At 55.9% G+C, this 115,343-nt stretch carries 96 protein-coding genes and 3 pseudogenes (2 of these 99 running past the window's edge); 38 read left to right on the top strand and 61 right to left on the bottom strand.

Going from position 1 to position 115,343, the window contains the following annotated elements; translation table 11 throughout:
* Both kdpA and kdpF read right to left on the bottom strand, forming a co-directional pair.
* Positions 1 to 382, bottom strand: partial view of a potassium-transporting ATPase subunit KdpA gene (kdpA, locus tag SD961_RS04635; RefSeq protein ID WP_318789216.1) — the 5' end (the start) only. The gene continues 1,304 nt to the left of window position 1, outside the view; the window shows 382 of its 1,686 coding nt (coding positions 1–382); the start codon lies at positions 380 to 382; its stop codon lies beyond the left edge, outside the window.
* The gene (gene kdpF / locus SD961_RS04630) at positions 382 to 471 is read right to left on the bottom strand and encodes a K(+)-transporting ATPase subunit F (RefSeq protein WP_318789215.1); all 90 of its coding nucleotides are present in this window, start codon (positions 469 to 471) and stop codon (positions 382 to 384) included. The genes kdpA and kdpF overlap by 1 nt, the downstream gene beginning before the upstream one ends.
* Positions 472 to 775: 304 nt before the next feature.
* Between kdpF and SD961_RS04625 the strand changes: the two genes are divergently transcribed.
* Complete coding sequence (locus tag SD961_RS04625) at positions 776 to 1,396, top strand: response regulator transcription factor (RefSeq protein WP_318789214.1); 621 nt, start codon at positions 776 to 778, stop codon at positions 1,394 to 1,396.
* A gap of 43 nt (positions 1,397 to 1,439) precedes the next feature.
* Here SD961_RS04625 and SD961_RS04620 read toward each other — a convergent pair whose 3' ends face one another.
* From SD961_RS04620 to SD961_RS04600, 5 genes are all read right to left on the bottom strand, one after another.
* Complete coding sequence (locus tag SD961_RS04620; RefSeq protein WP_318789213.1) at positions 1,440 to 7,010, bottom strand: AAA family ATPase; 5,571 nt, start codon at positions 7,008 to 7,010, stop codon at positions 1,440 to 1,442.
* Positions 7,007 to 7,393, bottom strand: coding sequence for a response regulator transcription factor (locus SD961_RS04615; protein ID WP_318789212.1), 387 nt, complete (start codon positions 7,391 to 7,393; stop codon positions 7,007 to 7,009). The genes SD961_RS04620 and SD961_RS04615 overlap by 4 nt, the downstream gene beginning before the upstream one ends.
* A gap of 38 nt (positions 7,394 to 7,431) precedes the next feature.
* A complete protein-coding gene (locus SD961_RS04610; RefSeq protein WP_318789211.1) occupies positions 7,432 to 7,683 on the bottom strand; it encodes a XapX domain-containing protein in 252 nt (83 codons plus the stop codon).
* Position 7,684: 1 nt separating this feature from the next.
* Entirely contained in the window at positions 7,685 to 7,918 is a 234-nt protein-coding gene (locus SD961_RS04605; protein ID WP_318789210.1) for a DUF1427 family protein, read from the bottom strand.
* A 62-nt stretch (positions 7,919 to 7,980) separates the two neighbouring features.
* The gene (locus SD961_RS04600) at positions 7,981 to 8,667 is read right to left on the bottom strand and encodes a hydrolase (protein WP_306209652.1); all 687 of its coding nucleotides are present in this window, start codon (positions 8,665 to 8,667) and stop codon (positions 7,981 to 7,983) included.
* A gap of 326 nt (positions 8,668 to 8,993) precedes the next feature.
* Here SD961_RS04600 and SD961_RS04595 point away from each other — a divergent pair, with 326 nt between their 5' ends.
* From SD961_RS04595 to SD961_RS04580, 4 genes are read left to right on the top strand one after another with little or no spacing between them, the layout of a single operon-like run.
* Positions 8,994 to 10,871, top strand: coding sequence for an amidohydrolase (locus SD961_RS04595; protein WP_318789209.1), 1,878 nt, complete (start codon positions 8,994 to 8,996; stop codon positions 10,869 to 10,871).
* 4 nt (positions 10,872 to 10,875) lie between these two features.
* A complete protein-coding gene (locus SD961_RS04590; RefSeq protein ID WP_318789399.1) occupies positions 10,876 to 11,298 on the top strand; it encodes a DoxX family protein in 423 nt (140 codons plus the stop codon).
* On the top strand, positions 11,285 to 12,907 hold the full coding sequence (locus tag SD961_RS04585) for an MFS transporter (protein WP_318789208.1): 1,623 nt from the start codon (positions 11,285 to 11,287) through the stop codon (positions 12,905 to 12,907). Before SD961_RS04590 ends, SD961_RS04585 begins: the two co-directional genes overlap by 14 nt.
* Before the next feature lie 41 nt (positions 12,908 to 12,948).
* Complete coding sequence (locus tag SD961_RS04580; RefSeq protein ID WP_318789207.1) at positions 12,949 to 13,773, top strand: alpha/beta hydrolase; 825 nt, start codon at positions 12,949 to 12,951, stop codon at positions 13,771 to 13,773.
* Positions 13,774 to 13,988: 215 nt separating this feature from the next.
* Here the strand turns inward: SD961_RS04580 and SD961_RS04575 are convergent, their stop codons facing one another.
* On the bottom strand, positions 13,989 to 14,714 hold the full coding sequence (locus tag SD961_RS04575) for a pirin family protein (protein ID WP_318789206.1): 726 nt from the start codon (positions 14,712 to 14,714) through the stop codon (positions 13,989 to 13,991).
* A gap of 132 nt (positions 14,715 to 14,846) precedes the next feature.
* On the opposite strand from SD961_RS04575, the gene SD961_RS04570 reads away from it, so the two are divergent.
* Positions 14,847 to 15,725 carry a LysR family transcriptional regulator gene (locus SD961_RS04570; protein ID WP_318789205.1) on the top strand — a complete coding sequence of 293 codons (879 nt, stop codon included), beginning with the start codon at positions 14,847 to 14,849 and terminating at the stop codon, positions 15,723 to 15,725.
* A 90-nt stretch (positions 15,726 to 15,815) separates the two neighbouring features.
* Here SD961_RS04570 and SD961_RS04565 read toward each other — a convergent pair whose 3' ends face one another.
* Positions 15,816 to 17,174, bottom strand: coding sequence for an MFS transporter (locus SD961_RS04565; protein WP_318789204.1), 1,359 nt, complete (start codon positions 17,172 to 17,174; stop codon positions 15,816 to 15,818).
* A gap of 177 nt (positions 17,175 to 17,351) precedes the next feature.
* Positions 17,352 to 18,257 (bottom strand): GntR family transcriptional regulator, encoded by a 906-nt coding sequence (locus SD961_RS04560; protein WP_318789203.1) that lies wholly within the window; start codon positions 18,255 to 18,257, stop codon positions 17,352 to 17,354.
* A gap of 135 nt (positions 18,258 to 18,392) precedes the next feature.
* On the opposite strand from SD961_RS04560, the gene SD961_RS04555 reads away from it, so the two are divergent.
* A complete protein-coding gene (locus SD961_RS04555; RefSeq protein WP_318789202.1) occupies positions 18,393 to 19,415 on the top strand; it encodes a zinc-binding alcohol dehydrogenase family protein in 1,023 nt (340 codons plus the stop codon).
* Positions 19,416 to 19,519: 104 nt separating this feature from the next.
* Here SD961_RS04555 and SD961_RS04550 read toward each other — a convergent pair whose 3' ends face one another.
* Positions 19,520 to 19,915: a polyketide cyclase gene (locus SD961_RS04550; RefSeq protein WP_318789201.1), complete on the bottom strand. Its 396-nt coding sequence runs from the start codon at positions 19,913 to 19,915 to the stop codon at positions 19,520 to 19,522.
* A gap of 183 nt (positions 19,916 to 20,098) precedes the next feature.
* Here SD961_RS04550 and SD961_RS04545 point away from each other — a divergent pair, with 183 nt between their 5' ends.
* Both SD961_RS04545 and SD961_RS04540 read left to right on the top strand, forming a co-directional pair.
* Positions 20,099 to 20,407 (top strand): type II toxin-antitoxin system RelE/ParE family toxin, encoded by a 309-nt coding sequence (locus tag SD961_RS04545; protein WP_318789200.1) that lies wholly within the window; start codon positions 20,099 to 20,101, stop codon positions 20,405 to 20,407.
* Between the two features lies 1 nt (position 20,408).
* Positions 20,409 to 20,687, top strand: a complete 279-nt coding sequence (locus SD961_RS04540) for a helix-turn-helix transcriptional regulator (RefSeq protein WP_318789199.1) — start codon at positions 20,409 to 20,411, stop codon at positions 20,685 to 20,687.
* A 29-nt stretch (positions 20,688 to 20,716) separates the two neighbouring features.
* Here SD961_RS04540 and SD961_RS04535 read toward each other — a convergent pair whose 3' ends face one another.
* Positions 20,717 to 21,640 carry a LysR family transcriptional regulator gene (locus SD961_RS04535; protein WP_318789198.1) on the bottom strand — a complete coding sequence of 308 codons (924 nt, stop codon included), beginning with the start codon at positions 21,638 to 21,640 and terminating at the stop codon, positions 20,717 to 20,719.
* Between the two features lie 2 nt (positions 21,641 to 21,642).
* On the bottom strand, positions 21,643 to 22,734 hold the full coding sequence (locus SD961_RS04530) for a dipeptidase (RefSeq protein WP_318789197.1): 1,092 nt from the start codon (positions 22,732 to 22,734) through the stop codon (positions 21,643 to 21,645).
* A 192-nt stretch (positions 22,735 to 22,926) separates the two neighbouring features.
* Between SD961_RS04530 and SD961_RS04525 the strand changes: the two genes are divergently transcribed.
* The 8 genes and pseudogenes from SD961_RS04525 (at position 22,927) to SD961_RS04490 (ending at position 30,477) form a co-directional block, all read left to right on the top strand.
* Positions 22,927 to 24,522 (top strand): ABC transporter substrate-binding protein, encoded by a 1,596-nt coding sequence (locus SD961_RS04525; RefSeq protein WP_318789196.1) that lies wholly within the window; start codon positions 22,927 to 22,929, stop codon positions 24,520 to 24,522.
* Positions 24,522 to 25,532 carry an ABC transporter permease gene (locus SD961_RS04520; RefSeq protein WP_318789195.1) on the top strand — a complete coding sequence of 337 codons (1,011 nt, stop codon included), beginning with the start codon at positions 24,522 to 24,524 and terminating at the stop codon, positions 25,530 to 25,532. Before SD961_RS04525 ends, SD961_RS04520 begins: the two co-directional genes overlap by 1 nt.
* Positions 25,529 to 26,428 (top strand): ABC transporter permease, encoded by a 900-nt coding sequence (locus SD961_RS04515; RefSeq protein WP_318789194.1) that lies wholly within the window; start codon positions 25,529 to 25,531, stop codon positions 26,426 to 26,428. The genes SD961_RS04520 and SD961_RS04515 overlap by 4 nt, the downstream gene beginning before the upstream one ends.
* Positions 26,429 to 27,259 carry an ABC transporter ATP-binding protein gene (locus SD961_RS04510; protein WP_318789193.1) on the top strand — a complete coding sequence of 277 codons (831 nt, stop codon included), beginning with the start codon at positions 26,429 to 26,431 and terminating at the stop codon, positions 27,257 to 27,259. It abuts the gene before it with no gap.
* An 88-nt stretch (positions 27,260 to 27,347) separates the two neighbouring features.
* Positions 27,348 to 28,088, top strand: a complete 741-nt coding sequence (locus tag SD961_RS04505) for an ABC transporter ATP-binding protein (RefSeq protein WP_318789192.1) — start codon at positions 27,348 to 27,350, stop codon at positions 28,086 to 28,088.
* Positions 28,085 to 29,602, top strand: a complete 1,518-nt coding sequence (locus SD961_RS04500; RefSeq protein WP_318789191.1) for a serine hydrolase domain-containing protein — start codon at positions 28,085 to 28,087, stop codon at positions 29,600 to 29,602. Before SD961_RS04505 ends, SD961_RS04500 begins: the two co-directional genes overlap by 4 nt.
* 239 nt (positions 29,603 to 29,841) lie before the next feature.
* A pseudogene (locus SD961_RS04495) lies at positions 29,842 to 30,175 on the top strand (type II toxin-antitoxin system RelE/ParE family toxin).
* Positions 30,172 to 30,477 (top strand): helix-turn-helix transcriptional regulator, encoded by a 306-nt coding sequence (locus SD961_RS04490; protein WP_318789190.1) that lies wholly within the window; start codon positions 30,172 to 30,174, stop codon positions 30,475 to 30,477. Before SD961_RS04495 ends, SD961_RS04490 begins: the two are co-directional and overlap by 4 nt.
* A gap of 41 nt (positions 30,478 to 30,518) precedes the next feature.
* Here SD961_RS04490 and SD961_RS04485 read toward each other — a convergent pair whose 3' ends face one another.
* The 9 genes from SD961_RS04485 to SD961_RS04445 form a co-directional block, all read right to left on the bottom strand.
* Positions 30,519 to 31,340 (bottom strand): M55 family metallopeptidase, encoded by an 822-nt coding sequence (locus SD961_RS04485; RefSeq protein WP_318789189.1) that lies wholly within the window; start codon positions 31,338 to 31,340, stop codon positions 30,519 to 30,521.
* A 114-nt stretch (positions 31,341 to 31,454) separates the two neighbouring features.
* Complete coding sequence (locus SD961_RS04480; RefSeq protein ID WP_318789188.1) at positions 31,455 to 32,516, bottom strand: P1 family peptidase; 1,062 nt, start codon at positions 32,514 to 32,516, stop codon at positions 31,455 to 31,457.
* Positions 32,517 to 32,520: 4 nt separating this feature from the next.
* A complete protein-coding gene (locus SD961_RS04475; protein ID WP_318789187.1) occupies positions 32,521 to 33,420 on the bottom strand; it encodes an ABC transporter permease subunit in 900 nt (299 codons plus the stop codon).
* Positions 33,417 to 34,349: an ABC transporter permease gene (locus tag SD961_RS04470; protein ID WP_318789186.1), complete on the bottom strand. Its 933-nt coding sequence runs from the start codon at positions 34,347 to 34,349 to the stop codon at positions 33,417 to 33,419. The genes SD961_RS04475 and SD961_RS04470 overlap by 4 nt, the downstream gene beginning before the upstream one ends.
* Positions 34,350 to 34,413: 64 nt before the next feature.
* Positions 34,414 to 35,955: a glutathione ABC transporter substrate-binding protein gene (locus tag SD961_RS04465; protein ID WP_318789185.1), complete on the bottom strand. Its 1,542-nt coding sequence runs from the start codon at positions 35,953 to 35,955 to the stop codon at positions 34,414 to 34,416.
* A 33-nt stretch (positions 35,956 to 35,988) separates the two neighbouring features.
* Positions 35,989 to 37,860, bottom strand: a complete 1,872-nt coding sequence (locus SD961_RS04460) for an ABC transporter ATP-binding protein (protein ID WP_318789184.1) — start codon at positions 37,858 to 37,860, stop codon at positions 35,989 to 35,991.
* Positions 37,861 to 37,881: 21 nt separating this feature from the next.
* On the bottom strand, positions 37,882 to 38,847 hold the full coding sequence (dgcA, locus tag SD961_RS04455) for an N-acetyl-D-Glu racemase DgcA (RefSeq protein ID WP_318789183.1): 966 nt from the start codon (positions 38,845 to 38,847) through the stop codon (positions 37,882 to 37,884).
* 2 nt (positions 38,848 to 38,849) lie between these two features.
* Positions 38,850 to 39,857, bottom strand: coding sequence for an N-acetyltransferase DgcN (dgcN, locus tag SD961_RS04450; protein WP_318789182.1), 1,008 nt, complete (start codon positions 39,855 to 39,857; stop codon positions 38,850 to 38,852).
* Between the two features lie 391 nt (positions 39,858 to 40,248).
* Complete coding sequence (locus SD961_RS04445) at positions 40,249 to 40,875, bottom strand: pyridoxamine 5'-phosphate oxidase family protein (protein WP_318789181.1); 627 nt, start codon at positions 40,873 to 40,875, stop codon at positions 40,249 to 40,251.
* A 193-nt stretch (positions 40,876 to 41,068) separates the two neighbouring features.
* Here SD961_RS04445 and SD961_RS04440 point away from each other — a divergent pair, with 193 nt between their 5' ends.
* Positions 41,069 to 41,293 carry a hypothetical protein gene (locus tag SD961_RS04440; RefSeq protein WP_318789180.1) on the top strand — a complete coding sequence of 75 codons (225 nt, stop codon included), beginning with the start codon at positions 41,069 to 41,071 and terminating at the stop codon, positions 41,291 to 41,293.
* A complete protein-coding gene (locus SD961_RS04435) occupies positions 41,290 to 41,541 on the top strand; it encodes a hypothetical protein (protein WP_318789179.1) in 252 nt (83 codons plus the stop codon). Before SD961_RS04440 ends, SD961_RS04435 begins: the two co-directional genes overlap by 4 nt.
* Here the strand turns inward: SD961_RS04435 and SD961_RS04430 are convergent, their stop codons facing one another.
* Complete coding sequence (locus SD961_RS04430; RefSeq protein ID WP_318789178.1) at positions 41,542 to 42,552, bottom strand: alpha/beta hydrolase; 1,011 nt, start codon at positions 42,550 to 42,552, stop codon at positions 41,542 to 41,544. It lies immediately after the preceding gene.
* A gap of 601 nt (positions 42,553 to 43,153) precedes the next feature.
* Here SD961_RS04430 and SD961_RS04425 point away from each other — a divergent pair.
* The 6 genes from SD961_RS04425 (at position 43,154) to SD961_RS04400 (ending at position 50,606) form a co-directional block, all read left to right on the top strand.
* A complete protein-coding gene (locus SD961_RS04425) occupies positions 43,154 to 44,740 on the top strand; it encodes an MFS transporter (protein ID WP_318789177.1) in 1,587 nt (528 codons plus the stop codon).
* A 16-nt stretch (positions 44,741 to 44,756) separates the two neighbouring features.
* Positions 44,757 to 45,896, top strand: a complete 1,140-nt coding sequence (locus SD961_RS04420; protein ID WP_318789176.1) for a glycoside hydrolase family 105 protein — start codon at positions 44,757 to 44,759, stop codon at positions 45,894 to 45,896.
* A 15-nt stretch (positions 45,897 to 45,911) separates the two neighbouring features.
* Positions 45,912 to 46,673: a 2-dehydro-3-deoxy-D-gluconate 5-dehydrogenase KduD gene (kduD, locus tag SD961_RS04415; RefSeq protein WP_318789175.1), complete on the top strand. Its 762-nt coding sequence runs from the start codon at positions 45,912 to 45,914 to the stop codon at positions 46,671 to 46,673.
* A gap of 44 nt (positions 46,674 to 46,717) precedes the next feature.
* A complete protein-coding gene (locus SD961_RS04410; protein WP_318789174.1) occupies positions 46,718 to 47,356 on the top strand; it encodes an RpiB/LacA/LacB family sugar-phosphate isomerase in 639 nt (212 codons plus the stop codon).
* Positions 47,357 to 47,731: 375 nt separating this feature from the next.
* Complete coding sequence (locus SD961_RS04405) at positions 47,732 to 50,152, top strand: type III effector HrpK domain-containing protein (RefSeq protein WP_318789173.1); 2,421 nt, start codon at positions 47,732 to 47,734, stop codon at positions 50,150 to 50,152.
* A 109-nt stretch (positions 50,153 to 50,261) separates the two neighbouring features.
* Positions 50,262 to 50,606 carry a hypothetical protein gene (locus SD961_RS04400; RefSeq protein WP_318789172.1) on the top strand — a complete coding sequence of 115 codons (345 nt, stop codon included), beginning with the start codon at positions 50,262 to 50,264 and terminating at the stop codon, positions 50,604 to 50,606.
* A gap of 172 nt (positions 50,607 to 50,778) precedes the next feature.
* On the opposite strand, the gene SD961_RS04395 is transcribed toward SD961_RS04400, so the two are convergent.
* The 3 genes from SD961_RS04395 to SD961_RS04385 form a co-directional block, all read right to left on the bottom strand.
* Positions 50,779 to 51,078: a chaperone modulator CbpM gene (locus SD961_RS04395; protein ID WP_318789171.1), complete on the bottom strand. Its 300-nt coding sequence runs from the start codon at positions 51,076 to 51,078 to the stop codon at positions 50,779 to 50,781.
* Positions 51,075 to 52,022 (bottom strand): curved DNA-binding protein, encoded by a 948-nt coding sequence (cbpA, locus tag SD961_RS04390; RefSeq protein ID WP_318789170.1) that lies wholly within the window; start codon positions 52,020 to 52,022, stop codon positions 51,075 to 51,077. The genes SD961_RS04395 and cbpA overlap by 4 nt, the downstream gene beginning before the upstream one ends.
* A 135-nt stretch (positions 52,023 to 52,157) precedes the next feature.
* Complete coding sequence (locus tag SD961_RS04385) at positions 52,158 to 52,898, bottom strand: SDR family oxidoreductase (protein ID WP_318789169.1); 741 nt, start codon at positions 52,896 to 52,898, stop codon at positions 52,158 to 52,160.
* Between the two features lie 127 nt (positions 52,899 to 53,025).
* Between SD961_RS04385 and SD961_RS04380 the strand changes: the two genes are divergently transcribed.
* Complete coding sequence (locus SD961_RS04380; protein ID WP_318789398.1) at positions 53,026 to 53,901, top strand: LysR family transcriptional regulator; 876 nt, start codon at positions 53,026 to 53,028, stop codon at positions 53,899 to 53,901.
* 108 nt (positions 53,902 to 54,009) lie between these two features.
* On the opposite strand, the gene azuC is transcribed toward SD961_RS04380, so the two are convergent.
* Together azuC and mntP are read right to left on the bottom strand one after the other, a co-directional pair.
* Positions 54,010 to 54,087: a stress response protein AzuC gene (gene azuC, locus SD961_RS21685; protein ID WP_412916654.1), complete on the bottom strand. Its 78-nt coding sequence runs from the start codon at positions 54,085 to 54,087 to the stop codon at positions 54,010 to 54,012.
* Between the two features lie 184 nt (positions 54,088 to 54,271).
* Entirely contained in the window at positions 54,272 to 54,841 is a 570-nt protein-coding gene (mntP, locus tag SD961_RS04375) for a manganese efflux pump MntP (RefSeq protein ID WP_318789168.1), read from the bottom strand.
* Between the two features lie 429 nt (positions 54,842 to 55,270).
* Between mntP and SD961_RS04370 the strand changes: the two genes are divergently transcribed.
* On the top strand, positions 55,271 to 55,513 hold the full coding sequence (locus SD961_RS04370; protein ID WP_318789396.1) for a DUF1158 family protein: 243 nt from the start codon (positions 55,271 to 55,273) through the stop codon (positions 55,511 to 55,513).
* Between the two features lie 144 nt (positions 55,514 to 55,657).
* Here the strand turns inward: SD961_RS04370 and mgtA are convergent, their stop codons facing one another.
* Positions 55,658 to 58,342 (bottom strand): magnesium-translocating P-type ATPase, encoded by a 2,685-nt coding sequence (gene mgtA / locus SD961_RS04365; protein WP_318789167.1) that lies wholly within the window; start codon positions 58,340 to 58,342, stop codon positions 55,658 to 55,660.
* A 925-nt stretch (positions 58,343 to 59,267) separates the two neighbouring features.
* Here mgtA and SD961_RS04360 point away from each other — a divergent pair.
* Together SD961_RS04360 and SD961_RS04355 are read left to right on the top strand one after the other, a co-directional pair.
* Positions 59,268 to 60,716, top strand: a complete 1,449-nt coding sequence (locus SD961_RS04360) for an alpha/beta hydrolase (protein WP_318789166.1) — start codon at positions 59,268 to 59,270, stop codon at positions 60,714 to 60,716.
* A 336-nt stretch (positions 60,717 to 61,052) separates the two neighbouring features.
* Complete coding sequence (locus SD961_RS04355; RefSeq protein ID WP_318789165.1) at positions 61,053 to 62,381, top strand: MFS transporter; 1,329 nt, start codon at positions 61,053 to 61,055, stop codon at positions 62,379 to 62,381.
* Positions 62,382 to 62,518: 137 nt separating this feature from the next.
* On the opposite strand, the gene SD961_RS04350 is transcribed toward SD961_RS04355, so the two are convergent.
* Complete coding sequence (locus SD961_RS04350) at positions 62,519 to 64,582, bottom strand: AsmA family protein (protein WP_318789164.1); 2,064 nt, start codon at positions 64,580 to 64,582, stop codon at positions 62,519 to 62,521.
* A 61-nt stretch (positions 64,583 to 64,643) separates the two neighbouring features.
* Positions 64,644 to 65,417: a cyclic-guanylate-specific phosphodiesterase gene (gene pdeH, locus SD961_RS04345; protein WP_318789163.1), complete on the bottom strand. Its 774-nt coding sequence runs from the start codon at positions 65,415 to 65,417 to the stop codon at positions 64,644 to 64,646.
* A 275-nt stretch (positions 65,418 to 65,692) separates the two neighbouring features.
* Between pdeH and SD961_RS04340 the strand changes: the two genes are divergently transcribed.
* Complete coding sequence (locus SD961_RS04340) at positions 65,693 to 66,625, top strand: sugar kinase (protein WP_318789162.1); 933 nt, start codon at positions 65,693 to 65,695, stop codon at positions 66,623 to 66,625.
* 562 nt (positions 66,626 to 67,187) lie between these two features.
* Positions 67,188 to 68,072 (top strand): alpha/beta hydrolase, encoded by an 885-nt coding sequence (locus tag SD961_RS04335; protein ID WP_318789161.1) that lies wholly within the window; start codon positions 67,188 to 67,190, stop codon positions 68,070 to 68,072.
* A 122-nt stretch (positions 68,073 to 68,194) separates the two neighbouring features.
* On the opposite strand, the gene SD961_RS04330 is transcribed toward SD961_RS04335, so the two are convergent.
* The 10 genes and pseudogenes from SD961_RS04330 to bcsR all read right to left on the bottom strand — a co-directional run bounded on the left by SD961_RS04330 (position 68,195) and on the right by bcsR (position 84,460).
* On the bottom strand, positions 68,195 to 69,688 hold the full coding sequence (locus SD961_RS04330; protein WP_318789160.1) for a pitrilysin family protein: 1,494 nt from the start codon (positions 69,686 to 69,688) through the stop codon (positions 68,195 to 68,197).
* A gap of 249 nt (positions 69,689 to 69,937) precedes the next feature.
* Complete coding sequence (locus SD961_RS04325; protein ID WP_318789159.1) at positions 69,938 to 71,224, bottom strand: dicarboxylate/amino acid:cation symporter; 1,287 nt, start codon at positions 71,222 to 71,224, stop codon at positions 69,938 to 69,940.
* A gap of 210 nt (positions 71,225 to 71,434) precedes the next feature.
* Positions 71,435 to 73,438 carry a biofilm formation regulator HmsP gene (gene hmsP, locus SD961_RS04320; RefSeq protein WP_318789158.1) on the bottom strand — a complete coding sequence of 668 codons (2,004 nt, stop codon included), beginning with the start codon at positions 73,436 to 73,438 and terminating at the stop codon, positions 71,435 to 71,437.
* Between the two features lie 575 nt (positions 73,439 to 74,013).
* Positions 74,014 to 74,283 (bottom strand): annotated as a pseudogene (locus tag SD961_RS04315) (Rpn family recombination-promoting nuclease/putative transposase); the annotation flags it as partial.
* Positions 74,284 to 74,313: 30 nt separating this feature from the next.
* Positions 74,314 to 75,242, bottom strand: a pseudogene (locus SD961_RS04310) (Rpn family recombination-promoting nuclease/putative transposase).
* A 96-nt stretch (positions 75,243 to 75,338) separates the two neighbouring features.
* A complete protein-coding gene (locus SD961_RS04305) occupies positions 75,339 to 78,644 on the bottom strand; it encodes a cellulose biosynthesis protein BcsC (protein WP_318789157.1) in 3,306 nt (1,101 codons plus the stop codon).
* On the bottom strand, positions 78,641 to 80,935 hold the full coding sequence (gene bcsB, locus SD961_RS04300; protein WP_318789156.1) for a cellulose biosynthesis cyclic di-GMP-binding regulatory protein BcsB: 2,295 nt from the start codon (positions 80,933 to 80,935) through the stop codon (positions 78,641 to 78,643). Before bcsB (SD961_RS04300) ends, SD961_RS04305 begins: the two co-directional genes overlap by 4 nt.
* Positions 80,932 to 83,538, bottom strand: a complete 2,607-nt coding sequence (gene bcsA / locus SD961_RS04295) for a UDP-forming cellulose synthase catalytic subunit (RefSeq protein ID WP_318789155.1) — start codon at positions 83,536 to 83,538, stop codon at positions 80,932 to 80,934. The genes bcsB (SD961_RS04300) and bcsA (SD961_RS04295) overlap by 4 nt, the downstream gene beginning before the upstream one ends.
* The gene (gene bcsQ / locus SD961_RS04290; RefSeq protein WP_318789154.1) at positions 83,535 to 84,266 is read right to left on the bottom strand and encodes a cellulose biosynthesis protein BcsQ; all 732 of its coding nucleotides are present in this window, start codon (positions 84,264 to 84,266) and stop codon (positions 83,535 to 83,537) included. The genes bcsA (SD961_RS04295) and bcsQ (SD961_RS04290) overlap by 4 nt, the downstream gene beginning before the upstream one ends.
* Positions 84,266 to 84,460: a cellulose biosynthesis protein BcsR gene (gene bcsR, locus SD961_RS04285; protein WP_318789395.1), complete on the bottom strand. Its 195-nt coding sequence runs from the start codon at positions 84,458 to 84,460 to the stop codon at positions 84,266 to 84,268. Before bcsR ends, bcsQ (SD961_RS04290) begins: the two co-directional genes overlap by 1 nt.
* Before the next feature lie 185 nt (positions 84,461 to 84,645).
* Here bcsR and bcsE point away from each other — a divergent pair, with 185 nt between their 5' ends.
* From bcsE to SD961_RS04260, 5 genes are all read left to right on the top strand, one after another.
* Entirely contained in the window at positions 84,646 to 86,190 is a 1,545-nt protein-coding gene (bcsE, locus tag SD961_RS04280; protein ID WP_318789153.1) for a cellulose biosynthesis protein BcsE, read from the top strand.
* The gene (gene bcsF, locus SD961_RS04275; protein WP_306209524.1) at positions 86,187 to 86,372 is read left to right on the top strand and encodes a cellulose biosynthesis protein BcsF; all 186 of its coding nucleotides are present in this window, start codon (positions 86,187 to 86,189) and stop codon (positions 86,370 to 86,372) included. Before bcsE ends, bcsF begins: the two co-directional genes overlap by 4 nt.
* Positions 86,369 to 88,000: a cellulose biosynthesis protein BcsG gene (bcsG, locus tag SD961_RS04270; RefSeq protein WP_318789152.1), complete on the top strand. Its 1,632-nt coding sequence runs from the start codon at positions 86,369 to 86,371 to the stop codon at positions 87,998 to 88,000. The genes bcsF and bcsG overlap by 4 nt, the downstream gene beginning before the upstream one ends.
* A gap of 570 nt (positions 88,001 to 88,570) precedes the next feature.
* Positions 88,571 to 88,795 carry a DUF6290 family protein gene (locus SD961_RS04265; RefSeq protein WP_318789151.1) on the top strand — a complete coding sequence of 75 codons (225 nt, stop codon included), beginning with the start codon at positions 88,571 to 88,573 and terminating at the stop codon, positions 88,793 to 88,795.
* Positions 88,779 to 89,045 (top strand): type II toxin-antitoxin system RelE family toxin, encoded by a 267-nt coding sequence (locus SD961_RS04260; RefSeq protein ID WP_024966337.1) that lies wholly within the window; start codon positions 88,779 to 88,781, stop codon positions 89,043 to 89,045. The genes SD961_RS04265 and SD961_RS04260 overlap by 17 nt, the downstream gene beginning before the upstream one ends.
* Before the next feature lie 133 nt (positions 89,046 to 89,178).
* On the opposite strand, the gene SD961_RS04255 is transcribed toward SD961_RS04260, so the two are convergent.
* The 19 genes from SD961_RS04255 to SD961_RS04165 all read right to left on the bottom strand — a co-directional run bounded on the left by SD961_RS04255 (position 89,179) and on the right by SD961_RS04165 (position 113,561).
* On the bottom strand, positions 89,179 to 89,394 hold the full coding sequence (locus SD961_RS04255; protein WP_306212780.1) for a YdgH/BhsA/McbA-like domain containing protein: 216 nt from the start codon (positions 89,392 to 89,394) through the stop codon (positions 89,179 to 89,181).
* Between the two features lie 181 nt (positions 89,395 to 89,575).
* A complete protein-coding gene (locus tag SD961_RS04250) occupies positions 89,576 to 90,574 on the bottom strand; it encodes a glycosyl hydrolase family 8 (RefSeq protein WP_318789150.1) in 999 nt (332 codons plus the stop codon).
* A gap of 11 nt (positions 90,575 to 90,585) precedes the next feature.
* Entirely contained in the window at positions 90,586 to 91,053 is a 468-nt protein-coding gene (gene bcsD / locus SD961_RS04245) for a cellulose biosynthesis protein BcsD (protein WP_318789149.1), read from the bottom strand.
* Between the two features lie 2 nt (positions 91,054 to 91,055).
* Positions 91,056 to 94,862, bottom strand: coding sequence for a cellulose biosynthesis protein BcsC (locus SD961_RS04240; protein ID WP_318789393.1), 3,807 nt, complete (start codon positions 94,860 to 94,862; stop codon positions 91,056 to 91,058).
* Between the two features lie 8 nt (positions 94,863 to 94,870).
* Positions 94,871 to 97,627: a cellulose biosynthesis cyclic di-GMP-binding regulatory protein BcsB gene (gene bcsB, locus SD961_RS04235; protein WP_318789148.1), complete on the bottom strand. Its 2,757-nt coding sequence runs from the start codon at positions 97,625 to 97,627 to the stop codon at positions 94,871 to 94,873.
* The gene (bcsA, locus tag SD961_RS04230; protein ID WP_318789147.1) at positions 97,624 to 99,726 is read right to left on the bottom strand and encodes a UDP-forming cellulose synthase catalytic subunit; all 2,103 of its coding nucleotides are present in this window, start codon (positions 99,724 to 99,726) and stop codon (positions 97,624 to 97,626) included. The genes bcsB (SD961_RS04235) and bcsA (SD961_RS04230) overlap by 4 nt, the downstream gene beginning before the upstream one ends.
* Positions 99,727 to 99,815: 89 nt before the next feature.
* On the bottom strand, positions 99,816 to 100,613 hold the full coding sequence (gene bcsQ / locus SD961_RS04225; protein WP_318789146.1) for a cellulose biosynthesis protein BcsQ: 798 nt from the start codon (positions 100,611 to 100,613) through the stop codon (positions 99,816 to 99,818).
* A complete protein-coding gene (gene bcsO / locus SD961_RS04220) occupies positions 100,604 to 101,443 on the bottom strand; it encodes a cellulose biosynthesis protein BcsO (RefSeq protein WP_318789145.1) in 840 nt (279 codons plus the stop codon). The genes bcsQ (SD961_RS04225) and bcsO overlap by 10 nt, the downstream gene beginning before the upstream one ends.
* Before the next feature lie 507 nt (positions 101,444 to 101,950).
* A complete protein-coding gene (dppF, locus tag SD961_RS04215) occupies positions 101,951 to 102,955 on the bottom strand; it encodes a dipeptide ABC transporter ATP-binding subunit DppF (protein WP_318789144.1) in 1,005 nt (334 codons plus the stop codon).
* Positions 102,945 to 103,931 (bottom strand): dipeptide ABC transporter ATP-binding protein, encoded by a 987-nt coding sequence (gene dppD / locus SD961_RS04210; RefSeq protein WP_318789143.1) that lies wholly within the window; start codon positions 103,929 to 103,931, stop codon positions 102,945 to 102,947. Before dppD ends, dppF begins: the two co-directional genes overlap by 11 nt.
* Positions 103,932 to 103,942: 11 nt before the next feature.
* Positions 103,943 to 104,845 (bottom strand): dipeptide ABC transporter permease DppC, encoded by a 903-nt coding sequence (gene dppC, locus SD961_RS04205; protein ID WP_306209505.1) that lies wholly within the window; start codon positions 104,843 to 104,845, stop codon positions 103,943 to 103,945.
* Positions 104,846 to 104,855: 10 nt separating this feature from the next.
* Positions 104,856 to 105,875: a dipeptide ABC transporter permease DppB gene (dppB, locus tag SD961_RS04200; RefSeq protein ID WP_306209504.1), complete on the bottom strand. Its 1,020-nt coding sequence runs from the start codon at positions 105,873 to 105,875 to the stop codon at positions 104,856 to 104,858.
* Positions 105,876 to 106,075: 200 nt separating this feature from the next.
* Positions 106,076 to 107,680 (bottom strand): dipeptide ABC transporter periplasmic-binding protein DppA, encoded by a 1,605-nt coding sequence (gene dppA / locus SD961_RS04195; RefSeq protein WP_318789142.1) that lies wholly within the window; start codon positions 107,678 to 107,680, stop codon positions 106,076 to 106,078.
* A 670-nt stretch (positions 107,681 to 108,350) separates the two neighbouring features.
* Positions 108,351 to 110,054, bottom strand: a complete 1,704-nt coding sequence (eptB, locus tag SD961_RS04190; protein WP_318789141.1) for a kdo(2)-lipid A phosphoethanolamine 7''-transferase — start codon at positions 110,052 to 110,054, stop codon at positions 108,351 to 108,353.
* A gap of 227 nt (positions 110,055 to 110,281) precedes the next feature.
* Positions 110,282 to 111,037: a molybdopterin-dependent oxidoreductase gene (locus tag SD961_RS04185; protein WP_318789140.1), complete on the bottom strand. Its 756-nt coding sequence runs from the start codon at positions 111,035 to 111,037 to the stop codon at positions 110,282 to 110,284.
* On the bottom strand, positions 111,030 to 111,650 hold the full coding sequence (locus tag SD961_RS04180) for a cytochrome b/b6 domain-containing protein (RefSeq protein WP_318789139.1): 621 nt from the start codon (positions 111,648 to 111,650) through the stop codon (positions 111,030 to 111,032). The genes SD961_RS04185 and SD961_RS04180 overlap by 8 nt, the downstream gene beginning before the upstream one ends.
* 14 nt (positions 111,651 to 111,664) lie before the next feature.
* Entirely contained in the window at positions 111,665 to 112,276 is a 612-nt protein-coding gene (locus SD961_RS04175) for a hypothetical protein (RefSeq protein WP_318789138.1), read from the bottom strand.
* Positions 112,277 to 112,586: 310 nt separating this feature from the next.
* The gene (locus SD961_RS04170; RefSeq protein WP_318789137.1) at positions 112,587 to 113,015 is read right to left on the bottom strand and encodes an organic hydroperoxide resistance protein; all 429 of its coding nucleotides are present in this window, start codon (positions 113,013 to 113,015) and stop codon (positions 112,587 to 112,589) included.
* 87 nt (positions 113,016 to 113,102) lie between these two features.
* Positions 113,103 to 113,561: a MarR family transcriptional regulator gene (locus tag SD961_RS04165; RefSeq protein ID WP_318789136.1), complete on the bottom strand. Its 459-nt coding sequence runs from the start codon at positions 113,559 to 113,561 to the stop codon at positions 113,103 to 113,105.
* A gap of 64 nt (positions 113,562 to 113,625) precedes the next feature.
* Here SD961_RS04165 and SD961_RS04160 point away from each other — a divergent pair, with 64 nt between their 5' ends.
* Together SD961_RS04160 and SD961_RS04155 are read left to right on the top strand one after the other, a co-directional pair.
* Positions 113,626 to 114,216, top strand: coding sequence for an HD domain-containing protein (locus SD961_RS04160; RefSeq protein ID WP_318789135.1), 591 nt, complete (start codon positions 113,626 to 113,628; stop codon positions 114,214 to 114,216).
* Positions 114,217 to 114,361: 145 nt separating this feature from the next.
* Positions 114,362 to 114,982, top strand: coding sequence for a hypothetical protein (locus tag SD961_RS04155; protein ID WP_318789134.1), 621 nt, complete (start codon positions 114,362 to 114,364; stop codon positions 114,980 to 114,982).
* Positions 114,983 to 115,053: 71 nt separating this feature from the next.
* On the opposite strand, the gene SD961_RS04150 is transcribed toward SD961_RS04155, so the two are convergent.
* A protein-coding gene (locus tag SD961_RS04150; protein ID WP_318789133.1) for an RcnB family protein crosses the window boundary here: on the bottom strand, positions 115,054 to 115,343 show its 3' portion. The gene runs 226 nt beyond the window's last position; the window shows 290 of its 516 coding nt (coding positions 227–516); its start codon lies off the right edge, out of view — the gene reads right to left on this strand; its stop codon occupies positions 115,054 to 115,056.

Here is a 115,343-nt window from a genome sequence, read left to right as displayed (position 1 = left end):
TGAGATAGCTGAGCGTGCTCTCACCGGCATAAGCCTGCCAGTTGGTGTTGGTGACAAAGCTGATGGCGGTATTCAGCGCCAGATCCCACTTCAGGCCAGGGAGCTGCTGCGGATTGAAAGGCAGGCTGCCCTGAGCCATCAGCAGGCTCATCAGCAGCACAAAACCGACGAAGTTGAACAGCAGGATCGCCAGCAGATAGCGCTGCCACGCCATTGGCTGAGTCTGCACGCCGCTGGCTTGCCAGAGAAGGCGCTCAAAGCGGGCGAATCCGGGTAAAGGCTGGTCTTCAATCAGGCGGACCAGCCCGGCACCCAGCGGACGAGCCAGGAGCATTAACAGTGCCAGATAGGTGGCGATCAGAAGAAATGCGCTGGCGGCCATCAGAAGCCCTCCGCATTTATCAGGGCATAAACCAGGTAGATCAGCAACAGGAACACCAGCACAATGCTGGTTAGCAGGGCGATACTCACAACACACCTCCGGGGCGCTTTCAGATGGCGTTATTGTTGCGGGTCCGCTGCAAAGTTGATGTAAAAATGCGGGGATGAGCTGTAAAAATTGTATAAAAATCGCAGGAATGAAACATTAACACTCAATGAGTTAGCGATTTGTTTTTGATTGTTGGGATAGTTGCTGCTAATGATAATTATTATGATAATATCTGTTATCCCTGTTAGATCCTGCTCCTGTTAACCCGCTCTGTACCGTGTGATGTAACCGCTTACACTACTGCAAACGCAGCGCGCTGACGGCAGGCTGGAGACGAGACCCATTATGACTCACATTGTGTATGTAGTGGATGATGACGAATCCGTAATCGCCGCACTCAGCAACCTGCTGAGTTCAGAAAGTTATGTCGTTGTACCCTTCTCATCTCCCCAATGTTTTCTTGCTCATCCTGCTTACCAGCAGCCCTGCTGCCTGATACTCGACATTAATATGCCGGGCGCAGATGGTTTTGACGTGACGCAGGCGCTGGCCACGCGCGGGTATGCCATTCCCACTATATTTTTAACCGGATTCGGCTCGATTCCGGTCACGGTTAAGGCAATGAAGGCGGGAGCTTACGAGTTTCTGACCAAGCCCGCAGATCCTGAAAGATTGCTGCAGGCAGTTTCTGAAGCTATCCAGCTCTCTGAAAAAAATCTTGAGGTCTCCTCCGATAAACTGGAGATGACCACCCGGCATCAGACGCTGACGCCCAGAGAGAGTGAGGTGATGCTGCTGGCGATCGGCGGGCTGCTCAATAAACAAATTGCTGCAGAGATGGGCATCAGTGAGATTACCGCCAAAGTGCATAAGCGCAGGGTGATGGAGAAGATGAAAGTTCGCTCGTTATCCGACCTGGTAAGAATTGCCGACAGGCTGAACCTCCTGATTTCCCGGTCGCGCTGATCGGATCGAGACAGTCAGCGTCAGACGACGCTGATACCAGAATTCACTCCGCCAGCGGCTCGGCAGGAAGCGTGAACCAGAAAACGCTACCCATGCCGGGCCTGTTTTTCGCTTTCAGCTCACCGGCATGTTTTTTGATGATCTCACTACAGATGGTCAGCCCCATTCCCATGCCCTCTTTCTTGGTGGTATAGAAGGAGTCAAACAACCGATGCTGCACCTCTTCATTAAGGCCTGTACCGGTGTCACGCACTTCAAACAGCAGCGTTTCCGGCGTGGGATTGCAAGAGGCAAAAGTCAGAATACGGGAGCGCTCTGCGTTCTCGCTCATGGCATCAATGGCGTTCACCACAAGATTAAGCAGCACCTGCTGGATCTGAACCCGGTCGCAGAATATTTCTGGATGAGTGGCGGTGAGGTTAAGCTCCAGCGAAATCCCCCTTCTCTCCAGCTCCATGCGGGAAAGCGACAGAATATCGCGGGCAATCAAATGCAGGTTAGCGCGGGTAAATACAGGATCGTGCTTGCGGGTCAACGCCTGTAGTCCGCAGATGATTTCTCCGGCGCGTTTTCCTTCGCTGAGTATTTCATCCAGGCTGCTGCACGCTTTATCCAGATGCACGGGATCTTTTTTCAGCCAGCGCAGGCTCGCCCCGGCATTGGCCACTATCGACATCAGCGGCTGATTAATTTCATGGGCAATTGAGGCCGTGAGCTGCCCCACGGTAGTGGCCCGTGACACACGAGCAAGATCCGCCTGGGCCAGGCGCGCCGCATCTTCAGAACGGCGCTGCTCGGTGATATCGGCGATGGTGCCAAAATACTCTTCAGCCTCCGGCCAGCTTTCCACGGGGTCACCTATTCCCTTGATATAGCGGCACTCTCCGTCCGGCCTGAGGACCCTGAACTCAGCCTGCATGCTGACGCCTTTACGCACGCTCTCCTCCACCAGCGCATGGATAAAGGGATGATCGTCAGGATGCACCCGCGTCAGGAACTCAGCCATGGAAAACGCCGTCAGATCCTCGGGCAGCCCCAGAATATGTCGGTACTCATCAGAGACCAGCATCAGGTCCTTTTCCAGATGCCAGTGCCAGGTGCCGGTATGACTGATTTTTTCGCCCAGCATCAGCGAAGTCTGGCTGGCCCGCAGCTGCTTCTCTACGTGCCTGCGCTGCTTGTTCTCCTCCAGCAGTTCAGCGTAAAGCCTGACGGTTTCCAGCGACACCGCCGCTTGCGCGCCCAGCATGGATACAATTCTGGAATGCTCTGCGGTGAAGACGTCAGGCATCAAACGATTTTCCAGATAGAGCACGCCTACCATCTGCGCCTGCCTGAACATCGGTACGCACATCACCGCCGCGCCGGAAGCAACCAGGTAGGGGTCCTGACTGAAGGGGCTGAAAATTTCAGGCTTAACGGTACGAATTTCCTGCCCCGTGCGGATAACGGCGGTAAGCACCGAGAGCGGCAGGTCTGTGGCAACAGGCGTCTCTTTCACCATTCTTACCCGGATACCCTCTGCCGTGGTTTCTGCTCTCGCTTCAATTTCCGGCACCGTCCCATCAAGTAACCGTATCAGCAGACAATGCTGCGCCCCGGCTCTTTCCAGCAGCATCATCATCAGGATATTAATCAGCCGGTCCAGATTAATCTCCTCCGTCAACGCACGCACGGCAGTTACCACGCTTTGCAAATCACCGATGGCGGCACTCTGGTCAAAAGAGACAGTAGTGAACGGCGAATGAGCGGCAGGGGCGACCAGCGCCGGGTGGCGCAGTTCGAGCTGGCGAACTTTCGCTTTTGCTCCCCACCGCTCCCAGCCGGCGATCGCCCCTTTCATATAGGCGTCTGCGGCAACAGAGAGACCGCATGAAGAGGCGAAGCTGGCAGCCAGCTCGTGCGCCAGCGCGTTGATATGGGTAAATTGCCCTTCGCGTGACAGCGCTATCGCCACTTCGTACTGCTCAGCGGCACGCGCCACATTTCCCTCCAGACGCTGAATTTCAGCCTGAACCAGCGCCGCTTTGTCGGCAAAGGTTTTGGCATTCTCCACCGACCAGGTGAGGATTTTGTCATAATGGCGGCTGACTTTTTGCCGCGTGGCGGCGCTCCAGCTCTCCGGCGTCAGGGTCAACGTGCAGGCCAGCGCGCTGTAGAAGTGAAAATCCAGCTTGTGGATATGGCCTGGAATATTTTCCGTCAGCGGAGCGGCTTGCTCAAAACAGTGGCTGGCACAGCGATATTCCCCGGCAAAAAAACAGGCCATCCCTTTATAAACCCAGCACCAGAACTGCATCAGGATGATGGGAGCTGCGGCGGTTTCCGGAGCGTAATGCTGCAAAGCAGGCGCGTTAAACCCCTTTCCTGAAAATGGCAGTTCGGTGGGATTACGCAGGAAACAGACATAGTCCCGCTGCATCTGCAAAATCACCTCCACGTCGTGATACTGAGCTTTGCGAACAAAAGCCAGTCCCCGATCGATCGAGGTCTGCACCCCTTCAAGATGATCGCCACGCGTCAGATAATTCATCACCAGATGCCGCAAAGCCAGGCAGGCAGAGGTGCGGTCGCCATTGGCTACGGCGGCATCAAACGTGGCTTTGGCACACTCAATGGCGTAGGTCACCGGCATAGTCCAGATGCCAACCTGATCCAGCGGCAGCAGCGTCCGGGCTTTGAAACTGGTGAAATCGTGCTGATAAACCAGCTCCCTTGCCAGTAGCGCGCTGGCAAAACCGCGGCTGTATTCATCATAGTGATCGCCACACAGCACACCGTACCAGGAGAGCGCAAAGGTGGAAGCGCCGGTGATGCCCTGATCCATGGTCAGGTGCAGCATTTTGCAGATAATCATAAAGTGCAGGCGAGGACTGACAAAGGTGGCAAACATGCTGGCGCTGGCCATCAGGTTCATCACCGCTTCGGTTTCCCTGCTGGCCATCAACGGTAATGACCTGAAGCGGGTATAGGGATTTTTACCCACCTGTTCTTTCAGTTTGATTCTGGCAGCATCACACTCTTCTTTATCCGGGAAGCGGTTCAGATGAATGCCAAACACCGCCAGCCAGGCGATTGCCGTTTCCAGCGCCAGCTGATTATCGGACTGGCGCATATGAATTTCCGCCAGCAGACAGGCGGCTACCGCCTTATCCGTGAGTTTACCCGGCGCATGCAGCACTCTTTCACACAGCCCGAGCGCTACGGACAAGTTCCCCAGCAAAAATTCACACTCGGCCTCCTCAAGCAGAAAGGTAAAGTGCTCTTCAGGTGCCATCTGCTCGCCGAGAAGATGTGCCGTTTGTAAAAAACGCAGCGCAGAGACGTAATCGCCGGTATTTTTTGCCTGCCGCGTAGCCAGCAGGATCAGCGCGCGATATCTGGCTGCTTCCGGGCGGATCAGGGCGTTATTTTGCACGCAGGCGATATGGTAGATCGCCCTGAAAAGCGAGTCGGTACTTGTCTCTCCGGCGGCCAGAGCCACCAGCCGGTTAGCTGCACGAAAATGCAGGGCATCTTTCTCCTCGCTCTGGAGCAGGTTCAGGACAGCTTCCTGCACGCGGTCATGCGTAAAGGCGAAAGTGTGCGCCGTCAGCGTGATGAGCTGCGCGGCCACGGCAGGCGAGAGATCGGTTTTCAGCTTCTCCACCGACAGGTTCAGCACGGTTGCAGATAACAAGAGTTCACCAGACCCGCCCAGGCAGGCTACGTGACCCAGCAGCTTCCGGGTTTTAACCGGAATGGTTTCCAGCTGTTGCAGCACTCTGCTGGCCACATTTTCCGTGTACTGACAGGCTTTTATCGCCTCCAGATCGTAGTGCCACTTCCCTGATGAGTGAGGCTGGCCGATCAGGCGGTCCTCCACGGCCTGTCGCACAAATTCACAGGTAAACAGGGGATTGCCGCCGGTCTTTTCACGGATTACCTGAGCCAGGTCGTTTGCCAGCACGGGACGGACATGGAAGAGACCGGCCAGCCAGCCAGCGATCTTTTTTACCGAAAGCGGGTCTGGAGAGATATCCACACTTCTGGAGACCGATGTCCGCAAGCGGGTGAGATGCGCGGCAATTAACGGGCAAGGTAGCGAGGTCAGATCCCGGTGCGCCACCACCATCATCAGCGGAATAGCTTCATCCAGGCTCAGGAGATGCTGAAGCAGCGGCAGGCTGGCCTGATCGGCCCAGTGCAGATCGTCAATAAGGATAACCAGAGGCCTGCCCGGATTGGCCAGCGCCTTAATCATACTGCTGGCCATATTGTTGAACCGATCCCGCGCGTCCAGCGAGTTGGCGTCAGTCGGCAGGCGAGCCTTCCTGTTCAGCAGGATACCAAGCTCCGGGATGAAATGTACCGCCAGCCCGGCGTAATCACCTAAAAGACGGGTAAAGTGGGTACGCCAGCGCGCCACATCCGTAGCCGCCAGCCCGAGCAAATTGAGCACCAGCGAGCGGAAAGCCGCGATAAGAATGCCGTAGGGTAAGACGGGAGAGTGGCGATCGGCCTTCACCATCGTCAGGAGGACATTCTTCTGCTGCAGCTTTTTTAATGCAGAGGCGATCAGCGCTGACTTTCCACTGCCCGGCGCACCGCTGATGATAACCAGACTGTGCGTTCCACTGCTGCTGACCTTATCAAAAGCCTGCAGGATCTCGGCTGCCTGGGGATGATCGGTATAGAGCTTCTCTGAGCCAAAGCCGTTTTGCCGGGTATCCTGCAGGCCCAGGGTAAATGTCCCGATCTCGCCCTGCGGAGTCAGCGTGGAAAGGCAGCGGCGAAGATCGGCCAGCACCCCTTCTGCCGTCTGGTAACGTTTATCGGGAGATTTCGCCAGCAGCCGTAAAATCAGCGCAGAGAGAGCAACCGGTACTTCAGCACGCAGCAAATGCGGAGAAGGCGCTTGTGAAGCGATGTGATGGTGAACCCACTCTGCATGGCTCCCTTCCGGTGTGCCGAACGGCAGCTTGCCGGTCAGCAGCTCATATAACACGATACCCAGGCTGTAGAGATCGCTCTGGCTGGTGACCTGATGCGCCGTGCGCGAGGTGTGCTCTGGCGACATATAGGCCAGCGTTCCGCCTGTTGTGGGCAGGCGGGTCGGTAGCAGCGCCCCGGTTTGCAGCCAGGCCAGGCCAAATCCGCCCAGCCGAAACGTTCCCTCTTCGTGGAGGAAAAAATTCGAGGGTTTGATATCACCATGCACAATACCCTGCTGATGCATCTGGCTCAGCGCTGAACAGATCATCACCGCGCTGTTAAGGAAGTCATAAAGAGATTGCGGCCCCAGGCTCAGGAAGTCGGCCAGCGTCCGGTAAGAGAAAGTGGGATAAACCAGGGCGTATTTTCCCTGATAAAGGGTTTGAGCAACCGGCTTAATCGCCCATTTTGCACTGAGGTTCTCGCGCAGCAGGAACTCATTTTTCAGTAATTGCGTGGCCTGAAACACCCTCTCTTCACTGGTCGCCGTCGCCAGCATCCAGCTTTCGCCGCCTGAGGGATTCTGGCAAAACAGCCATTCTGCATGGCCTGCCTGCACCAGCGGAGTCACGATGAACTCTGCCGGTAAGGTGAACTCATCACTTTCAGATCCCCGCAGAGCCAGAGGAGTTGTGCTCATGGTGGCGTATCTCTTGAGCTGAATTCGTTATGAATATGTCCGAACAAGGTATCGATATCAATGGGCTTGCGCAAAAAAGCCAGCGCGCCCAGGCTGATGGCGTACCAGAGCATGCTTTCATCACCCTGGCCGGAAATCAGAATCACCTGCGGGTTCTCCTTCCGGCGGGTAAGCTCAATAAAAAGCTCGAAACCACTCATGCCTTTCAGGTTGATATCAATGATAAAAAATGCCGCCTCCGCCAGCAGACGATCCTCAGCCAGTAACGCCTCGGCAGAGTCGAAAACCAGGGTTGCATAGCCTTCAGACTGGAGCAGATTACTCAGTCCACTGCGGACCGAACGTTCATCATCAACGATCACAATGCACTGGGGCGGCTTCATGCTGTTATCCTTTACCCCGGCTTATGCGGGCTTCCTTATCAAGGCTTGTCGCCGGAGGGCGGTGGCGTACCGCTGATTTTTGGCACGCACTCATGGCGGAACCAGGCGAGCGTCACCGGCTCACGTTTAATCACTCTTTTCAGTAAAGGGATGAGTTGTTCCCCAACCAGCATACCAAACAGCCCCAGCAGAGCAATCACGGGCGGTGCCGGCGAGTTCACTTCAATCAAAGAATAAATGACGCCGGCCAGGATGCCGGTCAGTAATGCAATGGCGTAGGATTTCAGCATGTCAGACCGCCTTTTTACCTGGAGCCGTCGTGAGGGCCTTCTCGCTACTCAGAGAGAGGGCATGCTGTGCGGCAACCTCTTTGTGTGAAAATTGCAGGCTTAGCTGACCGCCAATAATCATGCCCAGCAGTCCGACAAGGGCTACGGCAGGGGGTGCCGGAGAGCGAACATTAAGCAGCGCATAGACCAGCCCGATCAGCACGCCAGCCCCCAAAGATATAAGTAAAGGACTCATGGTGACTCTCCTGTCATCAGTCAGGGCTGGCCGGCACATTGATGCCAGCCAGCCTGGCGAAATTAGCGGGCCGGAACCGGAGCCAGCGTACGGTGTTCGCTCTTCTGACGTGATGGCGCTTTATGCACCATGGTATAGGCATAATCCACGCCGATGCCGTAAGCACCAGAATGCTCTTTGGCAATATCCATCACTGCGTTGTAGGTATCTTTGTGCGCCCAGTCACGCTGCCACTCCAGCATAACCTGCTGCCAGGTTACCGGGATCACGCCCGCCTGGATCATACGCTGCATAGCGTAATCATGCGCTTCTTTGGTGGTGCCGCCTGACGCATCAGCCACCATATAGATTTCGTAACCGCCTTCCAGCATGGCGCACAGAGAGAAGCTGTTGTTGCAGACTTCAGTCCAAAGGCCCGAAACCACCACTTTTTTCTTGCCGTTTGCCGCCAGGGCATCACGCACCTTCTGGTCATCCCAGGAGTTCATTGAGGTGCGTTCCAGGATGTCCAGGTTCGGGAAGACATCCAGCAGTTCAGGGTAGGTATGGCCTGAGAAGCTCTCTGTTTCCACAGTAGTAATGATGGTAGGAATGTTGAAAACTTTCGCCGCTTTAGCCAGCGCAACGGTGTTGTTTTTCAGAACCTGGCGATCGATTGACTGAACGCCAAACGCCATCTGAGGCTGCTGGTCGATGAAAATCATCTGGCTGTTATGAGGCGTCAGTACTTCAAGTTTGGAGTTAGTCATGAATATGCCCATTAAGGTTTAGGTGACTGAGTGTCCGGGGCGTTGCTGTTCCGGATTGGAGTGACAGTGTTCAGGTCAGGAGAGGCATGTTGCGGATCCCTGATGGCCGGGGCCTGTCGTCACTGTCTGAGCAAATTGTAAGAGGGTTTTTCAGCGCTAACTATTATCTCTGTGTATAACTATACGTTGGTATACCTATCCGTTTGTATAACTAGACGCTGCTCCCTTCCTCTCACCATACTTCCGCCTGTAGCAGGCCTGACGTTTCACGTGACGGCGCGTTCCGTGGCCTCAGCCTTTTCGTTCATCAACATTCAGGAGGTTTTATGGTCACGCCCGGTAAAGCGGATCTTATTTTCACGAACGGTAAATTTCATACGGTTGACCGCGAAAACCCCGTAGCGGAAGCCGCGGCCATCCACGACGGTAAATTTCTCGCCGTCGGCAGCCTTGCTGAAGTGATGCAGTATCACGATGAAGGCACCAAATTAATCAATCTCAACGGACATACTGCCGTTCCTGGCCTTAACGACTCCCACCTCCATCTGATCCGCGGCGGCCTGAATTACAATCTTGAACTGCGCTGGGAAGGCGTCCCTTCGCTGGCTGATGCGTTAAGAATGTTGAAAGAGCAGGCGCTGCGCACCCCCAACCCACAGTGGGTAAGAGTGGTTGGCGGCTGGACCGAATTCCAGTTTGCCGAGCGCCGTTTGCCTACGCTGGACGAGATCAATGAAGCCGCACCAGAAACGCCGGTCTTTATCCTGCATTTATATGACCGCGCCCTGCTTAACCGCGCCGCGCTCAGAGTGGTGGGCTACACCAAAGATACGCCGAACCCACCGGGCGGCGAGATCCAGCGTGACAGTAACGGTAACCCTACCGGCATGCTGATTGCCCGTCCGAATGCGATGATCCTCTACTCCACGCTGGCGAAAGGCCCGAAACTGCCTCTGGAATTGCAGGTTAACTCCACCCGCCAGTTTATGCGCGAACTGAACCGTCTGGGGCTGACCAGCGCCATTGACGCCGGTGGCGGCTTCCAGAACTACCCCGAAGATTATGAAGTCATTGCTGAGCTGCATGAGAAGAAGCAGATGACCTTACGCATCGCCTATAACCTCTTCACCCAGCGTCCCGGCCATGAGCTGGAAGATTTCGAAAAATGGACGGATATGCTCTCGCCGGGCCAGGGAACCGATTACTTCCGCCATAACGGCGCCGGAGAGATGCTGGTCTTCTCGGCTGCTGACTTTGAAGATTTTCTGGAACCCCGTCCCGACCTGGCTCCCGGTATGGAGGATGAGCTGGAGCGCGTAGTGCGCCATCTGGTTGAGCACCGCTGGCCTTTCCGCCTGCATGCCACCTACGATGAGTCCATCAGCCGCATGCTGGATGTCTTTGAAAAAGTGAACCGTGAGATCCCGTTCAACGGCCTGCACTGGTTCTTTGACCATGCGGAAACGGTCACGCAGCGCAACATTGACCGCATCAAAGAGCTTGGCGGCGGCATTGCTGTTCAGCACCGTATGGCCTTCCAGGGCGAGTACTTTGCCGAGCGCTACGGTATTGAAGCCACGCGTCATACGCCACCCGTGGCGAAAATGCTGGAAAGCGGCGTGCCGGTAGGCCTGGGAACTGACGCCACGCGAGTCGCGAGCTATAACCCCTGGACCGCACTTTACTGGCTGGTTTCTGGCCGAACCGTGGGCGGCATGCAGATGTATGACGTTAACGCACGGCTCGATCGCGAAACGGCGCTGATGCTCTGGACCCAGGGAAGCGCCTGGTTCTCCAGCGAACAGGGCAAAAAAGGGCAGATCAAAGCGGGCCAGCTCGCGGATATGGTGGTGCTGAGCAAAGATTACTTCAGCGTGCCGGAAGAAGAGATCAAAGGAATTGAGTCCGTCCTGACTTTAGTGGATGGCAAGGTGGTCTATGCCGCCGGCTCCTTTAGCGCCGAAGCCCCGCCGTCGCTGCCAGTGCTGCCCGACTGGTCGCCGGTAGTCAAGGTGCCAGGACACTATCGTAGCGCACCGCCGCAGGCAAACGCTCGCGTAGGGATGATGCAGCAGGCTCACCATTGCAGCGGTCCGTGTGGGGTGCACAGCCATTCGCACGATATCGCCCGTGGCGCTAACGTTCCGGTTGCCGAAGATAACGCCTTCTGGGGCGCGCTCGGCTGCAGCTGCTTTGCGTTCTGATATGATGAAAAACACCCTCACTCAGCCGCCCCGCATCGATGCGGGGCTGTTCTTCCTGCGCCTGGCCGGTAGCCTGCTGTTGCTCTATGTACACGGCCTGCCAAAGGTGTTTCATTTCAGCGAAGAACTGACGCATATCGAAGATCCCTTCGGTCTCGGTCCGTGGATGAGCCTTGTCCCGGCCATTTTTGCCGAAGTTATCTGCCCGCTCTTTATTATCGCTGGCTTCGGCACGCGCCTGGCCTGTCTGCCGATCATCGGCGTGCTGCTGGTGGCGATGCTGTTTGTGCATCCTGACTGGAGCATTGCCGAAGGCCAGTTCGGCTGGCTGCTGCTGATCCTGTTTGGCACGCTGGCGATAACTGGCCCAGGCAAATGGCGCATCGGGGCGAATCGCACCAGGGAGGTTCGCTTTGGCGCAGGTTAACGATCTTCATGATGTGGCGGTAGAAGCGGCTATTCCGGACGTTGCGGCCTCGCCCTGGCAACCGCTGCGACAGCGTGTTTTTCGCACGCTGTGGATAGCGACGGTGGTGTCGAACATCGGTTCATGGATGAACGATGTTGGCGTGAACTGGAGCATGCTCACCTTAAGCGCCGATCCGCTTTCGGTGGCGATGGTTCAGGCCGCCAGCAGCCTGCCGATGTTTCTTTTTGCTCTGCCCTCCGGGGTGATGGCCGATATTGTAGACCGCCGTAAGTACCTGCTTTTTTCACAAATCTGGGTATTTATCGCCGCTGCCGCCCTGGCCCTCCTCTCCTTTACCGGGCAGGTTACGCCGCTGGTTCTGCTGATTGCCGCTTTCCTGCTCAGCACGGGTGCGGCAATGAGCTCTCCGCCGTTTCAGGCGATAGTGCCGGATCTGGTCAGCAAGGCGGAGCTGGGACCCGCTATCGCGCTGAATTCGCTGGGTATTAATATCAGTCGGGCCATCGGGCCGGCGCTGGGCGGGCTGATCATGATTTTTGCCGGTCCCTGGCTGGTGTTCCTGCTGAATGCCGTTTCAGTGCTGGGCGTTGCCTGGGTGCTTTATCGCTGGAAAGCAGAACCGGCAGTACAGCGCCTGCCGCCAGAGCACTTTTTCTCTGCCGTCCGGGCTGGGCTGCGTTATGTCCATGCGGCACCGGTGTTGCGTAATGTTCTGGTTCGTACCGTCGCCTTCTTTGTGTTTGGCAGCGCAGGCTGGGCGCTTTTACCGCTGGTTGCCCGGCGTGAGCTGGGCCTGGGGCCGGGCGGCTACGGCATTATGTTGGCCTGTATTGGTGTGGGAGCGATCTGCGGGGCCATTATGCTGCCCCGGCTGCGCAAGCGCTTTAATCCCGACAGGCTGATGGTGCTGGCGAGCCTGCTTTTTGCCATCACGCTGCTGGCACTCGCTTTTGTCCGTCACTTCTGGCTGCTGAACGCCTTTGAGTTCTTTACCGGCTTTTCATGGATCGCGGTGCTTTCCACGCTGAATCTGGGGGCGCAACGTAGCGCAGCGAAATGGGTAAAAGCCCGCGCGCTGGCTGTTTATCTGACCGTGTTTTTTGGCTCGATGACCATTGGCAGCGCCGTGTGGGGGCAGCTTGCTTCTCATTACGGCATTCCCGTCTCGCTGGGCGTGGCGGCGCTGGGAATGGTGCTGGCCTCTGCCACCGTGTTCCGCTGGCGGTTGGATCTCGATCCCGACCTTAACCTGGACCTCAGCAGCAGTAACCAGCCTGTCCCCGCTCTGGAAATTCATCACGATCGCGGGCCGGTGATGGTGACCTATGAGTACCTTATTCAACAGGATGATGCCCACAGCTTCACCGTCTGTATGCAGGATATGCGGCGAGTGCGCAAGCGGGGAGGCGCCATCAACTGGTCCGTGTATGAGGACATCCTGCAGCCCGGTATCTTCGTCGAAACCTTTATCGTTGGTTCCTGGATGGAGCATTTGCGCCAGCAGGACCGCTACACCATGAACGATCAGAAAATTCAGAATCGGGTTTATCAGTTCCATCAGGGAGAAAAGCTGCCTGACGTACGCTATCTGGTCGCCCCGCTATAAATGGGTTCCTTTTTTTTAACTGTAAAAGGCAAGGTCAAATTATGAGCACATTAAAAACATCAGACGGTACGCAGATCTATTATAAAGACTGGGGCACAGGCAAACCGGTGCTGTTCAGCCACGGCTGGCCACTGGATGCCGATATGTGGGACAGCCAGATGAACTTCCTGGCTGAGCGTGGCTATCGGGCTATCGCCTTTGACCGCCGGGGATTTGGTCGCTCCGAACAGCCGTGGACAGGCTATGATTACGACACTTTCGCCAGCGATATCAACGATCTGATCACCAGCCTGGATTTGCAGGAGGTCACACTGGTCGGCTTCTCGATGGGTGGCGGCGATGTGACCCGTTACATCAGTCAGTATGGCAGTTCCCGTGTGGCGGGCCTGGTGCTGTTAGGCGCTGTCACCCCTATTTTTGGCAAAGCCGAAGATTATCCACAGGGTGTGGATCTCTCTGTATTTGAGGGTATCAGGCAGGGCTTGCGCAGCGATCGCGCGCAGTTTATCAAAGAATTTAACACGCCGTTCTTTGGCATCAATGCGGGACAGAGCGTATCTGAAGGCGTGCTGACGCAGACGTTGAATATTGCGCTGCTGGCTTCGCTAAAGGGTACGGTAGATTGCGTTACGGCTTTCTCAGAAACGGATTTCCGTGCTGATATGCCGAAAATTGACGTTCCTACGCTGGTGATCCATGGCAGCAATGACCAGATAGTGCCTTTCGAAACCACCGGCAAGCTGGCCGCAGCCAGCATCGCGGGGGCTGAACTGAAAGTTTATGATAATGCGCCTCACGGTTTTGCCGTAACTCATCAGGAAACGCTGAATGCCGATTTGCTGGCATTTTTGCAGGCTCGCCAGTAAAGAAAAAAGCGCTGAGCAATCAGCGCTAAAAAGAGTTGAATTCGGTGCTGGCACGGCTGGCATGAGCTGTTCGCAAAGACGCAAAAAGCGTCATCCGTGACAGCTCGGGCCGCGCCGTCCATGGCGCGGCACGCTTTGCTCAGCATCTCATGCCAGCCGTGCTTCAGGTTCGGGTGAACGCTTCAGCGCTGAATAATCAGCGCTTTTTCCAGCTCTTAACGCGAAGGGTGATTAACTTCCACCGGACGCAGGTCAAACAACAGCACTTCCGCCTCTTCACCATTGCTGAACGTCAGCGCCTGCTCATTACGTACCCGCGCACCGTCACCGGCTTTGAAGGCCACGCCGTTAACCGTTACCGCACCGCGAGCAACGTGAATATAGGCGTAACGAGTTTCATCCAGCGTAACGGTCTGCTGCTCATCGCCATCAAAGAGACCCGCGTAAATACGCATGTCCTGACGTACTTTAAGGGCCTCACCTTCACCTTCTGGCGACACAATCAGTCTGAACTGGCCACGCTTTTCACTCTCCGGCACCGAAACCTGCTGATAGCCCGGCGGGGTATTTTTCTCGGCAGGCACAATCCAGATTTGCAGGAAATGCACGCCTTCCGTGCTGGAGTTATTAAACTCGCTGTGCGTGACGCCGCTGCCTGCGCTCATCAGCTGCACATCACCCGGTACGATCACAGAGCCGGTACCCATTGAATCTTTGTGCGCCAGTGCGCCCTGCAACACATAAGAGATAATTTCCATGTTGCTGTGCGGATGCGCGCCGAAACCACGAGATTCGGCAACACGGTCATCGTTTATCACCAGCAGGTCAGAGAAGCCGGCCTGTTTGGGATCCCAGTAATTGGCAAACGAAAAAGTATGGTGAGAACGTAACCAGCCGTGGTCACCCACTCCGCGTTGCTCTGACAATCTTTGCTCAATCATGGTATTTCTCCTTTCCAGGTTTTTTAAGGGGTCGGCGGGCGTCTGCCCTTCCGGTAGAGAGAGAATATAGGTAAACTCAATTGCCCGGCAATGGCCTGAAAAGGCAATAACTGTCACGTTTTGGTGGACAATATGCAGATCGAAGACCTGAAAATTTACCTGGCGGTGATCCACGCCGGGAGCTTTACCGCCGCCGCCGATCTGCTGATGCTTTCCAAGCAATATGTCAGCCGCAGAATGGCTGCCCTGGAGGCTTCCCTGGGGGCACGGCTGTTGATCCGCAACACGCGTAAGCTCACGGTCACCGACTCCGGCAAGGTTTTTGCCCTGCATGCCCAGCGCATCATGGATGATATCCGTGAAGCTGAGCAGGCCGTTTCCGAGCAGCGTCCTGAACTGCACGGCACCTTTCGCCTGAGTCTGCCGATGTCCTTTGGCATGAATCCCCTCTCTCCGCTTATTGCTGAATTTTTGACGCTGCACCCCGCTCTGCGCTTTCACGTTGAGCTTGCCGACCGCTATGTGGATGTGATTGGTGAAGGGTTTGATATGGCTATGCGCATCGGTAGCCTGGCCGACTCCACGCTGATAGCGCGTCATCTGGGCGATCTCAGCCGGGTTATCTGCGCCAGCCCTGACTATCTGCAACGTGTCGGCGTCCCGCAGCTTCCGGAAGATTTACTGCATCACGCCTGTCTGAGATTTGGCCGGGAGGGGCAATATGGCTGGGAGCTGAATGTGGAGGGTCGGGGCAAGGTGATGGCTGTACAGGGACCGATGCTGAGCAATAACGGCGAAGTGCTGCTGGATGCCGCAAAGGCGGGACTGGGACTGGTCCTGCTGCCGCGTTTTATTGTGGGCCGGGCGCTGGAGCGTGGCGAGCTGGTGACCGTACTGGAGCCGTTTCATCCTGCTTCCCTTCCGCTCAGCGCCGTTTATCCACAGCATCGTCAGCGAAGCGAAATCATTCAGGCTCTGCTGGCATTTTTACAGGGAAAGCTCAGCGAATAGCGCTGTTGGCAACCTGAAAAAAGATCTGTTGCCGGCTCCGTTTTGTGCGTAAAGCAGGCAGCAATCCGCTGCCTGCCCGAGACGCCCTTGTTATTCCACGGCATCCACAATCGGATCGCGGACGATAAACAGATAGGAGAGCGCGCCCAGCACGGTGACGCAGGCACATAACGTCAGCGCCATGCTGAAAGAGCCGGTTTTATCGAGGATAAAGCCGGTTAATACCGGGGCAAACGAGGCAAAGACAAAGCTGGCGAAGTTCTGGATACTGCCCACCGAGGCGGTCATGCGTGAGGTGACGTTCACATGGATCAGCCCCCAGCAGGAGGTTCCCGCAAAGTGAATACAGAACAGCGCCATGCCAATCAGCAGCACCGCCACAGAGGTTGTCGTTGCCTGCACCACCACTGCCGTAAAGGCGGCTGAGAACAGCATACCCGCCACGATACAGATTTTACGGGTTTTCACCGGCTGCATTCCACGACGCACCAGCGCATCCACCACATAGCCGTTCAGCAGCATGCCTGCGGCGCCAAACAGGAACGGGATGGCGGTCAGCCAGCCGGTTGCTTTTAAATCCAGATGATAGGTGGTCTGCAGGTAGCCCGGCAGCCAGGCCAGGTAGAGCCAGGCGGTATAGTTGATGCCGCTGAAGCCGATCATCATTCCCCACATGGTGCGGTTCTTAAACAGACCACGCCACTCTTTCATGGTCATCGGCTCTTTGCGGGCGCTGACGCTCCCCGCTTCCAGATAGTTAATCTCTTCTTTCGTCAGACTCTTGTTATCGCGGTTGCGGTAAAGCATATACCAGCCTGCCGAGAGGAAAATGCCCAGCACGCCGATGGTAACGAACATGCCGCGCCAGCCCAGAGAGAGCATCATCGCGGCCAGAATCGGCGGGCTGATGGCCAGGCCAATCATCGAGGCGGCGTTAAAGAAGCCCATCGGCATGCCACGCTCTTTGATATTGAACCAGTCGTTGATCACCTTCACGCCGCACGGGTTCATTGGCGCTTCGCCTATGCCCAGCCCGATGCGCACCAGAATAAACTGGGTGAAGTTATGCACCAGGCCAGAGAGCGCCTGAAAGCATGACCAGACGAACATACCAATTCCCAGCATAATACGTGGGCCTTTACGGTCCAGCAGCGTGCCGCAGGGCAGCTGCGCTATGCCGTAAGCCAGAGAAAAGGCTGACAGCAGCAGGCCGATCTCCGTGGCGCTCAGCCCCATATCGCCGCGGATGGTCATATTGGCGACAGAGAGCGAACTGCGGTCAAGGTAGTTGATGACGGCTGCCAGAAACAGCAGGATCATCGCGGTGGTTTGCACGCGCTTGATGCGGGCAGAGCGGACCAGCTTGCCGTGCTGCGGAACGATCTCCACAGTCTCTTTGCCGGAGCCGATATCACGGCCGCTGCCAGTCACAATCGGGCTGTTTTCCATAAAGCATTCCCCAGGGTCAGGTGTTCTTGTAATCCGCTTCAGGCGGTGAAGATATCCTGCTCAGAGTAAATGCCATGTTAATTTCATGAAGTAATCATGTTGCGGTTCCGTGCTTCAGATTAGGCTTTACTGTTTTTTATTGGTTCTTTATCGCCAGGGCGCGGCAAAAGCGGGATCTCAGTCACTGTATTGCCGGATAGAGCGGATCATCGACTGCTTGGCAGTGGTGAGATGACGATGTAATTCACAGCTGGCTTCCACATCATTACGGCTGATAATCGCGGTGAGGATTGCCATATGTTCCTCAAGCGCGACGATATTCCGCTGTTTCAGATCGCTTTCATCCCATTGATAATGCGAGTGAAAAATCACAGAGATAATCTCCAGCGACTGATCGATAAACGGATTATCTGCGGCAGAGAGGATCAGCTGATGCATTTCGCGGTCCAGCTGCGCAAACATGCGGTAGTTGCTGGCGATGGTATCGCGCATCTCACGATGACGGCTGAGCAGATCACGGGCTTTGATCCAGCGTTCATCGCTGGCAGGCAGGTTAAGAAACCGGTTCAGGGCGTGCGTTTCCAGCATCTCGCGCAGTTCAAAAAGCTTCTCTGCATAGCGACGATCAAACTTTTTCATCAGCCAGTGCCCGCGACGCACGCTCTCAATCAAATTGTAGCGGCTGAAGCGCAGCAGAAATTCCCGCACCACTACCGGGCTGACGCCAACCTGTTGCGCCAGCTGCAGCTCGGAGAAGCTCTCGCCGGCGCACAGCGTCTTCTGGTTGATCATCTGAAAAAAAGCCTGTTCAAACTCGCGGGCCTGGTCATCCAGAGAGGTGCTCACAGCGTCAAAGCCATCCTCCTGGCCCGGAGTACGAACAATTACATAGTGTTCATCCACCTTATCCAGCACGCCGCGCTCATGCAGATGCGCCAGCGTGTGACGGACGGTGGTGCGACTGACGTTGAACATCTCCGCCAGCGCGGCCTGTGGCGGCAGCGGAGAGCGGATATGTTTACTGATAATGCCTTCCAGCATCTGATTCACCACGTTATGGCGAAGATTTTGCGTGCGGCTCATGGCTTCTCCTGATTTTTATTTATTAAAAACCAATTCAGGCCCGACAAAGGCGCGTTCAGTCACAAATTCACCTCTCCGCGCTGCAAAGGTAAGGGGTTTTATTCCATAACTCAGGCCAGACAATGGAGAAAACTCATGACCATGATGACCACGCTGGTGTGCCAGCAGCCGAAAGAGATGGCTTATCAGCAGCGCGCCAAACCAGAGCCTGCCGCCGGTGAAGCCCTGTTGAAAATTGTGACCGCCGGTATTTGCGGCACCGATATCCACGCCTGGGCAGGCAACCAGCCCTTTTTCAGCTACCCCCGCGTTCTCGGTCACGAGCTGTGCGGTGAAGTGGTTGCGCTGGGTGCCGGTGCGGAGCGCTTCCGCGTGGGCCAGAGCGTCTCCGTAATCCCCTATCTCTCCTGCGGCACCTGTGCTGCGTGTGAAAGCGGCAAAACTAACTGCTGCGAAAAGATCTCGGTAATTGGCGTGCATCAGGATGGTGGTTTTTGCGACTATCTGAGCGTGCCGGTAAGTAATCTGCTGGACGTCACCGGCGTCGATGCGGAAGCTGCCGCCCTGATTGAACCCTTTGCTATCAGCGCCCATGCCGTGCGCCGCGCAGCCCTGCAGCCGGATGAAAGCGTGCTGGTAGTGGGCGCAGGTCCCATCGGGCTGGGCGTAGCGGCTATTGCTGATGCAGCAGGTGCGCGGGTAGTGGTTGCCGATACCAGCGCATTTCGTCGTGAGCATGTCGTGCAGAACCTGGCGTTGCCTGCACTGGATGCCGCTGCCGACGATTTTGAGCAGCACCTGCGGGCGCAGTTTTCGGGCCGTCTGCCGGGAAAAGTGATCGATGCCACCGGCAACCCAACGGCGATGAATAACACCGTGTCGCTTATCGCCCACGGCGGCAGCATTGTGTTTGTTGGCTTACACAAAGGCGACATTCAGATCCCCGATACGGAGTTCCATAAAAAAGAGACCACGCTGATGGGAAGCCGCAACGCCACACAGCAGGACTTTGAGAAAGTGGCGCAGTTAATGGCAGCGGGGAAAATCAGGGCCGGAATAATGCTGAATCAACGATTTGCGTTTGCGGATCTGGCAGATAGTTTTGAGTCTGAAGTGATCAATAACCGTGAGTTGATCAAAGGCGTGATCCACTTTTAACGGGCAGAAAACCCTGAATAACCAGACTGCTCACTCTTTCCTCAGAAAAGGAGATGAGTGAGCAGAACGCTTTTTCCGCTTCAATGCGGGCAAAAGAGCTTTTATCAGCTTGTTAAAAGTGTGTACAACGTCTCCAGATCCTGCGTCACCCACGCCACATCTTTGGCGAACTTTTCATCCGACATCAGCGGCTGACGAAACACGGTAATCAGCACCTGCGCGCCCTCCTGGTTCGCCATCACCCGCATCGGGACATACACCTCTTTGCCAAAACCGCTATCCACGTAGTGATCCATCACGCCAAAAGGGTTGTGGGCGGTAAAGCGGATTTTCACCACCCCATCCGGCCCGCTCGCTTTCCAGTGGGTACTTTCCTGCACCAGCGAAGAGTGACTGAGGCCGGAAGCCCATTTCGGGAAGTAGTCAGGTTTCCAGATCGTCTCGTAAAGGTCTACCCAGTTACGAGGGATCGTCCGGGCAACGGTTTGCGATGGCAGCACAGCTCCTCCTGCATGTTGATAAGCGACAGCCGATTTAACCACCGGTGATAAGGGTTGCAAAGCAACGGTAAGCGAAACTGTTAACTGCCACAGAACTTAGAAAAAGGGGAGCGACAACCCGGTTAATAGTTGAACAATATTAGCGTCAGGGCTAATATTTGCTTTTCCAAGGAGGAGGAGAATATGTTTGAGGTTGAGTTTCATGAAGAAGCCGAAGGTGAATTACATCATTTACCTACCCACATCAGAGCCAAAATGGTCAGGCTCTTGCAAAAGTTAGAAGCTAATCCGCGTTCACTCAGGGAGCCGCATTCAAAGCCGCTGGGCAAAGGAATGTATGAAATTCGGACAATGGGTAATGATGTTGCCCGTGGATTGTGGGTTTACCACACTGGCAGTAAAATTTATGTCTTACGCATTTTTATCAAGAAGACAGCCAGAACCCCGTTGAGTGAAATAGCGTTAGCCTGGAAGCGACTGGAGGATTTTTAGTATGAAAGCAAAACCACTTTCTCAGATTCATAATGAGTTAATGGAAGATCCCGAATATCGTGCGGCATGGGAAGCGGAAGAGAGGAAGGAGCGGCTGCAGAAACTGCTGGTTGAGTGGAAAGCTCATGCAGGCCTGACCAGCGCGCAGGTCGCTGAACGGATGGGGATTAAGCCACCGACGATCTCCCGAATGGAGAAAAATATCACCTCTGCCAGTCTGGAAACGCTGGCCCGCTACGCGAAAGCCTGCGGCATCAGCAACGCCACGCTCTATTTTTGAGGTGCTTTGCCGCCAGAGGCCTGGCGTTTTTACAAAAGGTCTGGCGGCATCTGTTCCTGAAGATAATGGGATTGCCGCGCAAGCTCCCAGAGCCTGGTGCGGATTACCTGTTTCAGCTGTAGTGTGGACTGCGACTGAGGCCGATCGCGTCGGCCAATCAGCATTACTTCAAACGGCAGCGGCTGCGCTACAGGTATCACTCTGACCTGTCCGGCGTAGCGCCTGCCGGTGAAGAGATCGACAATTCCTACGCCGCCGCCCGCCAGTACCATATCCGCGATAACCGAATAGGTTTTAATCGAGAGCGAACTGGCGGGCTGCAACCCCTTATCCCGCAGGGCGCGGTGCAGCACATGGCCCAGCGGGTCCTCTTTCTGCATCATCAGCAAATTATTCTGGCATAGCCACTCCAGCGTGACGGGCGAACTCGCTTCCATACCCAAAGGCAACAGCGCCACCATTGAAGAGTGAAACAGTGGCTCTGCCACCAGCTCTGCCGGTATCTGCTGACCAAATACCAGGGCGAAATCGAGCCGATCCTCCAGTAAATTCTGGCACAGCGTACTGAAATGTTCCGTCACCAGATCGACGTTCACCAGGCCATTTTGCCGCCGGTACTCCACCATTGCCGGTGCCAGAATCATCTGGCCGAAGGCGTGAGCCGCACCCACCCGCACTCGTTGCCCTTCTCCCCGTCGCAGCCTCTCGGTCAGGTTGCTGATAGCCTGCAACCGGCTGTAGAGCTCACGGATTTCCGGTATCAGCCGCTGGGCTTCCAGCGTCGGGATCATTCCCTGGCTGCGGCGCTCAAACAGCGTAAAGCCCAGCTGCTGTTCAGCGTGACCCAGCACCCGACTGACGTTGGGCTGTGAAACGTTGAGTTGCCTGGCTGCCCCGCTGATGCTGCCGGTATCGATAATCGCCTGAAAAACTTCAATATGCCGCAGCCGCATGATTATTCACCCCAGGTGGCTTCCAGCACGCGTATCCAGTTGCCGTAACACACTTTTTCCAGCAGGGACTGGCTGTAGCCCCGCTCGCGTAGCGCGGAAACCAGCAGGGGTAAGCCTGCCACATCTTTCATATCGGGCGGCAGCGTGGTGCCGTCAAAGTCCGATCCAAAGCCGACGTTATCTTCGCCAACTTTTTCAATGAGATAATCCACATGGCGCACGATATCCAACACCGTAGCATCCGCCGCCTGTTTGCCGTCGCTGCGCAGAAAGCTGGTGCCGAAGTTCACGCCCACAAAGCCGTGGGTTTCGCGGATAGCGGCAAGCTGACGGTCAGTAAGATTGCGCGATTGCGGACATAACGCATGGGCATTGGAATGGCTCGCCACCAGCGGCGCGTTGCTGATTTCTGCCGTCTGCCAGAAGCCTTTCTCATCCATATGTGAGAGATCGATCATGATGCGCTTCGCATTACAGGCGCGCACCAGACGCAAACCGGCATCCGTCAGGCCATTGCCGATATCCGGGGAAGAGGGAAAGCGGAAAGGAACGCCATCGCCGAAAATATTTGGTCGGCTCCACAGCGGGCCAAGCGTACGTAAACCGGCCGCGTAGAGCACCTCCAGCAGCGCCAGATCTTCATCCAGCGCTTCTGCTCCTTCAATGTGCATGACCATCGCTATTGCACCCTGCTGCATGCAGTGGCGGATATCCGCTGCCGTCCGGCAAATACGTGCCGCGCCAGCGGATTGTTGCTCAATACGCAGCAGCGTGGCGATCATCGACAGGGTTATCTCCAGCGCCTCTTCCCTGCCAGGTGTGGGTTCAATTTCGTTATAGCCCGCTACGCCGCGTTTTTTTTTCACAGCTGGCGCGTTTCTTGCAGCAAATCCAGCCGAAGGCACATAAGCCGCGAACAGTCCCCCGGCAAAGCCACCCTGACGCACTCTTGGCAGATCTATCTGCCCTGCCGCAGGGCCGTTCAGAAAAGCGGATGCCGGGTCATCCTGGTGGGAGAGCCACAGGCGCATCAGAAGATCGTTATGGCCGTCAAAGACGGGCAGGGAAACAGCATCAGGACGCAGTGATTGCATGAAGTTTTCCACTCTAAATTCAGGATTATGCCGCTGCTTCATACTGACGCAGAGCGCACCAGCAGAGAGCAGCCGCTTGCGCAGCAAACAAGCTTCGGCTTTCAGTACTACCTGACATTTTGGGTCGCTGTCAAGGCAATGCAGACAATAAATAGCTAATTTATTCTTTTATTTCAATATCTTGGAGACATCATGGTTACCAGAAGACGTTTTCTTGCAGGATGCAGTGCGGTTCCCTTTCTTTCTTACCTCTCCCTGAACAGCACCTTCGCCGCCACGCCACCCTCTATGCTGGTGATGGCGATGCAGCTTGATAACATGACCAGTCTCGACCCGGCCGAAAGCTTTGAGGCTATCGGTTCTGAAATTTGCGGTAACCTTTACCAGCGTCTGGTGATGCCCGATCCGACTGAACCAAATAAAGTGACTGGCGAGCTGGCAAAAAGCTGGGAAGTCAGCAGCGACAGCAAAATCTTCACCTTCCATCTGGACCCCTCCGTGAAGTTTTCTGACGGCAGCCCGCTAACGGCGGAAGATGCAGCGTTCTCCTTACAGCGCGTGGTGAAGCTGGATAAAAGCCCGGCCTTTATCATCAACCAGTTCGGCTTTACCAAAGAGAATGTGGAACAGAAGATTGTGGCAAAAGATGCCCATACGCTGGTACTGAACCTGAGCGAACCCGCCGCCGAAACTTTCCTGCTTTACTGCCTCTCTGCCCCGGTTGGCAGCGTAGTGCAGAAGAAAACCGCGCTGGCTAATCAGGCAGGCGACGACCAGGGTAACGCCTGGATCAAACAGCACAGCGCCGGCAGCGGGCCGTTTACGCTGCGCGCCTGGAAAGCCAGCGAAAGCGTGATCCTGGAGAAAAACGAGAATCATCCATCGAAAAGCACCCTCAAACGCGTTATCGCCAAACATATTATCGATCCGTCGGCGCAGCTGCTGATGCTGCAAAAAGGCGATGTGGATATTGCTCGTGACCTGACCACCGAACAGCTGAATCCGCTGATGGGTGACAGCAATTTCCACGTGGTGCAGCAGATGGTCGGCACCATCATGCTGATGTCCTGCAACACCAAAAATGAGCACCTACAGAAGCCGCAGGTGTGGCAGGCGCTGAAGTGGGCGATTGATTACGACAGCATCCAGAAAAATATCATTCCACTGACCTGGAAAATTCACCAGAGCCTGCTGCCAACCGGTTTTCCGGCGGCGCTTAACGACCAGCCTTTCAAACTGAACGTGGCGAAAGCTAAGGCTCTGCTGGCCGAAGCAGGCTATACGGACGGCTTTGAGCTGACGCTGGATCACTACTCCGCTCAGCCGTTCCCGGATATTGCTCAGGCTATTCAGACCCAGCTCGGCGCCATCGGCATTAAAGTTCAGCTTATCGCCGCTGAGAACCGTCAGGTGCTTACCAAAATGCGCGCCCGTCAGCACCAGCTGGCTATCACCGCCTGGGGCGCAGATTACTTCGATCCGAACTCCAACACCGAAGCTTTCAGCGTCAATACCGACAACAGCGATAACGCCCGCGTGCGCTCGCTGGCCTGGCGCTGCAGCTGGTCCGATGAAGCGTTCAACAAGATGACCGCCGACGCACTGCAAGAGAAGGATGCCGCTAAGCGTATCGCCCTGTACGAGCAGATTCAGACCATGCACCGCGAAAAGAGCCCGTTTATCTTTATGTTCCAAAAATTAAACACCTACGCCAGCACCAAAAATGTCACCGGTATGCAGATTAGCGTGCTGAATGACAACCCCTACGAACAGGTGAAAAAAGCCTGATGTCGTGGTTAAAACGTATTGTCAGTACGCTGGGAAGCCTGCTGCTGACGCTGTTTGGCCTGTCGGTGTTAACGTTCTTTATCGGTCGGGTTATGCCGACCGATCCGGTACTGGCAGCGGTGGGGGATAATGCTCCCCAGGCCGTGGTAGAGCGAGTCCGTCAGGAGATGGGGCTGGATCAGCCCTTATACATTCAGTTCTGGCACTATCTCACGCAGATTGTTCACGGCGACTTTGGCCGCTCTGTTTTAACCTCTAACCCGGTCAGCCAGGATATCGCCCGCTTCTTTCCTGCCACGCTGGAGCTGGCTACCGCAGCGATTATTATTGCGGCTATCGTCGGCATTCCGCTCGGCGTCTGGGCAGCGGTGCGCCAGGGGAAATGGATTGACCAGATCATCCGCGTGCTCTGCCTGGCGGGGCACTCTTTGCCGGTCTTTGTGCTGGCGCTGCTGAGCCTGCTGCTGTTCTACGCCGTGCTGGGCATCGCGCCAGGCCCCGGTCGGCAGGACATTATCTATCAGGATATGGTGCCGCAGGTAACCGGGTTGCTGACGGTGGATTCCCTGCTGGCGGGAGATTACGACGCCTTATGGGATGCGCTGGCGCATATGGCGCAGCCCGTATTAATCCTTGCCTGGTTCAGCATGGCTTACATCACCCGTATGACCCGTACGTTTATGCTGAATGCGCTGAGCGGAGAGTTTGTTATTACTGCCCGCGCGAAAGGGCTCTCTTCACGCAGGGTTATCTGGCGTCACGCTTTTCCTACCGTTGCGGTGCAGTTAGTGACCGTGCTGGCGCTAACCTACGCCGGGCTGCTGGAAGGGGCGGTGGTGACGGAGAATGTCTTCTCCTGGCCAGGCCTTGGGCAGTATCTGACCACTTCACTGATGAATGCGGATATGAACCCGGTGGTGGGCGCCACCCTGCTGGTGGGCACGGTCTATGTGCTGCTGAATCTCTGCGCCGATATTCTCTACCGACTTTGGGACCCACGCGTAAAATGACCAATCTGACAAGAGCCTGGCTGCTCGACGAGACGCCCTCCACCCGCCGTCAGGCAGTGTGGGGACGCCGCTATCGTCTCTGGCTGGGGCTGAAACGCCATCCGCTGGCAATGAGCGGGCTGGTGGTGGTGCTGGTGATGCTGCTGCTGTCGCTCGCTGCCCCGCTGCTCACCCCTTACGATCCCGGTTTTCAGGACCTGGCTAACCGCCTCGCCCGCCCTTCGGCCCAGCACTGGCTGGGCACCGATGAGCTGGGCCGCGATATCTGGACGCGTATTCTTTTCGGCGGCAGAACCACGCTGGGCATGGTGATTGCCGTGGTGCTGATCACCGCGCCGATTGGCCTGCTGACCGGTTGTATCGCAGGTTATGCTGGCGGTCTGCTGGATAAAGCGCTGATGCGCCTTACCGATATTTTTCTGGCCTTTCCCCGGCTGATCCTGGCGCTGGCCTTTGTGGCCGCGCTGAAGCCTGGCGTGGAGAGCGCCATTCTGGCGATTGCGCTGACCGCATGGCCCCCCTACGCACGTCTGGCGCGCGCCGAAACGCTCCAGTTTCGCCACAGCGATTTCATTGCGGCCAGCCGTCTGAGTGGCGCTTCACCGCTGCGCGTGATCCTGCGTCACGTCATGCCGCTGTGCGTGCCGAGCCTGATTGTGCGGGTCACGCTGGATATGAGTTCCATCATTATTACCGCCGCCAGCCTGGGCTTTCTTGGCATGGGCGCACAGCCGCCATCGCCGGAATGGGGAACGATGATCGCCACTGCGCGCCGCTTCCTGTTCAGCGAATGGTGGGTGCCGCTGATGCCCTGCATCGCCATTTTTCTCACCTCGCTGGCGTTTAACTTCCTCGGCGACGGTCTGCGCGACGTACTGGACCCAAAGGAGAAGTAGATGCTGGTAGAGATAGAGAATTTACGCATCAGCTTCACCAGCGGTGCAGAGACCTTTGAAGCGGTACGCGGCGTTTCATTCAGCGTGGGTAAAGAGAAGTTCGCTATTGTGGGCGAAAGCGGATCGGGGAAATCCCTGACCGCCCGCAGCCTGATGCAACTGCTGCCTGGCAGCGCGAAGGTCACCGCCGACAGGCTGAGCTTTGACGGGATTGACCTGCGCGGCGCCAGCGAGAAGAAGTTGCGTCAGGTGCGCGGCAAGCGCGTTGGTTTTATTTTGCAGGACCCGAAATACTCGCTGAACCCGGTGATGACTATTGGTCAGCAGATCGCCGAAGCCTGGCGCGAGCACAAGGGCGGCAGCAAGCGTGAAGCGATGCAAGCTGCTGTTGAACTGCTGGCACAGGTCAAAATTCGTGACCCCGAACTGGTGGCGAAACGCTATCCGCATGAGGTTTCTGGCGGCATGGGGCAGCGCGTGATGATCGCCATGATGCTGGCGCCAGATCCGGAACTGCTGATCGCCGATGAGCCAACCAGCGCGCTGGATGCCACCGTGCAGGCGGAGATCCTGCGCCTGATTGACGATCTGGTTTCGCAGCGTGGCATGGGGCTGATCCTGATCAGCCACGATTTGCCGCTGGTTTCCCATTTCTGCGATCGCGTGGCAGTGATGTATGGCGGACGTATTGTCGAGATGCTGCAAGCCGGAGACTTGCAGCAGGCACAGCATCCTTACACCCAGGGCCTGCTGGCCTGCCTGCCTTCCCTTCGCCATCCGCGTGACCGTCTGCCGGTGATGCAGCGGGAAGCGTCATGGAGAGAGGAATGAGTGACTACGTTTCCAACCAGATCGGCACGCACGCGCCTCTCCGGACACCAGCTTTACGGCGAAATGCAGCGCCGAGCGAGGTTTCATTGTGATTGAAGTAGCTGATTTACGCATCGCCTTTGGCACCCAGGAAGTGGTAAAAGGCGTCTCTTTTACTGTGGCTAACGGCGCCAGTTTTGGCATCGTGGGGGAAAGCGGCTCCGGCAAGTCCACCATTCTTCGCGCGCTGGCGGGCCTGAATAGTGCCTGGAGCGGTGAGATAAAATTCGGCGGAATGGCGCTCTCTGCGCACCGTGGACGAAGCTTCTTCCGCCAGGTACAGATGGTGTTTCAGGACCCTTACGGTTCGCTGCATCCACGGCAGACCATCGACCGCATTTTGCATGAGCCGCTGCTGATCCATCGCTTCGACCGTGCGGAACAGCGCATTGCTCAGGCGCTGGCTGAAGTCGGCCTGCCTGCGGGGGTCCGCTTCCGTTTTCCTCATCAGCTTTCGGGCGGCCAGCGCCAGCGCGTGGCCATTGCCCGCGCGCTGATAGCGGAGCCGGAAGTGCTGCTGCTGGATGAACCCACCTCCGCGCTGGATGTCTCGGTTCAGGCAGAGATCCTGAATTTGCTCAGTGATTTGCGGCAGGAGCGTAAGCTCACCTACATTATGGTGACGCACAATCTGGCCGTGGTCACCCACCTCTGTGCGCAGATTGGCGTCATGCAGCAGGGCGAAATGGTCGAGCAGCTTAGCGCTGACGATCTTCGCGCCCGTCGCATTCAACATCCGCACACTGCGGAACTCTTTGATTTAAGCATGACGCTGGAGGAACCGGCATGACGCTGAACTGGCAGCAGGCGCAAAAAGTCGCCGACGACATTGCCGCAGGCTGGGGGAAACCTGGCGCGCCAGGCGGAGCCATTGCGCTGTTTGATGCTGAGAACCTGCGCAGCATCAGCGCGGGCGGGCTGGCCGACCTGGCACAAAATAGTGCCTTTGATGGTGATACCGTCGTGCGTTATGCCTCGGTAACCAAACATATCTTCGCCTCGCTGGTTACGGGCGCAGCCAGCCAGCATCTCGGGCTGGAAGATCGGCTGGTTGAGCATCTGCCACAGCTGACCGGCGAAAATGGCCAGGTCACCGTAGGCCGCGCGCTGGATATGACTTCCGGCCTGCCGGACGTGCGTGAAACGCTCTCTCTGCTTGGGCTTTCTCTGTATAACGCCACCAGCGCCGCTGCCTTGCTGGCTTTGCTGGCGGAGATGGGCGACCTCAGCTATCCGCCGGGCAGCGAGGTCTCCTATTCCAATACCGGCTACCGGCTGGTGGAAGAGGCGCTGAAAGCCAAAGGCGTGCTGCTGGCAGACCTGCTTAACGAGCAGATCAATCAGCCACTGGGGACCCATTTTACCGCGCCGGAGACCTGGTTTGATGTGGTGCCAGGGCTGGTGCCTGGCTACTGGCAGCAGAATAATCAGTGGCTGCTGGCCAGCGCCGGGCTTCACCTTTCCGCTTCCGGCTCCGTTACCGGCAGCGTGACCGACCTCAGTAAATGGCTGCAGTATCTGCTGAGGGAAGAGACGATTTTAAACCGGCTGATGGCGACCCGCTATCTGGCAGATGGCCGGCCGAGTGGCTACGGGCTGGGCATTGCGCATTCGTCAGCGGGCAGCGTGAAGCTGGTGGGTCACGGCGGCTCGCATGCTGGCTATAAAAGCTATTTTCTGCTCGACCCGCAGCAAAAAGTGGGGCTGGCTTTAGTGGCAAACCGCGAGGACGTGGCGAGTTTCGATACGGCTCTGGCAGTGATGGCAGCGTTACAGGATCAGGCTCTGCCGGAACGCGGTCACGAGCTGACGCCGGGACTGTATGTTGCTGAAGAGGGCAGCGACTGGCTGGAGGTCAGCGCCAGCAGCATCACCTGGCTGGGCGCGACTGAAAACCTCTGTCGCGGCGAACAGCCTGATGAGGCCGTCTCTCTTTCCAGTACTTTTCCGGTTCGGCTGCAACAGCAAGGCGGCACAATCCACGGCGAAATTGGCCTGGCCCCCAGAAGGTTTGTTCCGGTGGAGCCGGAAAGCGCCACGCTGGCCGCCATTCAGGGGCGCTGGAGTGTGCCGGAGATGCGCAGCGAACTGGTGATTGACGGGGCAAATATGGTCATGGGCATCGGCCCGGCCGCCATCACCGCCACGCTGATCTCGCTCGGCAAAGGCCGCCTGTTAGCCACCGCGCAGGATGGCCCCTGGCAGAAACGCTTTGCCGTGCAGGTTGAGGGCGACAGCCTGAAGTTACTGCTTAATCGCAGCCGGGTGGTGAAGTACTGGCGGGGATCATATCCTGAAAATTGATTGAGTCAGGCCTGCGGATTGATAACTTTTAAAAAGTGAGTTTTAGCGTCATTAAGATTCATTTTCCGCACAACCCTCCTGCATGAGTAGGCCAAAATGGCTAAAAATCCTGGCCTGTTCCGACAAACCAGGTTCCGCAATCTGGTTAAAATATCCTGTTGACCGCATAAGGAATAACTTATACTTTAAATATAAGGGATTACTTATAAGGATATAAGTTTGTGTGGACGATAAAACTGATGGACACCTTTAAAGAGTGGTTACGCATTCAGGAGCCTGGCCTCAAAAAGCGTGTGGTGGCCAGCCTGTTGAACCTTGAGCAATATGGGCCGGGGTTGCCACGCCCTTATGCTGACTGTTAAAGGGTCGCGATTCGCTAATATGAAAGAACTCAGGGTTCAGTATGCAGGTCATCCCATCAGGGCCTTTTATGCCTTTGACGTTGAGCGTAAAGCCATTGTTCTTTGTGCTGGTGATAAAACAGGTGATAAGCACTTTTATGAGCGCATGATTACTCTGGCAGACGAGCTCTTTAGCCGCTACCTGGATGAAATTAAGAGGACAAAGAAATGACCGATTTACAAGATTTCATTAATACGGAATTTTCAGAAGCCGACCGTGCCGAAATTGGGCTGATGGCAGAAGAAATGATCCTTGAGACCGGGTTGCAAATCTTGCGCGAGGAGCTGGCGCTGTCACAAAAAACCGTGGCCGAAGCCATGGGCGTGAAGCAGCCCCGTATCACACAGATTGAACAGGGGGGAGCCGACCAGCGTCTCATTACTATCAAAAGATATATTGAAGCTATGGGCGGAAAACTTAGTCTCCATATTGAAATGCCGGACGGCTCGACCGGACGGACTCTTCGCGTCTGACAGTAAAATATCGTAGCCGCCATTTTTCAGTTCACGCCGCCTCAGTTTTGCGTCGAAGCGAGATAAGAAAAGGCGCTTAACAGGCTGACGATAGTTGCCATGGTGGGCGCGGTGTAGCTTACCGTGATCGCATCCTGCCGTTGGACACCGGGGATCAGGCAGAAGAGATCGCCCAACACCGGTTTTGCCACCATCAGCTCCAGCGTGTAGGGGGCCTGAAGGCGGGTTGTGGCGACTTTGCGTGCGCGTTTCACCGCATTTTCTGCCGACTGGCGGATAGCTTCACGGGCAGCTTGCGGGCTGAGGGATTCGGCGCAGGTTTGTGAAATGGCGCGCTTCACGCACACGTAGTCCACCGAGGGATAATGGTTGCCAATCCACTGCTGTAGCGCGTCGTCTCCGGTCACCAGCCACAGCGGAGAATCCTGTTCTGCGCCAGCGGCGGCGTAAATATCACTTTCGCCCATCACTTCACCGTTGATCTTTACCCGGTAAAACGCCCGGCCATTGATGGTATGCGCCAGCACGCCGAACTCGCCTGCGGCGCTGTGATAGCCCACAAACATCATGCCGTCATAAGCCTGCTGCTGTAACCCTTCCACCATCGACAGACCGCGCGGCTTTCCCTGTACCAGACGCGCTCTCGGGTCGATATTTTCCACCCGCAAGTTGGTCATCTGCGCGTGGCTGTCTGCCACCACCACTTCTGTTGCGCCGCCAGCAAATGCACCCTTGATGGCGGCGTTCACCTCCTGCTCCATCAGGCCGCGCGCCAGCTGATATTCCGCATGGCCCGGGCTGCACTGTTCAGGACGCATTACGCCCGCGATGCCTTCAATATCAGCCGAAATAAAGATTTTCATCACAGAATTCCTTACAGGATAACAAGATTGCCTTCCCTTCCAGCCCTGTCTGAACAGCGCTGAAAACGGAAGAGCTGGTTGAGTTCTCGGGCCGTCTGGCAAGGCCAGCCGGTATTACTGAAAACGCCCCGCTTCTGACGCCAGCTGGTCCAGAAGATCGCTCAGGGCAGGACGGTGATGCCCGCGAAAGCCAGTTACCGCCTCCGCGCTGAGCAGCGCATCCAGCACCGCATGCTCAGTCGCATCGGCAGCGGCCATCAGCAGCGGTTCGAGGGCCGCATCCGCTGGCGGCTGCGGGACGGCAGTGGTGGAAAAAGCGACGGCAATATCGCCGGAGCCATGTCCCCAGTAACTTCCCAACCTGCCCAGTCCGGCACCGGCACGTTTGGCAATGCGTTTCAGCTGTCGGGCATCCAGCCGCGCATCGGTCGCCATGATGATGATGATGGAGCCTGCATCATGCTGCGGCGTCAGCTCCGGCAGCAGCGGCTCTATCGCCTCCCCTACGCGCACGCCATCCAGCGTCAGGGCAGTGAGCGCGCCAAAATTAGCCAGCACCAGCACCCCCAGCGTGGCGTTCAGTGCAGGAATGATCCGTGAGGCGGTGCCAATGCCGCCCTTCATACTGAAACAGCTCATACCACGCCCTGCGCCCACGCTGCCACGGGCAAAATCTGCTGTGGCTGTCGCCAGCGCCTGCTGCGCCATATGGTCAGTGACGGCCAGCGCCTGGATATCATTCAGCCAGCCGTCGTTGCATTCCAACGCCAGAGGATTAACCGTAGGCAACGAACGGCCCAGTTCGGGATTTTGCGCAATCGCCTCACGCACCAGTGCATTAAAAAGCGTGCCCACAGCCAGCGTATTGCTGAGCAGGATCGGCGTTTGCAGTACGCCAAGCTCCTCCAGCTGTACCAGCCCCACCGGTTTGGCAAAGCCGTTCAGCACCGCCGCGCCGCAGGGCAGCGGCTGCATAAACAGGTTATCGCCCGGCGGCACAATAGCTGTGACGCCGGTCTGGCGTTCGCCCTCATCCAGCGTGAAGTGCCCGACCCGCACGCCCGGCACGTCGCTCAGGCTGTCGGTGGCGCCACGGCTACCGCGCGGATTGCCCAACTGGCGCGTCTCGCGCCAGCGTTGCAGTAACAGCTCAAGCGCCGCCTGACGATAATCCATCTTCTTACCCTTTCAGTTTGGGATCTAAGGTATCGCGCAGCGCGTCACCCAGCAGGTTAAACGCCAGCACCGTGACAAAAATGGCCAGGCCGGGAAAGACGCTGACGTGCCACTCTCCGGCCATCATCATACTGCGGCTCATCGCCAGAATATTGCCCCACTCCGGCACGTCCGGCTCCGGCCCCAGGCCGATAAAGCTCAGTCCGGCGGCGGTAAGAATGCTGGTGCCGATACGCATGGTGAAATAGACGATGACGTTAGAGAGGGTGCCTGGCAGGATATGGCGGATCAAAATGACCCGGTCCGGCGCCCCGGCGCAGCGCACCGCTTCCACATAGGCAGCCTGTTTGAGCGAGAGCGTGGAGGCACGCACAATACGGGCAAAAACCGGCACGCTGAACACCGCCACGGCGATAATCACATTATTTAACCCTGGACCTAATATCGCAACCACCGCAATCGCCAGCAGCATGCCGGGGAAGGCAAACAAGACGTCGGAACCGCGCATAATCAGCATATCGACCCAGCGGCCATAGTAGCCCGCCAGCAGCCCAAGCACGATGCCCACCACCATACCCGCGGTAACAGAAAGCACGCCGACGTAGAGCGAGATACGTGCGCCATAGATAATGCGGCTCAGCACATCACGCCCAAGGTCGTCGGTGCCCATCCAGTGTGCGGCAGAAGGCGGCGCGGAGAGCGCCATCCAGTCGGGTGTCATCGGGTCCCAGGGTGCCAGCCAGGGGGCGAAGATCGCCACAATAATCAGCAGCAGAATAAAGCCGCCGGAGACCAGCGCCAGCGGGTTGCGGATCAGGTTTTGGATAAAATCATGCCACGGCGAGCGAAGCGTGCTGTTCTCCAGCACGCTCCTGGCAATGGCCGCTTCAGTAGTAGGCTTCATGCAGGCTCCTGACGCAGGCGAATAGCCGGGTTAACCACCGCATAAAGCAGGTCCACCAGCAGGTTAATAACAATAAATTCAAACACAAACAGCATTACCAGCGCCTGGATCACCGGCTGGTCCTGAGATTTGATCGACTCGATCAGCAGCCAGCCCAAACCCGGCCAGCTAAAGACGCTTTCCACCACGATCGATCCGCCCAGCAGGAAACCGAACTGCAGCCCCAGCATAGTGATCACCGGGATCAGTGCGTTGCGCATCACATGCTTCCAAGTCACCAGACGGTTACGTAGACCTTTGGCCTTAGCAGTGCGCACATAATCTTCCTGAGCCACTTCCAGAAACGCCGAGCGGGTAAAACGTGCCATCACCGCCGCGACGGAAGACCCCAGCGTCAGGGCGGGCAGAATGATATCGCTGGGCTGGCTGAACCCGCTGACTGAAAACAGGCCAAACGGCATCGCCACAAACTGGATCAGCAGCAGCCCCAGCCAGAAGGGCGGCATGGAGATGCCCCCCACCGCCAGGCTCATCAGCGTCCAGTCCTGCCACTTACCCCGTTTCAGGGCGGAAACCACGCCGATAAACAGCCCCAGCAGCACCGACCAGGCAAAGCCTGCCAGCGCCAGCCACATCGTTGGCAGAAAGCCCTGGGCAATCGCTTCAGTCACCGGCTGTTGGGTACGGTAGGTCACGCCCAAATCGCCCTGCATCACGCCACCCAGCCAGTGAAGATACTGCTGCGGCAGCGGGTCATTCAGCCCCAGGTGCTGCCTTGCCGCCTCGACCGCTTCAACCGGCGCATCGGGGCCAGCGTAAATGCGTGCCGGGTCGCCCGGCAGTAATTTGATAAAACCGAATACCAACAGAGAGACCACCAGCAACACCGGGATCATTTCCAGCAAACGTCGGACAAGATAAGTAAACATAGGCGATTTCCTGGTTTATTCGGGTGCCTGGCAGCAAAGGCGGGAGCACTCCCGCCACAGGGAATTATTTAAACTCAGCCTGATCGAACAGGAACGATCCGTCTGCCAGCATCGACACGCCGGACAGGTTCTTTTTCTTGCCGACCAGGTTATCTGGCGAACCCAGGAAGGCAACGGGGGCATCTTTCCAGATAATTTTCTGCGCTTGCGCATAAGCCGCCGCGCGCTTAGCGGGATCGGCCGTTTGCAGCGCGGCGGCGATAGCTTTATCCGCTTCCGGGTTGCTGTAGTAGGAGACGTTATAGGAGGTCGGCACCCAGGACTCGGTAGCGAACAGCGGGCGCAGCGCCCAGTCAGCATCCCCGGTTGAAGTTGACCAGCCGCCGTAATAGAGATCGAATTCGGCCTGCTTCGGATCCTTCACGCCCCATAGTTTGGCGTTACGCGCGCCGGAATCCATTGGCGTGACCGTCACACGGATACCCACCGCCCCCAACTGCTGCTTGAGGAACTGTGCCGCACGTACGCTGGCAGTGGCGTTGGTTACCCACAGCTTGAGGTCCAGGCCGTTGGCAAAACCCGCCTCTTTCAGCAGTGCTTTGGCTTTCTCCGGGTTATAGCTGTAGTCCGGATCGCTCTGTCTGGCATAGAACTGTACCGCAGGTGGGATAGCGGAGGTGGCCGGTTTCCCCATTCCCGCATAGGCCACTTTTAGCCAGATATCACGGTTAATGGCGTAGTTAATCGCCTGGCGCACGCGGGCGTCGGCCAGCGATTTATGCTGAGTGTTAATCGCCATGTAGTAGAGATAGATACTCTCATCGCGCTGTACCGCCAGCTTGCTGTCGCTCTGTACGGTGTTGATCAGGTCAGAAGGCAGAGGATAGATAGCATCCACCTGACCCGATTTCAGCGCCGCCACGCGGGTAGCATCTTCCGGGCTTGGTGAGATGTAGACGTTATCTACCTTCGGCCAGCCTTTCTGCCAGTAGCCGTCAAACTTGCTGAGTTTGACCTCTTTGCCCGGCTGCCAGCTGACAAATCTGAACGGGCCGGTGCCGACCGGATGCAGACGCAGCTGCGCCTCTTGCGGATACTGCCTGAGAATAGCAGGGCTCCACATCACGGCGGAAGGGTGCGCCAGAGTATTGATAAAGGCACCAAACGACTGGTTCAGCGCAACTTTCACCTGCGTTGGCGAGACCACGGTCACCGTTTTAATCATTTTATAGAGGCTGTTACGCTTCAGTCCCTTGGTCTGATCCGCCAGCCTGTCGAGGTTAGCTTTTACCGCTTCCGCATTAAACGGCGTACCGTCCTGGAAGGTTACGCCCTGACGCAGATTCAGGGTGAATTCAGTGGCATCCTCATTGCTGCTGTAATCAGTTGCCAGCCAGGGTACCAGCTTCATTTTGCTGTCGAACTGGAACAGGCGTTCAAAGATACCGGCCTGCACCGAATAACTGGCGTTGTCGGAGGTATCGTGCGGATCCAGGCCCGTGATATCAACATAGGCGGAAATGCGCAGGTCCTGTGCCTGAGCAATACCCGCCAGGCACAATGACAGCCCAAGGGCGACGGCAGAACGACGTAAAAACGGCTTCATAGTCTCTCTCCAGATGAGGTATTGAAATACTCGTTAACGGTGCATCTCCCCTTCGGCTACCCAGTGATGCGGGGCAACCTGGCGGTAACGGAGTTTTGTTACTTCTTCCCCAGCCTTACGCAGCGGTGAGGGGATTTCACTCTCATCCAGCTCACGCACGCTGCGGCGGGCAGGATCGGCCACCGGCACGGACGCCAGCAGACGACGGGTATAGGGGTGTTGAGGGTTAGTAAAGAGCGCATGACGCGGGCCGATTTCCACAATCTGTCCGAGGTACATTACCGCCACGCGGTTAGCAATGCGCTCCACCACCGCCATGTCATGCGAGATAAATATCCAGGCCACGCCGGTCTCTTTTTGCAGATCCATCATCAGGTTAACAACCTGAGCCTGAATCGAGACGTCCAGCGCGGAGACGGCCTCATCGGCAATAATCACCTTTGGCTGGAGCGCCATCGCGCGGGCAATTGCGATACGCTGACGCTGCCCGCCGGAGAATTCATGCGGATAGCGACGGGCATGTTCCGGCAGCAGGCCGACGCTTTTCAGCAAGGCCTGCACCTGCGGCGTGGCCTCATCCAGCGACTTCACCAGGCCATGTAGCAGCAGCGGCTCCGCGATGGTGAAGCCTACCGTAAGGCGGGGATTCAGCGAGGCGTAGGGGTCCTGAAACACCATCTGAATTTCACGACGCAGCGCATGAAACGCCGCTTCCTTCAGCACGCTCACCTCCTCGCCGCGAAAATGGATGCTTTCCGATTCGCTGGCGATCAGCCGCAGCAGCGCCCGTCCGGTAGTGGATTTACCACAGCCGCTTTCGCCCACTATCGCCAGCGTTTCGCCAGGCCAGAGGCTGAAATCAATCTGCTCTACCGCATGCACCCGATGAGTGAGCGCTGAAAACAGGCCGCTGCGTACCGGGTAATAAACCTTAAGCCCACGCACATCCAGCAGGGGTTTCTCTTCGTAGCGTGCGGTGATCTGCACGCCCTGCTCTTCATCCTGCTCTTCGCCCAGCAGCGGGAAACGCTGCGGCCAGCGGCTCGCTTGCATATCGCCCAGGCGCGGCACAGCCGCCAGCAGCGCTTTGGTGTAGCTGTGTTCTGGCGCAGCAAAAATCTGCTCCACGCTGCCCTGCTCCACCACTTCACCGCGATACATCACCACCACGCGATCGGCAATTTCCGCCACCACTCCCATATCGTGGGTGATAAACAGCACGGCCATCTCGCTTTGCTGTTGCAGGTCACGGAGAATTTGCAGAATGCGCGCCTGTACAGTGACGTCCAGGGCGGTGGTAGGTTCGTCGGCAATCAGCAGTTGCGGATCGCAGGCCAGCGCCTGGGCGATCATCACGCGCTGGCGCATCCCGCCGGAGAGCGAATGCGGATAGCTTTTCATCACCCGATCGACGTCGGCAATGCGCACTTTGCGCAGCAGCTCGCGGGCTTTTACATCTGCGGTTTTGCTGTCGCACAGCTGATGATCCTTAAGCGCTTCCGTGAGCTGATCGCCCACCTTTAATACCGGATTAAGGGAGGTCATCGGCTCCTGAAAAATCATCGCCATATCGCGGCCGCGCAGCTTGCGGCGCTCCTCCACGCTCATGGTCAGCAGAGGATGGCTGGCACCGCTGCGCGGGCTGAAATGAATGGCACCGCGTTCAATGGTAGCCGAGGGTGCCAGCAGCCCCATTACCGCCAGCGAGGTGACGGATTTGCCGGAGCCGCTTTCACCCACCACCGCGACGATTTCCCCTTTATTGAGGGTGAACGAGACGCCTTTCAGGGCAAGATTTTTCCCGGAGCGCCCGCTAAAGCTGACGCTGAGATCCTCCACCCGCAGCACAGGGGAAGACGTGCCGGGTCCGGTGGCGGTAAGGTCTGGTTGCATGGGTTCCGTCATCGTGACTCCGGTGGCCCTGGCTCAGAGCCAGATGCGGCCCTGGTGGTAAGAGAGATAGGGAGAGCTGTCTGCCGCTAGCCAGATTGGCCCGTCGAGATCAACATGTTCCGCAGCAATGGCCACCGGCAGCGCGGCCTCCATCGCCAGCGATGAGCCGAGCATACAGCCCACCATCAGCCGCAGCTTCTGCCGCTTTGCCTCTTCCACCATCGCCAGCGCTTCGGTCAGCCCACCGCATTTATCAAGCTTGATGTTGATCATCTCATAGCGATTGCGCAGCCCGGCGATATCCCCCGTATGGTGGCAACTCTCATCCGCACAGACCGGGATGAGATGGTCAAAGCGCTGCAAATCAGCATCATTACCCGCCGGCAAAGGCTGCTCGATCATCGCGATGTTGTAGTGCGTCAGCGCCGCAAAAAGGCTGCCGAGATCCAGCCCGCCCCAGGCTTCATTGGCGTCAATAATCAGCGTGACGCCAGGCGCAGCGGCACGGATCGCCGCCACTTTTTCCAGAATCAGCTCGCGGTTCAGCTTGATTTTCAGCAGGATAGCCCCGCGGGAAACAGCATCTGCCGCTGCGGCAGCCATCCTTTCGCTGCTCTCCAGACTCAGCGTTTCCGCAGTGATCACCGTGGCGGGCGGCTGAGTATTTAGCCGTTGCCACAGGGTTTGCCTGTTCAGCGCCGCCTCAAGCCGCCACAGCGCGCAGTCCAGCGCGTTGCGGGCAGATCCTGGCAGCAGACGGATTTGCAGTTCAGAGAGCGTTAAACCGTTTTCCACCTCTTCCTGCACGGCCGCCAGCTGCGCGGTCACGCTTTCAGCGCTTTCGTGATAGTGCGCCGTCGGCGTGCATTCACCACGTCCGATAAACCCCTGCTGTTCCAGCGTGACGCGTACTACGGTCACCGCCGTGCGGGTACCGCGAGCAATGGCAAACGGGCGGGCCAGCGGCAGCTCCACTACCTCAACCTGCATGCGGCGCATAATCAGCCACGCTCCTTCAGCAGCGCGGCGATCTCTGCAATGCCGAAACGCACCGGATCGGTCGCCGGTACGCCAAATTCTTCGCTGACCTGCTGGCAGTAGTCACGGGCTTCCTGCTCGGGGAAGTTGGAGGTATTGATGGCAAAGCCAGCCAGCTGCACGCTGTCGCTGGTGACGTGCGCGGCGCGCAGATTGGCCTCCACGCAGTCAGCCAGGCTGACCATCGGCTGATGCGGCAGGTGGCGCATATGCGGGCGATGCATTTCATGGCACATCACCAGCCAGTGCGGCTGCGCGCCATGGATCAGCCCCATGCTGACTCCCGCGTAAGAGGGGTGGAACAAGGAACCCTGGCCTTCCACGATGTCCCAGTGATCGGGCTCACCAGCCGGAGAGAGCGCTTCTGCTGCCCCGGCGATAAAGTCAGCGATTACGGCGTCAATGGCGATGCCTTCACCGGCTACCAGAATCCCGGTCTGGCCTGTCGCACGAAAATCAGCCTTCAGACCGATTTCACGCATGGCGGATTCCAGCGCCAGCGAGGTGTACATTTTACCCACCGAGCAGTCGGTGCCGACCGTCAACACGCGCTTACCGCTGCGTTTTTTGCCGCTGCCCACCTCCAGTTTCGGGCGCATGTGGCGGATGTCGAACAGCTCCACGCCCTGCTCTTTCGCCAGCGTCATCAGCTCTTCGTTATCCACCAGACGATAATGCAGGCCGCTGGCAACGTTCATGCCCGCTTTAATCGCGCCGCGCACGGTATCCAGCCAATGCTCCGGCAGATAGCCGCCAGCGTTAGCCGTGCCAAGCACCAGCGTTTTCGCGCCAGCCGCCACGGCCGCCTCTATAGTCAACTCCTCCAGCCCCAGCGAAACGCTGCAGCCTGGCAGACGGATCTGCCCTACGCACTGCTCTGGTCGCCAGACCTGAATACCTCGCGCGGTTTTCGCGGCCAGCGGGTCGGTCACATCGCCAAGGAATAACAAATAGGGTTGCGGGATCAGCATGAGGTCATCTCTTATCGGGTTGCAGGGTTTGCCTGATAAGACTATTTCATCGTTGTCTGACGCGGGATAATGCTTGTTTGTTGCCAGGGTATAGCCTGAGGCTATAGGGGTGAGGGGCGAGACAGTAAGATGTCCATTACACCTTATTCATCGGCATGCTTTCCCGGCGTCAGCAGGTTGCTCTGAACTTAGCCGTGCGTCTTATGCTCTGGAATTGATTAAATAACGAAGTGATAATCTTTGCGTACTTTTTACAGCAATCCCCGCTCTGGCGGCCATCCTGCCCGCGCCGCAGTGGAAGGTAATAAGAAAAATAGCAGGAATAACTCGGGATACTGCATATCCATTTCCTGCATCTGTTGCAGTGTATAAAACAGAAACTTCAGCAGAGTCAGTAAAGGGTCTTTTTAATGCGTTCCGGCAGCGCCCGATCATAAGCTTCGCCATCGACGGCAGAGTGGGAAACAGCCTTCAGAATGCTGCCGGTGCTGGGCAGCTGTGAACGCTGTAGCTGCGCGTCTGCCTCCCAGAGGCGGGAGCGGATAATGGCGCGGCTGCACTGGAAGAAAACGCTGTGGACGTGGATCCGCAACACTGTGCGGGGCTGGTTTCCCTCTACGGCGAAACGCGCCAACAGTGCAGGGTCCACGCTGATTTCTGCCTCGCCATTCACCCGTAGCGTTTCACCAATCCCAGGGATCAGAAAAAGCAGCGCCACCCTGGGATCGCCAAGAATATTTTTCAGGCTGTCGATGCGGTTGTTGCCACGCCTGTCGGGCAGCAGCAGGGTTTTCTCATCCTCTATCTGAATAAAACCAGCCGGGTCGCCGCGCGGGGAAACATCCAGATCGGCATCGCCGGAGGTCGCCAGCGCCACAAACGGCGAGGATTCAATAAAAGGACGATAGGCGGGGTGAATATGGTCAGCTACTTTCATCAGCGAGGGAGGTGCCACGTCGCCGTAAAGCTGTTCCAGCTGCGCTAACGTTTTGATCCTGTTCTGTTCGTCCCCGGTCATGGTGCCCTCTTTACGATAACTGAGCGTTATTACGAATGTAATAAAACTGCCGGATGCCTTTTCTCCGACATGCTCAGTATAGCCATGCTGTACAGAGAGAGTTGTTTCCGGCGCACACTTAATGAGACGGGAGTTCGCTTTTTCAGAGGGGGTATCTATGATTTTATAAACAGGCGAACGTGTGGGAGGCAGTATGCGTGAAGAGAACGTCACCACCGATAAAGATATGGCGGAAGCAAAAGCGATCTGTAATGAGATAGGTGGTGCAATACTGACCATACTGGGCGAGAAGCAGGCATTTACCCTTGAATCGCTGATCACCACGCTAAAACGCCTGAAAGCCACAGACTACGATTATGGAGAAGAACGGACTAAAGCCGCCGAAAGGGCGCTATTTATTCTGGGGACATTTTTATGAAAAAGAGCACTCTCCTGGCCTTAACAATCCTGCTGTTTTCGGGAACAGCCTGCTCCCAGCTTTCTCAGCTCCCTCTGACGCCGCCTAAGCAGGATATCCTCGCCACCCCGGTAGCGGCGAAATGTGATGTCAGCCTTTGTCAGCAACAGTGCTATGTGCAGAACAGCCAGTGCGACCGCAACGACAACAGCGGCTGTGGCGCGAAGATGCAGACCTGCCTGCAGGCCTGCACCTCACAGTGCCGCTAATCAGGGCTGATTGAGATCCTTAATCAGCGCCTGATTAAACTTTGCAGGTTCTTCCATCTGTGGCGCATGGCCCATTCCCGGAAATTCAATCAGGGTTGCCTGAGGGATCAGCGCGGCAACCTGTTTACCCAGCTCGTTGTAATGACCGATTTTCGCCTTAACATCTGGCGGCGCGATATCGCTGCCGATGGCCGTGGTGTCTGACGTGCCGATCATCAGCGTGGCAGGCATCTGAAGGTTTTTGAACTCGTAATAAACCGGCTGAGTGAAGATCATGTCGTATAACAAGGCAGAATTCCAGGCGACGATCTCATGGCCCGGACCGTTGTTCAGGCCAGCCAGCATGGTGACCCAGCGGTCGTATTCCGGTTTCCAGCGGCCGACATAGTAGGTATTCAACTCATATTTTTTGATGCTGGCAGCCGATGTCTTCAGCTCACGCTGATACCACTCATCCACGCTCCGCCACGGCACCCCTTTGGCTTTCCAGTCTTCCAGGCCGATAGGATTGACCAACACCAGTTTTTGCACCTCTTGCGGGTACATCAGTGCAAAGCGGGTGGCCAGCATACCGCCAGTGGAATGGCCCACCAGCGTTACTTTATCTATATGCAATTTCTTAAGCAGGTTCTGTGTGTTGAGCGCTAACTGCTGAAAACTGTACTGGTAATGTTCAGGTTTGCTGGAGGTACAAAACCCAATCTGATCCGGCGCTATGACCCGGTAGCCCGCGTGACTCAGGGCATCTATCGACGCCTGCCAGGTTACACCACAGAAGTTTTTTCCATGCATCAGCACCACCGTACGACCATTGGCACTGCCGCTGGGTTTCACATCAATGTAACCCATACTGAGCTGCTGCTGTTGGGAAGTGAAATCAAATTTTTGCATGGGATAAGGGAAATCAAAACCCTGCAACTGCGGACCATACTTTGGCGTACTGTCAGCGGCGAAAGCGTTAAAAACCGTGACCAGGCCTGAGAACACCAGACAAGAGATAAATTTTGGCACAAACGTTATCCTCAAGAGCAAGATGGAAAGTCAAAATAAACAACGCTTAACCATAGCGGATAAATAACAGTGTCAGTAAGCCGGGTGGGTAAAGAAGCGCAAAGCCGGGCTGTTCAGACAGAGGTTACAAAATGGGAAGATCGACGCATACTTTAACAAAAAAAGCGTTTTATCCCCTTTAATCTGGCGGAATTGCTTATTCAGATTACATTTACCTTTTCGGGCATCGTGTCCCAGGAGAGAAGTATGACAAGCCTGAGTTTTTGGTGGATTTCGCTGTTATGGCACAGCCTTTGCTGTCTGCTGGAACCGCAAGCCCCCGCCCGCTCCAGTTTTTATATGCAAGCCTGATAAGCGTTTTTAAAAGCAGGTAACTTTTTCCTCTACCAGTTGCGTCAGACAGGATAAACGAGAAACCAATTTAATAATAATGAAACGCCATTTTATTAAATTGGTGAGATCGGTCCCGGCTTTCTTTATTTACGTGTCACTCCTTCGTTTCTGTTGGCAAAATCGCAAAGGTTTTTGCCTCTGCCTGGTTCTACCTTAGCTCATCCCCGACAATCGCCGGGCGCTAAACAGGTAAATCAGGAAGGATGCGATGATGACACGTAAACCAGGAACGCTAAATTATTTAGCCTATGGGTCAGGTGATTTCCTCGGCGCTGGCACCATGGCGCTGACCTCTGCATGGCTGCTCTATTTTTATACCACCTTCTGCGGACTGAGTCCGATTAAAGCAACCTCTATCTTTGCGCTGGCCCGCGTGCTGGACGCCGTCGTCAGCCCACTGATGGGCTACCTGACCGATAGCTTCGGTTCAACCTGGCTGGGCAAACGCTTCGGCCGCCGCAAGTTTTTTATCCTCACCGGCATCCCGCTGGTGTTTACCTATAGTCTGATGTGGGTCGGCGATATGACCTACGTTTATTATCTGATGACCTACCTGCTCTTTGAGGTGGTCTATACCTCCATTCTGGTGCCCTACGAAACGCTGGTGCCGGAAATGACCGACGATTTTAAAGAGAAAACCAAATTCTCCGGCGCGCGTATTGCTCTTGCTCAGCTCTCGGCGATCCTTGCCGCCTTTCTGCCGGGCATACTGCTGAGCTATTTCGGTAAGGACAATGCAATCTCATTCTTCTATGCCAGTCTGGTTTTCTCGGTGATCTGCGCCATCGTGCTGACGCTGGTGTGGTTCTACACCTGGGAACGTCCGCCAGAGAAGAAGTCCAGCGCCGCCCTGCAGGCAGAGCAGCAAAAGCTGACGCTCAGGCAGAGCCTGAGCCGCCTGAAAACAGAACTGACCTCCACATTACGGGTGCGAATATTCCGTCAACATCTTGGCATGTATCTCGGTGGCTATATTGCTCAGGACATTTTCAACGCGGTCTTCACTTATTACGTGGTCTTTGTACTGATGCAGAGCGCCAGCCTGGCCTCAAATCTGATGGGTACGATGGCGATCATGCAGTTTGTGGCGGTGATCGGCATGATCCCGCTCTGTATCCGGTTTGGTCCCGCCCCTTCTTATCGCCTCGTGGTGGTGCTGTTTGGCCTCAGTACACTCTCTTATGGCCTGCTCTTTTACAGCGGATTAAGCGATATATTTTCTCTGCTGCTGCTGGTCTCTGCCTTTGCCGGACTGGGGCGCGGCGGCATCAATTATGTGCCCTGGAATATCTACACCTACATTTCCGACGTGGATGAAGCGATCACCGGGCAGCGCCGCGAGGGTATTTTTGCCGGGATCATGACGCTGACCCGCAAAGCTTCGCAGGCGGGAGCGGTGATGCTGGTAGGTATCCTGATGCAGCTCTCCGGCTTCGTCGCCGGAAGCAGTACGCAAGACCCGGCGGTCAGTCATGCCATTCTCACTATCCTTTGCGGCGGCACGCTGGTGATGCTCTGCATCGGCTTTTTCATCTCCCTGCGCTTCAGGCTCAACCTCACTACCCATCGGACATTACGAGAAGAGATTGAGAAGATGCGCGCGGCAGGCAATGTTGTTCCGGAAAATATCACGCCTCAGGCCAGAGCAACCGTGGAACTGCTGGCCGGCCTGCCTTATGAAGCGCTGTGGGGAAACAACAACATTGGCTATCTCAATCGCAATAAGCCAGCCGTGCAGCCTTTACCGGCAAAACCGGCGGTCTCCCCTGTCACCAGCCAGTTAACCCGTCCATGATCTGAGAGGAATATTTATGTTGGTTTATCCCGTAAAACAGAGCGCCCTGCTACGCCAGCCGGAGCGGTTCATCTCCTGCAAGGAGCTACATCAGCTGATCAACAAGCTGGTGGATAACCTGGTGAACATTACTGATGACACGGGTGAATTTCTACTGAGGCTGGATGATGGCCGGGTTATTGATACCAAAGGATGGGCGGGGTGGGAATGGACGCACGGCATCGGTCTGTATGGTATTCATCAATACTATCGCCATACCGGCGATGACCGGCTTCGGGCTATTGTAGATAACTGGTTTAGCGACCGGTTCAGCGAAGGCTCCCCTACCCGCAACGTGAATACCGTCTGTCCGTTTCTGACGCTCGCTTATCGCTATGAAGAGACCCGCGACCCACGCTGGCTGCCTTATCTTGAAAGCTGGGCCGACTGGATCATGCACAAAATGCCCCGCACCGAGTGCGGCGGTATGCAGCACATCACGCTGGCGGAAGAGAACCATCAGCAGCTGTGGGACGATACGCTGATGATGACCGTGCTGCCGCTGGCAAAAATCGGCCAGTTGCTGAACCGCCCGGATTATATTGAAGAGGCGAAATACCAGTTTCTGGTGCATACGCAGCATTTAATGGATCGGCAGACGGGATTATGGTTCCACGGTTGGACGTTTGAGGGCAGGCATAACTTTGCTAACGCCCGCTGGGCGCGCGGTAACAGCTGGCTCACCATCGTGATCCCGGAGTTCCTCAGTCTGCTGAACCTGCCGGAAAAGGACGCCACCCGGCGTTTTCTCCAGCAGGTCCTCGCCAGCCAGCTGGAGGCGCTGGAGCGATGCCAGCATGAAAGCGGCTTATGGCATACGCTGCTGGACGATCCTGACTCTTACCTTGAAGCCTCCGCTACTGCGGGCTTCGCGTTCGGCATGCTTAAAGCCGCGCGCTGCCATTATGCCGATCAGCGCTACGTCGCCGTGGCTGAAAAGGCGCTGAAAGGGCTGATCTCCCAGATTAATCCCGACGGCGAACTGACCCAGGTCTCTTTTGGGACGGCCATGGGTAAAGATCTCAATTATTACCGCCAGATCCCGCTGACGTCGATGCCTTACGGGCAGGCGATGGCGATTTTATGCCTGGTGGAGTACCTGCATGTCTATCTGTAAAACAAGGAAAACAGCATGATCCTGAATCATTTTTCTCTGCACGGAAAGGTGGCCATCGTCACCGGCTGCAATACCGGACTTGGGAAAAGTATGGCCGTAGGCCTGGCGCAGGCAGGGTGCGACATTGTGGCCATTAACCGCAGTGAGCCCACTGAAACCGCGAATGAGGTCATCGCCCTGGGACGGCGTTTTCTGAGTTTACACGCGGACCTCGGTCAGCAGGATCGCCTGCCGTCGCTGCTGACGCAGGCAGTGAGCGAGATGGGCCAGATAGATATTCTGGTCAACAATGCCGGCATTATACGCCGCAACGAGGCGCTGGACTTCAGCGAGCAGGATTGGGACGACGTGATGAATGTGAACATCAAGACGCTGTTCTTTTTGTCACAGCTGGTCGCGCAGCAGTTCATTAAGCAGGGGCGCGGCGGCAAAATCATCAATATCGCCTCCCTGCTCTCTTTCCAGGGAGGCGTTCGGGTGCCCTCTTACACCGCATCGAAAAGCGCCGTAATGGGGCTCACCCGCGAACTGGCCAATGAGTGGGCCAGACATGGCATCAATGTTAATGCGCTGGCGCCCGGCTATATCGCAACCAACAATACGCAACAGCTGCGCGACGACCAAAGCCGCAGTAATGAAATTCTTGCCCGTATTCCTGCCGGGCGCTGGGGAGAATCGCAGGATCTGATGGGGCCGGTGGTATTTCTCGCCTCCAGCGCCTCTGATTACGTCAATGGCTACACCCTTGCGGTGGATGGTGGCTGGCTCGCGCGCTAGCCCTTCGCCTTTATTAACCAACAAGCCTGCAAACCGGAGAAAATATGAATATTGCACTGATGATGGAAAACAGCCAGGCGGCAAAAAATGCCGTGGTTTTAGCCCAGTTGAAGGCTGTCGCAGCCGACAACAAGGATACCGTTTTTAACGTGGGAATGCAGGACGAAGGGGATCATCACCTGACCTATATTCACCTGGGCATTATGGCGAGCCTGTTGCTGAATGCGAAAGCCGTGGATTTTGTGGTAACGGGCTGCGGCACGGGTCAGGGCGCGTTACTCTCACTGAATATCCATCCTGGGGTGGTTTGTGGCTATTGTGTCGATCCGGCCGATGCCTTCCTGTTTGCGCAAATCAACAACGGCAACGCGCTCTCTCTGCCTTTCGCTAAAGGGTTCGGCTGGGGTGCAGAGCTTAACGTACGCTATATCTTTGAAAAGGCGTTCACCGGGCGCAAAGGTGAAGGCTATCCAGCCGATCGCAAAGAGCCTCAGGTACGTAACGCGGGCATTCTGAATCAGGTGAAAAGCGCGGTGATGAAAGAGAACTATCTGGATACATTGAGCGCTCTCGATCCTGAACTGGTGAAAACGGCTGTCGGCGGGGAGCGCTTCCGGCAGTGTCTGTTTGAACAGGGTAAGGATCAGGAGATCATCGCCTGGGTTAAACGCTTGATCCAGTAACGGTACCGGTAAACTTTCCGCGATCGGCACCGCCGGTCGCGGATCTTTTTTCAGCTTTTGCGTTAATTGGTCGCCGCCATAAAAAGGATCTTTTCGCCATTAAGTTCCCCTTCTGCTTCTGCCAGCCTGCGGTTATTTTGCTATTTCATTCACAACCACTCTTATCCGTATTGCTACTACTTTCCCACATTTGAGGATCGCTTTTTACAAGGAGCAGAGATATATGTTTCTGTATTTACTCTGCCTGGCGAAATTGCTGCCAGAACTCATGTGGCTGATTGCGTGGTTCAGACGCTGGCTGTAAGAAAAAAAGGAACCCGATCCCTCTTCCCGGCCACTCACCTGTTCCCAGCAATCTCTTTCAGGTGAGTTATCATGCGCGTTCTCCATTCACGAACCGGTCTGGCTGATTCCACCGGGCCGGCTCCTTCTGCCCAGCCAGCTCAGGAAAACCAACCCAATCCGGTGCTAAAAAAGGGTGCAGGAACTATTCAGTTTGGACAGCCGACCAGCCTGGCGGAGGCAGAGAAAGCCTGCACCGGCGCCAGGAACGATGCGCTGAAGGAGCTGGCTTCGTTGCTTGCCGGGCTGATGAAAAAAGCGGCTGAGATACAGAGCACGGCGGAAACAGGAGAAGCACCGCAAAGCGCAGAGAGCGGCAACGTCGGGCAATCTTCTGCAACCTCACCTGTAGCGGATACGGGGCAAACTCAGGCCAGCGGGAGCGAGGCAACGCCTGTTTCACCTGGCAGTGATGCCGCTTTCCTGGATAACTCCACTTATTCCTCCCCGGAAGAGCTGAAGAAATATGATTCGCTGGTATCAAACCTGCCGCCAGAGCAGCGGGAACAGGCAGCGAAAGAGATGAACCGTCCGATAGCAGCCGCAAAAATGGCTGCCGCAGGAGGCGCAGAAGGCGAGCAGGCCAGAGCGTTTATTGACGCTAACCCGGCGCTGAAAACGGCCATTGATGTCGGCAAACATGGTGGAAAACCGGACGGTAAAACCACCAACGGCGACTACAAATCCTTTGCCAAAAACATGGAAAAGGCCCGCGATGCAGCGAGCAAAGATGTTGATAATTACAAAAAGGAAAACCCCAACGCCGATCCTCAGTCGCTGCAAATGGTGATGTCGGCGGCCGCGCTGCGGGCCAGTGAACCGCTGGCAAAGGCCGGAGCATTGAATCAGGACGGCAAGGTCGATAAATATATCACCGCCGACGCGCTGAAAGGGCTACAGGAAAACAATCCTGGCCTGGCCTCTTCCCTCACCCAGTCGGCAAAAACGTTCTCTCAGCCAGGTCTGATGACAATGCTGGATCAGGGTGGTTTTGAAGGCAAAAGCCTGGCGCTGCACAACCCCGATCAGAAAATCAGCACGCACAACATCGACGACTGGATTAAAAAGCAGGCACCCACCAATGGCGGGGAATTTTCCAGCATGATGAGCGATGCCGCCACGCGAAATGCGGTCGCCAGTGTCGATATCAGCCAGCTCAATGAGGATGTGTTCAATAATCCGCAAAACTACAGCGGCGCACAGAAAGCAGCAGTAATGGTTAAGCTGCAACAGACGCTGGAGCAGGTCAACGGCGGCAGCTCGCTGCGTAAAGTTGATAAAACCTCGGCGGCTCTGGAAGAGAAGATTGGACAGTTGCAGCAAGACCAGGGGGTGAAGGATTACCTGAACAAGGCCGTGCCCGCGCAGGAAAAGAACATCATCAACAGCGATCCTGCACTCACTCAGGCGGTCAGCCAGCGTTATGAAGATCTGAAGTCCGGTAAGGCGCTTGGAGAGGATATGCAGGCCGCCAGGGATAAAGCGGATAAGGCGAATAAAGGCAAGAAAGAGGAAGAGAAGCAGCCTGCCGATTACAGCAGCGCTATTGGTAACCTGGATGCCGAGCTGAAGATGCAGGGCGACCTGAAGGGGGAAGCGGTAAAAGTCCCCACAACGCAGGAGGTAGTGAACAGCCAACCCGAGTTGAAGCAGGAGATCGAGCGTTCTTATAACGAGAACTTTACCCAGGGCAAGGCGGTAGAAAGCGGGCTGAAGAACAATAAAAAAACCGATGCCACAGAGGTGTTAAGCGATGTCGACCGGCAGAAGGCCGCCTATGAAGCGGCTATTCCGGAAAGCGTCACTACCGCCGCTCAGGATGGCTACGCTGAAGCCACGCTGAAAGCGCTGACCACTACCGGCAAAGGCATGAGCGTGCTCAAAGATTTGAAAGAGGCCGGGACGCTGCCAAAAGAGAGCGATCTGCAAAAAATGACCGGTAAAGAGATGCTTTCACAGCTGCGCGATAACGTGGAAAAACAGACCAGCGCCGCAGGGCTAAGTACCAGCGGGAAAAGTGTCGTTGCGGGTGGGGGCGCGCTGGGCGTGGCGGGCATGATTTCACTCTCAGACCAGCTGAAATCCGGCGATAAGGCAGCGGCAGCGAAAACGATTTACGACGGGGTGAAAGGCGCGTCGGAGCTGGGCAAACTTGGTTATAATGCTGTAGCTAACGCACTGGCGAAGGACGCCTCCGCAGGCCTGGGCAGAATGGCGGGCGCCGTGGCGGGCCGCGTGGTGGGGATGGTGGCAGGAGAAGCCGCTGGCCTGGCCGCTGCTGGCGCATTAGGTGCCGCTGCCGGGCCTGTGGGCTGGGCCATTGATGCCGTGATGGCAATAGGCTTTGGCATCAAGGCCATCATCGATGCGGTGCAAAAGCATAAAGATCAGAAGACTTTCGACCATAACGTCGATCCCACTCTGACGCAGTTTGGCATTCCCAAAGCGCACTAGCCCAGGCCGGGGAAACCGCGCCCGCAATAATCTTACCAGTGAAAGCATTTGTAAATGGAGACTGGCTGATGGAAGATAAAAGCCACTTTGCCTTTTATAAGGAGCAGGTATGAAAAAAGTTGTGATGCTGCTCGCCATTCTGGCAGCAACCGGTGCCGCGCAGGCCGCAGATGACGCTGAAGATCCTGCAGCGGGCTATATCGCTAATCTCTGTACAGTCGTGACGCAGGAAAAAACGACCGACTCAGCGGAGAGCTATATCGCTAAGCTGAAAGCGCTGAACGCACGGGGTCAGTCGCCTTCCGCCCAGCAAAAACCGGAGTTCGATGAAGATGAAGCCAGAACCGTTGTCGCGGCCTGGATGAACCTGAATGACCAGCAGAAAGCGCAGGCCCGCCAGAGTCCTGAGGCGTGCCAGAACGCCACGCTGGACGAGTATCAGAGTCAAGATTAACACGCCTGTGCAGGGTTCCAGGCAGACGCTTATTCGGCCCTGCCGGATTGGGGCCAGACCCTCTCTCCTGACCCTGCTCGCTTTCAGGCCGTGACTAACGTGGCAACGCGCGTTAAGTAGCCCTCTCAGGCCGGTAATTAACCGGCCTGTTTATTCAGCGTTTGAAAACCGTTCAGCCGCTGTGCAGCAACCGCTCCAACTGCCGCCTGAGCAGAAGATTTTCCTTTTCCAGCCGGTCTACTTTATCCAACAGCGTCAGTGCCAGGGCAATGCCTGACCACTCCAGATCCAGTTCAATCTGCAACCTTCTTGCCCGCCGCAACTGATGCACGGCGTAATAGTCAAAAACCCACTGCGGCTCGCTCTCAGTCGGCGTGATAACGCCCAACCCCACCACTTCCGTTAACTCCTCCGGGGAAATATCCACCGAACGGCAGATCTCAATAACGGTATACCTTACGTGTTCAGTCATGATGCGGACTCCCATGCTGCGCGCGGCTCAAACGCGGCTTTTTCCGCCAGCTCACGCCACAGCGCGGCACTCTGTTCATCGGCTTTAGCGGGCATGACCACTTTAAGAATGGCATAGAGATCGCCGCTGCTGGTTTTACCGGACAACCCCTTGCCCCTGACGCGAAGCCGCTGGCCGTTCTGGCTGCCGGGCGGGATTGTCAGCGATATTTTTCCGGTAAGGGTAGGCACCTGAACGGTAGCGCCCAGAGCAGCTTCCCACGGCGCCACCGGCACCACAATCTGCAGGTTTTGCCCATCAACTTCGAACAGCGGATGGGGCGCCAGTCGGATAACAAGGTAGAGATCGCCGTTAGCTGCGCCCTGGCTGCCCGCCACGCCCTGACCTTTCAGGCGGATACGTTCGCCATCTGTGACCCCAGCTGGTATTTTCACCTTCAGCGTTTTTTTCACCTCGTCGATCTGTCGGCCAGATTCATCCAGAACCGGTACGGTGAAGGAGACGGTCCGGCTTTCGCCTGCCAGCGTCTCTTCAAGGAACAGCGGCACTTCCATCTCCAGATCCTGACCACGTCTGGGGGGATGTCGTCGCGTTTGTCCCTGAAACCCGCTGGCATGGCGGCCAAAGACAGACTCAAAGAAGTCAGAATAGTCGCTTGCGCTGCCCTGCTCATGCTGCCAGTGGCCGTCGCCAGCGCCGGGAGGCGGCCCGGAAAAACGGGGATCGTCGCGATGCTGGCGGAGCAGGTCATACTCGGCCCGACGGTCGCTGTCTTTCAGCACCTCGTAAGCTTCCGCCATCTGTTTGAACTTGCGCTCGGCATCCGCCTCGGTACTGACGTCCGGATGATATTTTCGCGCCAGCCGTCGGTAAGCCGTTTTAATCGTTTTTAAATCGGCTGAAGGTTCAACCTCCAGCAGCGCATAATAGTCTTTAAATTCCATCTGATTACACCTTCTTTTCAGCACGTTGTGGGCGGTAAGCCAGGCTCAATCCATCGAAAATTCAGGCCCGTGAACAGGGCCTTAATCGGTGCACACAGTGAGTGTAAGGCGTAATGCAGCAACGTGAAGAAAAAATCAGACCATCCCGCCGTTGGCGCGGATAACCTGACCGTTTATCCAGCCGCTCTGGTCGCCCGCCAGGAAGGCCACCACGGCGGCAATATCATCCGGCTGACCCAGGCGCTGCATCGGGTTCAGGTTCGCCAGATTCTGGATCAGCTCTTCGCTTTTCCCGGTCAAAAACAGCTCCGTGGCAACCGGCCCCGGCGCAACGGCATTGACGGTTATCTGACGTCCGCGCAACTCTTTGGCGAAGGTGTGAGTAAAGGCTTCCACGGCGGCTTTAGTGCCGTTATAAATCGCGTAGCCAGGCATATTTAAGCCTATGGCGGAGCTGGAGAGATTAATAATCCTGCCGCCTTCCTCCAGCCGTTTCCCCGCTTCACGCAGTGTGTTAAATGTTCCCTGCACATTGATAGCAAAAGTCCGGGCGAACAATTCGTCTGAATGTTCCATCAGCGGCAACGTTTCCAACACGCCTGCGTTATTCACCAGCACGTCAATACGGCCAAAATGGTGCTGAGCGGCTTCGAACATTGCGGCCACATCATCAGATCGGGAGACATCGGCTTTCACCGCCAGTCCCTCCACGCCCATTGCTTTGAGCTGTGCTACCACCTCTTCGGCTTCGCCGGCGCTGCTGGCATAATTCACCACCACGTTGAAACCCTCTTCCCCAAGGCGAAGCGCGATCTGCGCCCCTATTCCCCGCGATGCACCGGTCACAATGGCAACTTTATTCGCTGTAATGGTCATGTTGAACTCCTCTGGTAAATGGTTATAAACAGCATGATTGCTATCGCATAAAAGATAATTAACCAATAATGAGTAACTTTATTTCATTTACTTTAACAATGAGGCTGCCGTGGACCGTTTTCAGGAAATGCAGGTGTTCGTGAGGATTGCCGAGCGCGGCAGTTTCACGCAGGCCGCAGAAGATTTGCAGATCCCACGCGCTACCGTCACCAATCTGATTAAAAGAATGGAAGAGCGACTCGGCACCCGGCTGCTGGAAAGAACCACACGCACGGTGACGCTGACTGATGATGGCCGACAATTTTACCGAAACTGCATCCGTTTACTGGCCGATATGGAAGAGGCTGAAAGTCAGTTCCGCAACGCCACCCCAAAAGGGCTGCTGCGGGTAAATATGCAGGGGACGCTGGCAAAAAACTTTGTGGTGCCCAGACTGGCAGAATTTATCACCCGTTATCCTGATATCCGCCTGCAGATCAGTGAGGATGACCGCTTTGTCGATTTAATCCGGGAAGGTATTCACTGCGTGTTGCGAGCGGGAAACTTGCAGGACAGCACGATGGTGGCGCGTCGCGTTGCCCTGCTGCAGCAAGTTACGGTCGCCAGTCCAGCTTATCTTGCGGCTTACGGCGAACCCAAAACGCTCGAAGCGTTAACGGGTCATCATGCGGTCAATTACCTCTCCAGCGCTATCGGGCGGGCGCTGCCGCTGGAATTTACCGTTAAGGATGAGGTAAAAACCGTGCAGCTTGATGACGTCATCTCGGTAAACGGCACGGAGCTTTATACCAGCGCGGCGCTGGCTGGTCTGGGGATCATTCAGGTGCCGCATTACCGGATAAAGCAGGAACTGGCAGAGAACAAACTGAAAATTATCCTTCCTGAGATGCCGCCTCCACCGATTCCGGTTTCGATGCTTTACCTGCAGAATCGCCAGCTGTCACAGCGGGTCAGGGTATTTATTAACTGGATTGGAGAAATCTTTCAGCGCGCGGAACAGTGAAGAGCACTGTTAATCAGTTCAGAACGGGTAAGGCAGGAAGTTTTAAGGCAGGTGATAACCATCGGTCAGTCCCTGACCGCGGCTATCGAGAGTTTCTGGCCAGCGCCATTAAGACATGGCACCCGGCGGCACATGTTTAAAGACTTCAACATAGCTGTGCAACACGCGTTTAAGGAATTTTTTCATTTCGATCGGCCTGCTTCAAATTTTGTTAGTAAAGTGCAAAAAAATTATACAAGACGCACCTTTTTCAGGCAAATAAATTTGAACCAGATCACATAAATGAGTTTTATCAGAAGAGGAAAAAGGTAAACAGAAGGCAAAGAGGCGGGCTCCTGCCCGCCAGATGCATCAGGAAATCTCTGCAAAATCAGGTAAAAAGATTCAGATGCTCGATAAGGATGCTGCTGCCAATAGCAATCAGCACTACGCCGCCAAAAATCTCTGCCCATTTGCCCATGACCGGACCAAGGAAGCGCCCCAGTAATATACCGGCAGTGGCCATAATCATGGTTGAGGCGCCAATCGCCAGCGCGGTAGCGACAATGTTGACCTGCAGGAAAGCCAGGCCTACACCTACAGCCATCGCATCCAGGCTGGTTGCTACCGCCGTAGCGGCCAGCAGCATAAAGCTGTGACTTTGCGGTGCTTCGTCCACGTTCTCTTTTTTACGGAAACCTTCCCGGATCATGCGGGCACCGAGCACAAAGAGCAAAATGAAGGCAACCCAGTGATCCCAGGCCATCACGTAACGGCTGGCGGCTATGCCGACACCCCAGCCAATCAGCGGGGTAAGCGCCTCAATAACACCAAAGATTAATCCCGTCCGCAGCGCCTCTTTCACCGAAGGACGGTGGAGACAGGCACCTTTACCAATAGCCGCCGCAAACGCGTCCATCGACATGCCAAAGGCCAGAATAAGAGTGGCGTACATGTTCATTGTGGTTATACCGGCTTGAGGCCCCCGGAGGCCCTCAACGCATCATAAAAACAGATCCCGCCGTAAAAATAAGCGGCAGCGGGTGAAAGTGTGACGCATCCTACCACGCGTTTTCTATAAAAAAAAGACAACAAAATCAGGGGTTTGAGTATAGCCTTGGCTATACTTTTTAACGAATGCTAATTCTGTGCGAAAAAAATCGCTAAAAAGCCTAAAAGAATTACTACCTTAAGGAGCACATCCCTGACGAGGCCGGGGGAATTCCAGGCAAAAAGAGGGGATTTATCTGCACTCAGATAAAAAAATATTTATTCATACGAGGCTTATTTAACGCAGAAATTGCTTTGAAAAACGCCAGGTCCGTACTTCAGATTGAACCTGAACCCCGATTGCCGGAAAATGGCCGCTTCTGACCAGAATGGAATAATGATGAAAAACCCGTTTCTGACCTTTTTAATGCCGATGAGCACCCTGATGCTGGGCATGCTCTCCGCTTTGTTACTGCCTGCGCCCTGGTTTGGCCTCAGCCTGACTTACCGACTGATGGCGATATTCCATCTCAGCGATATCGGCCAGCTCTATACGCTGGTCTTTTGTCTGTGGTTCCTGCTGCTGGGCGCCATTGAATATTTTATTATCCGTTTCTTTTATCTGCGCTTTGTAAAAGTCTGAGACGCAAAAATCAGGGCGGAAAATCATTCCGCCCTGAGAGCTATGCGTTAAAAATCATCAATAACGCGCTGGATAAAATCACTAGTCCGACAAAAAACAGGACGATCGCCGTGACGGCATCAGGAGATTTCATGCTGTCTCTCCTCAGAACCACTGGCCAAAGCGACGGATATAGAGACGCTTCATCCCCTGTGCGACGAAGCAGTAGCCCAACAGCGTGGCAACAAGCCACGGGAAATAAGACCAGGGCAGCGGCACCAGCCCCACGGCGCTCCCCAGCGGCGAGAACGGAATATAGATCCCCAGCGCCATGACCAGCCCGGTCGTCAGCATCACCGGCAGTGCAGCCCGGCTCTGAATAAACGGAATTTTTTGCGTGCGCAGCATATGCACTACCAGCGTTTGCGACAGCAAGCCTTCGATAAACCAGCCAGACTGAAACAGCGCCTGGTGTTCAACGCTGTTGGCCGCGAAAACATGCCACATAATAGCAAATGTGGTGATATCAAATAGTGAGGATGTCGGACCGATCCACAGCATAAAGCGGCGGATATTTTTCGCATCCCACTTGCGTGGTTTCCGTAAAAACTCTTTGTCCATTTTGTCCCACGGCAGCGCCAGCTGCGACAGGTCATACATCAGGTTCTGCAGCAAAAGATGGATCGCCAGCATAGGTAAAAATGGGATAAACGCGCTGGCAATCAGTACCGAGAAGACGTTGCCAAAGTTGGAGCTGGCGGTCATATTCAGGTATTTGATGATGTTGCCGAAGGTTTCGCGGCCTTTGATGACGCCCTGCTCCAGTACCATCAGGTTTTTTTCCAGCAGAATGATATCTGCCGATTCTTTGGCGATATCGGTCGCCGTATCTACCGAAATACCTATATCCGCATCCCGAAGCGCTGGCGCATCGTTGATGCCATCGCCCAGAAAACCAACCGTATGTCCGTTGTGTTGCAACGCCTGCAACACCCGTGATTTTTGCTGGGGAGTAAGGCGACAGAACAGCGTTTTTGCCTCCACCTGTTGGTACAGCTCATCGTCATTCAGCCGTGCGATCTCTGTGCCACACAGCGCTTCTCCTGGCTCCAGGCCCACTTCACGGCAGATTTTGCTGCTGATAATGGCGTTATCGCCGGTCAGAACTTTTATCGCCACGCCATTTTCATGCAGCGCTGCTATCGCCTCTTTTGCGCTCTCTTTGGGCGGATCGAGGAAGGTCAGCAGGCCGCAAATTGTCAGCCCACGTTCGTCCTCTTTGCTCAGGGGCATGGTCAGCGGGCATTCGCTTAAATCACGATTGCCAAGCAGCAGCACGCGGAAGCCTTGCTGATTCCACTCTTGTGCCTGTCGCTGCCACTGCCTGCGGGCGGCGGCATCCAGTGGACGACGCTTATCACCATCCAGCCACCATTGCGCCACGGACAGCATCTCATCTACCGCGCCTTTGCAAATCAGCTGCTGGCGGTTTTGCTCATCCGCTACCACCACGGAAAGACGACGGCGTTCAAAATCAAACGGCAGCTCATCCACTTTGCGATAGCGCCACAGGCCGCTGACCGCCAGTTTGCCCTGGCTGAAGCTGAGGATCGCTTTGTCCATCAGGTTCCTGATGCCGCTCTGGTGGCGGCTGTTCAGCCAGGCGAGCTGCAGTACTCTGTCGTTGTTGCGCCCACAGGCATCAAGATGCTGTGCCAGAATGATACGATCCTGGGTCAGCGTGCCGGTTTTATCAGTACAGAGCACATCCATTGCGCCAAAATTTTGTATGGCGTTGAGCCGCTTCACCACAACTTTGCGGCGTGACAGGGCAATAGCCCCTTTTGCCAGATTGGAACTGACAATCATTGGCAGCATTTCCGGCGTCAGACCCACGGCCACGGCCAGCGCAAACAGCAGTGCATCTGACCAGTCCCCTTTGGTAAATCCGTTAATAAACAGGACTACCGGCACCATCACCAGCATAAAGCGGATCAGCAGCCAGCTGACGCTGTTAACGCCACGGTCAAAAGCCGTTTGCGGACGGCTGCCGACCAGCGATTTCGCCAGCGAGCCAAACCAGGTTTTATTGCCTGTCGCCACCACCACGGCCGTAGCGGTACCGCTGGCGACAGTAGTGCCCATCAGGCAGATACCAGGCATACTGAGCAGATCGGCGTCATCAGTGAGCGGGCCTGGAGATTTTGCCGTCACGTTGGCCATCGCATCGTACTTTTCAACAGGAATCGCTTCACCACTGAGCGCGGCCTGGCTGACGAACAGATCACGTGAAGTGAGCAGGCGAATGTCAGCAGGGATCATATCGCCCGCCGAAAGGTAGATGATGTCTCCCGGCACCACCTCGTGAAGCGCAATTTCACTTCTGACGGGCTGAGCCGATACGCTGCTGCGTCGGATCACTGTGGCAGTGGTCCGCACCATTAACTTCAGCGCTTCTGCGGCTTTATTCGTGCGGTACTCCTGCCAGAAACGCAGCAGGCCGCTCAGCAGAACCATCATCAGCATGATCCCAACGCCGGTGAGATCGGTCTCTTCGCCTTTACGGCCTGGAAGGAGATAGTCGGTAAAAAAGCTGATGGCAGCCAGCACCATTAATACCCAGATAAAGGGATTATTGAAGGCCTGCACGAGTTGGCGTAACGCGTGAGGTGCTTTCTCGTTCGCCACTTCATTTTTACCATACTGGCTCAGGCGATCCGCAGCCTCTTGCTGAGTCAAACCGCTACGCTGGGTATGCAGCCGGGCAAGCGTGCTTTCAAGGCTCTGTTTCATTTCACTCGCAACGGCCAGATTGCGGGCGAGAATTAAGTTGGCATTATTCATTTTCATCTGCCAGATCCTTCTTTAGTGTTTATTCAGACGCGGGGAAGCTTTCCTGCGCGTGAGGAATTTTTTCAAAAGAGATCGGGCGAGAGCGGACGGGACGAGCAGAAAGGCTAGTGAGCGTTTACCCTCCTGTACTCATAGCGCCGCCTTCGCCCATGGCTGGTCGGAGGTTCTTTCATGATCGATTCCTTATTACTTTATTGCTGCGTAGCAAGGCAGAGAGGGCCAGATTACGCACCTGAGAAAGTGGCGGCGTCAGCGTTCCCGGAAGAAACAGAGAACGGCTTTTATGACGAGATGAAGTCATACACATAGTTAACCCTCGTCCAGACGCGGCTGGAGCGTAGTACAAGATAGAGGGGGATGTGACGACCTGAAGAGAAGGTGAAACATTGCCCGCCGGTTTTCGGCAAGCAAACAACGGTGTTGGCTTACCTTATTAAGTTGTTATTTAAGGGGTGACTGTCCAATTTACGGCTCCGTTGTGTGATCCGCGGCTACTATAGGTTGCCAGGCAAAAGAAGTAAACCCAGGCAACTACAAGGATAATTATGAGCGCATTGGTTTATTTTTTATTTTAAAACAATAAGTTAAAAAAATAACTGCAACAAAATCCCCTATTTTGTATATCAACGGATTATCAACAACTCATCATTCATTCTGATTAAAAGTTTTAATAGCACTCTGTACCGGGCAAACCGTGACGGAAATCAAAACGGGTTTCGGCTGATTATTTATGCTGACCAGCGTTTTCTTCTCTGAGACTTTTTTACCCACAGCAGGCAAAAAGCAGCATTGAGAAACGACCAATAAAACAATGTATTCTCAGCGTTGATATACCATGATTGGCTATGAGACAGGCAGGGTTGGCATGATAAAAGCGGTCTCTTTAAAGGTTGGCTAAATAACCAGACAGGAGAGGATTAGGATGCTACAGCGGACCAGAATCTGGTTAAAACGCACGGCTGTCGTGGCAATAATGGCGCTGATGATACTGTTGGGGTTGCGCGTGGTGCTGACGGAGCGTGGGCCGGATTTAGCGCTGTGGCACACTTGGGTACCGGAAGAGCTGAGTGAGAGCAAGCTGGATCGTACCGACTGGGCGGGCTACCTGCAAAATGAGCAAAAAATCTTTGCAGAAATGAAGCTTAACGTCAGCGATAAGCTACAGCAGTCCGATCCAGAAACCTATAACCGTTATGCAGAGCACAGCCCCGTCTATCCGGGTCATTTTGCAACGGACTGGAACCGCTCTTACATCATGATGCCGCAGGGTAAACCGCGCGGCGCGGTGGTGCTGCTGCATGGTCTCACTGATTCGCCCTACAGTTTGCGCCATTTTGCGGAAGATTACCGGCAGCATGGCTATGTAGCGGTTGCCATACGCCTGCCGGGGCATGGGACAGTGCCCGCTGCACTGACCAGCGTGGAGTGGGAAGATTGGATGGCGGCTACCCGGCTGGCAGTGCGGGAAGCCCGAAAACGTGCGCCTGACGGAACGCCGTTGCAGATCGTAGGTTTCTCTAACGGCGGCGCACTGGCGATGAAATATGCCCTGGACACGCTGCAGGACCCTGCCTTAGCGGCTCCCAGCCGGTTAATCCTGATTTCACCCATGATTGGCGTCAGCAGCTATGCCCGCTACGCCGGGCTGGCTGGCCTGCCCTCTGTTTTCCCCGCCTTTGCGCGTTCCGCATGGCTGAGCATCCTGCCGGAGTTTAATCCGTTCAAATACAACTCTTTCCCGGTGAAAGCGGCTCGTCAGTCCTGGCTGCTGACCAGCGCTTTGCAAACCCAGCTGCACCGCGATCGGGCCAGCCATCTGCTGGATAAACTCCCGCCGGTTCTGACCTTTCAGTCGGTAGCGGATGCCACGGTCAGCACGCCAGCCGTAGTAAGAGGATTGTACAATCTGCTGCCTGATAACGGCAGCGAGCTGGTGCTGTTTGATATCAATCAGTCGGTGCAGCTCTCTCCGTTAATGCGCAGCAGCGCCAGACATGCGGCAGAACATCTGCTGCCGCCTCCGCCTCGCCGCTATGCCACTACGCTGGTCACTAATGCCCCGGCAAAGAGCAATATTGAGGTCGCGAACAGTACGCCCGCAGGCAGCACGGAGACCCGGAGCACGCCGCTGGGGCTGAATTATCCCCCGGACGTCTATTCGCTCTCCCATGTGGCGCTGCCCTTCCCGTTGACCGATTCCCTTTATGGCAGGACGCCAACGCAGCCGGGTGAATTTGGGGTGAGCTTCGGCTCGCTGACGCCACGCGGAGAACGTGCAGTGCTGATGGTCACGCTGGATACGCTGATGCGTCAATCCTCCAACCCTTTCTTTCCCTGGATGCTTGAGCGCGTCAATGCCACCCTGAAATAAGCCGCAAATATGTCACATGACACGCTTTGTAACAGGCGAGGCCAGGGGAGAAGGCAGCGGTCACAGGCGGAAAACTCAGTCATAAATCTGGTTTACCGCGCAAACTTTGCGCAAAGGCCAGCATTTATCGCTGAGGCACTACTTTTTATTGCCCGTTTCTTAGTGGTTATTGCCATAAAAGTGACGTTTCACCCTGCCATCCCCCAGCAAATATCCGCTGTCACGCACGATCCTCTTTTCCACGCCGCAGGCCCGCGCCAGCGCGGTTTTCGCCATTGAATGCCGTCTCCGCAGTGCGTAAGATTCTTTTTCACGTTTTACAAATAAGAAACTGCTATGCAAGCCTCCATCGCACCATCTCCCGACGCCGAAAACGATGCCACGCCCGTTAACTCACGCAGTAAAGTGGTGGTTGCTTCGTTGGTCGGTACAGCTATCGAATTTTTCGATTTCTATATTTATGCTACCGCTGCGGTTATCGTCTTCCCGCATATTTTCTTTCCGCAGGGTGATGCCACGGTCGCCACGCTACAGTCGCTGGCGACCTTTGCCATTGCCTTTGTGGCGCGCCCCATTGGTTCTGCCCTCTTCGGCCACTTTGGTGACCGTGTCGGACGTAAAACCACGCTGGTCGCTTCGTTGCTGACCATGGGGATCTCCACGGTGGTGATCGGCCTGCTGCCGGGCTATGAAACCATCGGCGTCTTTGCTCCTCTGCTGCTGGCGCTGGCGCGCTTTGGTCAGGGTTTGGGTCTGGGTGGCGAGTGGGGCGGCGCAGCGCTGCTGGCAACGGAGAACGCACCGGCCAAAAAACGTGCGCTCTACGGCTCCTTTCCCCAGTTAGGCGCGCCGATTGGCTTCTTCTTTGCTAACGGCACCTTTCTGCTGCTCTCCTGGCTACTGACAGACCAACAGTTTATGGCGTGGGGCTGGCGCGTACCCTTTATTCTTTCTGCCGTACTGGTGCTGGTTGGGCTTTATGTTCGCGTGTCGCTGCACGAGTCCCCGGTCTTTGCCAAAGTGAAGAAAGAGAAGAAACAGGTCAAAATGCCAATCGGGACGCTGCTCTCTAAGCATATGAAGGCGACGATCCTCGGCACCTTTATCATGCTGGCTACCTATACCCTGTTCTACATCATGACCGTTTACTCCATGTCATACGGCACTACGCCAGCGCCTGGCGGGCTGGGCTTCCCACGCAATACCATGCTGTGGATGCTGATGCTGGCGGTGATTGGTTTTGGCGTGATGGTGCCGATTGCCGGTATGCTGGCGGACCGCTTTGGTCGCCGTAAGACGATGATTGTGATTACGCTGATGATTATCGCCTTCTCGCTGATTTTCCCGAGCATGTTAGGGTCTGGCAATCAGCTGCTGGTGATGGCGTTCCTGCTGTGCGGCCTGAGCATCATGGGACTGACGTTTGGCCCAATGGGTGCGCTGCTGCCGGAGCTGTTCCCGACGGAAGTGCGTTATACCGGCGCCTCATTCTCCTATAATCTGTCGTCGATACTGGGCGCTTCTGTCGCCCCCTATATCGCTACCTGGTTAGCGCACACCTACGGTCTGTTCTATGTGGGTATTTATCTGGCAGCAATGGCATGCCTGACGTTGGTTGCCCTGCTTCTCAGCAAGGAAACCCGTCACGAATCCCTTTTCGACTAACCCTCGTTAAGCAGAAAAACCGGCTCCGGCCGGTTTTTTTTCGTTCTGCCTTCCTGATTTGGCCCGACATGCCCGACAAAGTCGCCGTTTGATGCAGCCGCCGTTTCAGCGAGGGAACCCTCCCGTTCCCTCACAGGTTATTTTTTCTTCATCTGCTGCAGCACGTTCGTACACTGATTATCCTCGTTATCGCTTGGGGAAATCAGCGCCAGCAGGGCTGCCGCTGGGCCGACCACCGCGCCCAGCGCTACCGCCGCCGCGCCACGCGCGATCAGCGGGCCTGCCTTCACGCCCGCATCCGGGTTCTTGAAGGTGCCACGTACATAGAGCGGTGAGCGCAGCGTGACAATGCGGATGCCCTTACTTTCCGGATCAATCGACAGATCCATGCGTTCGTTGGCGAAATTGGTGGTACCGCTGATGTTGATAACCGCATTCTCCGTGTCAAAAACAAAGAGTTTGGTTGAGGCCAGGCCATTATTGATCTGAAGATCTGCCGCCGCGCAGTTGATGCGTACCTGATCGTCGCCGAACAGTTTGCCTACCACGTAGTTACCGACGTTCAGGCCGACAATCTCCATCAGGCTCCGGCTGATCACGCCGTCATTCATCAGCATTTTCAGGTCGCCATTGCTGGTCGCCAGAATGTCCGCCACCGAATTGCCGGTACCGCTCAGGGTGGCATCCCCGTTCATCTGCCCCATACTGCTTTGCATCGCTTCAACATCCGGGAAAAGCTGCTTCAGCTTCAGATTTCGCGCATGCAGATCGGCGCGCGCGCGCATCGGCGTACGATCCCCTTCCATGCGAATAGTTGAGTTCAGGTTGCCTCCGGCAATGCCAAAGCGCAGCGGATCCAGCAACAAATTGCCATTTTTCAGTACCAGATGAGTGTAGAGATCGCTGAGAGGGAGCGAGTTGCTGTGCTCGATACGCTTGCCGCTGAATTTAACGTCAGCATCCATTACGTCCCAGTTTTTGGTATCAAACTTGTCATGCGGTAACACGCGGTCTGCAGGCTGGCTGGCGTCCTCACCACGCCTGGTTTTCGCCTGCTCGGTTTTTTCGCTTCCTTTACCCGATTTCACGCCAATCAACGGCCCCAGGTCGGCCATTCGTAACTGTTTTGACTCCAGAGAGCCTTCAAGCTTAGGGCGTGGTTTGCTCTGGGTATAGGTCATGGAGCCGTGAATATCACTGTCACCGATATGGCCGTTGAAATTCTCATAACGGAATACCGGGCCTCCTTTCTGCTGGAAACGGGCAATCAGATGGCCATCCGTTTCATAAGGAGGAGTGTCAGGCAGCAGAATACCGGTCAAACCGTAGAGGTTGGCCAGCGTATCGCCAGAGAAACGTAAGCGGATATTCAGCCCACCAAGGTTTAACGGGTCCTGCAATGTACCGCCAACCTGTACCCGCGTGGTGCCGTTGCGTACGTCCGCCTCCAGCGGGAAAGGATTAGTTTTGCTGCGCAGCGAGAGCATACCGCCGATTTTACCGTCACCGGTCAGCTTCTCATTGTTATAGGTCCCGGCGGCTTTCCAGCCAAAGACAAAATCAGAGGCGCCCTTCTGGCTTTTATCATCTTTGCTGCCTGCCACCTGCACATAGGGCACAGGTTTACCCAGCGGATTCACGGTAACCTGCACATCAGCCTTGTTTATCGCATCGCGATAAGCAATCTGCCCCCGATCAAACATGATGTTGTCGAGGCGGAAGGTCCAGGCGGAAGGCGGCTGATTCTGGTCCGGCGTGTCGCTGCCAGCAAGATTGAAGGTCCAGTTGTTCTTTTTGTCCGCCGTCTGGATCAAGCGGGCATCAGGCTGCGTCAGCTTAATCCACGGGATATAGACTTCCTTACTTATCAGCGCCAGCGGGGCCAGGGTCGCATCCGCACGCTGCAGATGAACCATAGTGACCTCCGGGATCTCAGGAGGATTGCCAAGCAGAATATCTTCCGCGTGTACGTGCGGCCACGGCACCCAACTGCGCCAGCCTGGTTCGTCACGATTACGTTCCCAGGTAATACCTAAATCGCCACGAATGGCGAAAGGACGGTTAAGTTCCGTCGAGACTTTCTGATTAATGGTAGGTTTAAGGCGGTTCCAGTCAAACGTAGCGATGATCACCACCACTACGATAACCAGCAACAAAAAAATCCCGACAACCCAACTAATTATTTTTCCCGCACGCGACATATCCTTTCTCCTTGCTCGCTTCGGCCTTCTGTAAAGATAGTCGAGAGAACAGGATACGGCATCAGTTCAGTTGCAGAGGCAACGACGCCAGCCGATCAAAAGGCATGGGACGGGCAAAAAAGTAGCCCTGAGCGGCAAAAGCAGGCGAATTCTGCACCTGTTTCCACTCCTCCAGGGTTTCCACACCCTCAACAATGACACCTTTGCTATAACGGTTTATCAGCGCCAGCAGCATATTAAACAAATTGCGCCCCTCATCTGATTTTCTCAGCATAAGAAACAGCTCGCGTGCCATTTTGATGTAGTCATATTTCAGTTGGGTCAGCGCAGAGAAGTTAGCCATGCCGCAGCCGAAATCATCCAGCCACAGCGGCCCAAGCTCAGGCATTTGTGCAACAATTTCTTCCTGCGGCAGAACATGATGCTCTACCAGTTCAAAGCGAATCCAGGGAGAGCGGGCAATCAAGTGCCGGATGGCAGCTTTATGCTGGATGGCCAGCAGTGTCGGCCCGTCAATATTAACTGAAACTACTATCCCCGTTTCGGTAAATGTCTCTTTCCAGTGTGCCAGCAGCTCAAGCTGCTCGGTCAGGATATGCAGACGATGATCGATCTCAAGCGCGGCAAAGTAACACTCCGGCGATAACGGCTGGTCCGGTGCGGAAGGGTGAAACATCGCAGTAAGCAACTCAATTGCCATCAGGCTTCCGGTTACCCGGTAGATAGGCTGAAACGTATAGGTGCGCTGGCACTCCTGCCAATACAGAGGCTCTTCTTGTTGTTTTTTAACAACATCTGAGGGAGGAAGCCGGTGGCTGATCTTTTTCAGCACCATTAAGTTGATCCTTTTATGATGAGACCGTCCAGAGAACGGATCTCCCGCCAGACAGATATCGGCACCAGCTCTGATAACTTTATCGGGGGATCTTCCGCATTCAGCCAGTTTATTCTCTCTTATCCTCTCTGAACCTACCCCAAACACAGAACCCTGTTGTGGTGGTTAATTGCCTGCTGCAGCCCATTATTAAAAGTAAAACACTGTTTTAAAATATTGACTCTGCCCGTCACGGCGGCGAAACTGAGTCAACTTTGAGTGAGGAGCAGACTCCTATGACGCAGAAAAAAATCGCCGTATTGGGCGAGTGCATGATTGAACTGTCGCAAAAAGAGCATGATTTGAGTCGGGGGTTCGGGGGCGATACCCTGAACACGGCGGTATATATCGCCCGCCAGGTTGATCCGGCGCATCTTGCCGTAGAGTACGTTACCGCGCTCGGCACGGACAGCTTCAGTAGTGAGATGATCGCCGCATGGCAGCAGGAGAAGGTTGGCACCTCGCTTATTCAGCGAATGGAAAATAAGCTTCCCGGCCTCTATGTGATAGAAACTGATTCTCAGGGTGAGCGTACGTTTTACTACTGGCGTAACGATGCCGCCGCACGTTTCTGGCTGGAAAGCGAGCAGGCAGAGGCAATTTGCCAGCAGCTGGCGGAGTATGATTATCTCTATCTCAGCGGCATCAGTCTGGCCATTCTCAGCCCGCAGAGCCGGGAAAAACTGATGGCGTTGCTCGCGACCTGTCGGCTGAATGGCGGGAAAGTTATCTTTGATAATAACTATCGCCCACGCTTATGGCCTTCAGTTGAAGTGACCAGGGCTGCATACCGGCTGATGCTGGCCTCTACCGATATCGCTTTCCTGACGCTGGATGATGAAACGCTGCTGTGGGGAGAATCTCCGGTTGAAGAGGTGATTGCCCGCACTCACGCCGCAGGCGTCAGCGAGGTGGTCATTAAACGGGGCGCAGAGTCCTGTCTTGTTTGCCTGCAGAACCAGCCGCTGCTGGAGATCCCTGCCGTCACGCTGCCTGCCAGCAGCGTGGTGGATACCACCGCCGCAGGTGATTCATTCAGTGCAGGCTATCTGGCGGTCCGTCTGAGTGGCGGCAGCGCGAGCGATGCGGCACGTCGCGGTCATCTCACAGCCAGTACGGTTATTCAGCATCGTGGGGCGATTATTCCGCTGGCGGCAATGCCTGAGTGACTGCTCCAGTGTGCATAAATCGGCAGAGGTCAAGCTTTCAGCCTCCTGTCTGATGTAAATTATCCGGCATAAAGTCAAATAACCAGCACAAGCTGACTCTTATTTTGCTTTATGCTTTTTATTATCAGATTGAAAATAAAATTCAGCGAATAACTCACCCTGATAAAAGTAATGCCTGCAGCTATTAACAATAAAACAAGCAACGCACCTCCTCATAAACAGTTAAGCAGCTGAATGAGTTAAATCTTAATTCAGTACCACCTCTCTGCGGATAAACTCATAATAAGCTGAATATATTGGGAAAGTGAAAAAATCGTTTTAACCGCTTTTGTTTATCTGCAGCGTGGTTTAGCAATTTCTTTTTAAAACAGCCGGGTAGCTAAGCGAAAAACGGAAATAAATCTTTTCTGGGCATAGTCTGAAACTGGTGGCTTTGCATCGGGAATGCTGGACGACTTAATAATAAATTGGCAATGTTTGTTTTAATGCAGCCAGACGAACTGATAAAAAATATTTTCGGCCAGGCTCGCCTATACTTAATTAATGCAAGACAGGAGCGCCTATGAAAACCGAAATAATAAATATCTGGCCTCATGGTGATGCCCCCGGCGCCAGCGACTCCAGGGTCAGCCCACAAATTATCGACTTAGCCAAAGAATATGAACCCTACGATCGGGCTGCCAGCGGCGTGCGCTGTCCTGAGCTTGCCTTCTGGTATCCGGAAGAGAACAAATCCAACGGTGTCACGCTGCTGGTTGCGCCAGGCGGCGGCTTTGAAAAAATCATGATTGATAAAGAGGGCAGCGCGCTGGCGATGTTCTTTACGGCAATGGGCTATACGCTGGCGGTAATGACCTACCGTTTTCCACAGGATGGACACCATGAAGCTGCCGATGCGCCGCTGGCGGATGCACAGCGGGCAATACGCGTTCTGCGCCATCGTGCAGCGCGTGGTCTGAACGGCAAACGTATTGTCATGATGGGCTTCTCCGCCGGGGGCTACGTCGCCGCCAGCGTTGGAACGCGTTTCGGCGAGAAGCTCTATCCGGTGCAGGACATCGCCGACTCGCTCGCCGCCCGTCCGGATGCCATGGTATTGATCTACCCGGTTATCAGCATGCGTGAAGGGCTGGCGCATCAGGGATCGCGCCTGCGCCTGCTGGGGGAACATCCTACCCAGAGTGAAATTGACGCCTATTCGCTGGAAACCCGCGTAACGGAGCAGACCCCGCAAACTCTGCTGATCCATGCCGTGAATGATGAGTCCGTACCAATCAACAACAGCATGGTGATGTTCAGCGCACTTCGGGAACACAAGGTCTCCAGTGAGCTGCATTTTTATGAAAAAGGCGGTCACGGCTTCGGCATTCGCAATGTAGCCGATCTGCCGCTGGCCAGCTGGCCGATGCTGGTTAACGAGTGGCTGCGCGCGCGGACGTGGGGATAATTGCGTATACGAATGGAAAATAAATGGCTAAGGAGAACCAGAAAGAATGCTGAAGAGGCTGCCTGATTCAACCTGAAGAAAACCCCGTCCCACTGGTAAACGGGGTTTACAGCCCTTTGCCGTCAGTTCTGTGAAGCGGGGATATCAGTGACCTCTGGCTTGGTATCGTCAACCGCAGCCGCTGCGGCATCCGGTGCCGGGGCCATGATCTTCTTCCAGCTCTCTTCCAGCGACTGCACGTTAGTTTCCGGTTCGCCCTGCGGCTGCATCAGCATCATCGTCAGGTCCTGCGACAGCTGTTGACGCAGCTCCTGATTCATCATTTGCAGCGTCAGGCCAGAAAGGAAGCTCTGCCGCAACTTCTGATACTGCTCAGGCGCGATATCCACCACGGCATTCTGCTGGGAACGTAAGCGCTGGCTCATCAGTACGTCGGTATCGGTACGGGCATAGGTGGCAAACAGCTTATTCAGCTCGGCGGTCTTCTGCGCCATCAGCGCGTCAAACTCCTCCTGCGGCAGACCGTTGTCGCGAATATTCGCCATCTCACGCGCCACCAGATTCAGGTTATTTTGCAACGTGGTGTTATCCGCATCCAGGTTGATGGCACACTGGGCGCGCTGGTAGAGCACACGGCAGTCAAAACCGACCTGAACCTTCTGCGCTTTGCTGGCGCTGAGTACGCGCTGAACATGCCAGAACAACGCTTCACGGGCCAGATCGCTCTGCCAGTAGCGCTGCAGATTTTGCGAATCCCGAATCGGCTGCCACGGCGTATCCCACACCAGAGAGAGACGATCCTGATGCAGATTATTATTCACCAGGCTTATCGGCTGCGGGGGCAGCGGCGAAAGGGTCGGCACCGGTGAAGGAACATCCCGCTTGCCTTGCAGCAAAGAGAACGTTTTGTTGATCTGCTCTGCCAGGCCACGGCTTTCAACATTGCCCACCACCATCAGCGTCATCGCATCTGGCGTGTACCACTGCTTATAAAAGTCGCTGAGCTTTTTGATATCAACCGGCGCGGCGGTTGGCGTTGCCGGGTCGTGCCCCAGCAGCGTTGAGCCTTTCAGCCGGTAGCGCCACCAGACATCCTGCGGGTTGGCGGGCCAGGTGGCAATCGGGTCATCCGCCCCGAGAGCGGCATTCACCGTCTGCTCATTGATGGTCATGTCGCCTGCGGTGGCAGCCAGCCAGTTCAGCGCCTCTTTCACCATCTCAGGCCGGTTATTGGGCAGGCTGAGGGAATAAAGCGTGAAATCATAAGAGGTGATAGCAGGCGGCTGAGGGCGATCGGGATCGATACTTTGCTGCCACAGTGAGCGCTGCTGGGCAGGATCGAGCTTCGCGTTATGCACCAGGGCCATACGCGGTAATAAATGGCTGTACCCTGCCTGCTGGGTATTTTCGAGTAATGAACCCGTATTAATCAGTAAACGAACTTCAACGCGGTCACTGGGACGCTGTGGCGTTGTTAAAACCTGCCAGCTAAAACCGTTATCCAGTTTTCCCTGCTGCCAGGCGGGATCGGGTTGGAGTGTTTCAGCCTGCACAGTGCTGCTGGCAGCAGCCAGCAATATTCCACCAACCAAAAGACGAATTCTGGTGCCCTGCATGTGAACCCCTACTCAATCACAAACCAAAAAAAAATCACTGGCGATCTACGGCCTGGGGCTATCTACGGGAAGGATAACTCAGGGAAGCCGCTGTTTTTTAACGGAACAGCTTCTTAGACCACGTATTGGAGAGGATGTCCCACCCCGGAGTGAAAAATGATAAAAATCTCTGGGGGGTTATTATGCAAATGCCCGCCGCGAGGGCAAGTCGCGGTGGCCATTTGAGGGGATATTTAGTGAATTAAGCGCTTACATCGGCGCATCGGGCAACTTTTTAGCCTTATTTCCCTTGGTGAGCGTCTCTGTCAGCTGCTTCTCATCCAACTGACCAACCCATTTAGCCACAAACACCGTTGCGACACCGTTCCCTACCAGATTGGTCAGCGCACGCGCTTCCGACATAAAGCGGTCTATACCGAGGATCAATGCCAGGCCTGCTACCGGCAGATGGCCGACGGCGGAGAGCGTTGCAGCGAGCACGATAAAGCCGCTTCCGGTGACCCCTGCCGCCCCTTTGGAAGAGAGCAGCAGCACCACCAGCAGGGTAATCTGATGCCAGATATCCATATGCGCATTGGTCGCCTGGGCGATAAATACCGCCGCCATGGTCAGGTAAATTGAAGTCCCATCGAGGTTAAACGAATAGCCGGTCGGGATAACCAGCCCCACCACCGACTTCTTACAACCCAGTTTTTCCATCTTATCCAGCATGCGCGGCAACGCGGATTCGGAAGAGGAGGTTCCCAGCACAATCAGCAGCTCTTCTTTGATGTAGGCGATGAACCTGAAGATATTAAAGCCGGTAAAGCGCGCAATCAGCCCCAGCACCACAATCACAAACAGCAGGCAGGTAATGTAGAAGCAGATAATCAGCTGACCGAGCTGAACCAGCGATCCCACGCCATATTTACCGATAGTGAATGCCATCGCCCCGAAGGCCCCAATCGGTGCCAGGCGCATAATCATGTTGATGATGCCGAAAATAACCCTGGAAAAACCTTCGATAAAGTTAAAGACCAGCGTGCCTTTATCGCCCAGACGATGCAGGGCAAAACCGAACATAATAGCAAACAGCAGCACCTGCAGGATGTTCCCGCTGGCGAACGCGCCAATCACGCTGTTGGGGATAACGTCCAGCAGGAAAGCGACCACGCCCTGCTGTTCTGCCTGCTGAGCATAAACCGCCACCGCTTTAGCATCCAGCGTAGCCGGGTCGATATTCATGCCGGCGCCAGGCTGCAACACGTTGACCACCACCAGCCCGATAATCAGCGCGATAGTACTGACAATTTCGAAATAGAGCAGCGCCACGGCGCCGGTGCGGCCTACGGCTTTCATGCTCTCCATACCGGCAATCCCTGTGACCACGGTACAGAAAATCACGGGCGCGATGATCATCTTGATCAGCTTCACAAACGCATCGCCCAGGGGTTTCATCTGAGCACCTAACTCGGGGTAGAAGTGCCCTAACAGCACGCCGATGACGATGGCTGTTATCACCTGAAAATAGAGGCTTTTAAAAAGGGAAGTTTTCATAAAATGTCCGTTAACGGCTGGATGGCAGGTAAATTCGCTGTAGTTATACGTAACCTTCTGCGCGAAAATAACACTCTGTTAACGGGATTGATATAAGTTGGCCTGCTTTGCGCCGCAGCAGCGCGCCGTTTTATGAGCTGAATCACGTCAGCAAAAGCAGGTTTGTCTTAAGGATTGATACCACAGGGGATTATTGCGTCCGGAAAGGAATCAATCAGCCTGAAACCCGAGGTATTTCTTATTGAAAACGGCCAGCGGCAGCGCCCCGGAATAGAGGTAGCCCTGAGCAATATTAATGCCACGCGCCAGCAGCCAGTCGCGCTGCTGGCTGGTTTCCACCCCTTCGGCAATGACATCCAGCCTGATGATGTCAGCGATCGCCGCCACGATGCGTACCATGGTGTCATCATCCGGCAGAATGCAGACGAAGCTGCGATCCATCTTCAGCTTGCTGATTGGTAACGCTTTAAACTGGCTCAGCCAGTTAAGATTGGCATAACCCATGCCAAAATCATCCAGCGCCACGGAAATCCCCACCTTCTGCAGTTCGCTTAACAGCCGCAACGCCTGCTCCGGTTCGCCCACCTGTGCCGTCTCGGTAATCTCCAGTATCAGGCTGCCGGGAGTGATTTGATGCCGGCGAATCAACTCCTGAAGATGCGTCACCATATCTGGTTCACGCAGCTGCACCGCAGAAAGATTGACGCTGAGCGGCAGGGTAATGCCGTGCTTTTGCCAGGCAGCAAGTACCCGACAGGACTCTTCAAAGACCCAGCGGCCCAGCGCGCCAATCACGCCAATCTCTTCCGCATTGACGATAAAATCTTCCGGCAAGGCCCAGTTACCGTCCGGCTGGCGCATGCGCAGCAAGGCTTCCGCCCCAACCAGCTTGCCGTTGCGCATATCAATCTGCGGCTGCAGGAACAGCGAAAATTGCCCCTCTTCCAACCCCTGCAAAATGTCATGCTCCTGCGTCATGCGCTTGTGCGCGCGCTCCATCATAAGCGGGTCAAAGAACAGAATCTGATTTTTGCCCTGATGGCGGGCAGACATCATTGCGGAAGCGGCCCGGCTGAGGAAATCGGACGCGGTAAGGGTGCTCGCCTCGCGCTGCGCCAGCCCGATACTGACGTTGGGGCGCAGATGCATCTCCTGTAACGATACGGGCTGATTCAGCCGCATCAACAGCAGCCTGGCAAGCCGCATCGCCCGGAACGGTTTATTGGCCCGCTTAACCAACAGCACAAAATCGCTGCTGGAGAGCTGGCCCAGTACGGTCTGGTCATCAATGCAGTGGCGAATTTTTTCCAGCAGGGTCAGCAGCAGCGTATCACGCTGCTCATCCAGCACCACGCCATTCGCCTCCAGCAGCGTTTCAATACGCAGCACCATAACGGTGAACGACTCATCACTGGGGACGGAAGCAAGATGCTGCTCCAGCAGTGCCAGGAACAGCGTTTTGTTGGGCAGATTTGTCAGCGCAAACCGCGTGGTGAGGCGGCTCATCTCATCGTGCACCGCTTCCGCCACCTGCTGGTTGCGGTTGTAGCTGCGGATCAGCATTCCCAGTTCATCATCCCGATGGCGGTCGGGCAGCGCGAGCTGATGGGAAATGGCCTCCTGCGGCGGCAGATCCTGCAGCTCGTTGGCAATTCTGCGCAGCGGGCGAACGATCAGTTTGTTGATACACCAGCTGATGGCGACAGAGAGGATCAGCGCCAGCAGCAGATAGGTGGTGACCATAGTCGATAAAGCGCTGAGGATAAACTGATAGACTCGCCAGGAGTCAGCCTGCAGGACCAGCAGCGCCAGCGGTTTGGGATTGGCTGGCTCCAGAGAATAGAGCGGCACGGTGATCTTCACCGGCAGTTCAAAGAGCGTGGCGATAAATTCAGGCACCGGTTTTTCAGGCTGGAAATCACTGTGCAGCGCCTGCAATCCGTTCGGCAATACCACCTCTGCGCGCGCCAGGATACCGGCCGGTTTTAACGAATTGAGGATCTGTTCAGCCTGCGGAATATCAGCCTTTAACACGGCCTGAGAAAGCGGTTCACGTACGGTATGGGCAACGTTTTCCATCTGCTGGGCGTAGTCAATCCTGCGCTGCTGCACAAAATGGAAAAGCTGAATGACAATAAAAACAGAGATGGTCACGGCAGCCACGCCGGATACCGTCGCCATCTGTTTTATTGTTAATGAACGACTGACTCGCAAGCCTGATCTCCGAATTGCTGGATGCTGCCACCTGGGGCAGCAAAAACTGTCCCGAGTATATCGTAAGGGAGCCGCATGTTAAGCCCTGCTGTCGGGCAAGCTGCTGATTAGGCGTTTTCTTAGCATGATTAGCTGAATTGAGCCGGTTAAAACGGCTGTGTGCCGATCAGCTTTCGTAACTTTCGACAAAAATGAATGGCAACACTTCATGGTAACAGCGCTAAAGTTTCGCGCTTAAATATCGCTATCGACAAAGTTAAATGCTGCTGAGCTGATGAAGTGCCAGCCACAACGCGCAAGCCATGATGTCAGAAAGCGTGAGCTGAAAGTTAAAAAAGCCGGGCTGAATTACAGAAAGCCCAGCAGGAACCTGGTGAAATTAAAGCAGACGGAGATGTGGGTAAGGTCGCCCAAAAAACCCATCAAAATTGAAGAGAGAAAGCTTAAACCTGAGTCAGTCAAAACGGATCTGAAAGAGGCACAGGAAGAGGCTGACAGAGTGAAATAATATCGTCCACATAATGGTAAGGCTCATCTTTATGAGCCTTACCATAAAATTCTGAATCAGGAGAGGATTAGTGATGGATCAGTTCCAGTTCGTCTTCTGACAGGCCGGTCATTTTCATGACGGTATTACGGTCAATGCCGTTCTGCAGTATGGTACGGGCAATTTTCAGCGTTGCTTCGCGCTCGCCTTTCTCAATACCACGCTGTTCACCAAGCTGAATACCTTGCTGAATACCCTTCTCGATGCCCTTCTGTTCCAGCTGCTGTGCGATGGTCATAAGTGCGTCTCCGTGTTGCGGCACACGCTGTGCCAGTTCGCCAGAAAGCGCTTCGGAGTCAGCTGAGCCATCTGCCTGTAGTCAAATCGATTAATGACGGATTAGTGCCAGTTCGTCTTCTGACAGGCCGGTCATTTTCATGACGGTGTTACGGTCAATGCCGTTCTGCAGCATGGTTCGGGCAATTTTCAGCGTTGCTTCACGCTCGCCTTTTTCAATACCACGCTGTTCACCAAGCTGAATACCCTTCTCAATGCCCTTCTGCTCCAGCTGCTGTGCGATGGTCATAAGTGCGTCTCCGTGTTGCGGCACACGCTGTGCCAGTTCGCGAACGAAGGCTTCGGAGTCAGCTGACTCGCCCGCCTGCAGTAAATAGTGTATCAGCGCTGTTACCTGGGGTGAAGAAAGATAATCCGCCATCAGTAACGTGGCCAGACGATCGGTAAGCGTAGCGATATCACGCTGATGAATATGCTTCTGTAACAGCGTCAGCGCTGCCATGCTGCGGTGCCCCATAATCTCCTCGTCCGGAATGACCGTAACATCAACCAGGGGAAGGCACTCCCGTAGAGTTTTCCCGCCAGCGCCGGGTCATCGAACTCGTCGAGCCATCGCGTTGGGTAGGGATAGGGGCTGCGTTTGCCGGTATAGAACAGCACCGGGATCACCAGCGGCAGCGTTTTATGCCCAGCCTCAAGGTGCCGCTGCATGGCGGCCACCGCGTACCGCATAAGCCTGAACGCCATGTGTTTATCCGGAGTGGACTGATGCTCAATCAGTACATGTATGTACCCGTCACCGGCGGTGGTCTTCAGGCTGTAGAGAACGTCGCTGAAATACTGGCGCAGGTCGTCTTCAACGAACGAGCCGGATTCCAGTTTCAGGGTGCTGAGGTCACAGACAGAACGCAGCTCTGCAGGGAGGTGCAGCTCCATGAAGTCGCGGGCAATATCAGGCTGCGTGAGAAACTGCCTGAATGTCGCATCGTGGGGAGTAGGGGTACTGTTCTTTTTTTTCATCGGATCTGACTCTGACAATCACACGCGCATGGTATCACAGGCGGAAAGTGATAAAAAAACGCCACAGCCACATAACCCTGGCAGTTACCAAGTTGGTTAATCAAAGTCGGCATAGGGGGTAAGCGGTTCGGGCGGCATATTCAGATCGCCTTCCCAGCCCGCCAGGGAGTAGCGGGCATAGATGAGTGCATGACTGGGCGTATAATCCTTAGCCTGCTGAATATCGATGCCTGCCCCCAGCGTCCAGTGCGAGGTCAGCCTGCGTTCTATCAGCGCCCGCAGCGTGTAGCCAAAGCCGCTGCTGCTGCTGTCGTTGCCTGCAGGGTTATCGCGGGTCAGGGCTGCAAAATCGAGCGGATAACGCGACTCTGCATGGGTTTCTGAGTGAGACCAGGAAACGGAGCCTGCCAAATCATAAGACCAGTTCTCCGTGCGCTGCCGCCAGGTGACCGGCACGGAGAGCGAGTTATAGCGCTGCGGGCTGTAGTAGCCTCCCTGCCCCAGTGCGTAATCACTTAAATCGCGGGCGTAATGCCACACCATGCCGTTCAGGCCTATCGTTGCCCGCCGGTTATCTTCATTGATCAGCTTGTAGTAGTACCCCGCCATAACCCGCTCACGGGAGTTATCCGCTACGTTTTCGCCGGTGATTTGATGCGCGCTGAGAGAGGCCCAGACGCCGTTGGCGTTGCCCTGGTCATAGTTCAGGCCAATCGCTCCGCCGGTTGCTATCACCCCGCCCCAGGTCTTGCCACTGGCCAGATTCGGGTCCTGCGCGCCAGCGTAAGAGAGTAAGGAGCTGGAAATGGGCCGTCTGGACACTGTCAACGATACTCCCAGATCCTGCACATCGGTATTCCATGTCAGCCCGCCGACCCAGTTAGTGACGGCAAACCCCAGCGGCGTGCTGCCAAGGTCTGCCGACCATTGCTCGCTCCTGTAGCCCAGGCCGACGCTGGTCCCGTTCTGATGCTGCCGGAAATTGCGGTTACAAACGGCGGTGTCACTGGCGCAGGTGCCAAAGTTTTCATCAATAGTGCCCGTGCTGCTGCGCGAGAACGATCCCGCAGAGAGATCGACGTTATCAATCCGCAGAAAACCTTTCCCGACAGAAAACGGCGCTTCGGCTTCAATCATGGTGGTATGGGCAGTGAAGTCCGAAATGCCGCCCGTACCCTTGTTACGCGAATAGTCCTCCTCCAGCGTCAGCGTGACCTCCTGCTGACGATAGAGATCGGCAGCGTCGCGACGAATACCGCGTTTAAGCCAGTCATCGTGCTGGTCGTTGCGGGTCAGCCGGGTGTAATCATCATTATTATCCGGCTGAGCGGGGCTGATGCCGCTGGCAACCATTGCCCGGGCGTAATCAGCCCTGGCGGCCTGGGGCTGTTGTTGAAGGGCTTCAACCCTGGCCGCATCGCGGTATAGCAGCGCGCTGCTTTGTGAAGGGCCTTCTCTGGCGGCCAATGGCTTCAGGCGCTGATAGAGTGCAGCGGCCCGCTGCGGTTCTCCTGCAGCCAGCCAGGCGTTTGCCTCTCTTCGTCCGCTGTTCAGGCTCTGAACAGAGAAATCTGCTGGCAAGGCGCTGAGCTGCGTGCGGGCCTCCTTCAGTTGCTTCAGCGCCACCAGCGCTTCGATCTTATCCAGCCGGGCCTCCGCTTGTGCCAGCTGGCGATCTCTCTCCAGACGATCCGCGAGATCCTGCAGGCTCCGATCCCATTTCGCCTTCGGCAGGAGATGGAGCTGTGCCAGCGCTGCGTCGGCACGATCGCTGCCGGAAAGATAGAGCGCATAGGCATAGACCTGCGCGGGCACCTCAGGCTGCTGTCGGGCCATGGCCTGCATCAGCCCATCGGCAGCCTGAGGCTGAGCGGCGTGGCGCAACGCGCCTGCCAGCCGGTAATTCAGCCAGATATCCTCTGGAGCAGCCTGCTGTGCCAGACGATACTTCTCTGCCGCCTGCTGCCAGTTGCCAGCCTCTGCCAGCCGATCCCCTTCTGCGCTAAGCGCATTGCTGCGCAGGCTGGCGAGGGTATCACTCACCGCGCGTTTCTGCGCCGCCGACAGCCCGTTAATAAACGCCAGCGCCTGCTGCGGTGACTGCTGCTGATAAAGCGCGGCAAGCCGCCGAACGACAGTGGCGTTATCAGGATCGCTGCGCAGGGCCTGCCTGTAGAGTGCTTCTGCCGCAGACGGACTTTTGCGCGCCTGCGCCACATCGCCCTGCCCAATCAGCGCATAGCCATCGCGGTTATCCAGACTGCGGGCCAGCTGGTAATAACGGCTTGCCTGAGTCAGCTCGCCCACCGCCAGCGCTTTGTCTCCCTGAGCAATCGCCAGCCAGTACTGGTTTGACTGCAACAGGCTCTGCCATTTACCGATATCAGTACCCCTGGCATCTGCGGCTATCGCCCGCTGGAAATAGCCGTTGGCCGCTTCACGGTTATTTGCCCGGACCAGCGCCTGGCCCATAGCGCCCAGCAGATCGGGGTCGTCTGGCGCCGCTTTTAACGCCGCGCGTAATGCGGGAATAGCGGCGGTGCCCTCACCCTGCTCAATCATCGCCAGTCCACGCAGGCGCTGCTGATAAGCGGGATCGGCCAACATTTTTTGCTGACGGGAAAGCTCAGCCACGCCGTCAGATTGCGGTTTGTCGTGGGTAAAGGTGTCGAGGTAGACCTTCAGCTGCGCCACGCTTTGCGCCGTAACCGGCTGGGATTTGATACTGCTGAGCCACAGTTCGGCGGCCTGCATCTCTCCTGCAGGATCGGCTGCCACCGCCTGAAGCTGCTTTACCGCTGCCGTCGGGTTATTGCGGCTCAGCTCCATCTGGGCTATCGCCATGCGGACATTGATGCTGCCTGGCGCCTCCTGGTCCAGCGCAGAGAGCTCAGCCAGCGCACGCGTCTCTTCTCCCGGCAGCCGCGCCACTAACCGCCAGTACTCAAGGGCAATGTCACTGGAAGGAAATATGCCGTTGAACTGCCGATCGTAGACCGCTCGCGCTTCTGCAAGATGTCCGGCAGTGGCGAGCAGCCTTGCCTGCTGCAGCTGTTGCCGCCCCGCATCTGACAGTAAAAGCAGGCTGGCTTCAGCCTGACGTGTCACCAGCGAATCCGGGGAAACGGCCTTCAGCGTTACCATCAGCTGGCGGGCTTTCTCCTGCTGCCCCTGACGCAGCGCCAGGCGGATTTGCGCCGCCAGCACCTGCGGATCTTCCGGCGCAATCTTCTCCAGCCGGTAGAGCGACGCGCTGACCAGATCGTATTTATTGGTGGCTTCGCCAATCCTGACCTGTTGCAACAGCCACTCAATCGGTTGCACCTGCTCCGCAGCTGTTACGGTGCTGCTTAAAGGCAGCAGCAGTACCGGCAGGATCAGGCTTAGCAGCGAGCGTTTCACTCCCGGTCATCCTCATCACCCAGACGATGACGGCTTACGCGGCGCATCACGCGCCACACCAGCAGCGCAAACACCACCACCACCACGGCGGCAAAGAGCGCCAGCAGGATCGGATGCGTAGCCAGCGCATTCCACAGCCGTTCATACCAGGGAAGATGGCCGATCCAATAGGTCTCGCCAACCTGCAGGCTGTTGACGCCGGAGTCGCGTATAATCGAAGCGGAACCAAAGATAGCGGCCCGTTTGCCGCTGTCGATCAGCGCCCCGTTCAGCAGTGACCAGGCCTGTGGGCTGTCGGCCAGCAGAGCAACAACGCTGCGCTGGGCAGCGAACGGAGACTGGAAACCGACCAGCGCCGCCACCGGGCCGGTTGAGCTGATAGTGGTCTGGCTTTCTGCCTGGCGATCTTCAGGAGAGGAGAGGCCGCCTGAGAAGGCGGTCTGGCGGTTTGGCTTGTTCACCCAGCTTTTCGCCGCATCCACCAGCAGGTTCACGTCGCCTTTCATATCCGCAGGCAAGGTGCCGATCATCAGCAGGTCAGCGTCGTACGATTTCGCCTTGTTCCAGTCATCGGTAATCTGAACCTTCAGCGCCGGATAGCCGGTCTGGGCAGAGATGTTACCTAGCGCATTCAGCAACGCGCTGACTTTTTCCGGCTCTGGCCGGCCACTGACCAGCACCAGCGTTTGCGCCAGATCGGCGCTGCGGCTGAACGGAAAGCCCGCATTGGCAAAAGCGCCCAGCGAAGGCATCTCCATGTAATGGCGATAGCCGGAGAAGTCGACCGTGGAGTTGGGGTCAATCACCACGTGATTGGTAACAGGGGTGATGGTCTCGCAGCGGCCTTCACTGGTGGTGTTGTTATAGCTTCCGCCGATAAAGGTACTGGCGTAATCGAAGTCAAACCGCAGCTGATTGACCTCGCCCAGTTGCAGCGCCGGAATGGTGAGCCGCGTACCGTTGTCCAGCAAGCCCTGTACCAGCGGGATGCGCAGCAGCTGTTTGCCCTCTTCCCGTTTGGTGGTTAGCGCATAATCCTGCACAAACTGATCGTTCAGGTTCACCGCCAGCCGCGAGCCATCATCCTGCACCGGTGAGGTATAGCGATATTTGATATCCACATCGATGCCACGCGCGCGCACCAGAAACAGATCCGGCGGCAGCTTCAGGGTCAGGGCTATGGGGCCGGGCTGCATGCCATCGGCCTGGAGTTGGCCCTGGAACTGTTGCAGCTCGCCAAAGGTGGTGGCGCGATCGGTACGCACCCAGTTTGGCGCATCGTAAGGCTGCCGTGCTGCCAGCGCTTTCACGCTGTCGATGGTGGAGGCTTGTCCGCGCAGCAATATTTCGCCCTGCGCGATCCCCTGCACCGCTGTCAGCAAATCGTTGTCGTCACGGCCCAAAATCAGCAGCAACTTCTGGTACGGATTACCCGGCCTGTCGATCATCTCTACCGTTGGTTTGTCTACCGGCGGCAGCGTTTTCAGGAAATCTGGCCGTTTGCTGTTTGTGGCAAAAACCACAGCATGCTGCTTTTCCGGTAACGCGTTATAGAGCACCGGGAAAGTCTGCCCACGCCAGTCAGCTTTGGTACCGAACCAGGAGGCGAGCACCGCCGCCGCACGCTGTTCGCCTACATCAGGCGCAGCGGCGAAAATCATCGGCAGCGACAGGGGACGGCTCTCCCGCGCATCAAAGAACGGTTCCGGGAAGTGGGAAAGATCGTTTTTGACCGGCAGCTTCTGCAGCGCCAGCTCCAGCGTGCTTGCCTTGCCGATCTCCAGCCAGATAGCGCTGTTTGCCGGATTTTCGCAGATGTTAGCGTAATGCCCTACCAGCTCCAGGCGGATGCGGTTAAAGTCGCCAATAAAACGTGGATCGATTGGCACCTGAACCTGACTGGTTTTTCCCAACTCTTCGGCGGTTATCGGAACCAGGCCTGCCAGCTCATCATTCAGATAAACTTTAAGATGCGAAAGTGAAGGGATCAGCGAGGGTGAAGGGCGGAAAGTAAGATTCAGCACCGCTTTAGTCACTACCTCATCACTGCGCACGCCAAACTCAATCTGCCCCTGGGTGCGGGTCCCCAGCAGTGTAAAGTTGCCCGGTGGAGGCGCAATCTCAGAGAACCTCGTCAGCGCATTGCGCACCGGAGCGGCCGGCGCAGTGCCCGGCTCAGCGCCTGGCGAAGAGGTACTCGATACCGGCTGAGAAAGGGTCTCCGGCGCGGCCTGCACCACCGAAGTCATACCCAGCAATAATGCCGCGAACCAACCTGGTTTTATCGTCATCTTCTCTTCATCTGTAATGGCGAGCCTGTTCTGCTCACGATCCTCGGGAAAAAAGAGGCTATCCAGCCTGCCAGCCGCGTCAGCAGCGTAAATAACCCGCGCAACGGAGCCGGACCATGTTCGGCAAGCCGTAAATACCCCCTGAAGCCCAGCACCACAATATCGGCCAGGCTCTGAACAGGTTTATCTTCAGGGAAACTGTCCTGCCACAGCGCCCAGGTATCGGCGCGGGCAAAGGTACACTGAATAAATTCGACGTGCTGTTCCGTTGTCAGCTCATGCAAACGGATGCCGGCACGGCGGCCAAACGTCCGCTGAACCACACAGGGGAAGCTGAACTCCTGCTGACCGCGGCGCAGCAGCAGATAAACTTTATCGTGCTCGCTGAGCTGGTTTTCTTCTCTCATCTCCACACCCACGCCGCCGTCTGAGTAATCCCGTAGCGTACAGGGCAGCATATGCCCGTCAGCCCGGGCCAGCGCTGCGGGCATCGCAATTTCAACGCGATGGGCTTCACGGATCTGCCTGGCCTCTACCGATACGGCGACCGCGCCGCCCAGAATAATCATGTTGTAGAACACCCAGAGCAGGCTGACCAGGATCGTCAGCACCTCTTGCGGTGGCCCATAATGCAGGCGCCAGATGGCTGCGGCCACGCCCGCCAGATTAATCAGCACCAGGCACATGTAAGGTCGGGTAATGACCCAGTCCAGATGCTGCTCTTCCACCAGACCGCCCTTGGCGGTGACGTTGAACTTGCCCTTATGCGGATTGAACAACGCTACGGTAGTGGGCCTGGCGATATACCAGGCCAGCACCGTCTCATAGACTTCACTCCAGAACGAGTGTCGCCAGCGCCCCTGAATGCGTGAGTTGGTCAGACTGGTGTGGATCATGTGCGGCAGCACGAAAATGGCGATGACCAGCGCCGGCGCAAAGATAATAAAGGCGTGGAAGAGCAGAAAGCCCAGCGGCGCCAGCAGAAATATCAGCCGGGGAATGCCGGACAAAAAGTGCAGCATGGCGTTGGCATAACAGAGCCGTTGCACCAGCTTCAGCCCCCGACCCGTCAGCGGATTATCCAGCCGGAAAATCTGCACCATTCCCCTTGCCCAGCGAATACGCTGCCCGATGTGGGCGGAGAGACTTTCTGTGGCCAGTCCGGCGGCCTGCGGAATACGGATATAAGCTGAGGTGTAGCCCCTGCGGTGCAGGCGCAGCGAGGTATGCGCATCTTCGGTCACCGTTTCGACGGCGATACCGCCAATCTCATCCAGCGCGGAACGGCGGAGCACAGCGCACGAACCGCAAAAGAACGCGGCATCCCAGATATCGTTGCCATCCTGCACCAGACCATAAAACAGCGTGCCCTCGTTTGGCGTGCGGCGGAACCGGCCAAGGTTGCGTTCAAACGGGTCGGGCGAGAAGAAGTGGTGCGGCGTCTGAAGCATCGCCAGCTTCGGATCCTTCAGGAACCAGCCAAGGGAGACCTGCAGGAAAGAGCGGGTGGGCACATGGTCACAGTCAAAAATCGCAACATACTCGCTGCGACAGACGGTTTTCAGCGCATGGTTAATGTTACCCGCTTTGGCATGTTCATGGCTGGTTCGCGCCACATACTGCACGCCAATTTCCTGCGCGAATTCACGGAACTCAGGTCGGTTACCATCATCCAGCAGGTAAATTGTCAGCTTCTCTTTTGGCCAGTCAATGCCCAGCGCAGCATACAGCGTCGGTTTCACCACGCTTAACGCTTCATTATAGGTGGGCACTAATAAATCCACGGTGGGCCAGCTTGCCGTCTCTTCCGGCATCGACACGGGCTGACGTTGCAGCGGCCACAGCGTCTGGAAATAGCCCAGCACCAGCACCACCCACGCGTAGGTTTCTGCCGCAACCAGCAGCACTCCAAAGGTCAGACTGACCGGGTCATCCCAGTTCAGCGTGGAGGTGTAGCGCCACCAGAGGTAGCGGCAGGAGATGGTCAGCGAGAGCACGATCAGCATCATGGTGGGCAGCCTTCCCGGAATACCCCGCACCACCATCGCCACGCCCCACAGCAGCAGCACAAATATCAGTTGGGTAACAAGGTCAAACGGCTGAGAGATACAGAGCAGGGCCAGCCCGGTGGCGACGAGGATCGCGCCACCAAGCAATACCTGACGTAGCCAGGAGGGCAGCCTTTTCAGGTGGCGATCCGCTTTACGGGCAATTCCCCGCTCTTCGATCCGCTGGGGCAGTTTATCCAGCCAGAGAAAGGCACGTTGTCGCCAGCTTCGTAGCGGAATAACAGGCGAGCGTTCGCTGCGGCTGACGCTATCCAGCGGCAGCACCAGCAGCAGCCAGAGGCTTTGCAGGCCATAACGCAAACAGTCTGCAGGGCGCGGTCTTTCCGGCGAAATATGGGGGTAGAACCGGCGGCGGTTAGCGTTAATTTTTTGCCAGCCGGGCTGTTCAAACCTCAACAATGCCCAGGCCAGCATCAGCCAGAAGCAGTGCAGCCCGGCAGTCAGAGCCGGAGATCCCTGCTGACGAAATCCGCTGTAGCGCTGCTGCAGTCCAGGGAAGACCGACGGGGTCAGAAGCCAGCGCAGCAGCATCATGCCGGTAACCCACGCAGATTGATCAGCGCCCAGCTGGCAAACGTCATCATCTCTTCTGCCGCCAGACTCTGCGGGCGATATTCCGTAAACGGCTGTTTGTTCAGCAGCGCTTCGGCTACCGCTTCGTCGCGGTGAACAGAGAGCGGGATCAGGTTGTCCAACGTGCTTAGCCAGAGCTGATGCAGATCCTGCTGGGAATTAATGAGCGGGGAATATTGATTCAGCAGAAAGAGATTACCGGCGGCGAAGCGCTGCTGGTGGAGCCGGATATGGCAATTGGCATCCGGTACCACCACGCTGATAACCCGATCGGCCAGCGTCAGCAGGGAGCGCGTCCAGGGCGTTGTGCCTGCGGGAACGTCCAGTAAAATCCAGCGGTATGCCTGGCGTAGCTCTGCCAGATGGGCAGCCCAGTGATCGCTATGCGCCAGCGGCTGACTGACAAACATCAACAGTTCCCGATCGTTGATCTGGCCGAACGGGATAAAATCCAGGCCAGCCGCATAGCGCAAAGCGCTTTGTTGCCAGGGCTGGTCGTCGAGCGCGGCACGCAGCCAGCCGCGGGGATGCGTGGCCGGGGTATTAAAGTGAAGGCGCAGCTGATTATCCGGCGAGAGATCCACGACAACCACCGATTCTCCCTGCGTTTGCAACGCCCAGGCAAAAGCCGCCGTCAACGAAGTTGTCCCTGCGCCGCCGCGCACGCCCTGAAGAGCAATAACCGGCACTACCGATCCTCAGTAGAGGCGGCGGTGGACAGCTCGGCAAGCAGCGGCCAGCGGGCCACTATTCCGTCAAGGCGCTCCTGCCGGGAAATATCCACATAGCGCCAGCCTTGTAGAGAAAAGGCGGCGGCTAACGCACGAATATCATCCTGTGCCTCACCAGGCGCCGCTATCACCGGCAAATGCTTTTCACTCATCATAGAACCCCTTTTGCGACAGAAAAGAGCGCCAAAATAGTGTGACTGGCTTAAGATTTATCTTATCTGAAGTTTAAATCTGATTGGTATAAGTTGTAATGTATATTTAGTGAAAGATCCTCTCAAAATAACTTTTATCTGGTCTACATTTAACCCATGTAACAGGACGTGTTGCGGAAAAAACTATGGCTTCTTCATTCACATTGGGTTTCGAACAGGTCCGGGATGAACTCATGCTGATGCAGCCTGCTGGTTGTTATTGGGTGACCGCTGACCGGGAAGAAGATGCGCGTTTGCTGGCTCGCCAGTGCATCAGCGTGCAGCGTTCGGTTGCCTTAATCACCTCCGGCAGCAAACCTGAAGCGCTGCTTACGCCGGCGCCTCAGGGAGGGCCGAATGCCATTCCTCTTTTTTCCCTGCCGGAAAACCGTCAGGCCCTGTTGAATCTGACCGATGACCTGGCGCGGGTTTTACCGGAGAAGCCCCGGCTGATAATATTTTTTACCTCCTCACTGTTGTGGGAAAAAATAACGGCAGAGGAGATAAAAAGCTGGCTGAAGCGCTTACAGAGCTGGTTAAGCGGCAAACAAATTTCGCTGCTGATCGTGACCTCGGGATCGGGCATAAATAACGTTCGTCATCATCTGCAGGTATTTTATCGTCACCTTGAAGGCCTCTCGCAACTTGACTGGCAGCAGGACAGCTGGCATTACCGCATTAACTGGTGGGCAAACGGCGATGGCATGCTGGCTGACCGGGCAATGCGCCTCTCTGCCAGTGAGCACTGTTTCAGGCTTATCGATCGGGATGAGCAGAATACGCCGCTGACCCTGAATGATGAGCAGCTCTGTATTGCTGAAAAATCGGTACTTGAAGGCGCTCCCCCCCTCTCCAGCCTGTGGCTTTTATTCGATGATAACAGAGCGGTTTACGATCGCGCCCTGCAGGCCAGTGCCGCCACTGTGGTTTTTGCCCTGCAGCACAGCGACGCTATTGCCGACATGGCGAGCCAGATTCACAGCCTGCGTATCTCCCGCGGGAGCGGGCTGAAAATCGTGGTACGCGAGATGCAAACGGCGCTGCGCTACAGCGATGAGCGCCTGCTGCTGGCCTGCGGCGTCAATGCCATCGTCCCGTTCAGCGCGCCCCTCTCCCGGTTCCTGACCACCCTTGAAGGTATTCAGGGCCAGTTATTTAACCGCCACGTACCGGCTGACCTTTCCGCTCTGCTGAAATCGATGCAGCCCTTGCAGGAGAGGGGCTATCTTTCACCGGAAGCGTTCTCTCAGTCGGTGATGCTGCTGGTGAACAACACGCTGCTACCTGAAAACGGCAAAGGGTTACTGGTCGCGCTGCGCACAGTGCCTGAACTGAAACCAGAACAGGCGCTGACGCTCTGCAAGCCACGGCGATATGGCGATCTGGTCACGCTGGCGAGCGATCGGCTTTACGTGTTCCTCTCTTCCTGTCGTTTTAACGATCTGGATACCGCACTGAAATTTATCTTCCGCCTGCCGCATGATGAAATTTTTACTAACCGGCTGGTCTGGTATGAAGATTTGCAAATTTTATCGGAGGTGCGCCAGATGGCGGGAAAGGTGAAAACGGCATGGCACGCGACCCCTGCGGCTTCGGCGCCTGAGCAGGCTGCACCAGCGCCGAAAGTGGAGAAATCTCGTCATCAGCCGCAAGATATTATCCTCGGCCAACGACCGGAAGAGGACTTATGACGCTGATGGATGGGGTACAGATCCTGCTGCTGCTGGTGCTGTTACTGCTGTTACTTAAACCTTTTTATGCCCGCTGGCTGCCGAAAAAGTGGCACGGGCTGCTCTTGCGTTTCACGCCGCCCCGCTCATTAAAATATGAAGGGACCTGGCGACGTAAATCTTCAACATCGGACAAGCAATGAGCCCTCTTGATGAAGCTAAATCCCCTGTACGCTGGCGCGGACTGGGCGGCTGGAACCTCTATTTTCTGCTTAAATTTGGCCTGCTGTGGTTTGGTTATCTGAACTTTCATGCGCTGACTAACCTGGTGTTTCTTGCCTGGCTGGTTTTGCCGGTGCGCTCTGACGGCCTGCACCGCCTGCGCAACTGGATCTCCCTGCCGATCGGCATCGGGCTGTTCTGGCACGACACCTGGCTGCCGGGACCGGAGAGCATTCTGAGCCAGGGCAGCCAGCTCACCGGCTTTTCCGCTGCTTATCTGCTGGACCTTGCCAACCGCTTTATCAACTGGCAAATGGTAGGAACCGCTTTTGTGATGCTGGTGCTCTACCTGTTCATCGCCCAGTGGATAAGGGTGACGGTGCTGGTGTCACTGATGCTGCTGTGGATCAACGTAGTGAATATTGCCGGTCCTTCCTTTGCGCTGTTACCGGGTAAAGAGGCCACGCCGCCGGTGACGTTAAATAGTGCACCGCAGCCGGCCCCCGCTGACGGGTTGGATCAATCGGCACCGCCCACCAACACCAATCTGACCGCATATCTGAATACCTTTTACGCTAACCAGAAACAGCAGATCACTCATTTTCCTGACGCGTTACCGGCAGATTCGGCCCCGTTCGATATCCTGGTGATCAATATCTGTTCGCTGGCCTGGTCCGATATGGAGGCGGCTCAGCTGAGCGATCATCCGCTGTGGAAGCATTTCGATATCATGATGACCAATTACAATTCGGCGACAGGCTACAGCGGTCCGGCCGGTATCCGTTTGTTAAGGGCAAGCTGCGGACAGAGCTCGCACAGCGATCTCTATAAACCCGCCGACCAGCGCTGCTATCTTTTTGATAATCTTGCAAAGCTTGGCTTTAAGCAGCAGCTGATGATGGACCATACAGGGGTATTTGGTAACTATCTGCAGGAGCTACGTGAACAGGGGAATCTGAGCGCGCCGCTGATGTCGCAGGCCGGGATCAGGCCGGAACTCACCTCTTTTGACAGCTCACCGGTGCTGAACGATGCGGAGGTGATGCAACGCTGGCTGGACGATCGGCAGAAAAGCAGCGACGCCCGCAGCGCCACCTTCTACAACCTGATCCCGCTGCATGACGGCACGAGAGAGCTGGGCAGCAGCAAAACCGACGCCTGGCAGCCACGGGCGAAACTGCTGTTCGATCAGCTGGATGCGTTTCTGACCAACCTTGATAAATCAGGCCGCCGGGTAATGGTGATGGTGGTGCCGGAACACGGCGCAGCGCTGCAGGGCGACAAAATGCAGATGTCCGGCCTGCGCGATATTCCCAGTCCGGGCATTACTCATGTGCCGGTTGGCATTAAGTTTGTCGGCATGAAGGCGCCGCATCAGGGGCCGCTAAACGTTTCAACCCCGCTCAGTTTGCAGGCCCTGTCAGCTCTGGTCTCCCGCGTGGTGGATGGTCAGGTCTTCAACGCCGCCAATGTGAATATGTCGGTGCTCACGGAAAACCTGCCGCAGACGCCGGTTATTTCCGAGAACGACAATGCCGTGGTGATGATGTACCAGGGCAAACCCTGGATACGGCTCAACGGCGGAGAGTGGGTAGCTTATCCGAACTGAGAGGGCTCCGTTTGGGAAACGGAGCCCTGGAATGTCTTTCAGGGCCTTCACCGGATTTTAGCCGCTAAAATCCCGGCCAGGCACTTCTGTGCATAGCCATGCACCGGGTTAAAACTTATCAAGGCGTTTTTCAGGAATTTTGACAAGGTAAAGATGCATCTTTTGATCCGAAGGCGGCAGATAAGCGCGGAGGGGCGCAACGGATATTATGGTAAATCCGCCCGCGTGGCGGGTACAAAAAAAGCCCCGGAGGGCTTCTGAGCGATTCATGTTGCAGTGATTATTTTTTTGATGACTTACTGGGTTTTAACTCTGGAGTATTCCCCGGAGTGTTTTTGTTATCACGTTGACGTTGATCCGGTTTCCCAGTTGATTCAGCAATTCTTTTAGGACCAGGTTTAAGAGCCATGACAGATATCCTTTTAACGTTTAGGAGAAAAGCCCTCTAACTGTATATCTCGACAGTAAGCAGGTTATCAAGAGGTATGGGTAGACTATTTTTTGCCCTCTAATTGGAGCTGTTGTATAGTGCGATATACATGTATAGCGGTTGTAATTCAGGAGGTCTGCATGCTGGCTATTCGATTATCTGATGAGATTGAGGCACGTCTGGACTCGCTGGCGAAGCAAACCGGGCGAACAAAGACATTCTATGCGCGGGAAGCAATACTGACGCATTTAGAAGACCTGGAAGATTATTATCTTTCTGCAGAAACAGCAGCACGTGTTCGCCGTGGTGATGAAGAGGTGCATTCGTCTGATGACGTGAGGAAGTCACTTGGTCTGGACGATTAACTATTCCGACCGGGCTCTGAAATCGTTACGTAAGATGGATAAACAGAACGCGCGACGGATTGTGGATTTTATGGATTTACGCATTGCTGTTGCCGCCGATCCTCGTCAGTCAGGGAAGCCGCTCAAAGGTGAGCTGGGCGAGTTCTGGCGTTATCGGGTCGGTGATTATCGTATTCTGTGTGAGATCAGGGACGACGAGCTGGTTATTCTGGCGGCCATCATCGGCCATCGACGTGAAGTCTACGACTGAAGCCCGCTATGCGGGCTTTTTTATGCGCGGCGTACAACAGATGTTATGTTCAATCCGGCACATTGGCGGCTACGGATCAAAAAAGGCCGCCACGTGGGCGACCTCTTCCGGCACTTCCTTTTGCAACCATCCGTTATTTGTACAGTTCTGCGGTCATGTACACGCCGTTATTGGTATAGGCGCTGGTGATTTTGTACTGGTCACCGTGCTGCTGCGCCTGTGCGGCGATTTTGGCTTCGGCACCGTCCAGTGTTGATGCGGTGGCAGACACGCTCTGGGCGAAGCTACCGAATGAGATCAGAGACAGGGCGGCTACAGCGGCAAGTGACAGTGTTTTCATGGTTTTCATGGTCATAATCCTTCATTTGTATGGTGTGGAGACTGTTTGCCTCCGATGAAAAGATTATAACTGATGTTACTATTACTGCGCTAACTATTGGTGCCATAGGATGCGCCAATCAATCTTTTTAGATTTCTGCCAGACAGTCTGGCAGAAATGATGCTCTGATTAAAATCGTCCGCCCACTGATTCAGCGATCTTTCAGCGCCAGCCAGGCCAGCAGTTGCAGGCTGGAGGAGAAGTAATCTTCATTGTTATCCAGCTGGTCACTGAGATAGCCGGTCTGATTCAGCGTTAAATCACGCACCGCCAACAGGCCGCCTGCCATGTTGTAAGGAGCTTTATCGTTGCTCATCACATCAATCCAGGCGGGCGTTTGCAGTCTTGAGAAGCCCATCCAGTAGCGCTGGAACGGCACCAGCTGCAGGCTTTGTGCGTCATACCAGTAGAGATAAAGCGGCACGCGGATAGCGTCATAGCTGAAGCGCGGCGGCCAGGCTGTCGCGGGCGCTACGCTGCCATCGGCATTCAGCGCTACCCAGTCAACCGGCAAACCGGCATCGCCAAAGCGCATCTTCGACAGCAAATCCATGCCGCTGTCGATCAGGTTATTCCAGACCTTCAGGTGACTGCGGGCGGCAAAGTCGCGCCAGGCAGGAAACAGGAAATAGGAAGGGTTCAGAACGACGTAGCTGGTTTTGTTGAAACCCTGATTGCCCGGCAGCATCACGGTCTGGCCGCCGAAAGCGATCACGTCACGGTCTACAATCGCTTTCTGAATACGGTCGGAAGCCTGCAGATAAGCGGGGTTCTGCCATTTCTGGCCCGCCTTCAGCAGCGCCCAGGCGATCAGCACATCCCCGTCTGAGGCATTATTTTTGTCAGCCACCGGGTCCGCCGCCGCGGGGTTATACTTCCAGTAAAACAGGCCGGTTTGCGGGTTCTTCAGGTGCTGCTGGGTCCAGCGCCACAGGCTATCAAAGCTGCTGCGGTCGTTGTACCAGACGGCCATCAGCATCCCATAGCCCTGCCCTTCGGTATGGCTGACGTTGTTGTTGCCCGTATCCTGAATGCGCCCGTCGCTGGTCATAAAGCGGCTTTTAAAGCTGCTCCAGCCCTCTGCCGCCGTCGCCTGCGCGCAACCCAGCAGCATCGCAATAACGATAACGCTCGCCCTTAGCAGAGACATTTTTATCTTCCTCATAGCTGATAACGGAAGTTCAGCGTGGCGTCACTCTCCGTCTCTTCACAAACCAATGACACGGCAGGATTGCCACCCTGATCGCGCAGCCAGCGCGCATAGAGGCCCAGCAGCACCGCCCCTAATGCCTGGCGCCACTGACGGGCATCCATCAGGCCGTCACCCGGCGGTAGCGCCATATGGGAGATCACTATTGCGCTCTCACGCGGCTGCAGATCGACAAATCCCCAGTTGAACTGCGCCAGCACCGCGTTGATCTGCGTCTCCAGATCCGCCACGGTTTGTAAGGCGCCCAGCGGGTAGCGGGTCGCTAACGTCTCGCCCATCTGCTGCAGAAAAGCGTGGCTCTCCCGCTCGCCTGCGTTGCGCAGCATGCCGTTAATCATCACGCTCAGTAAATCAAACCAGCCTGGCTGATACTGCTGCTGACGATAGTAATCCAGCGTACGCTGTGTAAGTTCACTCATGCTTATTTGTCCCCGAGCATATAGCGGAAATAGAGTTTCGCGGTGCTTTCGTTGTAATCACCAAAGGTGTCGTAGCCCAACTGACCGCCGATGGTCACGTCTCTGTTCACCTTGTAGTCCGCGCCCGCGTGCAGATTATAACCAATGCCGTTTTTACTGCCGCCAGCGTAGTAAGCCTCGGTGGCGTAACCGCCATTGTAATAGCTTTCCAGCTGCGCCTGTTTGTCCGGATCGGTTGGGAAGTAGGCGCTGCGATCCTGTGAATAGGACTGATAGCCCACCGAGCCGCCCACCTTCACGTTCAGATCGTCGTAATTCTTGCTCCAGTCCACCGGGAACGAGACGGCAACAAAGTTCTGCGGGCTGAAGTAACCGCCCTGGCCGTAAGTGTAGTAGCTGAGGTTTTTCGAGAAATCCATCCAGCTCATGCTGATCCCTGTTTTCAGCTCGCTGCTGTCATCATGGAACGGACGGACATACGCCCCTGCCGAACCCATAACGCTCTGGTTGCTCTCCACATTCTCGCCCAGGTAGCTGTAGCCGCCCGCGCCAAAGTAGAAGCCAGCATCGCCGTTATCGTAACTTAACAGCGCGTTACCGCCGTTTTTGGTCACGCGGCCCCAGCGTTTACCGCTCAGCTTATCTTCCACACCCACATAGGAGAGCAGGCTGTCGGTGACGGCGCGGCGTTCACCAGTCAGGATCAGCGTCAGGTAATCCGTCAGCTTAGGCGACCACTGGATGCCGCCCACCAGCGTGCTGAGATCCTGCCCCAGCGGCGTCGAACCCAGATCAATTTTGAATTTATCGTTAGTCAGGCCCAGATTCACTTCCACGCCAGAAGCGTTTTGCGAACCGGGTGAATTGAGCTTCACTTCTGACGGCAGAATATTATTAGCCTGGGCGCTGCGGCCCTGTTCCAGCGCCTGCGTACCAAAACGCGGCGTCGCCGAACTGGAAGCGCTGCCTGCGCTCAGGGTTACCGGCGTCAGGGTGAAGTCAAAACGCGTGTCGCCATACGGCACGGTAGACCAGGTAAGTGGCGCTTTCGCTTCTGTCAGCTTGCTGAGGCCCGACTCGCCATCGCGCCCTCTGACCTGTACGCCACCCTGTGCCCAGGTTCCGGTCCGCTCCTGTAGATCGTCCATCATGGTATCGATCTGATGCAGCGTGCGGCTCTGCCGGGAAGGCACCTCCACGCTGGTGGTCTGTAACGCTGCATCGCTGCCTGCGGGAGCCTGCTGCCACGGCATCACAGCGCCGTAGGCAGAAGGGGAGCGGCGCTGGGAAGGGGTGGTGCGGTTAATAAACGGGTTGTCTGCCAGTGACAGCCCGCCAATAGCTGGACTGGTGCCGGTGGCCGCGCCTTCCAGGCCGATCATTTTACCGCGCGCGGTGCGCAGATAAGCCAGCGCCTGCTGGTGATCGCCATCGGCTTCCGCCACGCGCGCCATTAACAGCAGGCGCTCCGGCGTTTGCTCACCGCGCAGCCCGGCTACCAGGCCTTTCGCTTTCGGCAGGTCGTTGTTAGCCAGCGCCACGTCGATTGCGCCCACACGAGCATCCTGAGTTGGCGTGTCGCGGGTCATCAGATAGTCATAAACAACGCCAGCATCTTTATTCATTTTGCCGGACTGATAGAGGCGCGCCATGGCGAACATTAAGTCGGTGTTTTGCGGGTCGTGCTGCAACGCGCCAATCAGCTTGTCGTAAGCGGCGGCATACTGCTTCTGCTCGCGCAGACGGTCAGCTTCCTGAATGAGATAGCCATTTTGAATGCCTGCCAGCTGGGTTGGCGTGCTGCGGGATTGCAGTTCCGGGTTGCTGAGGAAGCTCTGCGCCTCTCCACTGAGACCGGCCTGATTCAGCACCGCGACCTGGGCTGCATAGTCGCCAGCGTTACCCTGCACGCCGCGCTGCATATTGGTGCGCACCACGGAGACTGCCGTGGACAAATCGCCCGCATCGGCCAGGCCTTTCGCCAGATTACCCGCATCTGCCGGGTTCTCCGGTGGGTTCACCGCCAGCGCCTTCAGCGTGTTTGCCGCAGCAGCGTTTGCGCCCTGCGCCAGATACTGCTGCGCCACAGCCATTTGCAGGTTGAAGTTCGCACGGCGCGACAGTTCACGCATCTGGCTGCTCTGACTGCGGGCAGGAATACGGGCAATCAGTGACTGTGCCTGCTGCCAGGCACCGCTTTCGCTGGCGAACAGCGCTGCGGCGTAAATCTCATTGTTGCTGGCGCCGCTACGGAAAGCAGGCTGCATGATACCGGCAGCCAGGGAACTATTTCCCTGCTGTTGATAAAGGCGGGCCAGATCCAGACGCACCCAGGGATCGGAGGGGAAACGCTGAATACCCTGCTGGAGAATGGCGATAGCCTGCTGCGTATTGCCTGCTGCCAGCGCCTGTTTAGCCTGACGCCGTACCGGATCGCTGGTGACGGCGGGACGTGGCGTCACGCTTTCGCGCACGCTGTCCGGCAGGGATGACAACAGGGTGCTGGCTTCAGCGCCACGGTTTTGCTGGCGCAGTACATAAAACAGCCCCTCTTTCGCCGGACGGTTATCGGCGTCGCTTTGCAGGACGGAGCGGTAAGTCTGCTCTGCCGCCTCCGGCTGATTGCTGCGCCGCTGAACGTCCGCGCGGAACAGCTTCGCGGAGATTCCTTTTTCGCCCTCGGCCTGGGTTAAGGGTTCGCTTAAGCTCAGCGCCTGAGCGGTATTGCCCGCTTTCACCGCCTGCTGCGCGGCAGCCAGCTGCGCATAGAAGCGGGCGTCTGCCGCCTGCTGCTGACGCTGCTGGCTGTTTTCCCCGCCCTGCTTCGCCGCACGCTCCAGATAGTCGGCTGCGGCCGCATAGTTACCGTTGCGCTGGGCAACGTAGCCCAGCCCGGCTAACGCATCCGCATCCTGCGGATTAGCCTGAAGCACCTGGCTAAAGGCCGACTGCGCGCCGCTCACGTCGCCGCTGTTCAGCGCGGTAAAGCCCTGGCCTTTCTCGGCACCGCCCGCATTCTTACGGTAATACTCCATCACCGTGCGATCCTGCGGATGGCGCTGCTGGTAGTTCTGGTAGAGCGGTGCATCGCCCGGCTGCGGGCCTAACCACATCAGCGCCTGACGCAGAGAACGGTCCGCATCCGGATTGCCGTCAGCCATGCTTTCCAGCATCTGCAACCCTTCACGGCGGGTCGATTCCTGGTAGGTCAGCGCCTTACCCAGCGCCAGTTTTGCGCCGGTATCCTGAGGATTCTGCGCGGCGAACTGACGGAGATTATCGACGGCCTGCGGCAGCAGCGTGCGGTCGCCCGCCATCGTCAGGTAATATTCCGCCGCAACGCTGGCAGGCGGCTCATTGCCGCTGAAGGTGTTGCGCCAGGTTTGCAGAGAAGCGGAAATGTTACCGCTGCGCGCCTGCTGGCGGGCCAACGCAAGCTGCGCTGTCGGCACAGACTGCAACTGGCGGGCCTGGTCCAGCTCCACCAGGCGCGGATCGTTGGGTGAGGCTTCGCTCAGGCGGGTGCGCCATGTAGCGGCCGTTGCCGAGTCGCCGCTCTGCTGCGCCCAAAGCGCCATCAAATAGAGCGCCTGCGTGTTGCCGCGATCCACCATCAGCACCTTGTTGAGCGCATCGCGAGCCAGCTCATCATGCGCCTTCTGGTGCCAGTAGTTGGCCTGATCGAACAGCGCCTGAATGGCCGGATTACTCTCTGCTGCCAGCGCCGGGAAAACCAGCGCAGAAGCGACTAAGGTGATGCCTGGCACCCAATGCTGACGAACTCTGGCGGTAAGCGTTTTTATTTTCATCATGGTCATTACTTCTTCTCGCCAGGGGACGGATCATGCTGCGGGTTCAGGCGCTTCCAGGCGTGACGCTTCAGCAGCACTACGGTGCTCAGCCCCACCAGTACAGAGAACAGCAGCGCCAGCAATGCCAGCACAACGGCATGCTGGCTGGCATACCAGATAACCATCATGTACCACGGCATCTGTCCGCTCGGGAACTGCGCGCCAACCCGGAAACTGCGAATGCCGTTTTCATCGGTAATAATCGCGGTGTCGCCACGGATACCGGCGTTAATACGCGGTGAGGTCAGATCGTGGTGCAGACGGGAAAGCTGCACATCATCGGTTGCCACGGTCATCACCACCAGCCGTTCATTGTTCCACGGCGAACCGTAGCTGATGAAGCCACGCCAGTCTTCGTTGGAAGATAAGTAGCGATCGGCATCAACGGCCTGACGATACCAGTCGCCGGTCAGCCAGCCGCGCAGGTTATCCAGCAGTGTTGGCTCCTTAACGCCCAACGTATGCCCGTTCAACTCGTAAGGGGTGCCCTGCAACATAGCCTGGTTAAAGGCGGTCTGAGAAAGTGTGGAAACGGCCAGCACGTCGCTGTGCCGCAAACGATCCAGCGAGGTGCCGCCCGCAGGGATGCCAAACATCACGCTGTTATGGCTCAGCGCTACGCCGGTGGCATTACCTGAACGACCTGCCATCTCCAGCAGCGTACTGATTTCAGCATTACCTGGCATGGAGGGCAGCAACAGCACCGTCTGCGAATAGTCCGCCAGCCGGGTGAACGGGAAAGAGGCACCCACAAAGTAAGAGAGGTTTGGCAACAGCGTAAAGTGACGCGTATTGCTCAGGTCAATATAGGAGTTGTCTTCGATGCGGCTCTTGATGTTGTTATTGGTCAGCACGCTGCAGGGCGCATCCTCTTTGGGTTTGATGTTGAAATAGAGCTGCAACTGGTTATCGCCATAAATCAGATAAGGATCGAGCTTCAGGGTGTAATTTTCCTGACGTGCATCGCCGCCCAGACGGTGCCAGATATTCTCCAGCAGGCCCACTTTGTTCACCGACAAATTGCGCAGAAAAGTGCCGTTCAGAGTGACGTTGAGGAAGGATTTGTCTTCATCGATCCAGGTTTCAGAGGGAAAACGGTAGTTCAGCTCCACCGGTAGGGTGTCGCCATCCCACAGGAAGAGATCCGGCGCGGCGCGGAAATTCACCCGCAGCGCATCGTGCCAGATCCCGGTAGTGGTCATGCTTTGATCTTTACGCAGCAGATCGTTGAGGCGAACCGGACGATCGGTGTTGATCCAGCGAGGAGCGTCATAGGGCTTGCTGACCGGGATATTTTGCATGGCAACGGCCAGGGAGGGAACATCCACGCTCAACGGCTGAGTCAGACGCCAGGCGGCCTGCCGGAGCTGATCGTCTGTTTTGCCGATCACCAGCATCAGCTTATAAACCGGGTTTACCGGGTTATCAATAATTTGCAGAACCGGACCGGTAACATTCGGTATGGCGATGCCAGCAACCATTTGCCCAGGGCGCGCAAACACAATACCGTTTTTCTCCGGTAGCTCATTACGCAGCACCGGGAAGCTGATGCCACGGTAGTCGGTCTGAATGCCCAACCAGGAGGAGACGATGGCCGCCGCGCTGACTTCGCCCGGCGAAACGGCCTGACCAAAGACCATCGTCACCACTGATGGCGTCATACGCAGCGGATCGATAAACGGACGCGGGAAATTACGCAGCACGTTGCCAATATTGAGCTGCTGCCCTTCCAGCGACAGCGTGGTTTTTGGCAGGATGGTGACCTGATACTGGCTGGCACTGTCGCGCTCACACAGCAGTTGGTCAGCATCGTTAATTTTAAAGCTCAGGTTGTTGTTGGAGACCACCATCGCGGCGGGAATATCGAGCTGATAATCTTCGCTGGCATTGTCTGAAGCACTCAGCGGCAGGGTGCCCAGCGGCTGGCCATTCAGCATTAATTGCAGTGAGGTATTACGGGCGGCGAGCGCCGGCGACACTTTAAGCGACAGGTTGAGGCGCGCGTTAGTGATCACTTCATCCGTTGGCAGCGTGAAGACAATCCCGGACTGCAACTGACCGCCGGTAAGTAAGATACCGTTAGTCTGCCCCATCTGGCCGACCGAAACGGTGCTGGAAAGCGGCTGGTTCAGCATGGTGGTGCTGGCAGCAGGTGCGCTGGCTACAGGCGCAGGCAGCGGCGGCAGGCCCGCAGGCAGGCCGGTCGCTGGATCTGGCTGCGCGGTTGCTCCGGCCGGGGCGTATTGCTCTACTGCTGGCGAACCCGGTCCCATCGCTGGTGAATTTTGCTCTGCTGAGGACGAGTCCTGCCCCATTACTGGCGAGCCTTGCTCTGCTGAGGACGAGTCCTGCCCCATCACTGGTGAGCTTTGCTCTGCTGAAGGCGAGCCTTGTCCCATCACTGGTGAGCTTTGCTCTGCTGAGAACGAACCCTGCCCTGTCGCTGGCGAACCTTGCCCGGCCGACGGCGCAGACGTGCCTGCAGCCGGATCGGCTGGCTGGCGCCACGGCATGGCCGCAGCGTTGCTGTTTGCCTGATTCATCTGAGCAGAATAATCACCAGGCGTGGTGGCTTGCGCCGCGGAAGGCTCGCCGACGCCCGCCGGCGGCGGGATCTGTGACAGCGCGCTGCTGTCCTGAGTTACCCCTTCAGCCGCGGCCCAGACGCTGCCCAGCGTCAGTACGCCGGTAAAACAGAGCGCAGGTAATATCAGTCGCTTCATGCCACGCCATCCTCTTCAGCCTTCACGGCCTGACGCTGACGCTTAGCGCGGCGGTCTTTCCAGGTCAGCCAGAACAATTCAAATACAGTACGAATAATGGTTATCAGGGAACGGAAAGGTTTGTCTTTCGGCCCTTCCGGTTTAATCCAGGCATCGGCGCGGGAAAGCACCACGCGCACCAGTTCACGGCGGCGCGAGAGCGGCATCTCGTCAAACTTAAGCCGGATCACGCCATCTTCAGCGCCGATAATGCCCACCGGAATAGAGATCGTGCCGGATTGCAGCATCACATCAATGGCTTCAATTGCATCCGCTTCATGACGGTCATCCGGTGCCACAACCTGCGCGCCGCCCATCGACAGATTCACGGTGGTGGTGCGTGAAGAGATACCGCTGGCGTAATGCAGCACCACAGGAAGGCTGACTTCAACGCGGATAGTTTTACGTGTCTGCCTGGTCTCACGCGCAACGGCAATCGCCGCCATCAGAATGATCAGGCTGAATATCGCCCAGCCGACGTTCAGCGCAATCACGTAAGGATCCACGCCAAAGTAGTCATGCGCCACGGCGCGTACAATGCCGCTCACCACGCCAATCAGCAGCAGCGAGGCGCAGATAACGTGAGGACGCACGATGTTGAAGTCAAAGAAGCCCACGTCCAGCAGACCGCCCTTATCCGTTACGTTGAATTTGCCGTGCTTCGGAGAAATCATGGTCAGGATCGTCGGGATAACCAGATGGAAGGCCATCACCGTTTCGTAAATCTCGCCCCAGAAGGTGGCGCGGAAGCGGCCATTCATACGGGAGTTTACGTACAGCGACATCACCAGGTGCGGCAGCACATAGGCAAAAATCAAGCTGGCCGAAGAGTGAATAATGTTCAGGTTAAACAGCAGGTAGGCCAGCGGTGCAGTCAGGAAGATCACCCGCGGCAGGCCAAACTGGAAGTGCAGCATGGCGTTCAGGTAGCAGAGACGCTGCTGCCATTTCAGGCCACGGCCAAACAAGGGGTTATCCACGCGGAAAATCTGCGTCATGCCACGCGCCCAGCGGGTACGCTGAATGATATGCAGACCCAGACGCTCCGTTGCCAGACCAGCGGCCAGCGGCAGCGCCAGGAAGGCAGACTTCCAGCCGCGACGCTGCATTTTCAGCGCCGTGTGGGCATCTTCGGTCACGGTTTCCGTGGCGAAGCCGCCAATCTCTTCCAGCGCTGAACGGCGAATAACCGCACAGGAGCCGCAGAAGAAGGTCGCGTTCCAGTTATCGTTACCCTGCTGCACCGGGCCGTAGAACAGCGCGCCTTCATTCGGGATTTCACGTGCGGCCTTCAGGTTACGTTCAAATGGGTCCGGGGAATAGAAGTAGTGTGGCGTCTGTAACAGGGCCAGTTTGGGATCGCGCAGGAACGGCGCAACCGTCGCCTGCAGGAAGGCACGGGTGGCAACATGATCACAGTCAAAAACGGTAATCAGCTCACCTTTGGTGATACGCATGGCGTGGTTAAGATTACCCGCTTTCGCATGGCGGTTATCATCACGTGTGATGTAGCCCACGCCCGCATCGGCAGCGAACACCGCAAACTCGCTACGCTTGCCGTCATCCAGCAGGTAGATTTTGATTTTGTCGCGCGGATAGTCAATACACTGCGCGGCAAGCACGGTGTCACGCACCACATCAAGGCTTTCGTTATAGCTCGGCACGTAGATATCCACGGTCGGCCATAAGTTAATGTCTTCCGGCATCGGCTCGATAGTTCTCTTAAGCGGCCATGATGTTTGCAGGTAGCCCAGGATCAGGATCAGCCAGACATAGACCTCGGCAATAAATAGTCCGATGCCGAGAATGGCTTCTACTTCAGAATTAAACGAGAGCGTTTCGGTAGCGCGCCAGAAAATATAACGCGTCGACATTAATGCCGAGAGGAACACCATTACCATAGAGATTTTGCGGCTTTTACTGAAGCCGAGAAGAATAAGAATGGCAATGGAGACCAGGCCAAAAATATACTGCTTTTGGCTGTCCATAGGCGTGATAACAATCACTGCGGCGAGTGGGAATAATACCAACAGCAGCAGGTAGTACAGGACTTTTTTCATGAGTCATCCTGAAAAACGGAACTATTATTTTACCGCAGCGAACGCACCACGGTGTTTCAGGCATCCTTACCCGACGGCACCGCCCTCGATTAACGCGATCTCAGCGGAGCCTGCATCTCACCGTCGCCTACGGTGATGTTGAGCAGGGCGGCAATACGCTTGCCGACAATCTCAATATCAAAAGCGGCAGCGGAAACCGGGCTGAAATCAAAGACAGACTGCTGCGAGGCATTGGCTTCCGCCACGCTCTCATCGCGATTTACCACGCCGAGCAACCGGTCGCCCAGTCGCTGCTGCATAAAGGCGGTCACGTCACGACTGATATTGCGGCGGCTGTCGCTCTGGTTCAGCACAAAAAAGTGTCCTGAACGGTGATTAAGCGCGCCGCCAATCATTTTGTCGTTTTCGATCTGCGGCAACAGTGACAGCGAAGCGGTATCCGCCAGCATCACTACAAGGTGTAAATCGGCAAGATCGGTCATAGCCTTTAGGGCGGGTCCAGGCCCTGGCGGGAAATCAGCCACAATCACCAGGCCAGGATAGTTGAGAACGGTATGCAGGCCGCGGGTAAGGAAGTTGGGATCGCGGGATAAATTATTTTCAAACTCAACCCGCTGCTCTTCCGTTACGTCACCATAAGGCATCACAAAAATGTTGCCGCCGGTGGTTAAAATTGACTGGCTCCAGTCCGGCGATTCTGCCGATTTAGCCACGTAACCGCGGCCATCAGAGAGCGGAACACCAAAGTGCAGACGCAGGGCGTTTTGCACATCAAAGTCGATAGCCAGCACTTTGCTGCCGCCACGGGCAAGGGTGTAAGCCAGGTTGGCAGCCATAGTGGTTTTACCCACGCCACCTTTGGGAGAACAAACGCAAACTAACGGCATGAGGCAATTCTCTCCAGCAGAGGTTGCAGCAAAGTGTCTTTAGAAATCGCGACTGACGCAGGCTTCGCACTGAACAGCTGCCTGAAGCGCGGCAGCTGTTCCGCTGTTGGTTGCACAGGCGCGCCTTGTGCAGTCGCAACCGGCTGCGGAGTAGCCGCTGCAAAAGGCGTTGTGGGGGCAGAAGGTGCCGCTGCCAGCGAAGCCAGCAGAGACGAAGCCGGCGCTGGCCCGGTGGCCTGCGTTGCGGCCAACGGATTTACCGCCTGAGCCGGTTGCGCTGCCGCCAGCGGACTGGCTGGCTGCGCTGCGGCTGATGTATTTACCGTCTGAGCCAGCCGTGCTGCCAGCGGATTAAATGCCTGCGCTGCGGCTAACGGATTTGTCGTCGACAGGAACTCTGCGGCGGCAGTTGCAGGCTCTGCTGGCGCGGGTTCCTCTGCGGGAACAGGCTTCAGCGAAGCAGCAATGCTTTCCAGCAGTGAAGCCCCAACCTGCACGGCAGCCGGTTTTGCCACAAAGGCCGCAACGCTGTGCGGCTGCGCGGAAGCCTGTGCCACAGGCTGTGGCCTCAGCGAGTGAGGCTGCGTCGGCAGCGCCTGTGAAGAGGCATGCTCTGCCGTAAAAGTGTCGTTGGTAATGGGCTGGGGCGCAGCGATATCTGTCAGCTGACCGTTACCCAATGCCGCTTCCGCCCCCTCGTTCATCAGCTGTTTGATGATCGCCCAGTTGGCACCGTCTGAATTCTTCGTCTGTTCAGACATATCCTTGAATTCGATATGGTTTGTTTGCGTTTTTTCTTTAAAACGCTGCAGATCATCATAACTTTTCATGGGAGCGATCGCGAGGAGTGGGGGATTTTGCGGCAATATAGCATATAAACATTATTTGCATCAGATTATTCTTATCGCCAGTTAAGCGTCTGTGGAGTGAATAATTAACTTTTCATTACAGATAAAATAAATGACTACGCAGACTATCAATCAACTTTGTTATTATTTTCCTTAATTAAGTAATTTCGTCGGGTTAATTAAATATTTTTGCGATGTGATGAGTGCGACCAGAGAAAGGGAATACCCTTCTTTTTTTAAGTTTAGAAATACTTTAGAAGAAGTTATCCAGGAATGTGCTGGCAGAGGTAAATATTTGACATAAGTCACTTTTCGTTGGCCCTGGCTCACTACTTTATCCGGTGGTCCTGAAACAAAGTGAAGCCAGTAGAAAGAAACGGTCCTGAGTGCAACAGGCGAAGTCAGCTGATAACCCTCTCTTTTTGTTATAATTTTAACCCATAAAAAAGGGCGGACTCTGGGTCCGCCCTTCTGCCCTGCCGGTCCGCTTTAGTTGCCGACCGGCTGACCTTCATCCTGGTCAACGGCAAAACAGGCAATCTGCTGCTCGCCATACTGCTTAAGCTGAGGCTGAAGCTGGGTACAAGGTCCGAAACGACGGCGACAGCGGGCGTTAAACGCACAGCCTGGCGGCGGGCTTAACGGACTTGGCAGCTCCCCGGTCAGCTTAATGCGTTCACGACGCTCATCCGGATTCAGACGTGGCGTGGCAGAGAGCAGCGCCTGCGTGTATGGGTGACGCGGGTTCGCAAAGATCGCCTCTTTGGTGCCCCGCTCCACGCAGCGCCCCAGATACATCACCATCACTTCGTCCGCAATGTGCTCCACCACTGACAGATCGTGCGAGATAAAGACGTATGAAAGTCCCAGCTCCTGCTGTAAATCCATCATCAGGTTAAGCACCTGAGCACGCACCGAGACGTCCAGCGCCGACACGGGTTCATCGGCAATCAGCACGTCCGGATCCAGCATCAGGCCGCGTGCAATAGCAATACGCTGGCGCTGGCCGCCAGAAAACATGTGCGGATAGCGATCGTAATGCTCGCTCTTCAGGCCCACTTTCGCCATCATCGCCAGCGTTTTTTCGCGGCGCTCTGCTTTGCTGAGAGAGGTATTAATCAGCAGCGGCTCTTCCAGGATCTGGCTGACCTTTTTACGCGGGTTCAGCGAGCCATACGGGTTCTGAAACACAATCTGGATTTTCTGACGACGCAGCTTTTGCGCCGCCGGATCGTGCTTAAGCAGATCCTGTCCCTGGTAGAAAAGCTGGCCTTCGGTCGGGGTTTCAATCATGGTCAGCAGGCGACCCAGCGTGGATTTACCACAGCCTGACTCGCCGACTACTGCCAGCGTTTTACCACGCTCCAGGTTAAAGGAGACGCCATCCAGCGCCTTCACCAACCGCTCCTGACCAAACATCCCTTTCTTCACCGGGTAATGCTTTTTCAGATCGATCGCCTGCATCAGCAGCGCGGAGTTTTGTTCAGGATTCATAAGTTGGTCTCCCGGCATCATCCAGAGGATAATGGCATTTGGACTGACGCCCCGGAATATCACGGAGTTCAGGTTCTTCAACACGACAACGGTCAGTCGCATAGGGGCAGCGCGGGTTCAGCAGGCAGCCGTTCGGACGGTCATATTTACCCGGCACAACGCCCGGCAGCGACGCGAGCCGCGCTTTGTCAGCGGCAAACTCAGGCAACGCACGCAGCAGAGCCTGCGTATAGGGATGACGCGGCGCCTTAAAGATATCAACCGCTTTACCGGTTTCTACTACCTGTCCGGCATACATCACGATGATATGTTGGGCAGCTTCGGCCACCAACGCCAGGTCGTGAGTAATCAGGATCAGCGCCATGTTCTCCTGGCGTTGCAGATCGAGCAGCAGCTCAATAATCTGCGCCTGAATGGTCACATCCAGCGCGGTAGTAGGTTCATCAGCAATCAGCAGCTTTGGCCGACAGGCAATCGCCATGGCGATCATCACGCGCTGGCTCATGCCGCCGGAGAGCTGATGCGGATAAACATCAAGACGGGAAGCGGGGTCTGGAATACCCACCTGGTTCAGCAGATCGATTGCACGCTGGTAGCGGGTTTTCTTGTTGCCGCCCTGATGGACCTTGATCGCTTCCATAATCTGGAAACCTACGGTATAGCAGGGATTAAGGCTGGTCATCGGGTCCTGGAAAATCATCGCCACTTCCGAGCCTACCAGCTGGCGGCGCTCTTTTTCAGAGATGCGTTTCAAATCCCGCTGATTGAACTCCAGCTTTTCTGCCATCACTTTGCCGGGGAAATCAATCAGCCCCATAATCGCCAGCGAGCTGACCGATTTACCGGAGCCAGACTCCCCCACAATGCCCACTACCTGGCCCTGTTCAACCTGGTAGCTGATGCGGTCTACCGCACGAAACGGTGCCTTCTCGTCGCCGAAATGCACCGACAGTTTGTCTACATTTAATAGTGCCATCTGGTGCCTCTTTACTGCTTGAGTTTCGGGTCGAGCGCGTCGCGTAAGCCGTCGCCCATCAGGTTAAATGCCAGTACGGTCAGCAGGATCGCCACCCCAGGGAAGGTGACTACCCACCAGGCACTTTGCGCATACTGCAACACGTCGGAGAGCATCGTGCCCCACTCCGGCGTTGGCGGTTGCGCACCCATACCCAGGAAGCCCAGCGCAGCCATATCGAGGATTGCGTTGGAGAAGCCCAGAGAAGCCTGCACGATCAGCGGTGCCAGGCAGTTTGGTAAAATATTGATGAACATCTGACGCAGCGCGCCCGCACCGGCCACGTTGGAGGCGGTGACGTAATCGCGGTTCACCTCTACCAGCACCGCTGCACGCGTCAGGCGGATATAGTGCGGCAGGGCGACAAAGGTCAGCGCTATGGAGGCGTTGACGATAGAAGGTCCGAAGATGGCCACCAGCACCAGTGCCAGCAGCAGGCTTGGCAGCGCCAGCATGATATCTACCAGACGCATAATCACGGCATCCGTTGCGCCGCCCACGTAACCAGCGATCAGGCCAAAGACCACGCCTAAGATCAGCGACAGCACCACCACCAGACAGCCAACCAACAGCGACAGCCGCGCGCCATACATCAGGCGGGAAAGCACATCACGGCCCACGTCATCCGTACCGAAGATAAACTTCCAGCTACCGCCATCCTGCCAGACCGGCGGGTGCAGCAGCGCATCACGGAACTGCTCGGAAGGCGCATGTGGCGCGACGAAGTTAGCAAAAATCGCGATAAGGAACATTAAAACCACGTAAACCAGCCCGATAACCGCGCCTTTATTACGTTTAAAATAGTGCCAGAACTCCTGCAGAGGGGTCATGGGCTTGGGTGCAGCGCTCACGCTGCCTGGATCGACTAAAGACATCCTGGCCCCCTTATTTCTTGTGGCGAATGCGCGGGTTAACCACGCCGTAGAGCACATCAACCAGCAGGTTGACGGCGATAATCAGAATGGCCACCATCAGCACGCCGCCCTGCACCACCGGATAGTCACGACGCTGAAGCGCATCGATCAGCCAGCGGCCCAGACCCGGCCAGGAGAAGATGGTTTCGGTCAGAATGGCTCCGGCCAGCAACGTACCGACCTGCAGACCGATCACGGTCACTACAGGCAGCATGGCGTTGCGCAGCGCATGAACCACAATAACGCGCATTCTCGTCAGCCCCTTGGCACGCGCGGTACGAATGTAGTCTTCGCCCAGCACTTCCAGCATCGCGGAACGGGTCATACGCACGATAACGGCCAGCGGGATCGTGCCCAGCACGATGGCAGGCAGGATCATATGCATCACCGCATCTTTGAAGTCGCCCGGCTCGCCCCAGAACAGGGTATCGATCAGCATAAAGCCGGTCAGCGGCTGGCTGTCATCAAGGAAGACCGTATCGCCTATTCGCCCCGAAACCGGCGTCAGGTTCAGCTGCACGGAGACCAGCATGATCAGCATCATTCCCCACCAGAAAATCGGCATGGAATAGCCGGTCAGCGAGATGCCAACGGCAGTGTGATCAAAGATGGAACCGCGCTTCACCGCAGCCAGAACCCCAACCGGGATGCCCACCGCAACGGCGAAAATCATGGCGCAGAAACCGAGTTCCAGCGTCGCTTTAAAGCGGGGAACAAATTCCTGCCAGACCGGGATGCGGCTTTTCAGTGAGATGCCCAAATCGCCATGGAGCACGCCATAGACGTAGGAGACATATTGTTGCCACAGCGGCTTGTCCAGACCCATCTGGGCCAGCAACTGCGCGTGACGTTCTGGAGAGATACCGCGTTCGCCAGCCATAATCAGCACTGGGTCGCCCGGGATCATATGCACAAACGCGAAAGTTAACAGGGTGATGCCAATAAACGTCGGGATGACAAGTCCCAGACGTCGGAGTATGAACTGCAACATATTCCGGATTCTCTTTTAGTTCCCGCAGACTCATGGCCTGAAGGATTATATTTGCTCACATCTTGCGACGGATATTCTCCCCCGCGACGCCCCGGAGGGCGCACAGACAATTCTTTTGCTTCCGAGCGGTACGACTTAGAGAGGGGCCGGAAAAGACCGGCCCGACAGGGGGGCAAGAGGGGGCCGACCGGCCCCGACTGTTATTCCTGAATATCAACGTTCTCGAAGTGATGTTTACCTAATGGATCAACCACATAGCCGGTTACTTTTTTGCTGACTGGCTCGTACACCGTGGAGTGCGCGATAATCAGCGCAGGCGCCTGGTCATGCATCACAACCTGAGCCTGTTTGTAGTATTCAATCCGTTTGTTGTGATCGGCCTCAGCACGGGCTGGCTGAATCTGATCTTCAAACGGCTTGTAGCACCAGCGAGAGTAGTTGGAACCATCTTTAGCCGCGGCACAGCTGAACAGGGTGGCGAAGAAGTTATCCGGATCCCCATTATCACCGGTCCAGCCCATCATAACGGTCTGGTGTTCACCCGCTTTAGCACGCTTCAGGTATTCGCCCCACTCGTAGGTGACGATTTTGGCCTTCACGCCAATTTTCGCCCAGTCGCTCTGGATCATTTCAGCCATACGACGCGCGTTAGGGTTGTAAGGACGCTGTACCGGCATCGCCCAGAGGTCGATAGAGAAACCGTCTGCCATGCCCGCTTCTTTCAGCAGCTCTTTCGCTTTCGCCGTGTCGTAAGGGTAATCCTGCACCGAGTCGTTGTAGCCCCACATGGTTGGTGGGATCAGGTTTTTAGCCGCCTGGCCAGCACCCTGATAAACTGCCTCGATGATCGCCTTCTTGTTGACCGCCATGGTCAGCGCCTGACGCACTTTCAGGTTATCCAGCGGTTTCTTCTCGGTGTTGAAGGAGAGGTAGCCGACGTTCAGGCCTGGCATCTGCATCAGGTTGATATTTTTATCTTCCTTCATGCGGGCGATATCAGCCGGGTTCGGGTACGGCATCACCTGACATTCGCCTTTCTGCAGCTTGGCGTAACGCACAGAGGCGTCCGGGGTGATGGAGAAGACCAGACGATCGATTTTTGGCTTGGTGCCCCAGAACTGGTCAAACGCTTTGTAGAGAATGCGTGAGTCTTTCTGGTATTGCAGCAGCTGGAACGGGCCGGTACCGACCGGGTTCAGGTCGATTTTTTCCGGGGTGCCCGCTTTTAGCATGTTATCCGCATATTCTGCAGAGAGGATTGAAGCGAAGTCCATACCCAGGTCGGCCAGGAAAGGAGCCTCCGGACGCGTCAGCACAAAGCGTACGGTGTTCTCGTCCACTTTCTCAATTTTGCTGATAAGCTTCGGCATATCCATGCCTTCGAAGTACTCATAGCTGCCGCCAGAGACGCCGTGATATTTATTTTTGGTATCCAGCTGACGCTCGAAAGAGAACACCACGTCATCCGCGTTGAAGTCACGCGTCGGCTTAAAATCTTTGGTGGTCTGCCATTTCACGCCTTTGCGCAGATGGAAGGTGTAGGTCTTGCCATCTTCGCTCACTTCCCATTTTTCCGCCAGGCCAGGCTGCAGTTCGGTGGTGCCGATTTTGAATTCAACCAGACGGTTATAGATCGGTACAGAGCTGGCATCGTAAGTGGTGCCGGAAGTGAAGAGCTGTGGGTTAAAGCCTTCAGGCGACCCTTCTGAACAATAAACAAGGGTCTTAGCCTGGACGCCAGCGGCAACGGTCAGAGCGATCAGGCTCAGACCTACCTTCAGCATCCCTGTTTTAGAAATACGCATGCTTCTGCTCCAATTGTGATGTGGTGTTGTGTGCACTTCCGCAAGACCCTGTATTTTTTTAAGTGCGGTCTTTGCGCGTTGCCTTTCGGCAGTCGAGGAGAGCGCGAGCCTGAAAAGTTACCATCAGACTAATCCGCATCCCTTCTCGTCGAGGCATCAATTTGTCAACAGTTGCAAGCAACGTCAATACAACTGTGAGGTATTTACACAGAGTGTGAGAAACAGCAAGCAAACATAAAAAAAACCAATCCATAACAATTCCAGAGGAAACGTTTATTTCATGCGCAGAATGCCAGACAAACATAATGCCCTTACCTTCAATCATGGCAATTTGCTCTGAAAAAAAACGATTAAATTAGTCCGCCAGGTGCCTTTTTTATGAACGATACGCTTTGCTTATGTCATCTTATCCAGCTAAATATGCTGCAACAGTGGCATAAGAAATCATCAACAACCCGATAACGGTCATAAGCGTAACGCGATGCGAATTAAGCGGCTGAAGCCAGGCGGCAGAAGGGTTTGCAGCGAGAATCGCTACCGGAAAATGGACTTTTTTGCGTAAGAGTCATCTTTAAGCGACAGAATATTATGCTGCCCCTGTTCTCGGGCGAACAGCAGGCATAAAAAAGCCCGGAAAGATCCGGGCTGCGAAAGCGGTTTTAACAGCCGGTCACGCTTTGTTATCCGCAGGCGCTGTGGCCTTTTTAGGGTCGGCACACCAGTTGTTGCTCTCTTTGATCCCGCCATCGGGTGAGGTATACCCCAGGCAGCCCAGAATGGTGTCGAACAGCTCAACATGACGATGGGTTTCGCCCACGCGCTGCTGGGCTTTCAGCCGGTCAAAGGCGTCCAGATGCGTCGGGTCAGCCAGGTACTTATCCGAAGCCCAGACAATCATCGGTACGCGGAACTGCTCCGGTGGTGCCATATGGCGCGGCGTGCCGTGAAGATGCATATTGTCACTGATCGATTCGCCGTGATCAGCCGCATAAAACACGATGGCTTTTTTATCCCGCAGCTGGTCGAACACGCTATCCAGCACCGTATCCGTATAGAGCACCGAGTTATCAAACGCGTTGATTAGCATCTCTTTGCTGCACTTGTCATCCACACCCATGCACTCTGGCTGATAGCGGGCAAAGTCACGCGGATAGCGCTGAGAATAAAGGTAGTGAGAGCCTTTGGTATGCAGCACCACCAGGTGTTTACCCTGAGGATGACGATCCAGTGACTTTTTCAGCTCCGGTATCAACAACATATCATCAACAGATTTGCCCTGATTCTCTTTTTCAGAGCCGATCTGCTCGCGGAAGGCGAAGTTATCAGCATTGGTATTGTTGTAGAACCAGACTTCGCTCTGCATGGCGAACAGCTCAGAACTGAAGCCCAGCTCTTTCATTACCGAAAATACATTCTGCTCTTTCAGCGTACGGCCCGGCCCTTCATCCGTTCCTCCTTCACGCACAAACATGCAGCGTAAAGAGAGCTTGGTGGCGGTGTCACAGGATTCCCCGCGGAAAGCGACCAGGTTCTTCTCTTTTGAGAGTTTTGGCGTGGTATCCCGCTCATAACCCAGCATCCCCATATGATCCCAGCGCGTGGTTTCGCCAATTACAAACACCACATAGGTATCATCCAGCCCGGCAGCCGGTGCCGTGTAGGTGAACTGCTTTGCCGGGTCCAGCAGATCTTTACTGTCCATCTTCTCGTCGTAGCTGGTATAAGCAAACAGGCCGAGCGCAGAGAGCCAGTTAGAGGGCAGATAGGAGTGAGCAACTACTCCGCCATAGCTTGGCAGATCGACGTTGGTGAGTTTCTCGTTAATATTCTGTTGTTTGTCGAAGAAACGGATCGGCAGCCAGACCAGCGCCACCGCCAGCAGCAGCACCAACAGAGGTTTGATGCGCTGGCCCGGCGTTTTCAGCTGTTCAATCAGCGTCAGGCGCAGCGAGTTGCGCCAGATCAGCAGTAACGGGATGGCGCTGACCAGCACCATCCACAAAACGAAGTGATAACCAATGACCTCTTTCGACAGGTCAGTATCGGTGGTCATCACCGACGCAACGATGCCGTAGCCAATCACCACATTGAAGAAACTCATATAGTAGCTTGCCGCAACGGAAATCAGCACCAGCGCCGTGGCGCTGACACGCCAGAACACTTTGCCACCCAGCGACAACAGACGCATCAGGAAGAAGGTCAGCAGGACTATAGCCACCACTTCAGCCACAGCAGAAACCCACTGTAACGCGTTAAAATGGCTCAGAAAGGGGTCAAATCGGCGGTAAAAAACCGGTATATTCAGGAAGATACCGATGTAAAATGCCAGCATAAGCGACAGCTTTTGCTGAGTCAGTGATTTTATGTAGTTCATGCAACCTTTTTCCCGGCGTAACTTAAACGGATCTTAAACGCTAATCAGACCGTACCGTTGCGCCAGAGTTCGGAAAGCAGGTCGATTATCCTCCAGCAGCAAGGCTGCGAAAGGAGGCGTGAGCGAAGGAGGTGCCCTCACACAAGCGGCGTAGTTAATCACATTACGCGCAATTTTTCAGATCAATCGACGGAATAAGCGCAAAAAAGGTTAAAAAATAAGCTTAATCAGATGCCGCTGAAGCCGTTATAGCCCTGATCTTCCCAGTAACCGCCGGGGTTCTGGTTAGTGACAAAGATTTCACGAATGTGCTTGGCGTTCTTGAAGCCCAGTTTGGTGGGAATGCGCAGGCGCAGCGGATAGCCGAAATCGGGCGGCAGCGGTTTTTTGTCGAAATCCAGCGCCAGGAGGGTTTGTGGATGCAGCGCGGAAGGCATATCCAGACTGCTGTAATAACGGTCATCACACTTAAAGCCGACATATTTAGCGGTGAGATCGGCCCCCACATGTTGTAAAAACGTTTTCAACGGCACGCCGCTCCACTGGCCAATGGCGCTCCAGCCCTCAATGCAGATCAGCCGGGTGATTTGCTCACTCTGCGGCAGGCGCTGCAACTGCTCCAGCGTCCACGGCGTTTTCTTCTCAACGCTGCCGGAAACCTCCAGACGGTAATCAGCCAGATCGATCTCCGGCACGTTATATTCGGGATAAAAGGCGTTAAAACGAAAGGGCCGGGTGATTTGTGACTCGTTATAGGTTTGCGCCAGCTTGCTGCCGCTGAACAGCCATGCCTGTACCCGATCGTTCCAGCGGGACATTGCCCACAGCACTTTATCGACCTCATCGCCATCCTGCAGATTGCAGCCCGTCAGCATCGACACTGCGCCCAGCGTCAGCCCGGAGCGCAACAGTAAACGGCGCTCCAGGTTCACCAGCTTTTTACGCTGGTCCGGCTCCAGGATGATTTTCGTTTTTTTACTCATCGGCAGGCTCCCTGATTTTTCCACCCGTCACCATCGCAGGCAGCGTTTTTGGCACCAATAGCACCATCGCCACATGCAGCACCACAAACAGCATCAGGCCGCTCATGGCAAAAAAATGGACGTAGCGGGCGATGTCAAAACCACCAAACAGCGCGACCAGCGCATCCAGCTGTACCGGTTTCCAGATGGCCAGCCCGGAGAGAACCAGCAGCGCCCCCAGCAGCAGCACCACTACATAGAGCAGCTTTTGTACCGCGTTATAGTCATTATGCTGATGGGGTAACCGGAAGCGAAGCGCAAGAGCCGTGTCTCTGATAACCGTGCCCGCGCTGAAGGGGAAGAAACGGCGGCGGAAATGTCCGCTGAGCACGCCCCACACTATATAGAGCAGCGCGTTGACGAACAGCAGCCACATCACCGCCAGGTGCCAGGCGAGATTACCGCCAAGCCAGCCGCCAAGCGTCAGAAATTGGGGAAAGGTAAAGGAAAAGAGCGGAGAGGCGTTATAGATGCCCCACCCGCTCATCACCATGCCGGCCATCACCAGCACGTTCAGCCAGTGACAGAGCCGGACGGGCCAGGGATGAACCCGTTTTTTTGCAGAAGCCGACATGGTTACGCTCCGGATTACATCGGTGGGGTCAGGCCATCTTTACCTACCGCCACGCCGCGTGCGGTCAGATTACCCTGCTCATCTTTTGCCCCAAACAGCACCACTTTGGTGCCAGCTTTCAGCAGGCTGCGATCGCCCGGCTCCAGCAACACCACCGGAACATCATCAGGCACGATCACGGTTTTTTCCATATCTTTCACTTTCACCGTGAGAGTACGGCCATTGGAGTGAACCAGTTTACCCACGGTGCCGTTGGTCATGGTATTCACTTTACCGTCGGCGGACTCAAACGGGTTGAATCCTTCACCGCTCCCACGCAGGCTTGGCGCAAAGACATGCACTTCCAGCGCTTTCAGCTCGCCGTTTGCCATCGGCACCGCCGCCGTACCGATATAGCTGTCTGGCTTGATATCGCTCATTTTGGCTTTACTGACGCTGTTCACCTTGGTCTGATCGGTTATTTTCACATTCATCTTGTCGCCCTGCCGGGTGGTGATCTGCATGGCAGAGTCGCTAACCGAGTCAATGGTGCCACGGGTAGGTTTGATGGTGGTATCTGCAGCAAAAGTGCTGCCGCTGACCAGCAGCGTGCCGAGCAGCAGGGCTGCAATGCGGGATTTGAGCATGTTTCTCTCCTGAGAAAGTTGTCTGGGCTGGGTCGGTAGTTAGTTTGCTAAGTAAGCGTAATCGCCTGCGGTGAATATACGAGGTGAAATAGGGATTTATTATGTTCGCAAACGTAACGATTCCGTGATGAAACGAAGTGCTGCGCGGCGGAGCAGATCCTGCATTTTGAAGACAGAACGTTATCTGCGGGCGTTGGGATCAGGCTCTGCATTTTCGGTGCAGAAGGGTGAGTACAGCCACCTCCAGCCGCCAAACTGAACGGTGGCTGAAGGTGCTCGTGCTCTTTTCTTACAGAAGAGAAAAAGAGACTTAATTAATGATGTTCAGCGTAACGTCGATGTTGCCGCGGGTCGCGTTGGAGTATGGGCAGACAATATGTGCCGCATCGACCAATTTTTTCGCTTCTGCCGGGTCCATGCCTTCCAGATGGATATTCAGTTTCGCTTCGATACCAAAACCGGTAGGGATTGGGCCAATACCCACTTCGCCTTCAATAAACGCCTCTTTTGGCAGAGAGATTTTGTCGCGGCCCGCCACAAACTTCATCGCGCCCAGGAAGCAGGCTGAATAACCTGCGGCAAACAGCTGCTCCGGGTTAGTGGCTTCGCCGCCTGCGCCGCCCATCTCTTTTGGCACGCCCAGCTTGACGTCCAGCACGCTGTCGGAAGAGGTTGCACGACCATCACGGCCGCCGGTGGCTTTGGCTTTTGCGGTATAAACAACTTTTTCTAATGACATAATGGCACTCCTGATTGGGTTATTGTGCGATTTAATCGCGCGCTACTTATCGGATCAACTTAACTCTCGTAATTTCGCAGCCTGCGCTTAACCGTTCAGGTTATCGCGCAGGCTTTCCAGATTCGTTTTCAGCGAGTTCAGCGTCTCGCTGTCACAGGCTGTGGCACAGAATACCGTATCGGGGATATTAACGGCTTTACTACGTAACTCACGGCCCTGTTCTGTCAGGGTGACCATCACCTGCCGCTCATCTTTGCGTGAGCGCTGGCGATGAAGCAGCCCTGCCGATTCCAGCCTTTTTAACAGCGGCGTCAGCGTGGCGGAGTCCAGAAAAAGACGTTCGCCAATATCAGAAACGGTGACGTCATCCCGCTCCCACAGCACCAGCATCACCAGATATTGTGGGTAGGTGATCTCAAGCTGCGTTAACAGCTGGCGGTAGAGCTTGTGCAATGCCAGGTTGGCTGAATAGAGCGCAAAACAGAGCTGTTGATCAAGCAACAGTGGCGCGTCCTGGGCTTTTTTGTCATCTTTAACGGTAGTCATGACTAAAAATATAAATAGCACACGATACAATTGCAAGCGAAATTTTATCTGCGGGAGAAGGCGAATGCTTACACTGGAAGAACAGGCACGACATTATGCCACTAAAGTCCACGCCGAAGCGGGGCAGCGTCGGAAATATACCGATGAGCCTTATATTGTGCATCCGGCGGCGGTAGTCGAGCTGGTGCGCAGCGTTACCGATAATGAGGTGATGCTGGCCGCCGCCTGGCTGCACGACACGGTAGAAGATACCTCCAGCACGCTGAATGATATCACCAGCCTCTTTGGCGCGGAGGTGGCAGCGCTGGTGGAGATGCTGACCGACAGCCATCCTGCGGAAGCCAGAAACCGCGCCGCGCGCAAAGTTGCCCATTTCCGGCACTCTGCGCTGGCCTCGCCGGATGCCCAGACCATCAAGCTGGCGGATATCATTGATAATACGCGCTCTATCATCCCTTTCGACCCGCATTTTGCCCGCGTCTATCTGGTAGAGAAGCGCATCCAGATTGCGTTGCTTACCGAAGGCAACCGTGAACTGTGGCAGCAGGCATCGGTGATTATTGAAAACGGCATCGACCAGTTAACGCAAGCGCCCCATCGGGTTCCTGCGGTCTGGTTCACAAAGCAACAGCAAAAATATCCCGTCGCGCTGTGATTAAGCGGGCGGGCCGCTGCCGATCCGTCCGCTAAACCCGCAAAATGATCTCTCTGTGCTGTCAGCGTGTTACTGGCATGAATTGGCAAGACCTCACCCCCCTCGTTCCTATAATCGCCCCCCTAATCATAATAAGGGGGCTGCTGTGCATTCTGATTTACTTTTTATCCGAAACAGGGCGTTAGCTTTTCTGGGCTGTGCTGCTTTTCTCAGCGCCATGATGGGGCTGGTATTTATTGATGTGCGCTGGATGAACGATGCTGTACATGAAACCTCTTTCACAGAAATCGCCCAGGAAGGCATGCTGCTGCTTATCGCCCTACTCTATTTTGCCAGAGCCTGGCGTCAGGCCCCTCTCCGGCCAGTCTATGTGCTGGTTGGCGGGTTCTTCAGCTGCATGCTGATCCGTGAGCTGGATTTTCTGTTTGATGAGATTTTCCATGGCAGCTGGGTCTGGTTTGCGTTAGCGATAACGCTGCTCTGCGTGGGGATAGCCCTGCGCCATCCGCGCCGGATACTTTCTGGCCTTGCAGCTTATCTCCGTCACCCCGGCTGGGGAATGATGTGCGCGGGCATGCTAACCACCCTGATCTTCTCACGCCTGTTTGGGCAGCACGAGCTCTGGCAGCATCTGATGCTGGATGGCTATAACCGTACGGTAAAAAACATGGCGGAAGAGGGCTGCGAACTGCTGGGCTACAGCCTCTGCCTGTTCTCCACCTGTCGCTATCTTTTTGGGGCGGGTAAACTGACTCCGGCCGCTTAAGGCGGGTAGGACAGGAGACTGACGGGGAAGTAAAAAACGGAAACCAGCGAGCGCGGTTTCCGTTTTTTTTATTACTGGTGGTAGAAAATGTCGCCAGATTCCGCCTGCAAAATTTTGCCGTCTGCTTTAGAGATCAGCACGTAGTTGCCGCCCATATAGGTCCAGTTGGTGCCTTCAGCCGGTTTTGGCAGGTTACGGGTTTTCCAGTCAACGATTTCATATTTCTTGGTGCGGTAGCGGTCGGGAACCACGCTGCCAATATTGAAGCGCTGGAAATCCGCGAAGAAGGTTTTAATCGCGTAGGGGTGAGCCGGATCGGGCTTCTCGGGCACATCCAGTTTCTTTTCCGCTGGCGACTGCA

Source organism: Erwinia sp. MMLR14_017, from assembly GCF_033657285.1.
Taxonomy (GTDB): Bacteria; Pseudomonadota; Gammaproteobacteria; order Enterobacterales; family Enterobacteriaceae; genus Erwinia.
This window is presented reverse-complemented; position numbering and strand designations above follow the sequence as displayed.

What these genes read in the sequence shown, in the direction of transcription:
- bcsB (WP_318789148.1), bottom strand. Translation starts at nt 97,627, where the DNA reads ATGAAGCGACTGATATTACCTGCGCTCTGTTTTACCGGCGTACTGACG.
- SD961_RS04475 (WP_318789187.1), bottom strand. Translation starts at nt 33,420, where the DNA reads ATGAAGCCTACTACTGAAGCGGCCATTGCCAGGAGCGTGCTGGAGAAC.
- SD961_RS04395 (WP_318789171.1), bottom strand. Translation starts at nt 51,078, where the DNA reads ATGACTGAACACGTAAGGTATACCGTTATTGAGATCTGCCGTTCGGTG.
- SD961_RS04460 (WP_318789184.1), bottom strand. Translation starts at nt 37,860, where the DNA reads ATGACGGAACCCATGCAACCAGACCTTACCGCCACCGGACCCGGCACG.
- SD961_RS04480 (WP_318789188.1), bottom strand. Translation starts at nt 32,516, where the DNA reads ATGGATTATCGTCAGGCGGCGCTTGAGCTGTTACTGCAACGCTGGCGC.
- SD961_RS04555 (WP_318789202.1), top strand. Translation starts at nt 18,393, where the DNA reads ATGACCATGATGACCACGCTGGTGTGCCAGCAGCCGAAAGAGATGGCT.
- SD961_RS04500 (WP_318789191.1), top strand. Translation starts at nt 28,085, where the DNA reads ATGACGCTGAACTGGCAGCAGGCGCAAAAAGTCGCCGACGACATTGCC.
- bcsG (WP_318789152.1), top strand. Translation starts at nt 86,369, where the DNA reads ATGAGCCCTCTTGATGAAGCTAAATCCCCTGTACGCTGGCGCGGACTG.
- SD961_RS04545 (WP_318789200.1), top strand. Translation starts at nt 20,099, where the DNA reads ATGTTTGAGGTTGAGTTTCATGAAGAAGCCGAAGGTGAATTACATCAT.
- SD961_RS04350 (WP_318789164.1), bottom strand. Translation starts at nt 64,582, where the DNA reads ATGTCGCGTGCGGGAAAAATAATTAGTTGGGTTGTCGGGATTTTTTTG.
- SD961_RS04490 (WP_318789190.1), top strand. Translation starts at nt 30,172, where the DNA reads ATGACCGATTTACAAGATTTCATTAATACGGAATTTTCAGAAGCCGAC.
- SD961_RS04570 (WP_318789205.1), top strand. Translation starts at nt 14,847, where the DNA reads ATGCAGATCGAAGACCTGAAAATTTACCTGGCGGTGATCCACGCCGGG.
- SD961_RS04170 (WP_318789137.1), bottom strand. Translation starts at nt 113,015, where the DNA reads ATGTCATTAGAAAAAGTTGTTTATACCGCAAAAGCCAAAGCCACCGGC.
- bcsQ (WP_318789146.1), bottom strand. Translation starts at nt 100,613, where the DNA reads ATGCCGTTAGTTTGCGTTTGTTCTCCCAAAGGTGGCGTGGGTAAAACC.
- dppA (WP_318789142.1), bottom strand. Translation starts at nt 107,680, where the DNA reads ATGCGTATTTCTAAAACAGGGATGCTGAAGGTAGGTCTGAGCCTGATC.
- SD961_RS04425 (WP_318789177.1), top strand. Translation starts at nt 43,154, where the DNA reads ATGATGACACGTAAACCAGGAACGCTAAATTATTTAGCCTATGGGTCA.
- mntP (WP_318789168.1), bottom strand. Translation starts at nt 54,841, where the DNA reads ATGAACATGTACGCCACTCTTATTCTGGCCTTTGGCATGTCGATGGAC.
- SD961_RS04360 (WP_318789166.1), top strand. Translation starts at nt 59,268, where the DNA reads ATGCTACAGCGGACCAGAATCTGGTTAAAACGCACGGCTGTCGTGGCA.
- SD961_RS04540 (WP_318789199.1), top strand. Translation starts at nt 20,409, where the DNA reads ATGAAAGCAAAACCACTTTCTCAGATTCATAATGAGTTAATGGAAGAT.
- SD961_RS04560 (WP_318789203.1), bottom strand. Translation starts at nt 18,257, where the DNA reads ATGAGCCGCACGCAAAATCTTCGCCATAACGTGGTGAATCAGATGCTG.
- SD961_RS04525 (WP_318789196.1), top strand. Translation starts at nt 22,927, where the DNA reads ATGGTTACCAGAAGACGTTTTCTTGCAGGATGCAGTGCGGTTCCCTTT.
- SD961_RS04405 (WP_318789173.1), top strand. Translation starts at nt 47,732, where the DNA reads ATGCGCGTTCTCCATTCACGAACCGGTCTGGCTGATTCCACCGGGCCG.
- dppC (WP_306209505.1), bottom strand. Translation starts at nt 104,845, where the DNA reads ATGTCTTTAGTCGATCCAGGCAGCGTGAGCGCTGCACCCAAGCCCATG.
- kduD (WP_318789175.1), top strand. Translation starts at nt 45,912, where the DNA reads ATGATCCTGAATCATTTTTCTCTGCACGGAAAGGTGGCCATCGTCACC.
- SD961_RS04590 (WP_318789399.1), top strand. Translation starts at nt 10,876, where the DNA reads ATGAAAAACACCCTCACTCAGCCGCCCCGCATCGATGCGGGGCTGTTC.
- dppF (WP_318789144.1), bottom strand. Translation starts at nt 102,955, where the DNA reads ATGAATCCTGAACAAAACTCCGCGCTGCTGATGCAGGCGATCGATCTG.
- SD961_RS04325 (WP_318789159.1), bottom strand. Translation starts at nt 71,224, where the DNA reads ATGAAAACTTCCCTTTTTAAAAGCCTCTATTTTCAGGTGATAACAGCC.
- SD961_RS04255 (WP_306212780.1), bottom strand. Translation starts at nt 89,394, where the DNA reads ATGAAAACCATGAAAACACTGTCACTTGCCGCTGTAGCCGCCCTGTCT.
- SD961_RS04535 (WP_318789198.1), bottom strand. Translation starts at nt 21,640, where the DNA reads ATGCGGCTGCGGCATATTGAAGTTTTTCAGGCGATTATCGATACCGGC.
- dppD (WP_318789143.1), bottom strand. Translation starts at nt 103,931, where the DNA reads ATGGCACTATTAAATGTAGACAAACTGTCGGTGCATTTCGGCGACGAG.
- dgcN (WP_318789182.1), bottom strand. Translation starts at nt 39,857, where the DNA reads ATGCTGATCCCGCAACCCTATTTGTTATTCCTTGGCGATGTGACCGAC.
- SD961_RS04420 (WP_318789176.1), top strand. Translation starts at nt 44,757, where the DNA reads ATGTTGGTTTATCCCGTAAAACAGAGCGCCCTGCTACGCCAGCCGGAG.
- pdeH (WP_318789163.1), bottom strand. Translation starts at nt 65,417, where the DNA reads ATGGTGCTGAAAAAGATCAGCCACCGGCTTCCTCCCTCAGATGTTGTT.
- SD961_RS04165 (WP_318789136.1), bottom strand. Translation starts at nt 113,561, where the DNA reads ATGACTACCGTTAAAGATGACAAAAAAGCCCAGGACGCGCCACTGTTG.
- SD961_RS04160 (WP_318789135.1), top strand. Translation starts at nt 113,626, where the DNA reads ATGCTTACACTGGAAGAACAGGCACGACATTATGCCACTAAAGTCCAC.
- bcsA (WP_318789155.1), bottom strand. Translation starts at nt 83,538, where the DNA reads ATGATGCTGCTGCGCTGGCTTCTGACCCCGTCGGTCTTCCCTGGACTG.
- SD961_RS04445 (WP_318789181.1), bottom strand. Translation starts at nt 40,875, where the DNA reads ATGACCGGGGACGAACAGAACAGGATCAAAACGTTAGCGCAGCTGGAA.
- SD961_RS04595 (WP_318789209.1), top strand. Translation starts at nt 8,994, where the DNA reads ATGGTCACGCCCGGTAAAGCGGATCTTATTTTCACGAACGGTAAATTT.
- SD961_RS04615 (WP_318789212.1), bottom strand. Translation starts at nt 7,393, where the DNA reads ATGAAGCCGCCCCAGTGCATTGTGATCGTTGATGATGAACGTTCGGTC.
- SD961_RS04485 (WP_318789189.1), bottom strand. Translation starts at nt 31,340, where the DNA reads ATGAAAATCTTTATTTCGGCTGATATTGAAGGCATCGCGGGCGTAATG.
- SD961_RS04335 (WP_318789161.1), top strand. Translation starts at nt 67,188, where the DNA reads ATGAAAACCGAAATAATAAATATCTGGCCTCATGGTGATGCCCCCGGC.
- SD961_RS04465 (WP_318789185.1), bottom strand. Translation starts at nt 35,955, where the DNA reads ATGAAGCCGTTTTTACGTCGTTCTGCCGTCGCCCTTGGGCTGTCATTG.
- SD961_RS04250 (WP_318789150.1), bottom strand. Translation starts at nt 90,574, where the DNA reads ATGTCTCTGCTAAGGGCGAGCGTTATCGTTATTGCGATGCTGCTGGGT.
- bcsO (WP_318789145.1), bottom strand. Translation starts at nt 101,443, where the DNA reads ATGAAAAGTTATGATGATCTGCAGCGTTTTAAAGAAAAAACGCAAACA.
- SD961_RS04410 (WP_318789174.1), top strand. Translation starts at nt 46,718, where the DNA reads ATGAATATTGCACTGATGATGGAAAACAGCCAGGCGGCAAAAAATGCC.
- SD961_RS04600 (WP_306209652.1), bottom strand. Translation starts at nt 8,667, where the DNA reads ATGACTAACTCCAAACTTGAAGTACTGACGCCTCATAACAGCCAGATG.
- SD961_RS04240 (WP_318789393.1), bottom strand. Translation starts at nt 94,862, where the DNA reads ATGAAAATAAAAACGCTTACCGCCAGAGTTCGTCAGCATTGGGTGCCA.
- bcsB (WP_318789156.1), bottom strand. Translation starts at nt 80,935, where the DNA reads ATGACGATAAAACCAGGTTGGTTCGCGGCATTATTGCTGGGTATGACT.
- SD961_RS04575 (WP_318789206.1), bottom strand. Translation starts at nt 14,714, where the DNA reads ATGATTGAGCAAAGATTGTCAGAGCAACGCGGAGTGGGTGACCACGGC.
- SD961_RS04565 (WP_318789204.1), bottom strand. Translation starts at nt 17,174, where the DNA reads ATGGAAAACAGCCCGATTGTGACTGGCAGCGGCCGTGATATCGGCTCC.
- eptB (WP_318789141.1), bottom strand. Translation starts at nt 110,054, where the DNA reads ATGAACTACATAAAATCACTGACTCAGCAAAAGCTGTCGCTTATGCTG.
- azuC (WP_412916654.1), bottom strand. Translation starts at nt 54,087, where the DNA reads ATGAAAAAATTCCTTAAACGCGTGTTGCACAGCTATGTTGAAGTCTTT.
- SD961_RS04580 (WP_318789207.1), top strand. Translation starts at nt 12,949, where the DNA reads ATGAGCACATTAAAAACATCAGACGGTACGCAGATCTATTATAAAGAC.
- SD961_RS04265 (WP_318789151.1), top strand. Translation starts at nt 88,571, where the DNA reads ATGCTGGCTATTCGATTATCTGATGAGATTGAGGCACGTCTGGACTCG.
- SD961_RS04340 (WP_318789162.1), top strand. Translation starts at nt 65,693, where the DNA reads ATGACGCAGAAAAAAATCGCCGTATTGGGCGAGTGCATGATTGAACTG.
- SD961_RS04620 (WP_318789213.1), bottom strand. Translation starts at nt 7,010, where the DNA reads ATGAGCACAACTCCTCTGGCTCTGCGGGGATCTGAAAGTGATGAGTTC.
- SD961_RS04370 (WP_318789396.1), top strand. Translation starts at nt 55,271, where the DNA reads ATGAAAAACCCGTTTCTGACCTTTTTAATGCCGATGAGCACCCTGATG.
- SD961_RS04330 (WP_318789160.1), bottom strand. Translation starts at nt 69,688, where the DNA reads ATGCAGGGCACCAGAATTCGTCTTTTGGTTGGTGGAATATTGCTGGCT.
- SD961_RS04185 (WP_318789140.1), bottom strand. Translation starts at nt 111,037, where the DNA reads ATGAGTAAAAAAACGAAAATCATCCTGGAGCCGGACCAGCGTAAAAAG.
- SD961_RS04355 (WP_318789165.1), top strand. Translation starts at nt 61,053, where the DNA reads ATGCAAGCCTCCATCGCACCATCTCCCGACGCCGAAAACGATGCCACG.
- SD961_RS04385 (WP_318789169.1), bottom strand. Translation starts at nt 52,898, where the DNA reads ATGACCATTACAGCGAATAAAGTTGCCATTGTGACCGGTGCATCGCGG.
- mgtA (WP_318789167.1), bottom strand. Translation starts at nt 58,342, where the DNA reads ATGAAAATGAATAATGCCAACTTAATTCTCGCCCGCAATCTGGCCGTT.
- dgcA (WP_318789183.1), bottom strand. Translation starts at nt 38,847, where the DNA reads ATGCGCCGCATGCAGGTTGAGGTAGTGGAGCTGCCGCTGGCCCGCCCG.
- SD961_RS04380 (WP_318789398.1), top strand. Translation starts at nt 53,026, where the DNA reads ATGCAGGTGTTCGTGAGGATTGCCGAGCGCGGCAGTTTCACGCAGGCC.
- dppB (WP_306209504.1), bottom strand. Translation starts at nt 105,875, where the DNA reads ATGTTGCAGTTCATACTCCGACGTCTGGGACTTGTCATCCCGACGTTT.
- cbpA (WP_318789170.1), bottom strand. Translation starts at nt 52,022, where the DNA reads ATGGAATTTAAAGACTATTATGCGCTGCTGGAGGTTGAACCTTCAGCC.
- SD961_RS04470 (WP_318789186.1), bottom strand. Translation starts at nt 34,349, where the DNA reads ATGTTTACTTATCTTGTCCGACGTTTGCTGGAAATGATCCCGGTGTTG.
- SD961_RS04520 (WP_318789195.1), top strand. Translation starts at nt 24,522, where the DNA reads ATGTCGTGGTTAAAACGTATTGTCAGTACGCTGGGAAGCCTGCTGCTG.
- SD961_RS04435 (WP_318789179.1), top strand. Translation starts at nt 41,290, where the DNA reads ATGAAAAAGAGCACTCTCCTGGCCTTAACAATCCTGCTGTTTTCGGGA.
- SD961_RS04530 (WP_318789197.1), bottom strand. Translation starts at nt 22,734, where the DNA reads ATGCAATCACTGCGTCCTGATGCTGTTTCCCTGCCCGTCTTTGACGGC.
- SD961_RS04625 (WP_318789214.1), top strand. Translation starts at nt 776, where the DNA reads ATGACTCACATTGTGTATGTAGTGGATGATGACGAATCCGTAATCGCC.
- bcsD (WP_318789149.1), bottom strand. Translation starts at nt 91,053, where the DNA reads ATGAGTGAACTTACACAGCGTACGCTGGATTACTATCGTCAGCAGCAG.
- bcsE (WP_318789153.1), top strand. Translation starts at nt 84,646, where the DNA reads ATGGCTTCTTCATTCACATTGGGTTTCGAACAGGTCCGGGATGAACTC.
- SD961_RS04610 (WP_318789211.1), bottom strand. Translation starts at nt 7,683, where the DNA reads ATGCTGAAATCCTACGCCATTGCATTACTGACCGGCATCCTGGCCGGC.
- SD961_RS04175 (WP_318789138.1), bottom strand. Translation starts at nt 112,276, where the DNA reads ATGCTCAAATCCCGCATTGCAGCCCTGCTGCTCGGCACGCTGCTGGTC.
- bcsR (WP_318789395.1), bottom strand. Translation starts at nt 84,460, where the DNA reads ATGAGTGAAAAGCATTTGCCGGTGATAGCGGCGCCTGGTGAGGCACAG.
- SD961_RS04180 (WP_318789139.1), bottom strand. Translation starts at nt 111,650, where the DNA reads ATGTCGGCTTCTGCAAAAAAACGGGTTCATCCCTGGCCCGTCCGGCTC.
- SD961_RS04400 (WP_318789172.1), top strand. Translation starts at nt 50,262, where the DNA reads ATGAAAAAAGTTGTGATGCTGCTCGCCATTCTGGCAGCAACCGGTGCC.
- SD961_RS04440 (WP_318789180.1), top strand. Translation starts at nt 41,069, where the DNA reads ATGCGTGAAGAGAACGTCACCACCGATAAAGATATGGCGGAAGCAAAA.
- SD961_RS04515 (WP_318789194.1), top strand. Translation starts at nt 25,529, where the DNA reads ATGACCAATCTGACAAGAGCCTGGCTGCTCGACGAGACGCCCTCCACC.
- bcsF (WP_306209524.1), top strand. Translation starts at nt 86,187, where the DNA reads ATGACGCTGATGGATGGGGTACAGATCCTGCTGCTGCTGGTGCTGTTA.
- bcsA (WP_318789147.1), bottom strand. Translation starts at nt 99,726, where the DNA reads ATGAAAAAAGTCCTGTACTACCTGCTGCTGTTGGTATTATTCCCACTC.
- SD961_RS04605 (WP_318789210.1), bottom strand. Translation starts at nt 7,918, where the DNA reads ATGAGTCCTTTACTTATATCTTTGGGGGCTGGCGTGCTGATCGGGCTG.
- SD961_RS04510 (WP_318789193.1), top strand. Translation starts at nt 26,429, where the DNA reads ATGCTGGTAGAGATAGAGAATTTACGCATCAGCTTCACCAGCGGTGCA.